The sequence below is a fragment of the Paenibacillus apii genome (assembly GCF_011043685.1).
GTDB lineage: Bacteria > Bacillota > Bacilli > Paenibacillales > Paenibacillaceae > Paenibacillus_AQ > Paenibacillus_AQ sabinae.
Window position 1 is genome coordinate 1 of the sequence record NZ_JAAKGU010000004.1, and the last position, 115,343, is coordinate 115,343.

The 115,343-nt window shown below is 53.6% G+C and carries 98 protein-coding genes, 4 pseudogenes and 1 riboswitch (1 of these 103 running past the window's edge); of the genes and pseudogenes, 82 read left to right on the forward strand and 20 right to left on the reverse strand.

Annotation, left to right across the window (positions count from 1 at the left end):
* Positions 1–1,012: 1,012 nt before the first annotated feature.
* The 33 genes and pseudogenes from G5B47_RS10340 to G5B47_RS10500 all read left to right on the forward strand — a co-directional run.
* Positions 1,013–1,412 (forward strand): annotated as a pseudogene (locus tag G5B47_RS10340) (sigma-70 family RNA polymerase sigma factor); the annotation flags it as partial.
* A gap of 391 nt (positions 1,413–1,803) precedes the next feature.
* Positions 1,804–2,511 (forward strand): DNA alkylation repair protein, encoded by a 708-nt coding sequence (locus G5B47_RS10345; RefSeq protein WP_165097581.1) that lies wholly within the window; start codon positions 1,804–1,806, stop codon positions 2,509–2,511.
* 82 nt (positions 2,512–2,593) lie between these two features.
* Positions 2,594–2,716: pseudogene (locus G5B47_RS10350) on the forward strand (RNA polymerase subunit sigma-70); the annotation flags it as partial.
* Positions 2,717–2,841: 125 nt separating this feature from the next.
* The gene (locus tag G5B47_RS26170) at positions 2,842–3,030 is read left to right on the forward strand and encodes an NAD-dependent epimerase/dehydratase family protein (protein WP_407945221.1); all 189 of its coding nucleotides are present in this window, start codon (positions 2,842–2,844) and stop codon (positions 3,028–3,030) included.
* Positions 3,031–3,208: 178 nt separating this feature from the next.
* Complete coding sequence (locus G5B47_RS10360; RefSeq protein WP_165097583.1) at positions 3,209–4,153, forward strand: NAD-dependent epimerase/dehydratase family protein; 945 nt, start codon at positions 3,209–3,211, stop codon at positions 4,151–4,153.
* Positions 4,154–4,669: 516 nt separating this feature from the next.
* Positions 4,670–5,659, forward strand: coding sequence for a hypothetical protein (locus tag G5B47_RS10365; protein WP_165097584.1), 990 nt, complete (start codon positions 4,670–4,672; stop codon positions 5,657–5,659).
* 26 nt (positions 5,660–5,685) lie between these two features.
* Entirely contained in the window at positions 5,686–6,603 is a 918-nt protein-coding gene (locus tag G5B47_RS10370; protein WP_165097585.1) for a glycosyltransferase family protein, read from the forward strand.
* Between the two features lie 155 nt (positions 6,604–6,758).
* Positions 6,759–7,074 (forward strand): annotated as a pseudogene (locus G5B47_RS10375) (sigma factor-like helix-turn-helix DNA-binding protein); the annotation flags it as partial.
* Positions 7,075–7,390: 316 nt separating this feature from the next.
* The gene (locus G5B47_RS10380; protein ID WP_165097586.1) at positions 7,391–8,413 is read left to right on the forward strand and encodes a LacI family DNA-binding transcriptional regulator; all 1,023 of its coding nucleotides are present in this window, start codon (positions 7,391–7,393) and stop codon (positions 8,411–8,413) included.
* Between the two features lie 128 nt (positions 8,414–8,541).
* Complete coding sequence (locus G5B47_RS10385; RefSeq protein ID WP_235949821.1) at positions 8,542–9,519, forward strand: ABC transporter permease; 978 nt, start codon at positions 8,542–8,544, stop codon at positions 9,517–9,519.
* Positions 9,520–9,531: 12 nt separating this feature from the next.
* Positions 9,532–10,407, forward strand: coding sequence for a carbohydrate ABC transporter permease (locus G5B47_RS10390; protein WP_165097588.1), 876 nt, complete (start codon positions 9,532–9,534; stop codon positions 10,405–10,407).
* A gap of 43 nt (positions 10,408–10,450) precedes the next feature.
* Positions 10,451–12,025, forward strand: a complete 1,575-nt coding sequence (locus G5B47_RS10395; RefSeq protein ID WP_165097590.1) for an extracellular solute-binding protein — start codon at positions 10,451–10,453, stop codon at positions 12,023–12,025.
* Positions 12,026–12,103: 78 nt separating this feature from the next.
* Positions 12,104–14,851 carry an alpha-mannosidase gene (locus G5B47_RS10400; RefSeq protein WP_328804509.1) on the forward strand — a complete coding sequence of 916 codons (2,748 nt, stop codon included), beginning with the start codon at positions 12,104–12,106 and terminating at the stop codon, positions 14,849–14,851.
* Positions 14,852–14,890: 39 nt separating this feature from the next.
* Positions 14,891–15,700 carry a carbon-nitrogen hydrolase family protein gene (locus G5B47_RS10405; RefSeq protein WP_165097592.1) on the forward strand — a complete coding sequence of 270 codons (810 nt, stop codon included), beginning with the start codon at positions 14,891–14,893 and terminating at the stop codon, positions 15,698–15,700.
* 1,007 nt (positions 15,701–16,707) lie between these two features.
* Positions 16,708–18,099 carry a P-loop NTPase family protein gene (locus G5B47_RS10410; RefSeq protein WP_165097594.1) on the forward strand — a complete coding sequence of 464 codons (1,392 nt, stop codon included), beginning with the start codon at positions 16,708–16,710 and terminating at the stop codon, positions 18,097–18,099.
* A complete protein-coding gene (locus tag G5B47_RS10415; protein WP_165097596.1) occupies positions 18,100–18,981 on the forward strand; it encodes a flagellar biosynthesis protein FlgA in 882 nt (293 codons plus the stop codon).
* Positions 18,960–19,787 (forward strand): ATPase, encoded by an 828-nt coding sequence (locus tag G5B47_RS10420; RefSeq protein ID WP_165097599.1) that lies wholly within the window; start codon positions 18,960–18,962, stop codon positions 19,785–19,787. Before G5B47_RS10415 ends, G5B47_RS10420 begins: the two co-directional genes overlap by 22 nt.
* 14 nt (positions 19,788–19,801) lie before the next feature.
* Positions 19,802–21,274 carry a CpaF family protein gene (locus tag G5B47_RS10425; RefSeq protein WP_165097602.1) on the forward strand — a complete coding sequence of 491 codons (1,473 nt, stop codon included), beginning with the start codon at positions 19,802–19,804 and terminating at the stop codon, positions 21,272–21,274.
* Positions 21,252–22,235, forward strand: coding sequence for a hypothetical protein (locus G5B47_RS10430; protein WP_165097605.1), 984 nt, complete (start codon positions 21,252–21,254; stop codon positions 22,233–22,235). Before G5B47_RS10425 ends, G5B47_RS10430 begins: the two co-directional genes overlap by 23 nt.
* Positions 22,232–23,113: a hypothetical protein gene (locus G5B47_RS10435; protein ID WP_165097607.1), complete on the forward strand. Its 882-nt coding sequence runs from the start codon at positions 22,232–22,234 to the stop codon at positions 23,111–23,113. Before G5B47_RS10430 ends, G5B47_RS10435 begins: the two co-directional genes overlap by 4 nt.
* Before the next feature lie 52 nt (positions 23,114–23,165).
* Positions 23,166–23,426 (forward strand): hypothetical protein, encoded by a 261-nt coding sequence (locus G5B47_RS10440; protein WP_165097608.1) that lies wholly within the window; start codon positions 23,166–23,168, stop codon positions 23,424–23,426.
* A gap of 16 nt (positions 23,427–23,442) precedes the next feature.
* Entirely contained in the window at positions 23,443–23,922 is a 480-nt protein-coding gene (locus G5B47_RS10445) for a hypothetical protein (protein ID WP_165097610.1), read from the forward strand.
* Between the two features lie 15 nt (positions 23,923–23,937).
* The gene (locus G5B47_RS10450; RefSeq protein WP_165097612.1) at positions 23,938–24,432 is read left to right on the forward strand and encodes a hypothetical protein; all 495 of its coding nucleotides are present in this window, start codon (positions 23,938–23,940) and stop codon (positions 24,430–24,432) included.
* Positions 24,433–24,450: 18 nt separating this feature from the next.
* A complete protein-coding gene (locus G5B47_RS10455) occupies positions 24,451–24,681 on the forward strand; it encodes an EsaB/YukD family protein (RefSeq protein ID WP_165097614.1) in 231 nt (76 codons plus the stop codon).
* Between the two features lie 15 nt (positions 24,682–24,696).
* Entirely contained in the window at positions 24,697–25,536 is an 840-nt protein-coding gene (locus G5B47_RS10460; RefSeq protein WP_165097616.1) for a DUF5050 domain-containing protein, read from the forward strand.
* Positions 25,526–29,383 carry a type VII secretion protein EssC gene (gene essC, locus G5B47_RS10465; RefSeq protein ID WP_165097618.1) on the forward strand — a complete coding sequence of 1,286 codons (3,858 nt, stop codon included), beginning with the start codon at positions 25,526–25,528 and terminating at the stop codon, positions 29,381–29,383. Before G5B47_RS10460 ends, essC begins: the two co-directional genes overlap by 11 nt.
* A gap of 80 nt (positions 29,384–29,463) precedes the next feature.
* A complete protein-coding gene (locus G5B47_RS10470; RefSeq protein ID WP_165097621.1) occupies positions 29,464–29,826 on the forward strand; it encodes a WXG100 family type VII secretion target in 363 nt (120 codons plus the stop codon).
* Between the two features lie 66 nt (positions 29,827–29,892).
* Positions 29,893–30,192, forward strand: coding sequence for a WXG100 family type VII secretion target (locus G5B47_RS10475; RefSeq protein ID WP_165097623.1), 300 nt, complete (start codon positions 29,893–29,895; stop codon positions 30,190–30,192).
* Positions 30,193–30,299: 107 nt separating this feature from the next.
* Entirely contained in the window at positions 30,300–31,544 is a 1,245-nt protein-coding gene (locus tag G5B47_RS10480) for a hypothetical protein (protein WP_165097625.1), read from the forward strand.
* 38 nt (positions 31,545–31,582) lie between these two features.
* Positions 31,583–32,416, forward strand: coding sequence for a hypothetical protein (locus G5B47_RS10485; protein WP_165097626.1), 834 nt, complete (start codon positions 31,583–31,585; stop codon positions 32,414–32,416).
* Positions 32,416–34,278 carry an Mbeg1-like protein gene (locus tag G5B47_RS10490; RefSeq protein WP_165097628.1) on the forward strand — a complete coding sequence of 621 codons (1,863 nt, stop codon included), beginning with the start codon at positions 32,416–32,418 and terminating at the stop codon, positions 34,276–34,278. The genes G5B47_RS10485 and G5B47_RS10490 overlap by 1 nt, the downstream gene beginning before the upstream one ends.
* A gap of 50 nt (positions 34,279–34,328) precedes the next feature.
* Complete coding sequence (locus G5B47_RS10495; protein WP_165097630.1) at positions 34,329–35,174, forward strand: copper amine oxidase N-terminal domain-containing protein; 846 nt, start codon at positions 34,329–34,331, stop codon at positions 35,172–35,174.
* A 29-nt stretch (positions 35,175–35,203) separates the two neighbouring features.
* Entirely contained in the window at positions 35,204–37,969 is a 2,766-nt protein-coding gene (locus G5B47_RS10500) for a hypothetical protein (protein ID WP_165097633.1), read from the forward strand.
* 291 nt (positions 37,970–38,260) lie between these two features.
* Here the strand turns inward: G5B47_RS10500 and G5B47_RS10505 are convergent, their stop codons facing one another.
* Genes G5B47_RS10505 through G5B47_RS10520 form a run of 4 tightly spaced genes read right to left on the reverse strand, consistent with a single transcriptional unit; the run spans position 38,261 to position 41,801 of the window.
* Entirely contained in the window at positions 38,261–39,217 is a 957-nt protein-coding gene (locus tag G5B47_RS10505; protein ID WP_165097635.1) for a glycosyltransferase, read from the reverse strand.
* Between the two features lie 37 nt (positions 39,218–39,254).
* Positions 39,255–39,755 carry a PIG-L deacetylase family protein gene (locus G5B47_RS10510; protein WP_165097637.1) on the reverse strand — a complete coding sequence of 167 codons (501 nt, stop codon included), beginning with the start codon at positions 39,753–39,755 and terminating at the stop codon, positions 39,255–39,257.
* A gap of 29 nt (positions 39,756–39,784) precedes the next feature.
* Positions 39,785–41,104, reverse strand: a complete 1,320-nt coding sequence (locus tag G5B47_RS10515; protein WP_165097639.1) for a glycosyltransferase — start codon at positions 41,102–41,104, stop codon at positions 39,785–39,787.
* 19 nt (positions 41,105–41,123) lie between these two features.
* Complete coding sequence (locus G5B47_RS10520; RefSeq protein WP_165097641.1) at positions 41,124–41,801, reverse strand: glycosyltransferase family 2 protein; 678 nt, start codon at positions 41,799–41,801, stop codon at positions 41,124–41,126.
* 455 nt (positions 41,802–42,256) lie between these two features.
* Between G5B47_RS10520 and G5B47_RS10525 the strand changes: the two genes are divergently transcribed.
* The 4 genes from G5B47_RS10525 (at position 42,257) to G5B47_RS10540 (ending at position 46,121) form a co-directional block, all read left to right on the forward strand.
* Positions 42,257–43,450, forward strand: coding sequence for a hypothetical protein (locus G5B47_RS10525; RefSeq protein WP_165097643.1), 1,194 nt, complete (start codon positions 42,257–42,259; stop codon positions 43,448–43,450).
* Positions 43,451–43,464: 14 nt separating this feature from the next.
* Positions 43,465–44,253 (forward strand): HipA family kinase, encoded by a 789-nt coding sequence (locus tag G5B47_RS10530; protein WP_165097645.1) that lies wholly within the window; start codon positions 43,465–43,467, stop codon positions 44,251–44,253.
* 130 nt (positions 44,254–44,383) lie between these two features.
* Entirely contained in the window at positions 44,384–45,025 is a 642-nt protein-coding gene (locus G5B47_RS10535; RefSeq protein WP_165097647.1) for a hypothetical protein, read from the forward strand.
* A gap of 100 nt (positions 45,026–45,125) precedes the next feature.
* A complete protein-coding gene (locus tag G5B47_RS10540; protein ID WP_165097649.1) occupies positions 45,126–46,121 on the forward strand; it encodes a CotS family spore coat protein in 996 nt (331 codons plus the stop codon).
* A gap of 95 nt (positions 46,122–46,216) precedes the next feature.
* On the opposite strand, the gene G5B47_RS10545 is transcribed toward G5B47_RS10540, so the two are convergent.
* Complete coding sequence (locus tag G5B47_RS10545) at positions 46,217–46,570, reverse strand: hypothetical protein (protein WP_165097652.1); 354 nt, start codon at positions 46,568–46,570, stop codon at positions 46,217–46,219.
* Between the two features lie 170 nt (positions 46,571–46,740).
* Between G5B47_RS10545 and G5B47_RS10550 the strand changes: the two genes are divergently transcribed.
* Genes G5B47_RS10550 through G5B47_RS10560 form a run of 3 tightly spaced genes read left to right on the forward strand, consistent with a single transcriptional unit; the run spans position 46,741 to position 49,175 of the window.
* Positions 46,741–47,274, forward strand: a complete 534-nt coding sequence (locus G5B47_RS10550; RefSeq protein ID WP_165097654.1) for a DinB family protein — start codon at positions 46,741–46,743, stop codon at positions 47,272–47,274.
* 18 nt (positions 47,275–47,292) lie between these two features.
* Entirely contained in the window at positions 47,293–48,195 is a 903-nt protein-coding gene (locus G5B47_RS10555; protein WP_165097656.1) for an aldo/keto reductase, read from the forward strand.
* 17 nt (positions 48,196–48,212) lie between these two features.
* Positions 48,213–49,175, forward strand: a complete 963-nt coding sequence (locus tag G5B47_RS10560; protein ID WP_165097658.1) for a 2-hydroxyacid dehydrogenase — start codon at positions 48,213–48,215, stop codon at positions 49,173–49,175.
* Between the two features lie 96 nt (positions 49,176–49,271).
* Here G5B47_RS10560 and G5B47_RS10565 read toward each other — a convergent pair whose 3' ends face one another.
* On the reverse strand, positions 49,272–50,684 hold the full coding sequence (locus G5B47_RS10565) for an 8-oxoguanine deaminase (protein WP_165097660.1): 1,413 nt from the start codon (positions 50,682–50,684) through the stop codon (positions 49,272–49,274).
* A gap of 55 nt (positions 50,685–50,739) precedes the next feature.
* Positions 50,740–50,837, reverse strand: a riboswitch (purine riboswitch).
* A 207-nt stretch (positions 50,838–51,044) separates the two neighbouring features.
* Between G5B47_RS10565 and G5B47_RS10570 the strand changes: the two genes are divergently transcribed.
* The 4 genes from G5B47_RS10570 to G5B47_RS10585 are packed head-to-tail and all read left to right on the forward strand — an operon-like array spanning position 51,045 to position 56,206.
* Entirely contained in the window at positions 51,045–52,481 is a 1,437-nt protein-coding gene (locus G5B47_RS10570; RefSeq protein WP_165097662.1) for a PTS mannitol transporter subunit IICB, read from the forward strand.
* A gap of 12 nt (positions 52,482–52,493) precedes the next feature.
* Positions 52,494–54,563, forward strand: a complete 2,070-nt coding sequence (locus tag G5B47_RS10575; RefSeq protein WP_165097664.1) for a BglG family transcription antiterminator — start codon at positions 52,494–52,496, stop codon at positions 54,561–54,563.
* Positions 54,564–54,581: 18 nt separating this feature from the next.
* Entirely contained in the window at positions 54,582–55,022 is a 441-nt protein-coding gene (locus G5B47_RS10580) for a PTS sugar transporter subunit IIA (RefSeq protein WP_025333973.1), read from the forward strand.
* A complete protein-coding gene (locus G5B47_RS10585) occupies positions 55,019–56,206 on the forward strand; it encodes a mannitol-1-phosphate 5-dehydrogenase (RefSeq protein WP_165097666.1) in 1,188 nt (395 codons plus the stop codon). Before G5B47_RS10580 ends, G5B47_RS10585 begins: the two co-directional genes overlap by 4 nt.
* A gap of 262 nt (positions 56,207–56,468) precedes the next feature.
* Here G5B47_RS10585 and G5B47_RS10590 read toward each other — a convergent pair whose 3' ends face one another.
* On the reverse strand, positions 56,469–57,542 hold the full coding sequence (locus G5B47_RS10590) for a M42 family metallopeptidase (RefSeq protein WP_165097667.1): 1,074 nt from the start codon (positions 57,540–57,542) through the stop codon (positions 56,469–56,471).
* Between the two features lie 60 nt (positions 57,543–57,602).
* On the opposite strand from G5B47_RS10590, the gene G5B47_RS10595 reads away from it, so the two are divergent.
* The 4 genes from G5B47_RS10595 (at position 57,603) to spoVAE (ending at position 59,825) form a co-directional block, all read left to right on the forward strand.
* Complete coding sequence (locus tag G5B47_RS10595) at positions 57,603–57,815, forward strand: hypothetical protein (RefSeq protein ID WP_165097669.1); 213 nt, start codon at positions 57,603–57,605, stop codon at positions 57,813–57,815.
* A 131-nt stretch (positions 57,816–57,946) separates the two neighbouring features.
* Positions 57,947–58,447 (forward strand): stage V sporulation protein AC, encoded by a 501-nt coding sequence (gene spoVAC, locus G5B47_RS10600; RefSeq protein ID WP_235949822.1) that lies wholly within the window; start codon positions 57,947–57,949, stop codon positions 58,445–58,447.
* Entirely contained in the window at positions 58,444–59,478 is a 1,035-nt protein-coding gene (gene spoVAD / locus G5B47_RS10605; RefSeq protein ID WP_165097672.1) for a stage V sporulation protein AD, read from the forward strand. The genes spoVAC and spoVAD overlap by 4 nt, the downstream gene beginning before the upstream one ends.
* Positions 59,475–59,825, forward strand: coding sequence for a stage V sporulation protein AE (spoVAE, locus tag G5B47_RS10610; protein WP_165097675.1), 351 nt, complete (start codon positions 59,475–59,477; stop codon positions 59,823–59,825). Before spoVAD ends, spoVAE begins: the two co-directional genes overlap by 4 nt.
* Positions 59,826–59,909: 84 nt before the next feature.
* On the opposite strand, the gene G5B47_RS10615 is transcribed toward spoVAE, so the two are convergent.
* Positions 59,910–60,602 (reverse strand): DinB family protein, encoded by a 693-nt coding sequence (locus G5B47_RS10615; protein ID WP_165097678.1) that lies wholly within the window; start codon positions 60,600–60,602, stop codon positions 59,910–59,912.
* Positions 60,603–60,842: 240 nt separating this feature from the next.
* On the opposite strand from G5B47_RS10615, the gene G5B47_RS10620 reads away from it, so the two are divergent.
* From G5B47_RS10620 to G5B47_RS10675, 12 genes are all read left to right on the forward strand, one after another.
* Entirely contained in the window at positions 60,843–61,799 is a 957-nt protein-coding gene (locus G5B47_RS10620; RefSeq protein WP_165097681.1) for an AAA family ATPase, read from the forward strand.
* A gap of 2 nt (positions 61,800–61,801) precedes the next feature.
* Positions 61,802–63,040, forward strand: a complete 1,239-nt coding sequence (locus tag G5B47_RS10625; protein WP_165097684.1) for a DUF58 domain-containing protein — start codon at positions 61,802–61,804, stop codon at positions 63,038–63,040.
* Complete coding sequence (locus tag G5B47_RS10630) at positions 63,040–65,274, forward strand: DUF4129 domain-containing transglutaminase family protein (protein ID WP_165097686.1); 2,235 nt, start codon at positions 63,040–63,042, stop codon at positions 65,272–65,274. The genes G5B47_RS10625 and G5B47_RS10630 overlap by 1 nt, the downstream gene beginning before the upstream one ends.
* Positions 65,275–65,360: 86 nt before the next feature.
* Complete coding sequence (locus G5B47_RS10635) at positions 65,361–65,888, forward strand: YqeG family HAD IIIA-type phosphatase (protein ID WP_165097688.1); 528 nt, start codon at positions 65,361–65,363, stop codon at positions 65,886–65,888.
* Positions 65,885–67,012, forward strand: a complete 1,128-nt coding sequence (gene yqeH, locus G5B47_RS10640) for a ribosome biogenesis GTPase YqeH (protein ID WP_165097690.1) — start codon at positions 65,885–65,887, stop codon at positions 67,010–67,012. Before G5B47_RS10635 ends, yqeH begins: the two co-directional genes overlap by 4 nt.
* A 17-nt stretch (positions 67,013–67,029) precedes the next feature.
* On the forward strand, positions 67,030–67,905 hold the full coding sequence (locus tag G5B47_RS10645; protein ID WP_165097692.1) for a shikimate dehydrogenase: 876 nt from the start codon (positions 67,030–67,032) through the stop codon (positions 67,903–67,905).
* Between the two features lie 73 nt (positions 67,906–67,978).
* Positions 67,979–68,272, forward strand: coding sequence for a ribosome assembly RNA-binding protein YhbY (gene yhbY, locus G5B47_RS10650; protein ID WP_165098273.1), 294 nt, complete (start codon positions 67,979–67,981; stop codon positions 68,270–68,272).
* A gap of 102 nt (positions 68,273–68,374) precedes the next feature.
* Positions 68,375–68,977, forward strand: a complete 603-nt coding sequence (locus G5B47_RS10655) for a nicotinate-nucleotide adenylyltransferase (RefSeq protein WP_025333988.1) — start codon at positions 68,375–68,377, stop codon at positions 68,975–68,977.
* The gene (gene yqeK / locus G5B47_RS10660) at positions 68,949–69,527 is read left to right on the forward strand and encodes a bis(5'-nucleosyl)-tetraphosphatase (symmetrical) YqeK (RefSeq protein ID WP_165097694.1); all 579 of its coding nucleotides are present in this window, start codon (positions 68,949–68,951) and stop codon (positions 69,525–69,527) included. The genes G5B47_RS10655 and yqeK overlap by 29 nt, the downstream gene beginning before the upstream one ends.
* A complete protein-coding gene (rsfS, locus tag G5B47_RS10665; protein ID WP_025333990.1) occupies positions 69,524–69,871 on the forward strand; it encodes a ribosome silencing factor in 348 nt (115 codons plus the stop codon). Before yqeK ends, rsfS begins: the two co-directional genes overlap by 4 nt.
* Positions 69,868–70,806 carry a CvfB family protein gene (locus tag G5B47_RS10670; RefSeq protein WP_165097696.1) on the forward strand — a complete coding sequence of 313 codons (939 nt, stop codon included), beginning with the start codon at positions 69,868–69,870 and terminating at the stop codon, positions 70,804–70,806. Before rsfS ends, G5B47_RS10670 begins: the two co-directional genes overlap by 4 nt.
* Positions 70,807–70,834: 28 nt before the next feature.
* Positions 70,835–71,605: a class I SAM-dependent DNA methyltransferase gene (locus tag G5B47_RS10675; RefSeq protein ID WP_165098275.1), complete on the forward strand. Its 771-nt coding sequence runs from the start codon at positions 70,835–70,837 to the stop codon at positions 71,603–71,605.
* A gap of 202 nt (positions 71,606–71,807) precedes the next feature.
* Here G5B47_RS10675 and G5B47_RS10680 read toward each other — a convergent pair whose 3' ends face one another.
* The 7 genes from G5B47_RS10680 to G5B47_RS10710 all read right to left on the reverse strand — a co-directional run bounded on the left by G5B47_RS10680 (position 71,808) and on the right by G5B47_RS10710 (position 79,522).
* On the reverse strand, positions 71,808–71,966 hold the full coding sequence (locus tag G5B47_RS10680; protein WP_165097698.1) for an asparagine synthase: 159 nt from the start codon (positions 71,964–71,966) through the stop codon (positions 71,808–71,810).
* Between the two features lie 162 nt (positions 71,967–72,128).
* On the reverse strand, positions 72,129–73,094 hold the full coding sequence (locus G5B47_RS10685; RefSeq protein ID WP_165097700.1) for an ArsR/SmtB family transcription factor: 966 nt from the start codon (positions 73,092–73,094) through the stop codon (positions 72,129–72,131).
* A 172-nt stretch (positions 73,095–73,266) separates the two neighbouring features.
* The gene (locus G5B47_RS10690; protein ID WP_165097702.1) at positions 73,267–74,700 is read right to left on the reverse strand and encodes a sugar porter family MFS transporter; all 1,434 of its coding nucleotides are present in this window, start codon (positions 74,698–74,700) and stop codon (positions 73,267–73,269) included.
* Positions 74,701–75,000: 300 nt separating this feature from the next.
* Positions 75,001–76,332, reverse strand: a complete 1,332-nt coding sequence (locus tag G5B47_RS10695) for an AraC family transcriptional regulator (RefSeq protein WP_328804510.1) — start codon at positions 76,330–76,332, stop codon at positions 75,001–75,003.
* Positions 76,307–77,797: a sensor histidine kinase gene (locus G5B47_RS10700; RefSeq protein WP_165097704.1), complete on the reverse strand. Its 1,491-nt coding sequence runs from the start codon at positions 77,795–77,797 to the stop codon at positions 76,307–76,309. The genes G5B47_RS10695 and G5B47_RS10700 overlap by 26 nt, the downstream gene beginning before the upstream one ends.
* Complete coding sequence (locus tag G5B47_RS10705) at positions 77,794–78,789, reverse strand: sugar-binding protein (protein WP_165097706.1); 996 nt, start codon at positions 78,787–78,789, stop codon at positions 77,794–77,796. Before G5B47_RS10705 ends, G5B47_RS10700 begins: the two co-directional genes overlap by 4 nt.
* 208 nt (positions 78,790–78,997) lie before the next feature.
* Positions 78,998–79,522, reverse strand: a complete 525-nt coding sequence (locus G5B47_RS10710) for a hypothetical protein (RefSeq protein ID WP_165097708.1) — start codon at positions 79,520–79,522, stop codon at positions 78,998–79,000.
* A 260-nt stretch (positions 79,523–79,782) separates the two neighbouring features.
* On the opposite strand from G5B47_RS10710, the gene G5B47_RS10715 reads away from it, so the two are divergent.
* From G5B47_RS10715 to G5B47_RS10730, 4 genes are all read left to right on the forward strand, one after another.
* Positions 79,783–80,355 (forward strand): spore coat protein, encoded by a 573-nt coding sequence (locus G5B47_RS10715; RefSeq protein ID WP_165097711.1) that lies wholly within the window; start codon positions 79,783–79,785, stop codon positions 80,353–80,355.
* Between the two features lie 271 nt (positions 80,356–80,626).
* A complete protein-coding gene (locus G5B47_RS10720; protein ID WP_165097713.1) occupies positions 80,627–81,517 on the forward strand; it encodes an AraC family transcriptional regulator in 891 nt (296 codons plus the stop codon).
* Between the two features lie 170 nt (positions 81,518–81,687).
* Positions 81,688–82,419, forward strand: a complete 732-nt coding sequence (locus G5B47_RS10725) for a ThuA domain-containing protein (RefSeq protein WP_165097715.1) — start codon at positions 81,688–81,690, stop codon at positions 82,417–82,419.
* A 798-nt stretch (positions 82,420–83,217) separates the two neighbouring features.
* Positions 83,218–84,441 carry an aminotransferase class I/II-fold pyridoxal phosphate-dependent enzyme gene (locus tag G5B47_RS10730; protein ID WP_235949824.1) on the forward strand — a complete coding sequence of 408 codons (1,224 nt, stop codon included), beginning with the start codon at positions 83,218–83,220 and terminating at the stop codon, positions 84,439–84,441.
* Positions 84,442–84,969: 528 nt separating this feature from the next.
* On the opposite strand, the gene G5B47_RS10735 is transcribed toward G5B47_RS10730, so the two are convergent.
* Together G5B47_RS10735 and G5B47_RS10740 are read right to left on the reverse strand one after the other, a co-directional pair.
* Positions 84,970–85,782: an ABC transporter permease subunit gene (locus G5B47_RS10735; protein ID WP_165097719.1), complete on the reverse strand. Its 813-nt coding sequence runs from the start codon at positions 85,780–85,782 to the stop codon at positions 84,970–84,972.
* The gene (locus G5B47_RS10740) at positions 85,779–86,666 is read right to left on the reverse strand and encodes an ABC transporter ATP-binding protein (RefSeq protein ID WP_165097721.1); all 888 of its coding nucleotides are present in this window, start codon (positions 86,664–86,666) and stop codon (positions 85,779–85,781) included. The genes G5B47_RS10735 and G5B47_RS10740 overlap by 4 nt, the downstream gene beginning before the upstream one ends.
* Positions 86,667–86,887: 221 nt before the next feature.
* On the opposite strand from G5B47_RS10740, the gene G5B47_RS10745 reads away from it, so the two are divergent.
* Together G5B47_RS10745 and fumC are read left to right on the forward strand one after the other, a co-directional pair.
* Positions 86,888–87,439, forward strand: coding sequence for a TetR/AcrR family transcriptional regulator (locus tag G5B47_RS10745; RefSeq protein WP_235957138.1), 552 nt, complete (start codon positions 86,888–86,890; stop codon positions 87,437–87,439).
* Positions 87,440–87,548: 109 nt separating this feature from the next.
* A complete protein-coding gene (gene fumC, locus G5B47_RS10750; RefSeq protein ID WP_165097725.1) occupies positions 87,549–88,925 on the forward strand; it encodes a class II fumarate hydratase in 1,377 nt (458 codons plus the stop codon).
* Positions 88,926–89,032: 107 nt separating this feature from the next.
* Here fumC and G5B47_RS10755 read toward each other — a convergent pair whose 3' ends face one another.
* Positions 89,033–89,590 carry an AAA family ATPase gene (locus tag G5B47_RS10755; protein WP_165097727.1) on the reverse strand — a complete coding sequence of 186 codons (558 nt, stop codon included), beginning with the start codon at positions 89,588–89,590 and terminating at the stop codon, positions 89,033–89,035.
* 352 nt (positions 89,591–89,942) lie between these two features.
* On the opposite strand from G5B47_RS10755, the gene G5B47_RS10760 reads away from it, so the two are divergent.
* From G5B47_RS10760 to G5B47_RS10790, 7 genes and pseudogenes are all read left to right on the forward strand, one after another.
* Positions 89,943–90,986, forward strand: a complete 1,044-nt coding sequence (locus tag G5B47_RS10760) for a LacI family DNA-binding transcriptional regulator (protein ID WP_165097729.1) — start codon at positions 89,943–89,945, stop codon at positions 90,984–90,986.
* Positions 90,987–91,230: 244 nt separating this feature from the next.
* Entirely contained in the window at positions 91,231–92,517 is a 1,287-nt protein-coding gene (locus G5B47_RS10765; RefSeq protein WP_165097731.1) for an ABC transporter substrate-binding protein, read from the forward strand.
* A gap of 195 nt (positions 92,518–92,712) precedes the next feature.
* Positions 92,713–93,591 (forward strand): carbohydrate ABC transporter permease, encoded by an 879-nt coding sequence (locus tag G5B47_RS10770; RefSeq protein ID WP_165098279.1) that lies wholly within the window; start codon positions 92,713–92,715, stop codon positions 93,589–93,591.
* Positions 93,588–94,404 (forward strand): annotated as a pseudogene (locus G5B47_RS10775) (carbohydrate ABC transporter permease). The gene G5B47_RS10770 and the pseudogene G5B47_RS10775 overlap by 4 nt, the downstream one beginning before the upstream one ends.
* Before the next feature lie 347 nt (positions 94,405–94,751).
* A complete protein-coding gene (locus tag G5B47_RS10780) occupies positions 94,752–97,184 on the forward strand; it encodes an alpha-galactosidase (RefSeq protein WP_165097733.1) in 2,433 nt (810 codons plus the stop codon).
* A gap of 1,003 nt (positions 97,185–98,187) precedes the next feature.
* Positions 98,188–102,507, forward strand: a complete 4,320-nt coding sequence (locus tag G5B47_RS10785; protein WP_165097735.1) for a bifunctional 2',3'-cyclic-nucleotide 2'-phosphodiesterase/3'-nucleotidase — start codon at positions 98,188–98,190, stop codon at positions 102,505–102,507.
* 212 nt (positions 102,508–102,719) lie between these two features.
* On the forward strand, positions 102,720–103,697 hold the full coding sequence (locus G5B47_RS10790) for an MBL fold metallo-hydrolase (protein ID WP_165097737.1): 978 nt from the start codon (positions 102,720–102,722) through the stop codon (positions 103,695–103,697).
* Between the two features lie 119 nt (positions 103,698–103,816).
* Here G5B47_RS10790 and murQ read toward each other — a convergent pair whose 3' ends face one another.
* Positions 103,817–104,728, reverse strand: a complete 912-nt coding sequence (gene murQ, locus G5B47_RS10795) for an N-acetylmuramic acid 6-phosphate etherase (RefSeq protein WP_165097740.1) — start codon at positions 104,726–104,728, stop codon at positions 103,817–103,819.
* A gap of 29 nt (positions 104,729–104,757) precedes the next feature.
* Positions 104,758–105,705 carry an N-acetylglucosamine kinase gene (locus G5B47_RS10800; protein WP_165097742.1) on the reverse strand — a complete coding sequence of 316 codons (948 nt, stop codon included), beginning with the start codon at positions 105,703–105,705 and terminating at the stop codon, positions 104,758–104,760.
* Positions 105,706–105,940: 235 nt separating this feature from the next.
* Here G5B47_RS10800 and G5B47_RS10805 point away from each other — a divergent pair, with 235 nt between their 5' ends.
* The 9 genes from G5B47_RS10805 to G5B47_RS10845 form a co-directional block, all read left to right on the forward strand.
* The gene (locus G5B47_RS10805; protein WP_165098281.1) at positions 105,941–106,783 is read left to right on the forward strand and encodes a MurR/RpiR family transcriptional regulator; all 843 of its coding nucleotides are present in this window, start codon (positions 105,941–105,943) and stop codon (positions 106,781–106,783) included.
* A gap of 83 nt (positions 106,784–106,866) precedes the next feature.
* On the forward strand, positions 106,867–108,222 hold the full coding sequence (locus G5B47_RS10810; protein ID WP_165097745.1) for an ABC transporter substrate-binding protein: 1,356 nt from the start codon (positions 106,867–106,869) through the stop codon (positions 108,220–108,222).
* Between the two features lie 65 nt (positions 108,223–108,287).
* A complete protein-coding gene (locus G5B47_RS10815; RefSeq protein ID WP_165097748.1) occupies positions 108,288–109,199 on the forward strand; it encodes a carbohydrate ABC transporter permease in 912 nt (303 codons plus the stop codon).
* Between the two features lie 21 nt (positions 109,200–109,220).
* Complete coding sequence (locus G5B47_RS10820) at positions 109,221–110,051, forward strand: carbohydrate ABC transporter permease (protein ID WP_165097751.1); 831 nt, start codon at positions 109,221–109,223, stop codon at positions 110,049–110,051.
* Positions 110,052–110,179: 128 nt separating this feature from the next.
* A complete protein-coding gene (locus tag G5B47_RS10825) occupies positions 110,180–111,286 on the forward strand; it encodes an ABC transporter ATP-binding protein (protein WP_165097753.1) in 1,107 nt (368 codons plus the stop codon).
* 47 nt (positions 111,287–111,333) lie between these two features.
* On the forward strand, positions 111,334–112,038 hold the full coding sequence (locus G5B47_RS10830) for a hypothetical protein (RefSeq protein WP_165097756.1): 705 nt from the start codon (positions 111,334–111,336) through the stop codon (positions 112,036–112,038).
* The gene (locus tag G5B47_RS10835) at positions 112,035–113,240 is read left to right on the forward strand and encodes a DUF1343 domain-containing protein (protein WP_165097759.1); all 1,206 of its coding nucleotides are present in this window, start codon (positions 112,035–112,037) and stop codon (positions 113,238–113,240) included. Before G5B47_RS10830 ends, G5B47_RS10835 begins: the two co-directional genes overlap by 4 nt.
* Positions 113,241–113,286: 46 nt before the next feature.
* Positions 113,287–115,182, forward strand: a complete 1,896-nt coding sequence (gene nagZ, locus G5B47_RS10840) for a beta-N-acetylhexosaminidase (RefSeq protein ID WP_235957139.1) — start codon at positions 113,287–113,289, stop codon at positions 115,180–115,182.
* Positions 115,179–115,343: the 5' portion of an anhydro-N-acetylmuramic acid kinase gene (locus G5B47_RS10845; protein ID WP_165097762.1), read on the forward strand. 1,023 nt of this gene lie beyond the right edge of the window; only the first 165 of its 1,188 coding nucleotides appear in the window; the start codon lies at positions 115,179–115,181; the stop codon falls past the right edge of the window. Before nagZ ends, G5B47_RS10845 begins: the two co-directional genes overlap by 4 nt.

Below are 115,343 nucleotides of genomic sequence, written 5' to 3' on the forward strand. Positions count from 1 at the left end.
CGCTGTCCTGAAAGGAACTGCAGTATAGTCCTTTGCCATTCAGGGGCAATTAATTTTAAAATAGGTTAAATCTTGTATCGATCTTTCATTGAATTCGAAACATCCAAAGCCCCAGCATTCCTCATGCTCAATCATGATTTGAAAAAGAATAAGTTCGAAGAAGAATGCCGCATATGTTCCAGGCATGGTATAGCGGCTCAAATGGTACTTCCCCAATTCGTTCCCGGCATCCAGCTTGAGGTATGAACATTATCTCCGTTTATACGATTGCCGAGCTCATCTTTGATTTTGCCATAGTCTTGGTAGACAAGTCTCCCCCCAGTGACTGAAATCTTTTTTGCGGTTCCGAGGTAATTCCTCCCTTGGTTATTTATTTTTTAAGAAAACGAAGAATTTCAATCGCTGCGGTTACCTGCCGTACACGATCTCCGGAGTGAAGTTCAACCGACAAAATCTCTAGTGATTTTTATACGAGCCCATCAACGTTAACTGTTATGGCTAACGTCTTATTAGGGAGTGGGATTGGAGATTTATCTAAATACTACTCCAGTTCTGCTACTTCAAACGGATATTTGAATTTCGTACATGAGGTCCGATTTTCAACGAAAGACCGTACATGCTGGTTCAAGTCATCTTTGTAAACGACAAATCTCCAATCGATGGATCTTGTGTGATAACCATCTTTATAAAGATAAGGTCCGAGAATCCCGCCGTGAACCTTATCTCTCTACAATTAGTCCGATGTCACCTTCACTGATTGTATTGGCGAAGCAATATACGGTACCTAGGTTTGTGTTCAAACTCTGACCAGAGTAATGGAATGGGGCGGCAGCGAGCTTATCACGGATATCATCTTTGCTGGCGCCGGTTAAATCACCCGTTTCACCCCATCCACGGTCATCCCAGCCCGGAGTACTAGACCATCTTGCTTAGGGTAAGGTGACTCGTACCAATCGCACAGCCACTGGCAGTAACCGTTAATAGTCGCTCACGAATCGAAATGACATCGCATCGTGTCCACAATCTCAAAAAATTCGACAACACCGGCGAAGACATGAAGGATCTCATCTCCATCGGGACGATCGGGCATCAAAGCCATTGAAAGCTACCGCCCCAACAAAGGGACCAAATTGGCTACGTTTGCAGCTCGCTGCATAGAAAATGAAATTCTGATGCATCTGCGCTCGCTCAAAAAAACGCGCAAGGACGTTTCGCTGCACGACCCCATTGGAACGGACAAAGAGGGGAATGAAATCACCCTTATCGATATCCTCGGCTCGGATACGGACGATGTCATTAAAGAGGTGGATCTCAAGATTGAGAAGAGCAAGATCTACCGCAATCTCGACATTCTGGACGACCGGGAAAAAGAGGTGGTGGTCGGCCGTTTCGGGCTGAGGCGAAGCGGTAAAATCTAAACATGCTGTCACAAAATATCCAGAACATTAAAGTAACTTGTCTGCGGATAAGTTGCTTTACTTTTTTAATTGAAGGTTTCTTTACTCAAAGAGATAGGATCGTTGGTAGTATAGCGAGTTTGATATTCAGTTAATAGATTTCTAATATCTTTGATTGATGAAAATCTGCGCATAACAAGGTTAATAGAAAGTATATGACATGGGGCGTCTTGCTGCCGTTCTACGGCCAGGGATGCCTCTTTTTTTGGATAAGAACCAGTAAGATCAGGTAGTCTGAAGGGATACTGAGCTTGCGACAGGGAAATCCGTGCAGTACACTTTCTTTATTCAGTACTACTTATGATAACTTTGATGAGAGTACTTCGAAAAAAGGAAGTGTTAAACAATGAATGTAGAAATGGTCATGCGGGAGCTTGAAGCGCTCGGCAAGGAACGAACCAAGAAAATATACAGCTCGAATGGCGCGCACGAACCGCTTTTTGGCGTGGCTACCGGCGCAATGAAGCCTATCTTCAAGAAAACCAAAATAAATCAGCTTCTAGCTGAGCAGCTTTACGCGACGGGGAACTACGACGCTATGTATTTTGCCGGCATTATAGCCGACCCCAAAGCAATGACGGAAGCCGATTTTGACCGATGGATGGATGCGGCTTATTTTTATATGCTGTCCGATTATGTAGTTGCAGTAACCTTGGCAGAAGCGGATATTGCACAAGAGGTTGCCGATAAATGGATCGCGAGCGGTGAAGAGCTGAGAATGTCAGCGGGCTGGAGCTGTTACTGCTGGTTGCTCGGCAATCGACCGGACGATGAATTTTCCGAAAGCAAAATTGCCGGTATGCTTGAGATCGTGAAAAATACGATTCATGATTCTCCAGAACGCACTAAATACGCAATGAACAACTTTTTATACACAGTGGCCGTATCCTATGTGCCTCTTCATGATAAAGCGTGTGAGACCGCAAGGACTGTAGGCCCAGTAGAAGTCAATAAGGATAAGGCAAAAAGCAAATTTCTTCACGCTTACGAAAATATTCAAAAGGCAGTCGACAAAGGTCAGGTTGGTTTTAAACGCAAGCATGTAAGATGTTGACCGTTACAAAAGCTTAAACCTACTCCGAGACCGATAGCTCAGAAATGAAGAACCAGCAGCCAAACAAGGCTGCTGGTTCTTCCTGTGCTCGGAGACGGACGATGTGATCAAGAAAGTCGATCTCAAGATTGAGAAGAGCAAGATCTACCGCAATCTCGACATCCTGGACGACCGGGAAAAAGAGGTGGAGGTCGGCCGTTTCGGGAGGGCCGTTCTTTTATATAAATATATCAGCGGATGAAGCTGTCCATCTGCACAAGCTGTTAGTTCACCTGTTCATAGATTATAGTATCTCACAATGAAGGGGTGAATGGAGTGCATTAAGTAATAATCACAGGAGCAAATGGATTTATTGGTAGTTCATTAACGAATTATCTTGGGAAAAAGGGACTAACCATATTTGCTGTTGTAAGAAACAAATACTCAAATGCTGATACAATACTGAACCATGAAAATATTAATATCATCTACTGCGATTTTAATCATGCGGAGCAGTTAGAATATTTGATAGCGGATTGAGATATTGATGTGTTTTATCATCTTGCCTGGACTGGTGCGTCTGGATCAGGAAGGGCAGACTATAAGCTTCAAATAGAAAATGTATCCAATTCCTTGGAGTGTGCCAAGCAATCAAAGCTTATGGGATGTAAGAGATTCATTGCAATAGGTACGATCAAAGTGTGGGAGGCGATCTTTTGTGAAGAAAGCTATTGTTACGGGTGCAACTGGTTTTATAGGGAGTTATCTTGTAAAAGAATTAATAAATAACGGATATAGAGTATTGGCGATTATTAGACCTAATTCAAATAATAGATACAGATTAGAAAATTTAAGTGATGTAAAGATTTTAGAATGTGACTTATCTGATCTGAAAAATGCTGGAAAAAACATTAATGAAAACTATGATTATTTTTTTCATCTGGGTTGGGAAGGAGTCTACGGTGAAAATCAATCTAATTATATTGTGCAAATAAGAAATATTGAGTACGCTCTCGATGCTATGGAATTAGCAAATAAAACAAACTGCACACGTTTCATAGGAGCTGGAAGTATCCAGGAAAAAGAATGTTTAGTTGAAATGCAAAAAAGCCAAGAGGTTACTAATCAGGGAAACGCATATAAAACAGCAAAATTGGCAAGCCATTTTTATTGTAAGTTAAAAGCAAATAAAGCTAAGATAGACTTTTTTTGGCCGCTTCTTACCAATACTTATGGTGTTGGTGAAACCTCAACTCGATTAATAAACAGTGCCATACAAAAACTAATCAATGGCGAGGAACCGACCTTAACAAAAGGAGAGCATTTATATAATTTTATCTACATCACTGACGCTGTAAGAGCCTATAGGATTATTGCAGAGAGAGGAATTAGTTATAATGATTATATAATTGGAAGTGAGAGGGTTATACCTTTGAAAGAGTATTTAGAGGAATTAAAAGATGTCGTAAATCCCAATCTCACTCTAGGTTTTGGAAAACATATTTATAATGGAGTTTATATGACTAAGAAAGATCTTTATAATAAAAATTTATATACAGACACTGGGTATAAAACTAATGTGCCATTCAAAGTGGGAGTAAAGATGACTGCTGACTGGCAAAGGAGAGAATTAACTGGCTCAAAACTAATCAACAAAGAATAAAATATTATCTAAAAACTACTGTGACCAAGTGTGTGACCACGGCCACAGAAGGGAAGTTAAATCTTGACAGACCACACAGACCCAAATCCTCTATTAGTGCGGTGGATTTCATCCGTGCTCAAAAAAGATATCCCTGCCTTAAGTGCCTCCCACCAATTCTCTGCTACCTCGAACTCGTTTGGGTAATCCCCCCACTTCCACATTATATCCCATACATCCTCGGCCATTTGGCGGCTCTCTCAATGGCGTCATCCACCAATTTCTTTAGCCTATCTGTAAGTAAAACGCAATCATATCTCTCGTTTAACTCAAGATCCGCACGGCGACATGGGTGTCTATAGGATATATCAGCGGATGAAGCTGTACATCTGCACAAGCCATTAGCTCAGTTGTTCATAGAATATAGTATCTCTCAATGATGGAGTGAAAGACCAATGGTAGAGATTCTGGATTATGCTTCGAATGTGCCAACACTGCTATATCAATAGGATCCCAGAACAAGGAGGCTCGTCCAATATGATTATAGGAACGGTAGTCAATGCTTCAGGATTACCCCAAGCGAGGCTGATGGCGGCTTCTGTAAAGCGGATTATGCCTGAGACAACCATAGTAGTCTGCCTAGTGGAACGATACCCGGTAGAACCGCTGCCAGATATTGACTGGATTTTTACGGCCAAGGATATTTCGGCTTATATCGGGTTCCACGATTTTGAAGGGTATATGTTTAAGTTTAACTCCCTCCAATGCGCCACGGCGATGAAAGGACAACTGTTAAGCTATCTGCTCAAAGCCTTTCCGGAGGAGGAGCAGATTGTGTATCTCGATCCGGAGATGGTTGCATTCAAGCCGTTCAGTGAAATATGGGCCATGCTTACCTATTATGATGTTGTGCTGACTCCCCACCATCTTGAGCCATCGGTCCCCTGGGATTGTTTCCGCGAAATCGGGACGCTGCAGGACGGGACCTTTAACAGTGCGCTGATAGGCGTTAGAAACAGCGACGGGGGACGTCATTTTGCGGACTGGTGGGTGAAGATGACTTCAGGTGATTTTTACGGACAGCCGAAAGGGCTGTATATCGACCAGCCTTATCTGAACTTCGTTCCCACTTTTTATCATACAGGAATTCTTCGTCATCCCGGCTACAACCTGGCATTCTGGAACCTGCATGAACGCTGCAGAGAACTCTACTGGGTAGAGGATCAGTATTATTTGACCGACTGGACTCTGCTTCACTGCGTGAACTTCAACAATACGGCCGGGCTGCTGGACAGCTGTATGAACGCCTTCATTCCGGACAACTGGGTTTATGCACAAATGTGGAAGAACTACAAGCAGGATCTGGAAGCGTTGCTTCCCTGGCATTCACCTTTCTCCTGGAGTTATGACTTCTTCTACAGCGGAGAGAAAATATCGGATGAGACCCGGTTACGCTACCGGGAGGCTAAAAAATACCATTCAATGGAAGTTAATCCCTTCACACTTTCCAATGAAAGTAATTTTTGATTACCGAATGAAGAGGAGGATCCGTTATGATCATCTGCTCGGTGACCTGTGCAGACAATCTGCATGAGGCTATGGTGATGGCAAGAATGGCAAAAATTCAAATGCCATATGCCCGGGTTGTCATATGTCTGTTGGAGAGGTCGATGCATCCGGCAGCGCTTAGCGTTCCATGGTTCGACGAAGTCATTCTGGCCAAGGATATGGGAATCCCCGAATTTGAAACCAATATTCTAAAATATAGACTTTATGAAGCGGTAACCTCCATTAAACCGGCTTTTCTCCATTTTCTGTTTGACCGTTATCCGGATGAACTCAACATCGTATTCATGGATACGGATGTCATCCCTTATGCTCCATTCGACGATCTGCTGTTTGCCCTGGAATATCATAACATCCTGCTGTTGCCTCACCTGCTCGAGCCGTGCGGAGATCCGTGGAGCTATTTATGGGTGGGCGTCTTTAACGCCGGCATGATGGCGCTTCGGCGGTCGGAGGAAACCATGCGTTTTCTGGAATGGTGGGGACAGCGGCTGTACCACTACGGGTTTTACGAAGCACCCTTTTATTGTGATCAGAAATGGATCGATCTCGCGCCGGCTTTCTTTAACGTTACAGTATGGGATCACCCGGGGTACAATGTCGCCTACTGGAATCTGCACGAGTCCAGCCGGAAGATCATTTCGGCCGGGGAAGGGCAGTATTGGCTTGAAGGCGGCCTTCCATTCGTCTGCTTTCACTATTCCGGATTAAACAGGGCTCTGCAGTACCATTTGGAGATATGGTTTCCCGATCATTCGTATACGCTGTATGAGCTGATCCGGCTCTTTCAGGAAGAACTGTGGGTTATGGGGAAAGAGGTGTTTTCCCAGATCCCCTGGAGCTATGACTATCACCTGGATGGCACTCTTATTACCGCGGAAGAGAGAAATAGTTATCGCTGCTGATGTCTGGTCTTTTTTTGTTAATGGGCTATTGTGAGATTCACTGTGTAATGGTTAGTTGTGATGACTCCATTTTACACGAATCTTTCATGGGCCTTTCTTTTTTAGGTGCTGAATTTCATAATTACATAAATGACATCGTTTCGTGTCCACAACCTCAAAAATTCGACAACACCGGCGAAGACATGGAGGATCTCATCTCATCGGCACGATCGGGCTGATTAAAGCGAATGAGAGCTACCGCCCCAACAAAGGGACGAAGCTTGCTACCTTCGCGGTCCGCTGTATCGAGAACAAAATATTAATGTACTTACGGAAGTTGTGATCGGCCGCATCGGTCTGGACACGGGCGGGGAGGAGCGTACGCAGCGGGAGATCGCCAAGGAACTGGGCATCAGCCGCAGCTATGTATCGCGGATTGAGAAGCGGGCGCTGATGAAGCTGTATCATGAGTTTTATAAGGCGAAGCGGTGATTAAATCAAAGTGGTCTGCCAATTGGTAGACCACTTCGATTTAGGGGTTGGACACTCGATTATTTTCAATTCTGAATACTTTAAGAGATGGGAAAGATGCTCCAACGGGCAGTGAATTTGTAGACGGAGGAATGTATATACTTGTTATCTTGGAATGAATGTCACAATAGCTTACGTGGATTATAAAAATTTTAACTAAAATCATTGACATGTTATTATATCTCTCATATAATCACATTAATTAGTTACAGAAAACGTTTTAGGAAACAGTGCTTATTATACATTATTAACCAAGTCTACTATGAGGTGACCTGAAGTGGCGAATATAAGAGACATCGCTAAAGCGACCGGATTTTCCGTATCTACAGTTTCCAAGGCATTGAACGGTTATTCTGATATCAACCTCAAGACTAAACAGCTTGTTTTAAAAACCGCTCAAGAAATGGATTACACTCCTAATGTGATGGCAAGAGGGTTAATCACTAAAAAATCGAATATGATTGGCATTTTCTTTGGCGATCAGACCAACTCGGGATTTGATCATCCATTCTTTAGCGAGTTCCTGCGTTCCATCAAGGATGTATGCGGCGCAGAAGGGTATGATATTCTTATATTTTCCAATCGGAAAAGAGAATCCAAGAGTTACAAGTCGATTTGTATTGAAAATGGTGTAGATGGTGTCATCCTTATACTAACCGGTGATCAACGTGCGGATCAGAACATACGGGCTTTGCATGAAACACTTCCTACTGTCTACATAGATAGTGTTCCGCATCAGTATTTTAATGTGAATATGGTAGAGTCCGATAACGAATCGGCAGCTTTTGAAGCAACGGATTATTTAATTCAAATGAATCATACCAGAATTTTAAAAATAGCCGGAGATCAGATAGCCAAGGCCGCACATGATCGGGTAGCAGGCTATAAGAATGCTCTAACTAAACATAATATCCCTGTAGATGAACAACTGATTAAGTATTGCGAGTTTTCCCAGGAACAGAGCTACAAGCTCACCAAATCATTTTTTTCGAAAAAAACCGATGTTACAGCAATATTTGCTTCCAGCGATACCATGGCTTATGGAGCGATCGAAGCTTTAAAGGAGCTAGGTTACAGTGTGCCCGGTGACATCGCTGTAATAGGCTTTGATGATATTGATTCCGCTGCAGGCTACAGCCCCGCGTTGACCACAGTCCGCCAGCAAAGGCTCAAAATAGGACAATCCGCAGCGAAAATTCTGATAAATATTATTGAGAATAATAACGATGGTTCTATCCAGCGGGTGACGGTTCCGGCTCATCTTGTAATCCGGGAGAGCTGCGGAAACCGGTCCGTTTAAAAATAAAAAAAGGAAGTAGAATTCTCATACACTTTTCCTAAAACGTTTTAGGTAAGTTTTGTCAAACCACATCGGAATTGGTATGTATTTTAAAAAACCCATAAATTTAGAAGGAGGCGTAAGTATTTATGGCTGTGGAACATACTTCCCTGATGAAAACATCTGGTAAATCGACTGGTAAGTTGACCGGTAATTCGACCGGTTTATCAAACAAGTGGAGGCAAATAAAGAAGTACCGGAATTTATACTGGATGCTCCTCCCCACGTTGATTTATTTTTTTATCTTCCACTACATCCCCTTTGCCGGCATCAGTATCGCGTTTAAGGATTTTCAACCTTTTGTAGGGATTGCGGACAGTCCTTGGGTGGGGCTGAAGCATTTCAGCATGATCTATCATTCCGAAGATTTTTATCAATTGCTAGTAAATACCCTCCTGATCAGCGGTTACCGCCTTATCTTTGGATTCCCCGTTCCTATTATCTTCGCTTTACTGCTCAATGAGGTAAGAAAACAATCCGTTAAAAAAACCGTTCAAACCATCACTTATTTCCCGCATTTTCTTTCCTGGATCGTATACGGAGGATTAATCCTTTCCTTTATTAGTCCTGCAGGCATTATTAATGAAATTTTAAAAGGCTTCGGCATTCCGGCGATAGATTTTGTTACAGGCCCCGATTATTTCCGTTCCATTCTGGTCATTACCGGTATTCTAAAGGATTTTGGCTGGGGAGCGATTATTTACTTGGCGGCATTAAGCTCTATCGATCCGCAATTATACGAGGCGGCGACGGTCGATGGATCAGGCAGATGGAAAAAGATGATTCATGTAACTTTGCCCGCACTGCTTCCAACGGTATTTCTCATGCTTATTATACAGATCGGTTATATTCTGGACGCCGGCTTTGAACAGATCTTTGTGATGAGTAACCCGACGGTGTATGGCGTATCGGATATATTTGATACCTATGTGTACCGGATCGGAATCGAGCAGGCCAACTTTAGTGAAGCTACGGCCATAGGTTTGTTCAAAGGGGTTGTCGGCTTTATCCTGATTGTTTCGGCTAACCGCATCATTAAGCGCAGCGGAGAACCAACTTTATGGTAAGGGGGAAAGACCATGGTTGAACAAAAGAACCGTTTTGCAGATTTCATCATTTATTCTGTCTTAGCGTTTGCCTGTGTGGTCACCATACTGCCTATCCTTCACGTCTTTAATCTTTCGTTGACCTCGGCCAGCGAGGTGCATAAGAGCAATCTTCTGCTGTGGCCCAAGGAGATTACGTTTCAAGCCTACAAATATTTGTTTTCTACGAATGCTTTGGTCAAAAGCTTTTATATCACGGCATTCATTACGATTATTGGAACCTTATTGAATCTAATCCTAACGATTGCCGGAGCTTACGCGCTGTCCAAACCGGAGCTTCCGGGGTACAGAGGGTTTATGGTCTACATTGTCATTCCGATGATGTTCAACGCGGGGATGATTCCGAGCTATTTATTAATCAAAAATTTGGGTTTGCTGAACTCGGTCTGGGCTTTAATCCTCACCGGCGCGGTTTCAGCGTTCAACCTGATTTTGATGCGTAACTTCATTATGGGTTTGCCCGGCAGTTTGGAGGAAGCGGCCAAAATAGACGGCTGCAGCGAATGGACGGTATTATTCCGGATCCTTATTCCCATCTCCAAACCGGCGATTGCAACTATAGGTCTGTTTTATGGTGTATACCACTGGAATGAGTTTTTTCTGGGGGTTCTCTATCTTTCGGATTCATCGAAATGGCCGCTGCAGGTGCTGCTGCGAACGATCGTATTTGATAACAACATGAGCAACGTAGCCGCTTTGAATACCTTATCCACTGCCGGCCAAGCGGTTGAACCCGCAAATATTCAAGCAGCTTCAATTATTTTTGCCGCCTTGCCCGTTTTGGTTGTTTATCCTTTTTTACAACGCTATTTCGTTAAGGGAATGGTATTGGGAGCTGTGAAAGGATAACACTTCAAGCGAGATACAAAGCAGATAATCAGGAGGGATAAGGATGAAAAGCAGCTTTTGGAAAAAAGGGTCTTTGTTATTGACGGCACTTGTAATTGTTCTCGGCGGATGTTCTTCGGGCAATAATGGCGCAAACAGCGGTGCAGACACGGCAGCAGATGCTGCCGGCAGCTCGGAGCCGGTAACCATTACGATCTTGAAGCATTTGAACGGCGGGCAGCGCTATGCCCCGGATACGGCGATTGAAAAATTAATCGAAGAAAAGGCCAATGTTAAAGTTGAATATCAATTCATTCCCGCCCAGGAATATGACAACAAGCTGAACGTGCTGATGGCCGGCGGGGATTTGCCGGATATTATCCATAACTTCGGACCTGATTGGCCGCAGTATAACAGCTATGTCGAGCAGGGCGCATTCCTGGCACTGGACGATTATCTTGCCAAATACCCTAAAGTGAAAGAAATGGTCTCGGACGATGTCTGGAATCTGCTCAAGAGTCCGAAGGACGGCAAGATTTATCATCTGCCGTGGTACATTGGACAAGAGCCACAAATCACATATTACCGCAAGGATTGGGCGGACAAGCTGGCCATTAAAGAACCGGCAACCGTTGATGAATTCACAAAAATGCTGGAAGCCTTCCGCGACAAGGATCCTGACGGAAACGGCAAGAAGGACACCATCGCCTTTTCTCCCGGAGACCAGAACATTTGGTTCCTGAATTCCTTTATGACCAACTTCGGGGCGAATATGTACGGGTTTGTTCCCTCGGAGGAAGATCCGAACACGCTGGTCGATGCCTTTATTCATCCGAATCTAAAAACGGGTCTTGCCTATCTGCATGATTTAAGAGCTCAAGGGCTGCTTGATCCCGATTGGCTGGTCGACAAGAAGCCGGGCATCGATAAATTCATCGCAGGCAATGTAGGCGTAACCTCCGGCACGAAGAATGAGTATATCCGCTTGGTGGACAGCCCTAATGTAAAGGGAGTCGCCGTGCTTCCGCCGCTTAAAGGGCCTAACGGCTACGAAGGGGGAGCCAGATTAATTCCTCCGCATGACCGCGGATTCTCGATCAGCAGCAAAGCGAAGAATGTCGATGCCATCTTCAAATATTTGGAGTGGCAGCTGACAGACGGCCTGGAGCTGATGAAGTACGGTGTATTGGACAAGACCTATACCGAAAAAGACGGTGTGAAAACGCTGATTTCAACGGACAAGCTGCCTGACGATTATGCTTCCCTTGAAGTTCTGCGCGAAGTGATTCCGCAGGAGGAAGTGGATTCCCTGGAAAAACTTGAGTCAAAATTTGCGGATCACAAGGATCAGTTTGAACATTTGAAAACCGTATATAATCTGTACCTGGAAAAATCCAAAATGAACAAGTATGCCGCCGATTATAGAAGACCTATCGCAAGCCCTGCGAATGAACAATATGGCGCCAAGCTGGCTGCGCTTGTGCAGGAAGGCTTGACGAATGCCATTGTGGACGGCAAAGCCGATCCGGGACAAACCTTTGACAATTATGTAGCCAATTATTACAAGAGCGGCGGCCAGCAGGTTCAGGATGAGCGCAACAAGCTTCAGCAGGACAAATCAAATCCTTTTGCCAAATAGCGGAGCATTCAGCGAATCCGGCGTGGAGGCGATGAATGAATCGGCGCCGGATTCTTACTTACTGGGAGTGGTGAGATCGTGAACAATCCATTAGTTTGCCATATTATTTCTCATACCCATTGGGATCGCGAATGGTATTTGCCCTATGAAAAACATCATGTACGCCTCGTCCGGTTAATGGATACATTATTGGAGCTGTTGGATCATGATGCTGATTTCCATAGTTTTCATTTAGACGGGCAAACGATTATTCTTGAGGATTATTTACAGGTTCGTCCGGAGATGCGGGACAAGCTGGTGCAATACATTAAGGAAGGCAGACTGGTTATTGGTCCATGGTATATATTACAGGATGAATTTTTAACGAGCAGTGAAGCCAACATCCGAAATCTGCTCATTGGATTTCAAGATGCGCGGCAGTATGAAGGCGCTGTATCCAAGCTTGGATATTTTCCGGACTCCTTCGGAAATATGGGACAAGCCGCACAAATCCTGCGGCAGGCCGGAATCGATACCGCTGTGTTTGGCAGGGGGGTAAAACCGACAGGGTTTAATAATGCTGTAACGGAGAAAACCAACGATTTTGAATCTCCTTATTCGGAAATGATTTGGCAGTCTCCGGACGGGTCCTCCGTGCTTGGCATACTGTTCGCGAACTGGTACCACAATGGAATGGAAATACCGGCAGATGAGGAACAATCAAAGCTGTATTGGGAGAAGAAGATTGAGGATGCAGCCCGGTATGCTTCAACCCCTCATTTACTGTTTATGAACGGCTGCGACCACCAGCCTGTCCAAACCGACTTATCGGCTGCGCTGGCGGTGGTAAGAAGGGAGATGCCCGACGTTCAATTTGTCCATTCCAGCTTTGAGCATTATATAGAGCAGGTCAAACCGGCTTTGCCCGATGATTTATCTGTAGTAAAGGGTGAACTGCGCAGCCAGCATACGGATGGATGGTTTACGTTAGTCAATACAGCTTCGGCCAGGGTGTATATCAAACAAAAGAACCAGATCGGTCAAGCCATGCTAGAAAAGGTGGCTGAGCCGCTGGCTGCATTCGCCCATATTCTCGGTCAGGCCTATCCCCATCACTTGTTCACTTATGCGTGGAAGACATTAATGCAGAATCATCCTCACGACAGTATTTGCGGATGCAGTATAGATGAGGTTCACCGGGAAATGATCACCCGGTTTGATAAAAGTCTTCAAGTCGCAGAAGAAATCGTGGACGAAAGCCTGGAAGTGATCACTCAGCATATCAATACCGCTGTGTTTGCCGAATTTTCCACAGAAGCGGTGCCTTTCACGGTGTTCAATACGAGCGGTTGGAAACGTACGGGAGTCCAATCTGTTGTTTTGGAAGTGGGGCGGATATCCATTGACGGGCAAGACCCTGCGCTTGCAGCGCAGGAACTGCAGAAGAAGAGCTATCAGGACTGGATATTGGTGGATAGTCAAGGCGCCAAAGTCTCCTTTACTATGGAGGATCTGGGTCCGCAATTTGGCTATGACCTTCCGGAAGATCGTTTCCGACAGCCTTATATGGCCCGTAAACATAAGCTTACCTTTGAGGCGCAGGATGTACCTGCTCTTGGATTTAAGACGTATGCGTGGATCAAGAATCCTGGCCCTGCAGAGGTTGTTTCGGAATCTAATGAGGATCCTTCACTGGTCATTGGCGAACGGGAAATGGAAAACGATTGTTTAAAGGTTGCCATATCCGCGGATGGCCGGTTATCGGTCATGGAAAAACAAAGCGGGCATACGTTTATGGATCTTCTAATTTACGAGGATGTAGGGGATATCGGTAACGAGTATGTTTTTAAACAGCCCGATGGGGAGATTGCCATCACAACGGAAGGCCTTAAGGCTGAGATTACGCTTGTTGAGGATACGCCCTACCGCGCTTCTTTTGAAATCATCCATGAGCTGGAAATTCCACAAGGCGCTAATGTACTGCTGCAATCCGAGATGAACCAAATGGTCCTGTTTAAAGACCGGAAGGCACAGCGAGTCCTGGAAACTGTGCCAATGAGGATCATTACCCGTGTCAGCCTGGAAAAGGGAGGAAAAGGAGTAAAGGTAAAAACGACTTTTGACAATAAAGCAACGGATCATCGCTTGCGTGTATTGTTTCCTGTTGATTTGAACACAACCGTATGCTCGGTGGATTCAATCTTTGAGGTGGTTCAAAGGACTATCGAGCCAGCCCCGGAATGGGAAAATCCAAGCAACTGCCAGCATCAGCAGGCATTTGTCGATGTGAGTGACGAACGGGCAGGCCTGACCATAGCCAACCTGGGTTTAAATGAATATGAGATTTTAAGAGATGGGCGCAATACGATTGCTGTAACCTTATTACGCTCCGTGGGTGAACTCGGGGATTGGGGCGTATTCCCAACACCGGAGGCGCAATGTTTGGGCGAGCAGACGGTTGAATTTGAAATGATCCCTCATCCGTATCCTGGTGTACGATCCGGGGCCTTTGCGGAAGCCTATCAGTTCCAAATTCCGTGGACAGAGCGGCAAACCGGAATTCATACAGGCAAGCTGCCGACTGAGTTTGGATTTGTAGAATGGAACGGGGAAGGCCTCGCTTTTTCAACTATGAAGATCAACAACCAGACAGATGATGTAATCCTGCGATGGTACAATATGAGGCTTGAGGAATCAACGCTTGCTGTTGAACTCAACACGTCCATCAAAGAGTTGTATGTAAGCAATGTGCTCGAAGGAACCATTGGGCCCCTAGCCCATACAGGCACGGATTCACTCGATGTGGGTCCTGCGCAAATTATGACTTTGGGAATCAAGCTTAAGTAAACTCGCAGTTAGATCTGTTGTATCCACGGAGGGAAATAGATGAGACTATTAAACGTTGGGCTTGTACAAATGGATTCCGTAATTAAGGATATTGAAAGCAATATTCTAAAATCGGAGCGTTATATAGATCGAATCGGTCAAGAAACAGATATTATTTGTTTTCCGGAGCTGTTTACGACAGGATATAATTTCGACCTGATTCAAGACGAATTCTATTCCTTGGCGGAGACGATCCCTGGTCCGACAGTAGAACGGCTAGCTGCCAAAGCCAAGCATTACGGTACGGCAATCATCGGGAATATCGTAGAACGGGATGAACTGCAGAGCGGTGTTTTGTATGATACCGCTTTTGTCATCAACGAGAAGGGCGAATATATTGGGAAATATCGAAAAGTTCATCTTTATCCATCGGAACATCAATATTTTCGAAACGGCGTTGACTTTCCTGTGTTTGAGCTGTTCGGTACGAAAGTGGGCGTAGTTATTTGTTATGACCACGCTTTCGAAGAAGCTTTCCGGATTCTGGCGCTTAAAGGAGCCGAAATTATATTCATTCCTTCGGTCATACCGAAAAACTATGAATATTTGCTGGATCTTCGCACCAGCGCCCGGGCCCAGGACAATCAAATATTTACAGTGGCGGTAAATAGGGTGGGGATGGAAAACAGAATTGTTTATTGCGGGAAAAGTAAAATTGTGAACCCGCGAGGCGAAGTTGTGGTAGAAGCGGGCGATCAGGAGGAAGTTCTAATCGGACAGATTGATACTTCCCTTATTTTAAAAGAGAGAAAGCAAGAGCCGGTCTTTCGGGATCGAAGACCCGAATTATATTCCGAGCTTACCAAATAAGAGGTCAGGATTGTGTACAGGTGGGACAAACTATGAATATAAAACAAATAACAAGCGAGCTCTTTTTTGCGCAATTTAGCCAACTAGGTCCATTTGTCCCGCAACCAGCTGGTTTACCCTGAAAACCTGATCCGGTACGAGGTTACAAGCTCAGCAGTTTGCCAAAAAGCGGATAGCGGCTGGTGGTATTATCCCCTTCAAGTAGACACTCTTAAAAAACCTTATGTGTTAACATGAGGAAACGAGTGAACTTGGAGGGGATTTTTGTATGGCAAAAAAGGGACAGGTATTTCAAACGTACACAGAGGAGTTCAAAATAAAGGCAATTCAAACGTATCTGGCTGGATCAGAGAGTTATAAAGCTAGTCGCAGAGAGGTTCCTTTAGAGTCATAGACATATATTCACGAAAAACATTACCGGTTCTCGGTTTCATGGGTTTTTCGCCCTTCACAGTCTATTCTATGGGGGCTTTATACTTTGGCAATGGCTCGGCTTGACCATCCTAGCCGGACTGGGAGTTCTAGTTGACTGCGTTCGGTAATGCTAAGATGAATGAAACCCATTGTGAGATTCTCCTGTGTAATGGTCATATATCAAGGATTAGCGAACCCGTTTACCCCAATTTGCCCCTTCCCTTAAAACAGTAAACGGCCTGCGAAGTCTGCATTGCCGGAATGCAGTTTAGGTCTTTTGCCTCTCACATGAAGAACCGGCGTTTCCAGTTGAATGACGGAAATGCGCAATGAAGACTTTTGAATCGTCTGTGGAATCGTTTTTTGCCATGTTAAACGTCCTGTTGGTATGGGGTTTTTATAACTATAGTCTCAATGAAAATAATGCTAAAGTAATTTGTTTCCATATAATCAAAGCGGTTAAATATAAGATGATTAAGAAACTTCCATTATTTCTCAGTCGGAACCTGTTCAACCTCCGCCTTGGGCCGCACCGGCGGCTCCTACAAGCGGGCTAGCCACAGCTTCTTCGCCTATTACATAAGGAGGACCCCGTGAGACTGTTATTAATCGCAGGCGGTTACGGAGCCGTCGTACGCCAGTACATAACAAGCATGACCGAAGTGATTAACGACGAGGAGCTTATACTCGGTAGCGCGGCCCGGTATATCGCGGAATCCGCCCCGGAGCCGGACGGCGTCCTGGTCACCGACGAAGCACTGACGATGAACGCCGAGAAGGACAGGCGGGACCTGGAGGCCCTTATATCCGGACTCGCCGCCTATCGGCCGTCACCCGTGCCTGTGGTTCTTGTGACCGCCGACAGCTGGAAGCCTAAGGAATGGGAAGGTCTCTGCGCCAAGTTTCCCCAGGTTAGGGTCATTGTCAGCGACTATATACGGATAACGCCGGAGCTGGTCGGTCAGGGTATAAGCCTGGCCGGTTCCGGTCCAATCCCAGCGGCGGGAGCCGCGCGCATGGCAGAGCGCGAGACCACTACCGGACGGAACGCAGTAAAAGGAAAGGAGCCGGAAGACGCCCCTTCCCGGAAATCTTTTCTCGACCGCTTCCGGCCAAAGCCGAAAGAACGGAATACGCCGGAGCCGATGGACGCGTTGACGCGGGAACTTAACCGGATCAGCCGGGGCATCAGCCGGGTCGTTGCTGTAACCGGGCATCGCGGCAGCGGGGTGACGAGCACCGCCATCAACTTGGCCAGCGAAGCCGGCAGGCGGGGATTAAACGCGCTGATCGTCGATCTGGATATCGACTACCGGAGCACGAACATGTACTTCGGAAGCTTCCATGAAACGACGAAGCGGGACGAGGACATCAACGCTTCCCTGATCCGGACGCTGGCCCGGCCGCAGGATTATGCGGCGACGGCTTTTCCGATTAATGCAAACGTTTGGTTGACCGGACTGGGATACGGGTTCGACGATTCGAGACTGATCAGCCAGTTTGTGACCGAAGCCCGGTTGACCGGCCTTTTATCCCTGCTGCGGAACCGGTTCAACCTGATCGTGCTCGATCTGCCGCTCGACCTGCTGGGACAGTACAGCGAAATCATGATACATATCGACAGCTTTGGGTTATGCGTGCCCAATGATTTGTATTCCGTGCTGAGCACGCTGCGAAATGTGGAGAACGGGCTGCATAAGGAACAGGCGGCCTATCTCAATGCGAAATCGAAGCTCGTGGTCACCAAGTATAACGACAGGTCCCGTTTTAAGGGGGAGATTTTTATGCCCGAGTCGGTGTGCCGGGTACTCACCTCGGGGCTGATGGACAGCTTTACCTATGAAATGAAAGTGGCGGGTCACGTCCCTTACAGCAGCGACTTCGACTCGCAGATCGAGTCCGATGTGCCGCTTGTGTACACCAGTGCCCATTACGAGCGGGCCTACGGAAACATTCTGCTTAGATTACTGGAGGGAACGGGATAAATGGATTTGAGCGGTCTCAAGAATGCGGCTCCGAACAGACAGCTGTTCAAGCGGGGGGCGGCTCTGCTTTTCAGCCTGATCATCATCGTGGTTTCCTATCTTGCCATCACTAAGGCCAGCAAGGACGCCAACGATGTCGTCGCGGTGCTCCGGGTCAAGCCGAGCGAGGGCATTCCCGCCTTTGCCCAGCTGAACGACAACCTGATCGAGAAATACAACATTATCCGAAAGGAATACACCGACGATATGGTGCTGGCGGAGGATCTGGACGAGGTCAAGGACAAGCTTACGGCCAATTTTCTCCGGAAAAACACGGTGCTCTACAAGGACCAGCTGATCGACGAGAAGCCGCAAAAGAACGAGTGGCTGTACCAGGTGCATGACGACAACGAGGTGCTGACCCTGCCGTACAACTTTCTGGAAGTCGGAGGCGACATCCTGATGCCGGGCGACCGGGTGCGGATCCGGGTGACCTATGACGTCGATTCGGCCGGCGGAAGCGGCGGCAATCCGAATGCCGTTTATTCCCAGTCGCCGAACAAGGTGAAGAAGACGGAGGTCCTGTTCGACAGTATCGTCGTTAAGGACATGCTGAACGCGAACAGCCACTCGATTTACGAGGTGTATAAGGAAGTCCAGAAGCTGGACGAGAACAAGAAGCAGGAAGTCATGAAAAGCAAGGAATTCCTGAAGAACATCCAGCCGCGGGCGCTGCTGCTGGAAGGAACGACCGAGCAGATCAACAAGTTCGCCAAATATAAGGGACTGGACGGCAACTCCTTCCTGATTACGATACTAAGCCGGAAGGACAGCGACGTCATCGTCGATCAGCTGCCCACCTTGGAGAAAGAGGTGGAGTCATGGATCGGAAGCGACGAATAGGGCTGGACAGCATTTTTCAGAAAATATCGTCCAAAGACCTTGTCGGCGCGGAGCTCCAGGAGAGCAGTCTGATTTACAGCGTGGTGGGCTTTATGCCCGCGACCGATTTCACCGATAACGCGCTGCTGATCAGCAATCTGGCGTATCTGGTTTCGCAGAAAGGTCTGAATACGTGCGTGGTCGACCTGAAGGTATTCTATCCGAATCTATATCAGCATCTCGATAGCGCCCCTCCTAAAAAAGGGAACGGACTGATCAAGGTGCTCAAGAGCGACAAGGTCGATTTCCGGGACGAGCTGATCACGACCAAATATGAAAAGCTGTATCTGCTGTCTCCCAGCCCGCAGGATTTAATGGAAGAATATTTCGACTTTGAGTTCGGCCACCTGGAGCGCGTCATCGACACGCTGAAAGGTATGTTCGACATCGTGCTGATCGATATCCCGAACAACCCGCCGCTGGAGTTCTGCTTGGGCGCGATGAAGTACTGCCATATCGGGTATTTTACGGCCGCCGAGCGGATGGAAGCCACAGTCAACATGGTCAAGTTGCTGGATTTCGCTCAATCGGTCGGCATCAGCACCGCCAAATTCATGAGCGTCATCATGATGAATCTGCAGAACCTTGAGTTCGATTACAAGGTGATGAAGGAGATGGGCTTTCATATCGCCGCCGCTCTTCCGCTGGTGAAGGATGCCAACGTCTGCGCCCATGAAGGCAGGCTGTACATCAAGGACAGTGCGATCGTCAACAAATTCTTCAAGAAGGATATTCAGAAACTGGCCGACCGGCTGGCGGACCAATAAAGGGAGAGAGAGCCTTGCTGACACGCGGGAAAATCAGCGATATGCAGCAAAAGGTGCTGCACCAGGTCCAACCGAAGGAGAACCTGGAGGAACTGGCCAGCAAGTATACGACCATCAGCTTTGAGGAAGCGCTCGAGCTGTGCCAGAAATACATTACGAAAATTACGACCCACGCCTACCGGCGCGAAACCGACCCGGCCCGCAAGCGGGAGATGACGAAGGTTTATATCAACGAATTCGTGGACTCGCAGATGCCTTCGGTCGAAGGCTTTCACGAGCTGCCGCAGCTCAAGAGCGCGCTGATCAACGAGATTACACATTACGGCCCGATCACCGAAGCGATGGAGGACCCGTCGATTGATGAGATCCGTGCCAACGGCCCAGACCAGATCTTCGTGGAGAGCGGGGGCAAATCGATCCCGTGGGACCAGCATTTTACCGATCGGGAGCACATGGAGCGGATTATCGCCAAGCTGATCGGCGTGTCGAAGATGCGGCTGATCCCGAAGATTCCGATGGTCAACGCCAGAACGATCGAGGGCTATCGCGTCAATGCGACCCATGCCGAGATTTCGCCTTACGGGCAGCCGGCCTTTGTAATCCGGAAATTCAGCAAGAAAAGCATCAATCCGAATATGCTCGTTGAGAACGAATCGTTCTCCGCCAACATGTACAAGCTGCTGTCGCTCATTCCCAAATCGGATTTGTCATGGATCACAGTGGGACCGACAGGCAGCGGAAAAACGACGCTAAACGAAATTCTGGTCAAGGAAATCAACCCTATGCAGCGCATCATCACGATCGAAAATCCGTCGGAGATGCGCCTCATCCAGCGGGAAGGCGGCAGCGAGCACGGGCGGGTGCTGAACGATGTGCTTCAGTACGAATCGGTGCCGGAGGACGACGACGCAAGCCCGGCGACGATGGAGAACCTGCTCATCAACGCGATGCGGCAGTCGCCGCACTGGATTGGTCCGGGAGAGCTGCGGACGCCGGGAGAATTCGCCACGGCGCTGCGGGCCGCCCAGACAGGGCATTACTTCTTCTCGACGCTTCACGCGGAGGGTGACAAGGAGGCGATTTACCGCTTCCTGACCGCATACCTGATGGCCTCCAACGAACCGGCGGAGCTGGCGCTCCGCAACATCTGCAGCGCCGTCAAATTCGTTATTTTTCAGGAGAAGCTGGCGGACGGCACCCGTAAGGTCACTTCGATTTCCGAGGTGCTGGGGGCCGACGGGCTGAACCCAATCATTAACCAGATCTACCGGTTCGAGTACGACGACGTCATCGAGGAATGGGCCGGGGACAAGAAAATCATCCGCATTTCCGGACGGCACCGCCGGGTCGGCAAACTGTCGGAGAAGGTTCAGCAGCTGATGATCAAGGCCGGGATTAAGCGCAGCCGGTTCGAGCTGTTTACGACCGATCCGGCCGGGGATGAAACGGAGGTGTACTCCTTAAGTGAATACGCCTTTAGTCACTAGCCTAATGCTCGGCCTCGCCGGATTTATCCTGTTCAACGCCGTCTTCGGCGTGAAATTCTTTCAGGGACTGGGCGGCTATATTCTGGAGCAGGTGGATACACTCGCCGAATATCTGGGCCGCTACAACACGAAACGTTATGTCGACCGGGTCAAGCGAGAACGGATCGTCAAGCGCAAGGAAAACATTTACGCCAAGTACAACCGGCTGGTCGAAGGGCTCATTCTCGATTTCAACATGCCGTTCACGCTGGAGAGCTTCACCTCGATACTCTGCATCTGTTTTGCCATCGTGATGCTGTTAATCGTCCTGTTTATGAAAAGCGTAACGCTGTCGGTGCTGATCACCATCTCGATTTTTATCGGATTGCTCACCTTCTTCGTAATGCAGTCGAGGGCGATCCAGGCCGAGCGGCTCGAACAGATTATGGACGCGGAGGACGTCATCTGTCCCCTGGCCCGCGAAGGCGTGCTGGTGGCGATCAAAAAGGTAATGGAGAACGACGAATATATTAGTCCCGCGCTCCGGCCTTATTTTCAGCAGTTTATCGACAACTGCGAGAACAACGGATATTCCTTCAAGCAGGCGATTCAGCTGCTGAACCGGCAGCTTGGGCCCAAATTTGACAACTTCGCCAAGAAGGCGATTGTCTTTGAATATAACGAGCGGAAAGGGATGGCGGACATTTTTCTCGACATCGTCGACGAGAACGCCGTGCTTCGGGAGATCAACATGAAGAAGGAAACGATTTTCCGAAAAATGAACCGGAGCTTCCTGATGAAGACGGCGGTCATCGCCCTGTTCTTCCTGTACGCGCTGACGGTCCGGGACTTCCGGGAGTTCATGCTCTACACCGACGTCGGCAAAATGATCAATACGGTCATGATTAGCGTCGTCTGCCTGAGCTTTGCCAGAAGCCAGGTGCTCCAGGGCAGCATGGGCAGCGGAGGCGACAAGAAATGATCCTGTTAGCCAAGCTTGCCGCCATGGCGTCAATTCTGTACCTGGTCAAAACGCTCTTTTATCCGATGATTCGGACGGTCAGCCGGAGCCAGAAAAAGCGGGCCCGCCAGTACATAAAGCAGCGCAAGAATGAGAAGTTCAGGCAGAAGATGAGGCGCTACAAGCTGAGATTCGCGCGAAAGTACGCCGGCGGGCTGCTCAGCGCCACCGAAAGACTGAGATTCAAGAAGATGATCGACCGGATCGATCTCGGCAAAAGTCCGGAGGAGATCCGGACGGAGCAAATTCTGTATCTGGTCGGCGGGCTGCTGCTGACGCTGCTGATGCTGAAGGTCAATACGATTCTCGGTTACTTATCGGCGATCTTTATCATCCTCGGGTGGCTGTACCCGGTATCTGAACTGGAGAAGGCGATCGAGCGCAAGAACAGGAACATCGCGCTGGACTTTCCGGCCTTCTACAGCATGGTGTATTACCAGTACATCAAGTCGGTCAATATCCATCTGGCCGATGTGCTGAGGGACTACATCCCGAACGCCAACCCCGATATCGGCGAGGAGCTGGGGGTCATGCTGGACAATACGGAGTACGGCGAGGAATTCGCGCTGAAGCAGCTAAAGAAACGGGTTCCGCTGCATTACGTCATCAAGTTCTGCGACATCATGGAGACCCGGCTGAAGGGGTATGACAACGTCTCCCAGATGGCCTATCTCAAGAACGAGCTGGACGGCTTCCGGGTCAAAGCGCTTGAAGAAGAGCTGGAGCGGAGGGAGCGCAGCGGGGCGCGGATTCAAATGCTGCTGATTCTTGTGCTGGCGGCCTACATCCTGATTTATTACCTGTTTACGATTCTGGATTCGATCAAAATGTTTCAATAGAGCATTCACAAAGGTTCAATGGTTTATTCAATAGTATTAGGAGGAGATAAGGATGAAGAAACCGATGGATATGAATACCCGGGCAGGACAAGCGGAGATGGAAGGTAAGACACAGCATGGTGTCGCGTCGAAAGTGAAGGCCTTCCTGGCCGACGAGCGCGGTGCGGTAGGCGTCAAGGAAATCGCCGTTACGGTGGCGGTAATCGTCATTATCGGCGCGGTGGTTTCGCTGATTACGGACTCCTTTTTAAATACATGGATTAGTGAAGTGTGGGAATTTTTTATGACTCAAATCGAAAAAATGACAACCTAATCCGGAGGCTTTTGATATGCGCGGTGTTGCGAAGGCGGTGCTCGGCGTCATTTTATCCTCGGTCGCCATACTGCTGCTGCTGAATCTCGCCTTCTTTTTTCCCTGGTATATGACGCTGATCTCTGAGACGTACAACGTCGCCCAGGTCGTCGCCGGGGATAACTATATGAAGGAACTTTATTACGAGGATGCGATGAACCGGCTGCGGGAGCGCCCGATTTTCCGGGACAAGGAAGACAAGATTGAGATTTCGGTCACCAACGCGGACGGCCGCAGCGCGATCGGCGACGACGACGAGACGATTTATTACGACAGACCCGAGAGTGACAAGCCCTACCTGCAAAGGGGGGAGCCGCTAGAGGTGGAGATCAAGGCGGTTTATCCCTTTACCGTCACCTTATGGGGCGAAAAGCTGGAGCGGGAGCTCCCCGTCTCGTTCAAATTGTCGACCACGGGCCTGAAGCATTACAAGGATCTGAACTACTACACGGACTGATGGGAAGGAGAGCCAGTGAGAAATATAGCCGTCGCCATTCTCGTCGTCATTATGGCCTCAATCGTCATCGAGCCGCTTGTGGAGCTCGCCAATGTATTCAGGGAAAAGGTTACAGTCGGCTCGGCCGTCTCGGGCGCCCTTCGGGCGGCCAGAGACCGCAGTCTCGAAGACGAGCTGCTGCGCGAACTGGACGCCAGGGTGGACGAGGAGCGGTTCAAGGAATATTTTGCCGACTCGTTCGGGGATGCGCTTCATGTCAGCGAATCGAACGACGCCGGCGACGAGGTAACGTTCACCTCCGATGACGGAAAATTCAATCCTTTCACCGTCAGCTTCGTCTTTGACGAATATACGGACCTGAAGGGCCGTATCGTGACCGAGGTCATCGTCAAGGCGGAGTCCCAATACAAGTTCAAAACGAAGTACCTGAAGCTGGCCGAGTCAGCCGGCAATTCCGGCGAATACAAGCTGGTCAGCGAGCAGAAATACCTGCTCTCCGTAAGGAACTAGACAGAAGGGAGGGGTTCTGTGGATTATATCATGGTTACCCTGCAGACCGGGGACGGCCGGCAGACTGATCTGAAGGTGCCGGCGTTCGTGCCGGTCGGCGACCTGCTGGATATGCTCGCCGAGACGCTTCAACTGGAGAAAGGGCCTGAGACCCGGCTGCAGGCCGAGCCGCTCGGCCGGATTCTGCAGGTCGGCCGCACGCTGGAGGAGCAAAGCGTATGCCACGCCGCGCTGCTGACAGTCATCTAAAGAAGGAGCGATACCATGAACGGCAACTTGTACAATGGAGGACTGGTTCACAGGGATGGGGAGTCGCTGCTCGTCACCGACATCAAGCGGTACTCCGGCACTTATCTGATACATAACGAGACCAGCTTCGACATTTTCACGGACAACCTGATGTGGTTCATGAACGGCGGCGAATCCGGAATTCTGTACAGCGACCAGCGCAGAGGGAACCGGCTGTTCCGTTTCGCTCCGGCCGCGCGCGAAGATGAGCTCGTGCTGGACAAGCCGTGTGCGCAGCCGATTCTCTGCGGCGGTTTGATCTATTACATGGATGAGCGGGATGGCGGCCTGTACTGCTGCGCGGAAGACGGCCGCCATGACCGCAGGCTGACCGAGGAGAAGGTGAGCGGCTTTCTCCTGCTGGACGACGAATCCGTCGTCTGCGCCACGGCCCAGGGCATTAAGCTGGCCGGCGCCGCCGGGCGCCGGGCCGAGACGGTCAGCCCGGCGGTCGCGGGCCGGATGGTTCAGGCCGGCAATGTGCTCGCCTTTGCCGATCGCGGCCGCGATCTTGCCCTGACGCTGCTGGACCTCGGCAGCGGAGAAACGACGGCGGTGGACGGCATCTTCGCGGCGTCGATCAATACGGACGGGCGCTACCTGTACTGCACCAACCGGCGCAACGGAGGCAGCCTGTACCGGGTCGATCCCAGGACGGGAACAGGCATCCGGATGAGCGGCGAAAGCGCCGATTATCTGCACGTGCTGGACGGCGACATCTATTTCAGCCGCGGCCGGGAATGGTACCGGCTGCCGCTGGCTGGCGGCGAAGCGGAGAAGCTTCCGGCCCCGGGAGGCGGCGGCCATGCAGACTGAATTCAGCCGGCAGCCCAGATTCCTGCCCGACATCCCGCGCGGCGAGGTGGAGGTGCCGGACCCGCCGATGCTGCAGGAGAAGCCGGAGATTTCCTGGTACGGCATTCTGCTTCCTCCGATCGTGATGCTGGTCATTACCGTGCTGATCGCCATGACGTCGCAGTCCCTCTTCCTGCTGATCTCGGTCGCCACGACCGTGATGACGCTGTTCGGATCGCTTGGAGGCGCGGTTACGCAGATCCGGAGGTATACCCGCAAGAAGAAGGAGCGGGAGCAGAAATACCTGCAGTTCATCACCGATACGCGCAGCGAGCTGTCGGTAGCTAGAGAGCAGCAGAGCGCCGCGATGAACGAAATGTTTCCGGAGCCGGCAGAATGCGTGCGACGGATTATGGAAACGGACAGCCGTTTGTGGGAAAAGACGCCGGTGCATAACGATTTTCTGGCCGTGCGCGTCGGCGTCGGCAGCGCACCGCTGGAAATGGAGATCCGCTATACGAAGCAGGCGATCGTCATGGAAAGCGACCCTCTGTTAATGGAGCCGCAGCGGCTGGCGATGGATTACGCCAAGGTGCCGGGCGTTCCGATCACGGTCAATCTGCTGGAGACGGAAATCTGCGGCCTGGCCGGAGAAGCCGCGAAGACGGAGGAGCTGCTGAAATCGATGCTGCTCCAGGTCGTCACCCATCAGGGCTACGACGACGTCCGTATCGTGCTGCTGACCGAAGGCGACGGGATGGAGCGCTGGAGCTGGCTGAAGTTCCTGCCGCATCTGTGGGACGACGGGATGAACGTCCGCTTCCTGCTGTGCGGTAAGGCGCTCGCGCACCAAGTACTGTCCGAAATGTACGCGCTGCTGAAGGATCGCGAGCTCCGGACGGCGGGCGGCGGCGCGCTGCCGCACTACCTGTTCATCGTGGAGGATGCGTCGCTTCTGGAGAACGAGCCGATCAGCAAGTATCTGTATAACGGCAGCTCGAAGCTTGGTGTGTCGACGATCTTCGTCGCGCCAAACGCCGCTTATCTGCCGATGAACTGCAAGGTGGTCATCGGCCTGCAGGGCAAGCACGGGGAGATGGCCAGCCGCGTCACCGGAGAGAAGACGGCGTTCACACCGGATCAGGCCGATCTTAAGGAGCTCGATCTGGCGGCCAGAAAGCTGGCCCCGCTGCGGATCAAGCACGCGAACGCCGGCTTCACCCTTCCGTCCTCGATTTCGCTGATGGACATGCTGGAGGCGGAGAAGGTGACCGATACCGATTGTATCCTGAACTGGACACGGAACAAGACCTACATGGGCATGAGCGTGCCGATCGGAGCGCGCGCCGGAGGAGAGCCGCTCTATCTCGACATGCACGAGACGGGCTACGGGCCGCACGGCCTGGTGGCGGGAACGACGGGCTCGGGCAAGAGCGAACTGCTACAGAGCATTATCGTCTCGCAGGCGATCCACTACCATCCGCATGACATCGCGTTCGTCCTGATCGACTATAAGGGCGGCGGCATGGCGGACGCCTTTAAGGGCATGCCCCATCTTGTCGGGACGATCACGAACCTGGACGGCAACCAGACGAACCGGGCTCTGCTCTCCATCAAGAGCGAGCTGATGCGCCGGCAGCGCGTGTTCTCGGAGTACGGGGTCAACAGCATCGACAAATACCAGAAGCTGTATTACAGCCGCCCCGGAGGAGCGGGCATGCCGGCCATTCCGCACCTGATCATGATCGCCGACGAGTTCGCCGAGCTGAAGCAGGACCAACCGGATTTCATGAAGGAGCTGGTCAGCACAGCGCGGGTCGGCCGAAGTCTCGGCGTTCACCTGATCCTGGCGACGCAGAAACCGGCCGGGGTCGTGGACGACCAGATCTGGAGCAACTCGAAATTCAAAATCTGTCTCAAGGTCCAGGACGAAGCGGACAGCCGGGACGTGATCAAGCGGCCTGATGCCGCGATGATCAAGGAGCCCGGGCGCGCCTACATCCAGGTGGGCAACGACGAAATCTTCGAGCTGTTCCAGTCCGCCTATTCGGGCGCGGATTACGATCCGCGTGGCGAGCTGCAGAAGCTGGAGAACAAAACGAAACGCATCTACAAGGTGTCCGTGACCGGACGAAGCGAACGGATCTATCCGCTGGAAGAGGAGAAAATCGCCCGCCACGAGGTGCCGTCCCAGCTCCAGGCGATGGTGGAGCATATCACCCGGACGGCGGAGCAGTTCGGCATCAAGCCGGTCAAGGGGCCTTGGCTTCCGCCGCTGCCGGACACCGTCTTCCTGGACGATCTGGTTGACGCGGCATGCGCGGACGGTATACGGCCTCGCCGGGAATCGCTGTTCAGCATCCCCGCGGGACTGCTGGACGATCCGAGAGGGCAAAGGCAGGAGGCGCTTGCGTTCGATTTTGCGGGAGAGGGCAATCTGTTCGTTTACGGCGCTCCAGGAACGGGCAAAACGGTGCTGCTGCGCACGCTCCTGCTGTCCGCCGCTCTGCTGTATACGCCGGACGAGGTCCATTTCTATATGATGGATTTCGGTGGCGGCTCGCTGAAATCGCTGGAGCAGCTTCCCCATGTCGGCGGCGTCATGACGCTGGAGCAGGAGGAGAAGATCGATCAGTTCATGCGGTTCGTGTTCCGGATCATGGAGGAGCGCCGGGCGCTCTTCGAGGAATCGGGCAGCGAAGGCTTTGCCGATTACCGTGCGGACGGCCGGGATTTGCCGGCGGTGGTGCTGATGATCGACAACTATTTCGCGCTGTCGGAAACGTATGAGGACATCGACGCCCAGATGGTCGTGCTCGCCCGGGAAGGCTTCAAATACGGCATCTATCTCGTCGCCACGGCGACGAACAGCGCGCTGGTCCGCTACAAATTTTCGGTCAATTTCAAAATGGCCGTCAGCCTGCAGATGACCGAGAAAAATGAGTACGACGGCATTGTAGGCCGCACCGAAGGGCTGGAGCCGGCGAAGACGGCCGGCCGCGGCCTCGTTCGGGGCAAGCCTCCGCTGGAATTCCAGACCGCGCTGCCCGAATTCAGGGAGCTTCGAACGGATGCGTTGATCGAACGCATTGAAGAGCGGTTCGACAGCCGGGCGGTGCCGATTCCGGTTATGCCGGTGTCTATTGATCTGCGCGCGATTGCGGCGGAAGGAAGCCGGCTGGCGATCGGACTGGCGAGTAACGATCTCCAGCCTGTCCATATCGACCTGCAGGCCCATCCCGTCCTTATGGTGGCGGGAGACGCGATGTCCGGCAAGAGCACGCTGTTGGTCTCCTGGATCAGTCTCCTGGCCGAGCGGGAGCGGGAGCTTGAGGTGTACGCGCTGGATTCCTCCGGCATGGGCATCTTCGAGCTGATGAACCGCCCCTGCGTGACCGACCTGGCCGGCGTGGAAGACATGTTCGAATTCGCACTGGGCTTCAAGGAGAAGCTGGACGCCCGCCGGTCGGAGCTGATCTCCTGCCGGATGTCTGGAGGGGACGTGGCGGCCCTGACCGCAAGCTGGAACCCGGTCGTGTTTGTCATCGACAAGCTGAGCGAACTGACCGGGAACGACATGTATGCGCTGCATGAGCTGCTGGAGCGGATTATTCGGCAGGACCGGGGACTGAAAGTTTCGGTCATCGCCGCCGACAACACGGCGGAACTGGCGTCCAACTGGGATACTCTCGGCAAGATCATCCGGGAAGAACAGACCGGGCTCCTGCTGGGACGGATCAAGGAGCAGAATTTGTATTCGCTGTCCTACCCTTACGGTTCCCAGGAACGAAACATGGAGCAGGGAGACGGGTACCTGATTGTGAAGAACCGGTACACCGGACTGCGGTGCGGCGTGCTGAGAAAGTAAAGTCGCCTGTCGGCGGTGCGGCGTGCTGAGAAAGTAAAGTCGCCTGTCGGCGGTGGAAGATTCCTTGAGGAGGTGAGTCTGTGTCGATCAGTCCTTCCGAAATCAGAAGAAACGCGGCGCGAATCAACGGAATGACCGGCGATATTCGTCAAATTTCCAGAGAGCTGCAGGCACAGTACCGTCAGGCCGGCGAATACTGGTCCGGCACGGCGTCCAAATCGCTGCAGAGCGAATACCAGACGCTGGACGGGGTGATGAGAGCGCTGCTTCGCAGCCTCGAGCAGCTGGAGAGCGGCGTGGAGCGCGTCGCATCGCAGGTGCAGCGGGCCGAGCAGGAACGCGCCGAGAAGAAACGGCTGGAAGAGAAGCTCGCCGCCGAGAAAAGGGAGAGAGAACAAAAAGAGCGGGAACAGGGAAGGGAGCGGGCCCGCAACGGCCGTTAATTCGTCCGTATGTCCGGTCCATTAAACCGGTTAAGGCGGCAAGTCCTCGAAAGGAGGTGAACAACAATGGCGGGAAACAATTTGACATTTAGCCCCGATCAGGCGATGAGCGTCGCCAAATCGATCAGCGGCAAGGCAAGCAACGCCCAAACTCTGATCAATCAGCTTCAAAAGGAAATTCACGCGGTAAGCGGCTGGTGGCAGGGCGAATCCCAAACGGCTTTCGTTCAGCAGTTTGACGGACTTATGCCCAGTTTTAAAGAACTGGTTACTTGTGTAGAGAATATCAGCAAGAACCTCGTGCAAATCGCGAACATCAAGCAGCAGGCCGAGCAGGAAATGGCCAGCAAACTGCGCGGAAGATAATTCGTGTGCTACCAGGCATGGCAAGCAGGCCGGGTGGTTCGGCCTGGCTGCCATGCCATGATATATATTATGAGGATCCCATACATAGAATCTGGAGGGAGCTTTACGTGAAGCTGACCGATAGGGAATATTTGACGCTGGCCTCTATTACGCTGCCCGTAGATGACGACGGAAAGATGGGAATGACGGTCCGCGAACTGCTCGGCCACAGCGCGGCGGAGGCGGAAGCCGGCACCCAGGCGGACCGCAGGCTGCATGATCTGGTGCTGACGGACCGGTGGATAGCGCAGGACGCGACGGGTTATGCCTTTAATAACGAACATGACGATAGATGGTTTATCTTTTCATATACACCTGAAGCCTCGCTGAAGGAATTGAAGGCGCTGCTTTCCGGGGAGAGCTCCCTTCTGGGGCGGGCTGCGGAATTCCTTCGCGCCGGACGGGGAAGCGGCGCTTGCTTCGTAACCGGCTTCGGGCTGGGTGGAGCGCTGGCGCTTTATGCGGCGGCATACTGCGGCGATGCCGGCGGCGTCGTCTTTGACGCTCCCGGCATTGCTCATCTGCTGGACGCGCAGCAGGCGAATAGTCCGGGTATCCGAAACATCGCAGCTGACCACAGCGTCATTTCCCCACTAGGCAGCCACGGCGAAACCGTGGAGTTCGCCAAACCTTTGGGCGAACCGGACGGGGAAGCGGCGCGGCTCGGGCAGGCGGGACCTCACATGTACGAGACCGATGCGGCGGGCCGGATTATACTCGGCGAACCGGACGACACGTTCGGGCTGCTGTCCAAGCTGAATGTTCTGCTGGAGGACGGACCGGTTGTGGACGATGTTTCGGGCGCGTTCATCCGGGCGGCCGGGCTGCAGGATACCGGCGCGAAGGATCTGATTCATGCGCTGCTGCCGCTGAGCGAACGGACCGGCGCCAAGGGCATCCGGGACGCGCTGTTGGATATCGCCGCCAAATATGACGATCATGTGGAGCGGATTTGGCTAGAGTGGAAGCAGGACATGACGGAAAGGGCGGAGAAGCTAGGGCCAGGCGCGCTTTCGGTGGCTTTTGAGATCCGAAGCGAAGCCGCCATGCGGGAAGCCTCCGCGGTGCTGGAAGAGATGTACCGCGTGACGGAAGCGTTCCTGGTTGTCCTGATCCTGTTCGGTCCGGATCACAGCCGGGTTGCGAATCGGCTTGACGAGCTGCTGGAGACGGTCGCGGGCGGGATGACGGCCCGGCTCGAACTGCTGTCCAGGCAAATGCCGAATGAGCTTGAGGCCTTGATGGACATATCCATGAGCAAAATGTTCGTATGGCCGGACCTTCAGTTCACGTTCAAAGAGGAGGGCCCCTAGAAGACCAATCAGACTGACCTTAAGGAGAGTGGGCGGGCTTGAACAAAACGATAAAAAGGGTGGTGTTTATTCCAATGGCTTTCTTGACGCTACTTAGCCTGTTCGGCTGCGGCGAATCACGGGATGAAAAGGCTTCGAAACGCATACTGGAATCCCTGCAGCAAAAATACGGCGAGGAGTTCGTACTGGACGGCATCGGCGGGAGCTGGGGGACGATGAATAACAACACGCTGAAGGCGATCGTCCGGCCTAAAGACGACGTGACGCTGAAAGTTCCGGTAGAGATTACGAAGGACTTTAGCAAAATGTACGACAAGTACCTCAATCAGCGGGTTGCCCGCAATGAGGAGCCTAAGATTGAAGAGCTTGTGAGAACGTATTGGCCGGACGCGAAGGTCGTCATCGCCAACGATACCCGGCAGACCTACCCGGAGGAAAATGATACCTCGATGTCCTACACGGAATTTCAGAAGCGGTATCCGATGAACACCCAGCTTGTTTCCATTTATCTCAATGGCGACGATTATATCGATGCACGGGGAAATATGGACCAAAAGGGCGAGGTAGATAAATACATGGAATTTGCCAAGGTGCTGGCCGAACATCAATATGTCAGCAGTATGGTGACATGGACGTTCCTTACCAAGGACGCTTACGATCGGTTGGACGAAGCTAAAGCATCCGATGATTCCGTCGATAAGTATTTCACCGACGAGGAAGAGGAATCAGGTAAGGTTAATATCATAACCATGATCGGATACTCTTTGGACGCGGAAGGTCAGGTTGAAGAATCTCGCGACGAGATCGAATCCTATTTTGACACCTGGAAGGAAAAAAGGCTAAAAAGCCTAGAGCTAAGAGGTGGGTCATAATGGACCTCAACCAGCTCACCGAAGTGGAACTGAAGAAGATCTCCCAGTTGGTGTACTTAGATATTCTCGATAGCCAAGGCGTCAATACTAAGATCCAGCAGAAATACATTCGTCAAGGCAATAAAATCACCGTCAGCCAGGTAATCGATTATTACACGTCAGGTGAGGGGTTAAAAGAGCTTGAAGAGCGGTACCCGAACATGTTGAACGGAACCAAAGAATCCGATCAGTGGGTCAAGCTGCTTGAATCGATGGACACTCCCCAGTATCAGAATTGGGAAATCAGTAATGTAGTATCGAAAAATAAACAGAATGAATCCGGTTTTGTGGCTTTTACAGTGGATACGAAGGACGGGGCAAGAATAGCCGCTTTCCGCGGCAGTGAGCCCATTGATGATCCGTACTACCGGAATGACTGGAAGAACAACGGGACGACCGCCTACGAGCTTGAATCGGTACAGCAGCAAGACGTCACGGAATACATGAGGCGTTTCGGTCAAGGCGACTACGATCTGTACCTGACCGGCCACTCTCTGGGCGGAAATCTGGCGCTCTACTCTTCTTTTGTCCTTACCGACGAGCAGAGAAGCAGGCTCGTCTCCGCGTCCACCTTCAACGCGCCCGGCTTCAATAAAAGCGTGCTGGACAAATATCGGACGCAGATTGACGAGATGAATGAGAACGGACAGCTCAAAGAGTTCCGCAATAAGCATGACATCGTGCCGGCCCTGTTCATGAATCCTTCGGACGGCATTTATATCGACACCACCTCGGAGGAACTGACGGGGTTCTCGCATCATTCCCTGTTCTCCCTTGCGCAGGAAGATGGGGAGACCTTCCGGCGGTCGGACTCCCAGATGCGCGCCGTCATTCCGAACATTGTGCACCATGTGACGGTCGGGCTTGAGATCGTACCGAATTTCCTTAAGGAAGCGCTGGTCCGCGAAGTATTCAAAATCTGGGACGGCGACATTGGGATTCAGCATATTCTGTTTGCGGCTGCGGTTGTTGCCGCGATATTCATCGCCGGCCCGGTTACCGTGCTGGTCGGTGCGTTAAAGGTCGTGCTGGCGCTGTATGTCATCGGCTTCATTATCGACAAGGTGATTCCGTGGATCAAGGAAGGGATCGCCAACATCGCCGAGATGGTGGAAACGTTCTTTGACGAAAGCGTCGAATTCATCACCAATCTCGTGTTCCAGGCGGTCGATGCGGCCAAGCTGATCGGCAGTAAGGTGGCCGAGTTCACGCAGCAGGTCAAGGGGGCAGTGACGAAGTTCTTCCAGGATCTGAAGGAAGGCTTTAAGCGCTTTATCGCCGACACCATCCAGTTCGTCCAGGCGCAGAAGGAACGCTTCCTCCGCATGAAGGACCAGGCCGTCAAGAAGCTCGGAAACATCTTAGATTCCATGAAATCAGCCATCACCCGCAAGAAGGATGAAGTCGTGAACGGCGTCCGTTCGTTTACGGACAGGCTGATCGGTGACATCAAGTCGAAGATCAAGACGGTAGCCAAAATTGCGGTTTCGGCCGCGGGCGCGGTCCGGGCCGCCCAGATTCAGGCCAACTTAAACCGCATCGAAGTGCTGCACAAGCTGCTGAGGCAGAAGGAAGAGCAGATCTCGGAGCTGGTCAGCCGAATTCTCAGCGTGGCGTCCGGGGTGTCCTCCAGCGTCAGCGGTTCATATCCGGAATCCTACGTCCGCTCGCAGGTCAGAGAGCTTCAAAGAGCGAGCGAGGAGGTCAAGGTCAAGGAACGTCGTGTCTCCGAAACGCTGAAGCAGCAGTCGGACGCGGTCAAATATTCCGTGATCACCTACCGCAGCACCGAAGCGAGATTGTCCGCCCTGGCGAGAGCCTAAAACGAGGCATTCAAATACAAGCATACACATGACGAGAGGAGCAATATTTAATGAAGCGATTTAACACCCTGCTTGCCGTATTCCTGATCATTACCCTGTTCTCCGCGCCTTTCACGGCGTCGGCGGCAACCCTGCCACTTCGGGTCGTAGTCGACGGCAAGAAGGTGAATTTCCCCGACGCCCAGCCGTTCATCGATGCCCAACAGCGCGTTCAGCTGCCTGTCCGGTTCGTCACCGAAGCGCTAGGCGCGAAGGTGCTGTGGGACGGCCCAGCGAAAAAGGCGACGATTATCCTGAACGGCAAGACGATGGTCGTCTATATCGGCAAAACCAGCTATACGGTGGACGGCAAAACGAAGCAGATGGACACCGCCGCTCTGTTCAAGGAGTCCAGAACATTTGTGCCGCTGCGCTTTTTGTATGAAGGTCTCGGCGTGAACGTGAACTGGGACGATTCCGTGAAGACGGTATATATCACCACTGGCGGAAGCGGCGGAACTACAACTGCGCCTTCCACGGGAACAAAGACGGCAGACGTTTACGGATTCAAGGTCAATTATGTCGAGATGGGGCCGAACCTTGAACCGGCTTATGTCAGCGCATCAGGGATGACCGTATACGAGAATGATGATCCGGAGCCCGGTAAGGTTCTCTTCCAGCTTACCATCGTGTTCAGTGAAGCCGGTTCAGATCCGGTACAGGGAGCAAAGGATGCGGAATCTATTTTACGCCAGAAAATTGAAGACAACGTAGTTGATTCGATAATGAAATATGCAAGAACGAAAACGAAAATTAGCGATATTCTGCCTCTTAAGGAGTTTACTTCGAAAAATTATAATTTTATGGTCCTCTCTAGTGAATATGACGATATAGCTATTATGGTTATACCAAAATAATGACACAGACAAAGGGAATGAAAACGATAGTGAGAAGAAAGCTGATCAACTGTTCGCTGCGGTTCGCACTGCCGGCAGTGGCGGCGGGGATGCTGCTGTCGGGTCTGTTCCTTTCGGTAAATGCGGAGGACGGCAGCGCTCCGGACGATTTTCCGCAAACGCCGGCCGAAGCCCGGGAATACATCAACAGAGACATGAGCGAGCTCTATAATAAACCGAATTATTATCCGCCGGAAACGAGCAAGGGCAAGCTGCGGGAGGATCTGCTGCAGAAGCGGATTGACAGCAGGGAATATACATTTGAAATGGTGTATGGGGCGAGTCATGGAGAGCCGCTGGTTCACAAAGGCAATATGTATCCTTATTCCGGCTATAATCTCAACGGCGATTCTGTATCGGCCGAAGGGGTCCCCTGGTATGCGGGATGGAGCGGCACCAAAATCCAGGACTTTGATATGGTTAAGGAACCTTGGGACGACCCCGGCGTCATTCGAGCTTATAATCCCAAAAAAAGCAAGTTCAATGCCTATTCCGCTCCCTCGAACAAATACCTCGCCAGCTCGGGAGGCACTTTTGAACAGGCGATCATTACCGGCCTGAATTTGGAATACGGAGGCAAAACTTACAGCGAGTTCATCTATAACAACATGAACAGCCAGTATAAAGACCGCGTCGTCTATGATTTCAACGCTACGCCGACCAAAGGCGGAAGCTGGGTGGACTATGTGCAGATCATCCAGCCGCCCACCTTCCTCTCCTGGGGCTCCGGGCGGATTTATATCGGCAATCCGGGAGGCAACATCACATACCTGGGCATTCCGATCGCGCCGTTCATGCTGCAGGTGGACGATCTGTCCGCGACCTTCGAGAACTTCCCTTCCGGTGCGGTCGCAGGAGATTCCGTTACGGTCGGCGTCCGGGTGAACTCCACCTTCGACGGGGAGCGGACAACTGATTTCGTGTGGCAGATCAAGGACAGCAGCGGCAAAACGGTGCCCGCCAACTATAAGGGCCATGCCGAGACGGCGTCCGGGAACCTTAAGATCCCGGGCAACAACGAGCGGATGCTGTATGCGTCCTTTATTATGCCTGAGGGCAATGTCAGTGTGAAATTTACCGTCAACAGCGGGAAATTCCCCGAAGAGGACATTTATACGAACAATACCGTGAGCCTGGCGCTGAAAGAGGTTCAGCCAATGCCGGCCGCCAAGGGCAAATTCGATCTGGATTATGATGTCTTGTCCAAGAAGATCCGGTTCCCGTTGGCGAACGGGGAGGCGATCCAGGCTAATCTGATTCTGCCGGGCAGTTCACACTGGAACGGCAATGCGACCGGAGCGCTAGATGTGGATAACGACTCCCCGAATCTGCTGCGAAGCTTTACGGTGCTGAACAATCCGCCGGTCAATGAAGCGGGTTCGACCATTACGCGCAAGCCGACAATCGAGGCCAAGCTGCTGCGTACCGATTTTGGCGACAATCCGCTGGGCGGCAGCTGGCTGAACCTGAGCAACGCCTATACGCCGCGGGTCAAGAATGGGACCGTCAGCTACAGCGGTGATGTCAGCAGGGACTATATCCGGACCTACCGGACATGCAAAACGGTAACGGACTCGAGCGGCAACCGGGACCGGGAATGCGAGACCCATGAAGAGAACGGCTCAACCTCGGCTCCGTTCTCTCCGGGCAAGGACGACATTACGGTCAATGCATTCGTCTACAACGGACGGAAAGACGTGCCCGCTAAGGAATTTGAGGACAAGATCGAAAACAATACAAAGGATGATTTGGGCAAGAAGCTGCTGTGGACCAGCGAGCCGTACAAAATCAAGACCATCCGCTGGATGGCGCATGAGGACGAGAGCGGCAGTCTTTTCGACTGGACCGACGTGAACGGCCAGTACGAGCGCGAGTTCACACAGCAGGCCTCGGGCAAACTGGTCTGGAAGAGCGAGCAGACGATGGCGAATGCCTACAGCCAGGGCAGAGAGGCCGCAAGACGGATGACCAACAACAAATCCGATTATGACAAGGCCGTGTTCGCCACGGACCGCGAGCTTCAGGGGTATGACTATCCGATCAAATCGGGCTATTATTTCAATCCGGCCGGGATCTATACCTTTACGCTGGAGACGGTGACGTTCAAGCCTACCGACGATGACACGAAGGATCACAAGGATCTGGTGGACGCGGTGATCGATTCGTTCCGGTACGAGAGCAACCTGGTCTATATTAACAACAACAAGGAATCGGTTAATCTCCTGAACGAGCCGCTTGGACGGTCGGGGAATTCGGTTGTCCCCAAACCGGCAGCCCTTAACGTGAAGAACGCCAAGGGCGTGAATGCCCTGCAGCTCATAGCTGTGGAGGACCGGTCGACGGACAACTCCCGCTACACGAAGGAAGTGGAGGAAGTCTATCACTCACAGAACCGGGATAATATAGACGAAACACACGCTTTCTGGAAAAATATCCTAGAAGGGTACTCGCAGTCCAGCACCAAGGGCAGCTTCGACAGCTTCAAGTACCGGGAGTTTGTCAAGGACGGTCAGCATATGTACAGAATTACGGAGACCACGACCGTCAGCATCACCGTGAATCCGAACAACACGCCGTTGTACACGGATGCCCGCATGGCGGACGGCAATTATTATGTCAAAGCCTGGATCGCCGATGTGGAGCTGTCTTCCAGCTCCAACGCCTACCGTAAACTCGGCAAGCTGGGCGGTGTGAAGCCGCTGGATGAAATCCGGGTAACGGTAAAAGGCTCGATGTATGATGATTTGAACAACTGATGCCCTTCCCGGTCTTGGATAGTCTGGACGCGGCCGCTTCAACGTTGGCTGCTCCTGAAGCTGTACCCGGGGCCGGATTTCTTGGTCGTTATACGGTAAATCTGCGAATAGGCAAGCGCACGAACAGGCGTCCCACAAGGACGCCTGTTTGTGCTGGGCGCGGGTCGATTCGCTGGTCTAACGCGGCTGTATCGTTGTTGTTCCGGCGCAAAATACCAGTACGCTATCTAATAATAGCCGATTATCGCGAACTAGCGAACCGTATGATGCCCATGTTGCACTTTTTACAAATTAATGACTCTGCCCAATAACCTTCTCGTAGATTTTCAAGTAACGTTCTGCCATCTTTTCTTTCGTAAACCGTCTAGCGACATATTGACGAAGCTTCTTGGGATGAACGGATGCATCGCTCATAACCATCCTCGCCATATCCTCCGCGCTTTCGCACAGAAATTGCGGGAATCCGGATAATACTTCCGGTACAGCCCCTCTTGGGAATGCGGCCACAGGCGTTCCGCAGGCCATCGCTTCAATCATTACGAGTCCGAATTGCTCCTCGCAAGCCGTCGGAAACATGAGCCATTTGGCATGCTTCAGCAAATCCTGTTTTTCTTTTCCGTGAACTTCATTTACATATTCAATATTGGGATTATTATTAATTCGCGGGAGGATCTGATTGAACAGATCTCCGTCCCAGGCGGGACCCGCTATTATCGTTCTTATACCTGTCATTTCGGCCACATCAATCGCCGTATGCACACCTTTTTCCCAATCAATCCGTCCCAGAAACAGCAAATAATCTTCTTTGTGCTTGCTAAAATCATACTCGCTTAGGTCGATTCCATTGTGCACAAAAAATCCTTTATGCCGGTTAGGAGACTGTATAAGCTTCGTGCGGCTCACATATACGGGATGCTTTGCCGGGACATGAAGCGACCATTCCGTGTGAATTGTAGAGACAACCGGAATGTTCAGGTCCTCTTGCCCGAACAGGAGATCATGTGTATGGTCATGTATGATATCCGCATTGTCCGGAATCGTATCCAGAACGAAATCCTTAATGCTGTCCGTTTCATAACGGTGGCCATACGGAATCACAACAGCACGGCTTCGGCTCCCTGCGAGAGCATACAGATAGACCTCATGCCCCATTTCAACAAGCGCATCCGATAAATTGTAAACGACCCTTTCGAGACCTCCGCTGCCGGGAAGAGGAATGATGTTCGGAGCGATCTGAACAATGATCACCGTAAATCACCTCTGCTTATAAATCGTCTATGGAAGCTCAAGATTCCCACGGGTCAACCCAAATTAAAGTCTCATTCACGATATAGGGCATCAGCTGCTCGATTACAAACATTTGACTTTTATAGTGCTGCAATAATTCGAGTTTCTTTTGCAAGATATGAAAGGGAAGCGGATCATCCTCGGTTTCGAATACATATAAATGATCCAATTTTATGCTGTGTAAAATACGGGATAACGACCGGTGCTGACTATGGCCGTATTCCCCGTGCAGATTATGAGTGACAACTTTATGGAATTGACCGCTATCCAGCAGGTCTCTTAAAGCGTCTTTCACTTCCTCTTCATCAAACTCCCCATCGTATTCATCGGGAAAATCCCATATTTCAAACTCCGCGTTAACGGATGTCATTGCACTCTGGAATTCACGGGAACGGGTCTTGTTGCTTCCGTTGGTTAAGCAAATGACTTTCCAGCCTGGCTCCTGGATTAAGGCTCCGCCTCCAAATATGCTTTCATCGTCAGGATGCGCGACTATCATAAGCTTATCTGCTGCCGAAAAGGATGACATCATTCCACCTCATAGGGGGCATAACGGTTTTTGAGAATGTTGGCATATACGTTCATGAGCATATCTGTAGTACGGGTAAAGTTGAATTGTTCCTTTATCAGATTCCGGTTTACCCAGCCTGTTTCCATCTTTTCTTGAACCGGCATATCCAGCGCCCGCTTTATATCTGTTTTTAGCTTCTCTACGGACCAGATTTCATCGGCATGATGGTCACCGAACCATGTCTCCCATGCAGACCGGTAATTTCCCGGATTAACAAGTCCGACAAAACCCTTCACACCGACAGCGACCACAGGACGGCAGCAGGCCAGAGCCTCAAGAGCGGCTCTTCCGGTACCGACAAAGACATCGCAGATGGAATAATAGGAAGACATATTGAGCGTATTTCCGAGCAAATGTATGAAATTGCCCTTCGTTTCTTTATGAATCACATCAACCAGTGATTTAATCCCCTCGCTATGCCGCCCTTCACCGCTCACAAGGAGGTTCAGATCAGGATAGCTTTCGGCCCTTAACTGTCTGCAGGCTTCGATGATGTCTCTGCAAATGTCGGCTTTTTCCCAAGACAATCTGCCGGCGTACATAATTACGGGCGCGCCCTTGGGTATTCCTAATTCGTCGCGCAAGTCACTGTGAATAAGGGAGCGGTAATTGAACTGCACGGTATCAATTCCGTTGGGAATCAATTGGACAGGCATGTCTTTGACCGGAAGTTGTTTCACAATGGAGGGACTCACGCAGACGACCGCCGCGCTGCTCTTTATAAGCTCGAATTCATCCATAGTAAACGGTAGCAGCATGTGGAGCGTCCATAAACGGGGAATACACAATTGATCTGCGGCTTTTGCTGCAAAAGTACCGGAAGGAATTTGATGAATATGAACGGCTGTTATTCCCTCCGTATTCATGATTTGTTTTAATTGGGAGATGATTTTCTGCTCATCGGCTTCATTGATGATATGTTCGTTCGTGACGAAGTTAATCTCATATACGGGACAACCTAATGCGGCGAATGCATCACACATTTCTCCGCGTTTTCCCGCTACAACGACATGAATACCGTTTCTAAGCAATTCCCGTACGCATGTCAGGACGTGTGTTTCAGTTCCGCCGATATTGAATTGGTCTATAACCATCAAAATACGCAGATCGCTATCAGAGTATCGCGGCTGCATGCTGTAATTCGATTCTTCTTTATTAAGCCAGACCACCTGCTTGGGCGGATTAGCGTTCACGACATATTGCACAATCGGTTTCTGGGTGTACACGCGTTTCTTGACCGGGCGTTTCTTGCTGCGGTCTTCTGCCTTTTTTTTCAATCGGATTCAACTCCTTATTCTAATAAAATTCCCGTGAACGCTGGGCCGAATGAGAGCGGTAATAATACAGGGTCTCCCGCAGATTGTCGACCTGGATGCCGTGAGAAACGCACTTGGCGATAAACTCATAGTCTTCGGCTCCATTCATGTTACGGGTCAGCCCTCCCAAGCGATCGAATACACTGCCTCGAAACAAAATGGTTGGATGAGAGACGCAATGATCTCCGAGTGCGTACCTCTTCGGGATATCCTCACCATAACTGAGCCAATTCGATGGGGTTTTTTTGAGAATATCGCTATCTTCAAAAGCCATATAGTTCGTGCCGACCACACTGATCTGCGGGTGGTTTATCAGAAACTCGACCTGCTTGCTTATCCTTTCCGGGTGGGAGTAGTCATCCGCATCATGATTGGCGATATATTCTCCGCGCGCCGTAAACAGCCCTGCTGTCAGAGAACCGGAGAATCCTACATTTCGAGGCAGCCGAAGCAGGGTGAAGCGGGGGAATCGCCGGCGGGCCTGCCAAAGCTGGGTACGATCGGCAGATCGGTCCGTCGATGCATCATCCACAATAATGATTTCTATGTTCGGGTAGGTTTGCTCGTATAAATGATCCAGGCAATCCTCAATGTAGGGTTCTGCGTTAAAGCACGGGATCACGATGCTTACAAGCTGATCAATTCGAGCAAGCGACATCATCCAACCCCTCCATTCAATAATCATGTCCTTTCACCATATGTTCAGAAGAAAACAATGGAAAGGGATAAGCGTATATTTTCTCAAAATTGGATGGTGAAATATGTACTTACCCAGTCAAAATTTGGGATTAACAATACAATAACAGCGGCACAACATAAGGAAGGTGATTTAATGTGACAGAAAGCAGTGACTACACAGAATATACGAAATCTTCATCATATTCAGAATATTCAGAGTACACAGACCATCCCCGCAGCAAAATTTGTTTTGCCATATTGGTGCATAATCGCAGAGAAGTTGTCTTTGATTTATTAGACAATATCCGTTGTTACTGTCCTGACAGTTCTGTCGTCTTGTATAACGGCGGAGATGATCCGGATTTATGTAAAGGTCTTGGATATCCGGTATGCCCGAGCAGCAGAAAATTGGAGTACGGGGTAACCGCAATATATATGCTCGAAGTCATGGAGTGGCTCGAGGACATTGATTATTCCTACGATTTACTGATTAATCTGGATTCTGATGTTCTGTTTGCCAGAGAAGGCTTTGAGCAGTTTATTCTCAATGAAATGAAAGACAAGGATTATATGGGCGTCGGTACGAAAATACCGGATGATGACTTTTATTGCCTGGTGCAGCTCAGGCTGGAAATTGACCAGTGGATCCCTCTGCTGGGAAATGAACCTTATATGGAGTCGTTTAACGTAGGGCAGGCATACAGCAGGAAATTGGTTCTTCGTTTTTTGCATGATGACCAGTATGAACTGTTAAAAAGCAACCTCCGCGACACAAGGTCCTTCGGAGTCGATGAGCTTATCTTTGTCACCATGACGGATCGGCTGGGCTTTTCCTTGCATGCTTACCCGGAGGATGCTTCCTCATCCATTCGTTACCGGCCGTACTTTCCGCTCGATGAAATAGTCAGTCTGATGAATGGTAAACCTGACAGCACCCTCGTTCATCCCGTCTATCGGAACCTTAAAGATGAAGCAAGAAGCTTTATCCGGGAGGCTATGAAACGGAAAATCCAGCTCAGTCCCGATTATCAGGAACGATTTATGGAAGAGTATCTCGGCGAAATGCCTTATCTCATTCGCAGAAGCAAATACAAAGGCGCAAAAATAGAGTGGCTGGCCGCCTCAGAAGATGAAGGGCTGCTTTACTGGAGGGAAAACCAATCAGGCAGGACTAAAGATGTCTTGTTTGGACCCTATAAATTCGGAAGCGAAAAGATTGAGGGATTAACGGCGCTTGAGGGCAAATTCGGCAATCTTGAAGCGGTATGCCGAAGCGGTAATACACTCATACATTATTGGAGAGAAGAACATAGCGGTGAATGGTCCAAATCCGAACAATTTGCGGAAGGCGTAAAGGGAATCCCGGGTTTTCTGGAAAGCGGCCACGGTAATTTCGAAGTCGTTGCCCCGATGAAGAAGGGAGGGCTTGGTCATTGGTGGAGAAACAACGATGATCCCATGCACCCCTGGTTTGGTCCGGCAGTGTTCGGAACGGGGCATTATGACGATGTAATCCTGGTTGAGAACAATGAGAAGCAATTGACAGCCATTGCATGTAAAGATGGCAAGTATCAATACTACGTCAGGGACGACCACAACAGCTGGGAGTGGTTTGGACCTTACGAATAAGAGGTTGAGGACCGATGAGCATCTTGGCTGTCAGGTACATTAGACCTATGGATGATGGATGGACACTCCCGCATCTGTTCAAATGCGAGGACGGTCAAACCTATGTTGTCAAATTCATTAATAATCGTTCTGGTTCTGGTATATTGGCCAACGAGCTGATTGCTTATCGTCTGGGAAAACGGCTTGGCTTGCCGATTGCACCCTACCGCATTATTCAGATAACAAGGGATCTTGTGGATATGTTCCCTGTTTTGAAAAGCATGGATGTTCCAACGGGCCTGCACCTTGGCAGTTTGTATTTCGAACAAGGGACGACCTTGCTGGGGGAAGTCAATTTGGCATTATGCAAAAATCTGCATCAGGCGGCGGGGATGATCGTTTTTGATCATTGGATCAATAACTGGGACCGGCATGTTGCCGGATCGAATCTATTATATGTACCGGACCAACGCAAAATTCAAATGATAGACCACTCAGATGCTTTTTTCGGCCCGTATTGGGATAAAGAAGAATTCATGGATGACACTGATAGAATAGATGTGTTCTGGGGGCCGTTATATGAAAGGTTTGTTCCCTATATCGACAGCCAGGACCCGTTCGGCCATTATATCTCGTTAGTTGAAAAGATCAGCGAGGAAGCGGTTGTTCAAGCGGTGAAGGGGCTTCCTAAACAGTGGAGTATTTCCAGTGAAGATGTAACTGCGTTAGTTGATTTTTTAATGGGCAGGAGGCACCTCGTTCGGGAGGCTTTGGAGGAATTAAGGGACTACTTTCCGATCTGGAGACAGGAAGACGAGGATTAATTTTGGAAGAATACTTGAAAATATGGTAATTGACTAGAATGTCTGCCCTTACCTTTTCTTGTTTCGAACATTTAATAGTATCAGGATGATTAAGGCATCCAATATATTAATAAAGGAGCGCTAATAAAAAATGAGTATGGATCACCGTTCCAAAAAACAAGTCACAATTACAACAGGTCCTATTTATGTGCCGCCCATCAACATTTTTGTTCCCAACGATAAACTGATTGTGACTCTTAAAAATCCGACACACAAAAAGCTTCAAGCGACTGTAACACTCGGCCTATGTCCTTCTCCTGACAGCTCGCCTTCACCGTGTGCGGGAGGTGGCTATGTCAATAATTCGGTACAAACATTCGAGGTAAATGAAACGGATATTCATCTCGGTACCTTCAAGGTCGATCCGATGACATGCCTGCGTATTGAAAGAACGTTCGATAACTTTGAATTGTTTGATTCGGTTATCCGGATAACGGCTACCGGCGATTTTGAAATCTGTAAAGACAGCTGCCAGCCCATCTGCGGCTTGCTGGAAATTTCCAGCGTAGTTGGTTTTTCGGGCAGCTTCGGTGGTCCGTTCGCAACAGCAATTCCTGCAGAGATGACTGCCTTGTATCAAGCCTATTACACAAGCTCTGGTGTATTGGGTACGGATGAACAAACCCATGTACGCTACGCCGAGTATGTATTATGCGATACTCACTGCCCTTGTGATTCGGACTCCGATTCCAGTTCCAGTTCCAGCTCTTCTTCTAGCGACGGTCACTACTAATATCCTTAGCCGGTCTCTTCCATCCCGGAAGAGACCGTTTCTTCTTATAATAACCTCTGGAATACAGACTTTCATTTTTGGCCTGACGAGGTGATTCTTTATGTTTCACCAGCTGCTGCAAGCCGCTTCAGAACAATATGGCATTGCATTCTCCGAATTTGAAATTCTTCATAAAACGGGCCGGACGCTGGTCCTCGCCGTGAAGTCGCCACAGGGGGATTATGTTCTGAAAGTTATTTTTACCAGTGAACAACGCCTACAGTTTATTCTGGAAGCCGAACACTTCCTGCGGCGGCGGGGAATTCATATCCCCGAGGTTTTTCCTGCTCTCACAGGCAAGCCTTATTTTCTATGGGAAGGGGACCGTTATGTCCTGCAAGAAAAATTGCGGGGGGCTCCGTTTCCTCCAACAACTATCGAAGCCGTGACCCGCAGGGCAGCGCTTCTGGGCAGCATGCATTCCTCTTCGCTAGGCTTCCTTTCGAAACACGGGCCATACACTTCAGAGGAAACCCTGTGGCTGCGTACTTATCGAAGGGAACTCTCCTCATTGAAGCATTGGGCAGGCTGGTATCACAACTCAAGAGCCTCCAAAAAAAAGCTAATCCTGTCCTTTATGGATTTTTTCCTGGAAGCAGGTCGGGAGTTGGTTGAACGGCTTGAGCGCCATGCCTTTTTCAAAAGCTGGATCGATGCTCCTCTTCAAAAGCATTTCTTGTGCCACGGCGACTTTCATAGCGACAATATTCTGACCGTGGGATCAAGTCTCTATGTGATCGACTTTGAATTCATAAGATATGACTACCCCTCCAAAGATATCGGCCGTTTTCTGCAAGGTATAATGAACCGGCGAAAGGGCTGGGACCCAGTCTGGTTTAACTATCTTCTGAATTCTTATCTCCGGGAAAATCCGCTGCATGACGGCCAACTGGAATTAATGTATATCGATTTAGCTTTTCCTCACAGCTTCTTCCGCTTTACAGAAAAAGGCGGATACAGGAATATGTCCCTGGATGAAGTGGAGGCTTATTTACAAAGAGAGCATGACAAAACCGTTTATTTCCTGCAGCAAATAAAAGGCGAAAGCTCTATTTGAAGAGCGCCATCATTTATATCCGGTTAACGATGTAAAGCGGCTCTGTTTCATTAGTGAAACAGGCCGCTTTCTTGTCTTGCCCGGTAACGGCAAACCTAGTCTCCGCCGCCGCCGCAGTCTCCTCCGCCTCCGGCGTCTCCCCCGGAGCTGTGTCCGCCGTCGGAATGGCCGCCAAAGCCGCCGAAATCATGTGAGCCGCCGTGGTGTCCTGAATGCCGGCTTCCGCCTTCGCAATCGGAACCTCCTCCATTTTGATAATTCTTCCCATGAGACTGGGAATCGCTATTAGAGCCCCCGGTCAGCTCGGGGTTCGACAGCATGAACAGGGAGGAATCGTAGCCGGTGTCGTTCCGGGTTTTGCGGGCAGGCTTGCTATATCCGTCTCTTCGGATGATGCCGCTTACCAGCACATAAGCCAGAACGATAACAAATATGAGGCCGATGCTCATGAAAGGCATTCTCTCCTAACCGATTGAAATAACTAAATTATACCAGTCATGAAGGGAGACCGAAAGCCCCAAACCTTCTTCTAATTAATAAGGAGCTTTCGCCCGTTTGACGGCCCTTCGGGAAAATATGGTATGCTTGTTTTAGTCCATACGAAGCCGGAGGGATGATAATGATCGAACTGGTCAAAGACGCACTGGATTATATGAACGGTCAGCTTAATATTATCGAAAAAAGCCTGCTGCTCTTGTCGGATGAACAAACGTGGACAAAAATCAATCCGGGTATGAACAGCATCGGCAATTACTGCCTGCATCTGGCGGGCAACGAATACCAGAATTTCGTAACCGCTATTGGCGGCAGACCGCTTATTCGGGAGCGATCCAGGGAATTTGCCGCGGAGGGCGGCTTCTCACGGGACGAGCTCATAGCCAAGCTCAAAGAAGTGAGAAGTCAATCCGAAGCGGTTCTCTTCTCATTAACGGATGAGGATTTGAACCGTGAAGTTGCGGTCCCTTACGATCCGGGGGACTGGAGCCGGATGAAAGGCGGTCAGCCTTCCGAAGAAGACGCGAGGGACGTCAGGAGCATTCGTACTCTGCTGCTGAGGATATCGGCGCATTACGGCTATCATACCGGGCAGATCGTTCTGCTGACCAAAATATTGTCCGAAACGGAGCAGCATTTATCGGGAAACTATCATTAAGCCGGAAGGAGCTTACCGATGAACAAATTCGTCCATGAAGCGAGCAGATCCGAAATTGAGCAGGCCAATGCCCGGAGCCGGATTGCGCTGCGGGATGGAACCGGCGTGCCCCGAATCGGGCAGGGAACCTGGAATATCGGAGAGGATGCTTCCCGCCGGAAGGAAGAGGTGGAGGCGCTCAAGCTTGGCGTAGAGCTCGGGATGAACCTGATTGACACCGCGGAGATGTATGGGGAAGGACGCTCCGAAACGGTGGTGGGTGAAGCGGTAAAGGGGCTGCGTGACAAGGTTTTTCTCGTCTCCAAGGTATACCCGCATAACGCAGGACTGGGGCGGATCGAGAGGAGCTGCGAGGACAGTCTGAAGCGCCTGGGGACCGATCATCTGGACCTGTATCTGCTGCACTGGCGCGGCCGCGTTCCGCTGGAAGAAACGGTAGAGGGCATGGAGAGGCTGGTGCAGCAGGGGAAAATCGCCAGATGGGGCGTATCCAATTTCGATACGGACGATATGGAGGAGCTGCTGCGTCTGGCCCGGGGAACGCACTGCGCAACGAACCAGGTGCTGTACCATTTGGGATCGCGCGGAATTGAGTTCGATCTGCTCCCCTGGCAGCGTAAGCGGCAAATGCCGATTATGGCGTATTCGCCGCTTGCCCAGGCAGGGGCGCTGCGGAAGGGACTGGTTCAGAATGAAGCAGTGAAGGCGGTTGCCGAGACGCATGGCGCCACTCCCTTGCAGGTTATTCTTGCCTGGTGCATCCGCGAAGGAGGGGTAATTGCGATTCCGAAAGCTTCATCCCGGGAGCATGTGCTCCAGAACGCGGCGGCGGCATTAATCGACCTGAGCGAGGAGGAATTGCGGCAGCTTGATCGGGCGTTTCCCGAACCGGAGCGGAAGATGCCGCTGGATATAATCTAATACGGAGGAATGAATGGATGAAACCTAAAGCGCTAGTATACAGCAAACTGCCTGAAGAAGTAGTGGATTACGTCAAGGAGCACTGCGAAGTCTCCTGCTTCGATGCCCCGGACAATACGCATGGTTCCCCTTTTATGGAAGCGCTGAAGGAAACGGAGGGACTGCTCGGCTCCGGACTGAAGGTGGATGCGGCATTCCTGGACCGGGCCCCAAGTCTAAGGATCGTGAGCAATGTTTCGGTCGGCTACGATAATTTGAATATTCCGGATTTGGGCAGCCGCGGCATCATGGCGACCAATACACCCGGAGTTCTGAACGACACGGTGGCCGATACAATCTTCGGTCTGCTCGTGGCCACGGCACGCCGTATGCCGGAGCTGGACCGGTATGTCCGGAACGGACAGTGGAAGGAATCGAGAGATCAAGACATATTTGGGATCGATGTGCATCATAAGACGCTCGGCATTATCGGACTTGGCGGTATCGGCGAAAAAATCGTTCAGCGCGCCCGGTTCGGGTTCGATATGGATGTGATTTACCATAACCGTTCCCAAAGTCCGAAGCTGGAGGAGCAGTACGGCGCGGTTTACCGCACCCTCGACGAGCTGCTCGCGGAGGCGGATTTTGTGTGCCTCATGACGCCGCTGACGCCGGAGACCCGGGGGATGATCGGCGAGCGCGAGTTCAAGCTAATGAAGAAGACCGCCATTTTCATCAACGGATCAAGAGGAGCGACCGTCGACGAAGAAGCGTTGGTCGAGGCGCTGCGGAGCGGGACTATCCGGGCGGCAGGCCTGGATGTGTACGTGCTGGAGCCGCTTCCGGAACATCATCCGCTGACGGCGCTGGATAATGCGGTCCTGCTGCCGCATATCGGCTCGGCTACACAGGAGACCCGGCTGGAGATGGCCTGGACGGCCGCAAGAAATCTGGTGGCCGGGCTTAAAGGCGAGACGCCGGCGAACCTGATTCAGGCATAGCGGGAACGCAGCACACGTCAAACGTCAGCAGATTCGAACAATGCCCCGAACAAGCCATTTGATGGTGGCCTTCGGGGCATTTCTTTTTGGTGCGTATCAGGCGCGTCCGCGATGCTTAAGGTAATTGACGCCGGTTCGTCCCGATGCCGCCTGAACCATCCGAAGAGCCGCGGCCCACGCGGCCTCCGCGAGCCGTTCTTCCTCGACATGAACGAGCCGTCCGTCTTTCACGACAATCCGTCCGCCAACGACGGTCATGTCCACGTTCTGGCTGATGCCCGTCACGACCGGAAGGGCCGTGTCGTTGAACAAAGCGCCGGCATATTCCAGCCTGCGAGAATCGATCATGAACAGGTCGCCCGCTTTGCCGACCTCGAGCGAGCCGATCGCGTCCTCCCAGCCGAGCACTCTCGACGATCCGACCGTGCCGAGCCATAAGCTTTCTTCGGCCGTCGGGCCCGCGCTTCCAGCGGTCAGCTTGTGCAGCAGGTAGGCCTGACGCGCTTCCCCGAGCAGATTGGAGGCGTCATTGGACGCCGAACCGTCGACGCCCAGTCCGACATGAACGCCTGCCTGCAGCATGCTTCGGACCGGAAATACCCCCGACGACAGCTTCATGTTGCTGCTCGGACAATGGGCGACGCCGCAGCCGCAGGCACCCATCCGGCGGATTTCATCGCCGCTGAAATGGATGCCGTGCGCGTACCACACATCGCGGCCGATCCAGCCCGTCTTCTCCATGTATTCGAGCGGCCGGAGCCCGAGCTTTGCCAGGCAGAAATCCTCCTCATCCTTCGTTTCGGCCAGGTGGGTATGCATCCGGACGCCGTAGCTGCGCGCCAGGCGGGCGGATTCCCGTAAGAGATCCTCGGACACCGAGAAAGGCGAGCAGGGCGCGACGCCGACGCGAACCATCGCAAATTTGGAGGCGTCATGGTAGGTTTCAATGACCCGGCGGGTGTCTCTCAGAATGACGTCGGCAGGCTGTGTCACCTCATCCGGCGGAAGCCCGCCTTGCGATCTGCCAAGGTTCATGGAGCCCCGCGTGGGGTAAAAACGGATGCCAAGCTCTCCGGCGGCGCGGATTTCTTCGTCGATCAGCTCTCCGCTGACGGCATTCGGGAAACAGTAAAAGTGATCGGAAGCGGTCGTACAGCCGGTCTTGAGCAGTTCGCCGAGGCCTACCATCGCGCTTAAGTATACATCCTCGGGCCGCATGTGGCGCCAAATCTCGTACAGTGTCACCAGCCAGTCGAACAGCTCGCAGTCCTGGGCCTGCGGGATGTTCCGGGTGAAGGTCTGATATAAATGATGATGGGTGTTGATCAGCCCGGGATAGACGATCTTTCCAGTGGCGTCAATGACCGTATCGGCGTCTTCATAAGGAATGTCCGTTCCGATGGCTTTGATCTCCTGGCCTTCGATGAACAGGCTCCCTCCCGGGTAGCAGCGTCGCTCCGCGTCCATAGTGATAATGTTGCGGGCATTCTTAATCAGCAGTGTCCTCATGCTAAAACCTCCCCTAAAAATGAAAAATGCAAAAATCCTAACTGCGAGCGCAATATAAGAAGAATATTGCGTTCGCAGTTAGGATTTTACGGATCCCAGTAGAGCCCCCGAACCGATTATCGGGGTTATACGAACAACTTTAAAGTTGCTAATAGTATAAGTAGGCCTTATAGGGATGTCAACCGTTATTCCCCTTCATGCGACAGCTCTTAAATGTTGTCAACAACGTTCATGACGAAACCATGTTTTCAATTTGGTGACAAAGAAAGCGCTTCGATTTATGATGAATCCATAGGAAATAACATTCCTTCAAGCTTGTTGAAAGGCTTTACATTCTATTAATTCAAGGGGGCAATATACATGGCCACATTGGCAACGAAGCAAGCGTCATCCGGCGGCGTCCGGGTACGGGTGCAGCAATTCGGCCGCCTCTTAAGCGGAATGGTTATGCCGAACATCGGCGCATTTATCGCTTGGGGCTTGATTACCGCTTTATTCATTCCGACAGGCTGGGCGCCTAACGAGCATCTCGCCAAACTGGTTGGCCCGATCATCACCTATCTGCTGCCGCTTCTGATCGGCTACACGGGCGGATCGATGGTTAACGGCAAGCGCGGCGGCGTTATCGGCGCTGTGGTCACTATGGGTGTCATCATCGGCTCGGACATCCCGATGTTCCTCGGCGCCATGCTTGTAGGTCCGCTGGCCGGCTGGGTGCTGAAAGTATTCGACCGTGCGGTCGACGGCAAGATCAAGGCAGGCTTCGAAATGCTCGTCAACAACTTCTCGCTCGGCATCATCGGCGGCGCCCTTGCGCTCGGCGCGTACACCGGTATCGGACCGGTCATTCAAGGCCTGACGAGCATCCTGTCAAGCGGCGTTCAATTTCTGGTCAACCACCAACTGCTCCCGCTGGTCAACATTATCATCGAGCCGGCCAAAGTGCTGTTCCTGAACAATGCGATCAATCACGGCATCCTGAGTCCCATCGCCGTTGAACAGGCCGCCAAAGCAGGCAAATCCATCCTGTTCATGCTCGAATCCAATCCGGGTCCCGGTCTCGGCATTCTGCTGGCATACTGGCTGGCAGGTAAAGGCTCGGCGAAATCATCGGCTCCTGGCGCGATTATCATTCACTTCCTGGGCGGCATTCACGAGATTTACTTCCCGTACATTCTGATGAATCCGCGTCTGATTCTGGCGGTTATCGGCGGCGGCGCAACGGGTACCTTCACCTTCCAGCTGCTGGGCGCCGGCTTGTCGGCTCCGCCTTCCCCGGGCAGCATCTTCGCTTACATCGCAATGACGCCTAAAGGCGGATATCTGCCGGTGTTCGCAGGGGTTATCACCGCGGCGGCCGTATCCTTCGTTATTGCTTCCATTCTGCTCAAAACCGTCAAGCAGAGCGAAGCAGAAAATGGCCTTGAAGAAGCCTCGGCCAAGATCCGAGACATGAAGACAGCGGGCACAGCCGCTCAAACGGCAGCCGCTTCCACTGCGGCCGTGAACGTTCGCAGCAAAGGCGAAGTACGGAAAATTGTATTCGCTTGCGACGCAGGGATGGGGTCCAGCGCCATGGGAGCTTCCGTCCTGAGAAAAAAACTGCAAAACGCGGGCATCAACATCACGGTGGTGAACGCTCCGGTCAGTGAAATTCCGGCCGACGCCGACATTGTCGTTACCCAGAAGACATTGACCGACCGGGCCATTGCAAGCAATCCTTCCGCCGAGCATGTTTCGATCGACAATTTCCTCAAGAGTCCGAAATATGACGAGCTGGTTGAACGTTTGAAATAAGTGAGGGTCTCCATGAAAAGTAAGATGACCGCCAGACAGCGCCAGATGATAATGCTTCTGCTGGACAGCAGCGAGGAAATAACGGCTGCGGAAATTGCCGGAAATATCGGAGTCAGCGTACGAACCGTCCACCGTGAAATGGAGGATACCGAGCAGATCCTTCATGATTTCGGACTGGCCCTGAGCCGAAAATCCGGAAAAGGCATTCAGGTGAACGGAGCAGAAAATGGGCTTGAGCGGCTTCGGATCTTTTTGCAGGAAGAGAAACCGGAGGCATATTCCGTCGAAGAACGCCAAATATTCGAGCTGTGCTCGCTGCTGGAGGCGAAGGAGCCTTTGAAGCTGTTCGCTCTGGCTCATACCTTGAAAGTGACGGAGGCGACCGTCAGCAACGATCTGGATGAACTGGAGCCATGGGTTCGCAAATTCGGGCTTCAGCTCGTTCGAAGAAGAGGCTACGGAGTTGAAATTGCAGGCAGTGAAGCCGATATGAGGCGCGCACTGTGGAGGCTGGCGGCCGAGCATCTGGATCAGTCCGATCTGGTCAGCCGCGTCCCTCGTACGGGAGGTCACATCGTCTTTCGGAAGCTGCTCGCAGCTATTGGCCAAAGCCGGCTGCTTGCCGTTGAAAGTCTCCTGTGGGACATGGAGTGGAGCTGGACATCAGAACTGACGGAAAATGTCTACATGGAGCTGCTGCTCGGCCTGTCCGTCTGTGTAAGGCGAGGGGAAATCGGAATGGTGCTCCACAGCCTTGAGGAGACATCCTCCCTGCGAAAGTCCGGATACCTGAACATTTCAGGCTCGGAGCAGTTCGTTAACCGGCTGGAGGAAAAGCTGGAGCTGAAGCTTCCGAAGACGGAGGTTTTATACATCGCTTGCTTACTGGACCGGGCGCAGGAATCGATTTCTTCGGCGGATTTCGTATACGGGGACATCGCGCTGATGGATACGGTGTACCGCCTGACGGAGCAGGCCGTCCAAAGGACCGGGATTCCGTTCCAGGGCGACCGCATCCTGAGGGAAGGTCTGCTGGAGCATATCGAGCTGGCCATGAGGAGAATCCGTGAAGGAACCCGAATCCGCAATCCGCTGCTGGGTCCGATCCGCAAGGACTATCACTATTTATTCCGCATCATCCGCGATTCGGTGGAAGAGCTGGGGCTCGATTTCCCCGTTCCCGATGAGGAGATTGCCTTTCTGGTCATGCACTTCGGCGCCTCGGCGGAGCGGCTGAACCAGTTAAGCCGCAAGGTACGGGCGATTCTCGTCTGCGCAAGCGGCCTCAGTTCTTCCCGGCTGCTGGGGGAGCGCCTGAGGAAGGAAATGCCGCAGCTCGAAATACGGGGCAATGCCTCCTGGTACGAGGCGGCCCGGATGCATAAGGAAGATTATGATCTGATTATTTCCACGATCGACCTTCCGCTGGAAAAGGATAAATATATCAAGATAAGCCCGCTGCTGACGGCGGAAGAGATCGATAAGCTGATGCGCTTCTTCCATAACATGACGCAGCGGGAAGAAGACAGCGGGACTCTTCCCAATCAGGACCAATTGACGGCAGCCGAAGCCGCCGAAGAGCGAATCAGGAGCTACAGAGGGCTGCTTAATGAGATTGAAGGATTGCTCGAACGTTTCCGCTGCTGCCCGCTTGATAATGACGGGTCGGATTTACCGGACACAATCCGCCAAATGCTGGATAAGCTTCGCGGCAGCGGCGTTACAGACGCTCCGGAAATCCTGGTGGAGAAGCTGCTGGAGCGGGAGAAGATGGCCAGCCAGGTCATTCCCGATACAGGGCTGGCGCTGTTCCATACCCGCAGCAGCCATGTGTTGAAGTCTTCTTTAACCGCATACCGGCTGAGAGAGCCGCTTATCCTTAATGGCAATACCGAAGTCGGAACGATTCTGCTGATGCTGGCTCCGCGCACCCTGCCGAAAGAAAGCCTGGAAGTGCTTAGCGAGATCAGCGCCATGCTGCTCGATACGGAGCTGGTGCATTTGCTGGAGAAGGGGACAGAGGCCAAGATCAGAACGTGCCTGTCCGCCGGGCTGCTGCATTTTTTCGAAAATAAAATGTGAAAGAGGGAGAAGAAATCGATGAGCATACTGTCAGAAGATAAAATTGTGATGAACGCCGCCGCCAAAGACAAATATGAAGCGATTGCGATCGCCGGCCATCTTCTGGTTGAAGGGCACCATGTAACGGAGGAGTATGTACCGAAGATGTTGGAGCGGGAACAGGTCGTATCCACTTACATGGGAGGCGGACTCGCCATTCCCCACGGCACGAAGGACGCGAAGCCGTATATCAAATCCACGGGGTTGTCCGTTGCCCGCTTTCCGGAAGGCGTCGATTTTGGGGGCGACGAGCCTGCGTTCGTGGTGATCGGCATTGCGGCCGCTGGCGACGATCATATGGAGATTCTCACCAATGTGGCGATGATCTTCACGGAAGACGACGCAATTGAGCGGGTGATGAATGCCGAAAGTGCGGCTGACATCATCGGGATTTTCGAAGGAGGTGTCACTCAGCAATGAAAGCTGTTCATTTTGGAGCGGGGAATATCGGAAGAGGGTTCATCGGGCTGCTGCTGTCGCAATCGGGCTATGAAGTGACCTTTGTGGATGTCAACGAACGAGTGGTAAGCGAGCTGCAGGAGCGCGGCGAATATACGGTTACCCTGGCCAGCGAAGGCCGGGAGACGGTGACGGTGAGAGGCGTAACTGCGCTCAGCAGCGCCCTCCAGAGAGAGGAGGTGGCGGCTGCCGTCGCCAATTCACATCTTATAACAACGGCAGTTGGTGTTTCTATTCTGAAGCATATAGCGGACGTCATTGCAGAAGGCGTGTCGCAGCGGTTATCAGGCGGTTCATCCGAGCCGCTCCATATCATTGCCTGCGAGAATGCGATCGGCGGCAGCGCGCAGCTTAAAGAGCTGGTCTACGCCAAGCTGGACGAAGAGACGCGGAAAAAGGCCGATACCCTGATCGCTTTTCCAAACGCCGCTGTGGACCGGATCGTTCCGCTTCAGCAGCATGAGGATATTCTGAAGGTTGTTGTGGAGCCGTTCTATGAATGGGTGGTCGATGCTTCGCAAATGATTCCGGGGTACAAAAAGGTGGAAGGTGCATTGTACGTCGATAATCTCGAGCCTTACATCGAGCGCAAGCTGTTCACGGTAAACACGGGGCACTGCTCAGCCGCCTATCTTGGTTATCTTCGGGGATACGAAACGATTCAGCAGGCGATGGAGGACGAAGAGCTTACCGCCAAGGTTCGCGAAGTGCTGGAGGAGACGGGAACCGTGTTGGTACACAAGCATGGTCTGGACCCGAAAGAGCACAGCAAGTATATTGGCAAAAATCTCGAGCGCTTCCGCAATCCGGCGCTCACGGATGAAGTGTCCAGGGTCGGACGATCGCCGATCCGCAAGCTGTCTCCGGGCGATCGCCTCGTATCTCCGGCCATGCAGGCTTATGAGCGGGACCTAAGCTTCACGGCGCTGGCAAGGTCGATGGCGGGAGCGCTGCTGTTCGATGTGAAGGAAGATCCCGAAGCCGCGGAGCTTCAGGCAACCATAGCCGAAGCCGGGCTGGAGGCGGCGGTTACCCTGTATACGGGCATCCCGGCGGGCCATGAGATTCACAAAGCGGTTCTGAAGCATTACAACGATTTAAGTCCGGTACTTGCATTAAAGCGTGACGCATTGAAACGGGCGTAGCTCCCGAAATAGACGGCAAGGACCCCAATCGGGCGCAAACTTGGCAATTTTACAGCCTGATATGTGCTAATTTCATTATATGAAAAATTCATAATAAAGTTTCATGTGGATTATTCCTCTAATTTTGGTCCGCTAAATTTCACGATGTGCAAGCATATAAAGCAGCCCGCGCAAGACCGTAGAGGTCCGGCGCGGGCTTTCCGTTCAAATATAAGAATTTATAAGCCGGGCGCTTATCATTTTGACTTAAGCTGCCGGCATTTCAGCTCCGCTCAATAATGGTCTGCAGGGTCGTTCGGTCAAGTCCTTCCACCAGCTTGATGAGCAGCTCTTTGGCCGCGTCGATATCGTCGGTATGAACGATGGAGGCCGGGGTATGAATATAGCGGGAACAAATGCCGATCACGGCCGAGGGGACGCCGATTCCGCTCAAATGGACCTCTCCCGCATCCGTCCCTCCCTGAGAGACAAAATACTGATACTTGATCCGGTGCGTATCCGCTGTATCCTGCACGTACTCCAGCAGGCCGCGGTGGGTGACCATCGTCGGATCAAGGATGCGCAGCAGCGCGCCGTCGCCAAGCCGCCCGAAGGCCTGCCGGTCGCCGGTCATATCCCCGGCGGCGCTTGCATCCAGTCCGAAGAATATATCGGGCTGGATCAGGTTCGCCGACGTTCGGGCTCCCCGGAGGCCGACTTCTTCCTGGACGGTAGCACCGGCAAAGACCGTGTTCGGCAGCTTCTTGCCGCTGAGCGCCTTCACCAGTTCGATGGCGAGCCCTACGCCGTACCGGTTGTCCCAGGCTTTGGCCAATATTTTTTTCGGATTGGCAAGCGGAGTGAAGGGACAAATCGGGACGATTTGCTGGCCGGGAGCTACGCCGAATTCCATCGCTTTCTCACGGCTGTCCGCCCCGATATCGATGAACATCTTTTTAATATCACCGGCCTTTGTACGCTCTTCCGGACTGAGCAGATGAATGGGCGTACCGCCGACGATTCCTGTAATCGTTCCTTTGGGCGTAATGATCTGCAGACGCTGCGAAGATACTGCGGAAGCTATCCAACCGCCGAGCGGCTGGAACCGGATCATTCCGTTATCGGTTATGCCTGTGACCATAAAGCCGACTTCGTCAAAATGGCCGGCCACCATAATTTTCGGTCCGTTCGCGTCGCCGCGAAGCACGCCGAACAGGCTGCCCAGACGGTCGTGAACGAATTCGTCCGTATATGGCGCCATGGCTTCTTTTACAAGCTTGCGCAGCTCGCGTTCAAAGCCCGGGGCGGAAGGGAATTCGGTGAGTATTTTGAACATATCGAGGGTTTCCTGATTCATCGGGCAATCTCTCCTTTGCTATCGTACGTCTAGTATGAACTTGGGGTGCCGGATTGTCCATTGCAAGAAGACGCTGCGAAATACGCATTTCGGAAACACGGAAACGACACCCGGCGGAAAGGCGGAGAATATAATGCTTTCAGGGACAAAAGAAGGCTAAAGTTCCGAAAGGGAGCGAAAGAGGGAATGATGATATCCGGAACCCGGCGCGAAGCCATGCTCATTTTGGTACTGTTTCTGCTGCTGGTCGTGGTGCTGCTGTATTTTTCCTGAGCCTTGCGTGTCATAAGGAGAGGCCGGCCTGCAAACAATAAAGGAAAATCTTCGATGCGAAGACGGCTTGTGGTCTGACTGCGGTGTACAGGCGAAAGCGAAGCTTCGCAATTCTATAGGAGGTGCCTTCATTGCCGGCAAAAACCAAACGTTCGGGGGTCAAGCTGCAGCTTGATTCCCTGACTCCGCAGGCTTATAAACAAATGGCCAAAAAGCACGAGCCGTCCCGGCCCGTACTGAAAAACTGTCTGCGCGCTTTCGTGTCCGGCGGGCTGATCTGCTTGATCGGACAGGCCATTCAGCAATTTTTTATGGCCAACTTCGATATGAATCCCCGGGAGGCGGCCAGCCCGACTGTCGCGGTGCTGATTCTGATTTCAGTCATTCTTACGTGCTTCGGCGTGTATGACAAGCTGGCGCAGTGGTGCGGCGCGGGCACGGCCGTTCCCGTTACCGGCTTTGCCAACAGCATGTGCTCGGCTGCGCTCGAGTACCGCTCCGAAGGGATTGTGCTGGGGATGGCGACCAACATGTTCAAGATCGCGGGCTCAGTCATTGTCTTCGGGGTCGTGGCGGCCTTTATTATCGGCATCGTCTACATCTTCTTGGGCCATGGAGGAGGACATATATGAAGCAGTTGGGCAAGCAGACGTGGCAGTTCACATCCCGGCCCGCCATTATTGGGGCTTCAGCGGTGGTGGGACCGGAAGAGGGCGAAGGCCCGCTCGCTTCGGATTTCGACTTCGTGTACGACAGCCTGAAGATGGACGAAAGCACTTGGGAAAAGGCGGAACGGCGGCTATTCGAAAAGGCGGTTCGATTGGCGCTGATTAATTCGGGGCTCAAGCAGGAACAGCTTGGATTTTTTGTGGGCGGCGATCTGATGAACCAGATTATCAGCGCTTCCTTCGCCGCCAAAAAGCTGGGCACACCGTACCTCGGCGTGTTCGGCGCCTGCTCCACCTCCATGGAAAGCCTGACGATCGCGTCCATGATCGTCGATTCCGGAGGAGCCAAATATGCGCTTGCCGGAACGGCCAGCCATAACTGTACGGTGGAGAAGCAATTCCGGTATCCTACCGAATACGGTTCGCAGAAACCGCCAACCGCGCAGTATACCGTTACCGGCTCAGGCTGCGCGATTGTCGGGAAGAACGACGGAACGCAAACCGGGCCGTTCATCACTTACGCAACTATCGGAAAAATCATGGATTTTGACATCAAGGACCCTTTTAATATGGGCTCCGCGATGGCGCCCGCGGCCGCGGATACGATCACGGCGCATTTTCGCGATACGGGGCTGTCTCCGGGCTATTACGACATGATTGTGACCGGCGACCTTGCATCGGTCGGTCTGCCCATCGCCCAGGAACTCCTCGCCAAGGAAGGCATTCCGATGGAGCAGACGGAATTTACCGACTGCGGCCTGCTGATCTATGACCGGGAGACGCAGAAATATGTCATCGCGGGAGGCAGCGGCTGCGGCTGTTCGGCGACCGTCACCTATGGACATATCCTGAAGCGCATGAAAAAAGGACAGCTGAAGCGGGTCCTTGTCGTCGCCACAGGAGCACTGCTCTCTCCGCTGACTTACCAGCAGGGCGAGAGTATCCCCTGTATCGCGCATGCCGTTGCGCTGGAGAGCGGAGGTGAACAAGCATGATTTATCTTTGGGCGTTTATCGTCGGAGGCCTGATCTGCGTAGTTGGCCAGCTGATGTTTGATGTGGCCAAGCTGACCCCTGCGCATACGATGAGCACGCTCGTGGTCGCCGGAGCGATCGCGGACGCGGTCGGCATCTATGACCCGCTCGTGAAATTCGCCGGGGCAGGGGCCTCCGTGCCGATCACCAGCTTCGGCAACTCGCTGGTGCACGGCGCGCTGATCGAGCTGGAGCAGGATGGCTGGCTCGGCATCGTGACGGGGATCTTCAACATTACGAGCGCGGGCATATCTTCGGCGATCGTATTTTCTTTCCTGGCTGCGCTGCTTGTGCGGCCAAAAGGCTGATTTGGAACAAACAACCCGCCGGGACGCAGCTTCCGGCGGGTTGTTTTTTTCCAGGGATAGGACGTTCTTGCTGCACTTCATCGGTTACCGGCGGCGCTGCAGCTTGCTGATGATCCGCATCGTTTTGTTCAAATGAACGAAGTTATGCCGCGTGGCCGGCATCAGCATCAAGCCGCCTACCGTTTTGCCGCTCCAGTATTTCGTCAGCCAGTCAGATTTTTCCGTAACCGCTCCCTGCTCCCGAACGTTCTCGATCCGCTCCGCAGTCACCTTGTTTCTGAATTGTCCCGGCTCCAGTGAAGCTATGATTTCCTGCGTTCTCTGCCCAACGGCCCTCCGATAAGCAAGCAGTCCTTCGATTCCAATTTCCGCGCTAAGCTCGGCCATTTCCTCTTCGGTCATTTCGTTCCCGGAATGGGAGAACCGGATATTCAGCCCCTGAAGCATCCCGTCCGTATCCAGAACCTGCTCCGTGCCGGCGACCAGCATGTTCATGGTGATATCCTCCACTCTGGCGCTGTGCCACAGATGCCAAACGATGGAGTTCCGCGTATCGGTGGATTCCACCGGATAGCGCCGCAGCGCCTCTTCCTTGGTCCCTTTAAGAATCCGTTCCCCATAATCCGCAGATCCATCCGTATCCCCGCAGGCCCCATGCAGCAGCCCATGCAGCTTTAGCAGCAGAGCGGACGCTTCCTTATGCTCCCGAGGAATCAGAATCATGGCCGTCAGCCGTTTGTGATCCTCGTTCCAGGTCTTGCGCAGTTCCCCGTTCATACCAGACCTCCAACTTTAATGGAATATAGTCAATGGATAGATTCTTTCAACTTTTTGGGAATCCTGCTTCATTAAGCGCATTATTTGCGGCGGAAGCGGCTTGTTTCGGTTCAAATCTGAAATACGCATGGATGTATGCGCTTCATTCATTTCAAAAGCCCTGCCGAATGTACTTTGCCCCTCTTAATCATGTAAAATAGTAAGCATACCGTTTATCCTGACATAGGAGGTTTACTATATATGCCCGTACGCCAAGAATCGATGCACACCGTAAATGCTGTCCGCGCCAATTTGGAATCCTGTATACTCGGAAAAACATTTGAAATAGAGCTGCTGCTGACCGCATTGCTTGCAGGCGGCCATGTCCTGATTGAGGACGTGCCGGGAACGGGCAAAACCCAGCTGATCCGAGCGCTCGCAAGATCGATTTCGGGCGACTACCGCCGGATTCAGTGCAATCCCGACATTCTGCCTAGCGATATTACCGGAGTCTCGGTATATCATCCGAGGGATGAGATGTTCCACTTCCGCCCGGGGCCGGTAATGACCAATATTTTGCTTGCCGACGAAATTAACCGCGCCACCACCAAGACGCAGTCGGCGCTGCTTGAGGTGATGGAGGAGCGGAATGTAACGGTGGACGGAGAGACCTATGAGCTCCCGCATCCGTTCATGCTGTGCGCCACGCAGAACCCGATTGATTTCGAAGGCACCTACACGCTGCCTGAAGCCCAGCTCGACCGCTTCATGCTCCGCATCAGCCTCGGCTATCCCGATGCGGCCACGGAGAGAAGCCTGCTTCTATCCCACCAGGAGGGCCAGCCTGTGGACAGGCTCCAGCCCGTTGCGGGAATGGAGCAGATCGCATCCATCCAGAAGGAAATCCGCGAGGTCTATATCAGCGAGCCGGTTCTCGGCTATCTGCTGGACATTGTCCGCGGCACCAGAGAGCATCCGCTGGTCCTGCTCGGGGCGAGCCCCCGCGCCGCGCTGTCTTTTATGATGGCGTGCAAGGCCTATGCCTTTCTGCATCAGCGCGATTATGTGCTCCCGGATGATGTGAAGTCGCTGACGCCTTATACGCTCGGCCACCGCATTCTGCTGCGTCCCGAATCCCGGCTGGACAGTGTCAGCACGGATACTCTGCTGGGCGGTCTTCTGCAGAGCATCCAGGTGCCCGTGACCATGAGGCAATAAGCATGAGACGCTATTTGTCCGCAGCCGCCGTCAGGCTTCCGGCGAAGCTGGCCGGCATCTTCGCGGTTTGGTGTGTTACTCTGCTGTATGTGCTGTTTCAAGGCGGCAAGACGTCTTTTATGCTGTTCACTATGGTATCGGTTCTCATGGTATATCTGCTCGCCGGCGGTTTTGCCGGAGTGCGCAGAGCGCGGGGCGCCCGCACTCTCACCGGGGAAGGGGACAAGCTCGATGTGCTGCATGCGGGCGGACACCTGCGGGTCAAGCTCGAAATCGCGCTCCCGGGCTTTTTGCCCCTGCCCTTTATCGTTGTCCGCGAAATGCTCAAGAGGCATAACGGAGAGTCGTGGGTGTTCGAGGAAAGCGTCGTTCCGAACTTCAGGGGGCGGGGGGAGCTGAGGTTCCAGACGCCTCCTTTGGAACGGGGCCGTTATACGTTTTCCGAGACGGAGGTGGCCAGCGAGGATATATTCGGACTGGTGGAGTACAGGGGAGCCTTTCTCGCGCAAGGACAGTTCCGGGTGCTGCCGCGAACCGTCCATATTCCCAGATGGATGATGTATGAGCGGAACTCCCGTCTGGCCGGCCCCCAGGCCTCGCTGTCTCCGTCCCGCCGGGAGACGACGCAAATTAACGGCGTCCGCGATTACGTCTACGGCGACCGCATGAGCCGGATTCACTGGAATGCGACAGCCAAGACGGGAACATGGAAATCCAAGGAGTTCGAGCATGAATCCCTGCCCAAAACGATACTTATTCTCGACGGCACCTCATCCGCCTATTCGTCTTCCGCGCAATTCGAGCTTGCCGTCTCCACGGCGGCTTCGCTTCTTGGCTACGGCATCCGGGAGCGGATCGGCATCGGAATGTGCTGTCTCGACCGGAACACCAAAGTGTTCGCTCCCGCCGAGAGCGGAGCGGAGCGGCAGAAGATGATTCAGTATCTTATCGATATTAACGGCGAGGGGAGAGGTCCGCTTGTCCCGAGGCTGGAAAAGAGCGGCCGGATGTTTCCCAAAGGCGCGTATTTCGTATTGATCAGTCCCCAGACCGGCGAGAACGTGCTGAGAACGCTGCGCTGGGCTGAGAGCCGGGGGATGACCCCCTGCCATATCCAGGTGCTGAATCCTTCAGGTATGCGCCGCAGCGAATGGCAGGATGAATTGCAATCCCGCGGCGTCATCGGATACAAGGTGAGCGAGCTTCAGGAGCTGCCCGGTGTGCTGGGAGGGGGCCTGTGATGAAGAACTGGTGGAGCCTTCTAAAATCGTCATGGCACCATACCTTAAGTCTGCTTTGGATATTGATCATTGCCCTTCAATGGCTTTCTTTTACCGAACCGATCTGGCTGCAGCAGACCAGCGCTGCGGTGCTGATCTCGCTGGCGGTAACGGCGGCTATCGAGATTCTGCTCCCGTTCCGCATCTTGTACCGGATCTTGCTGGAAGCGGCCGCAGTTCTATATACCGTATACCGGACGATTCAATATTACGGCCTTAATATACCCGCCTTTCCTTCGGAGCGGCTTGGCGAACGGCTGCCCGAAGTATTTTCGCAGCTGACGCCGTATCTCTGGTTTGCGCTGGTGTCCTGGGCCCTTATGCTGTCGGCCTCTCTGCTGGTGACGACCAAGAGGCGCATTCTGCTGTTCATAGGCATGAATATTGCCGCTTTTGCCGCGCTGGATTCGTTCACGCCGTCGGTGATGTGGCAGGAAGTCGCCTGGACGGTGTTCGCCGGGCTGGGCTGGCTGGTCAGCAATCATTTAAAGACCTTTCAGCTGCGCTATCCCCGGAGCTGGAAGTATCTGCTTGATTATCCGCTGAAAATAGCGGTCAATATCGCCGTTATTTTTGCGCTGGTTATTCTGACCGGCGTCAATGCACCGACGGTCAAGCCGACGCTGACCGATCCTTATACCGCCTGGAGGGAATGGAACGGCGACGGTGCGCCGCAGAGCAGAAGCGCCGCACAGGGAACCACAGGAACAAGCGGCACGGGATCGGCAAGGACAGCTTCCGGCTACAGTCTCAATGATAACAATCTCGGAGGCGGATTTGCCTTCGATTACTCTCCGGTGATGTCGGTCACCTCGGATTCACGGATATATATGCGGGGCGAGACGAGAAACGTCTACTCCGGCAGAGGCTGGAGCGACAACATCCGCAGCAGGCAGACCGGCCTGGAACCGGCGGAGGCGGGTAAGACGCTGGAGAATGACTATGCCCCCGCTACCGAAACTCAGGAGATCAAATATACCGTACGGATGCTGAGCAACAACCGGTATCCGGTGCTGTTCGGCGCTTATTCCATATCAAGGATTGATTCCATTGACGGCCAGGAAGAGGCGCAGGGCTTGTCCTGGCGGAGTCAGGATGGCGCACTGGTCATTAACGGGAACAGCTCCGCGGCGTATCCCAAAACGTACGTGCTGACTTCCGAGCTGCCCGTCGTTCCGGTCGAGGAGTTGAGCTCCAAGTCGTACTCCGACCTGTACAACGGGAAAGATATTCCGGGCCAGTTCCTGCAGCTCCCGGACAATTTCCCGGAACGGGTACGGAGCCTCGCTCAGGAAGTTACATCGGCGGCACAGACTCCGTATGAAAAGACGCTCCTTCTGCAACAATATTTACAACAAACGTTTCCTTATACGAATGAACCGGACCTGTCCAGTAAAAAAAGCAGAGATTTTGTGGAAAGCTTTCTGTTTGAAATCAGAGAGGGCTACTGTGATTACTATTCCACTGCTCTGGTGACGATGGCGCGCTCGCTGGATATCCCGGCCCGCTGGGTCAAAGGCTATGCCCCCGGCGAGCAGGCCCAGCTTCCCGACAGTCTGGCGCTTCGGCAGGGGCAGGTCGTCAACAATAACTACACGATCACCAATGCAGACGCCCATTCCTGGGCCGAGGTTTATTTCGGGGATTACGGGTGGATTCCGGTGGAGGCGACGCCGGGCTTCAATGCTCCGATGTTGACACAGAGCGAGTCCGATCCCGAGCCGGCGGCATCAGAGCCGCCCGGCGGGAGCGAGCAGGACCCGCAGCAGGCTGCCGGTCAGAACGCTGAAGCAAGCAGCTTGTCCGTTGGTGCGTGGACCGTTGCCGCCGCAGCCGTCATCATCGCAGGCTGGGCCGCTTACCTGTTATGGCATCGCCGGTTCGATCTTCGCTTCCTGCTGCAGCGGATGCGCAGCGGACGGCCGCTTACGCCGGCAGAGAAGATCGTGGCGGAGACGGAGCGCTGGACCGCGTACATGCGGCGAAAAGGCTTTGCCCGGGAGAAGCATGAGACGCTTAGGGAATCGGTCTTCCGCTGGAGCGGCGAGCGGCCAGGCGCTTCGTCAGCGCTTGCCGCGCTGCTCGGCTGGTTTGAGAAAGCGAAGTACAGCCCGGAAGTCATTGAAGACAAAGACTGGCAGTCCGTGTATACTGAAGCTTTGCGGCTGCGCAAAAATCTGTTGCGGGTGAAGTAAGAGCGGAACGCGGAGATTTCCCGCCCAATTATTTCCGAAGCGTAAAGATTATGATATAGTTTGTCGTATGAAATTGAGGTGAACGTATGTTTGAGATGCTTGTCCCCAAACTGGGGGTGAATACGGTATTCGATATTGATCTCGAGGAACTGTATTCCAAGGGCTACCGGGGCATCATTACCGATCTGGACAACACGCTGGTCGGCGCCAAGGCGCCGCTGGCCACGCCGGAGCTGCTGAAGTGGTTCGAAAAGGTGAAGCGGCTCGGCTTTAAGCTGGTGATCGTATCCAATAACAACATGGACCGCGTTTCGCGGTTTGCGGCGCCGCTGAATATTGAATTCGTCCATGGAGCGCGCAAGCCGACCAACGCCCCTTTCCGGAAGGCCATGAAGCTGATGGGCCTTGCACCGGAGAATACAATTGTCGTCGGCGACCAGATGCTCACGGATGTATTCGGAGGCAACCGCCTGGGGCTGTTTACCGTGCTGGTTCAGCCGATTGCTCTGAGTGACGAAGGAATCGGCACACGTATTAACCGCCGTCTGGAACGGATCGCGCTGACCCGATTGCGCAAACAAGGATTGTGGCACGAGGAGGAACAACACGAATGAACGAACAGCTCGAACGGCAGCGTCCCGTCAGCTGCAGCGGCTGCGGCGCCAAGCTGCAGACGGAGGACCGGGACCGGCCGGGATATTTGCCGGAATCGGCTTACAACCGGGAGCCCGTAGTATGCCAGCGGTGCTTCCGCATCAAGAATTATAACGAGGTTTCTTCGGTTTCCGTGGATCAGGATGAATTTCTTCGCCTGCTCTCCGGCATCGGCGAGAAGAACGCGCTTGTCGTCCACATTGTCGATCTGTTCGACTTTGAGGGCAGCCTGATTTCGGGACTGCAGCGGTTCGTCGGCAGCAATCCTGTCATTCTGGCCGTGAACAAATGCGATCTTCTGCCCAAGGTGACCAACTGGAACAAGCTGCGCAACTGGGTCCAGCAGCGCAGCAAGGAGCTTGGACTGAAGACAGAGGAAGTCGTCCTCTGCAGCGCCAAGCGGGGACAGGGCTTTGACCGGTTGCTGGATTCGGTGTCTTCGCTTCGCGGCCGCCGCGACGTATTTGTCGTGGGCGCGACCAATGTAGGCAAGTCCACGCTGATCAACCGGCTTATCTCGGATTATAGCGATCTGGAGCAGGAATTGACGACGTCCCGCTATCCGGGAACGACGCTTGACAGCGTCAAGATTCCTCTTGACGACGGTCATTTCATCATTGACACACCGGGGATCGTCTACCCTTGGCGCTACAGCGAGCTGGTTGAACGGCGCGATCTGGACGCGGTGATGCCCGCGAAGCCGCTCAAACCTGCGGCATATCAGCTGAACGCGGGTCAGACGCTCTTTTTTGGCGGGCTCGGCCGGTTCGATTTTGTGCAGGGTGAGCATCAATCGTTCACCTGCTATATCAGCGGGAGCCTGAACATTCACCGGACCAAGCTGGAGCGGGCGGACGAGCTGTACCGCAATCACCTCGGCGAAATGCTGTCCCCCCCGGCCAAAGAAGATGCCGACAAGCTCCCTGCTTGGCAGCGGCATGAATTCAGAATTGCCAGAGGAAGCCGCAGCGATGTATTCGTATCCGGCCTGGGCTGGATCAAAATAAACGGAACCGAAGGCGCGGTTGTGGCTGTCCATGCCCCGCGGGGTGTGAAGGTGCTGGTTCGCTCTTCGCTGATTTAATCTGAAGGAGGACGCTCATGACCGTTACTGCCGCCGCCTGGCCTTCGCCAAGCGGAAATATTCTATTAGGGGTTATAGGCTGCCCTATTTCCCACTCTAAATCGCCGGTGATGCATACCGCGGGTCTGAAAGCGCTCGGCATTCCAGGAGCTTATGTGCCTTTGCATGTTACCCCGGATAAAGTTGGGGAGATGATCCAGGCCATCCGTACGCTGAATTTTCGGGGCATCAACGTGACCCTTCCGCATAAATTGGCGGTCATCGAACATCTGGACAAAGTGGACCGGGCGGCAGAAGCCATCGGCGCCGTCAACACCATCGTCAATGATAATGGAGTTTTAACCGGCTACAATACGGACGGGATCGGCTATGTCCGTTCGCTGAAATCGGAGGCGGTCTCCGATCTGTCGGGACGGAGAATACTGATTATCGGGGCGGGAGGAGCGTCAAGAGGGATTATCGACGCGCTGCTTCAGGAGAACCCGTCGGCTGTCATTATCGCGAACCGCGACGAGGAGAAGGCAAAGCGGCTAGCGGAAGACTGGAAGAGCCGTGGAGATCTCAAAGGCGTTGGGCTTGACGAGATCGGCCGATACATCGCCGGTACGGACGTCCTGATCAACACGACTTCGGTAGGGATGCATCCGAATACCGAAGGCATGCCGATCGATCCGGATATCATTCCGGAAGGAATCGTCGTCAGCGATCTGATCTATAATCCGCTTCATACCCGTCTGCTGCTGGAAAGCCGGAGCAGAAGGGGCTGCATCATTCATGGCGGCGTGGGCATGTTCATCTACCAGGGAGCTTACGCGCTGGAATACTGGACGGGAAAGCCCGCTCCGGTCGATGCGATGCGGGGGGCGCTGCTGAGCAGTCTCGGCGCCGGATGAAGCTTGGCTGATGGAAATAAAATAAGGGATTTTCGGGTAATAATAGTTGATAAATAAGGAGTATGCATACATGATGTTAACCGGCAAACAAAAGCGCTATCTTCGCTCGCTTGCGCACCATCTCGATCCTGTGTTTCAGGTCGGAAAGGGCGGCGTCAACGAGCATCTGGTCCGCCACATCGAGGAGGCGATTGAAAAGCGCGAGCTGCTGAAGGTCAGCGTGCTAAATAACTGCGACGAGGACCCGAAGGATGTGGGTGCTGAGCTTGCGGAGCAGTCCGGCTCCGAGCTGGTACAGGTGATTGGCAAGACGATCATCCTGTACAAGGAATCCCGTGACAACAAGACCATTGAGCTGCCTCGCTAACGCTGCGTCTGTAAGCGGGCGTGATACGTCCGTGCTTCTTGCGCTGGCGGTCTGCAGAGGAGACCGGCGCAAGGAGGGCTATTATGCAAGGGAGGTGGGGGCGTGAAGGTCGGCATTATGGGCGGCACCTTCGATCCCATTCATATCGGCCATTTGCTGGCCGCGGAGACGGCCAGAGATGCCTTCGGACTGGAACAGGTATGGTTTATGCCATCGCATATCCCGCCGCATAAGCATGCTGCCGGCGCTTCTGGCGAAGAAAGGCTGGAGCTGGTGCGCGAGGCGATCAAGGACGATGAATCTTTTCGCATCCTCGATTGGGAAATTGTGCGCGGAGGCGTTTCCTATACGATTGAGACGGTGCGGCAGCTGCAGGAACGTTATCCGTCGGAGGATTTTTACTTTATTATCGGAGCCGATATGGTTCGGTATTTGCCCAAATGGAGGGAGATCGACGAACTGGTCCGCCGGCTCTTCTTCATAGGAGTGGGCAGGCCGGGGACACCCCTTGACCTGAATGAACTTCCCGTTCATATCGCCGAGCGGGTGCTGCTGGCGGATATGCCGATGGTTGATATCTCTTCCACCATGATCCGGGAGCGGGCCGCCCACGGGAAATCGATCCGGTATATGGTGCCGGAAGCGGTATTCGACTACGTGCAAAGGGGGAATTTGTATGGAGTTCAGCCGCGAAGCGTTGATTAAATCGGTATCCGCGCAGATGCCGGAGAAGCGCTGGAAGCATACGCTGGGCGTTATGGAAACGGCGGTTAAGCTGTCCCGAAAATACGGCGGAGATCCGGAGCGCGCCGAGAAAGCGGCCATTCTCCATGATGTGGCGAAATATTGGCCGGTCGAACGGCAGCGGGAAATCATTGCGCAGAATCATCTTTCGCCGGAACTGCTTAACTTTGACAAGCAGCTGTGGCATGCGGAGGTCGGGGCCTTTGTGGCTCAGACAGAGTATGGCATCGAGGACAGGGAAGTGCTTGACGCGATCCGCTACCACACCTCGGGGCGGGAAGGCATGACCCTGATTGACAAAATCGTCTGTCTGGCCGATTACATCGAGCCGGGCCGCGATTTTCCAGGCGTTGACCGCATCCGCAAGCTATCCAAATCGAGTCTCGAAGAAGGGCTAATCGCTGGATTCGATTCCACGATCAGCCTGCTGCTGGAGAAACGGAAGATTGTATTTCCGCTTACGGTAATGGCAAGAAACGATTTAGTAAGAGTATTGGAGGAAAATGAATGACCAAATCATCCGAAGAACTGCTGCGTCTCACGCTGAACGCGGTTGAAGATAAAAAAGCGATGAACGTTGTCGCCCTCGATTTGCGCGGCATTTCGCTGATCAGCGATTTTTTCATCATTTGCCACGGTAATTCCGACACCCAGGTGCAGGCAATCGCCACCGAGGTTCGCAAGGTAGCACAGGAAGCCGGTTCCATCATCCGCGGGATTGAAGGCATGGACGCGGCGCGCTGGGTACTGATGGATTTGGGCGATGTGGTCGTCCACATCTTCCACCGGGACGAGCGCGAGTATTACAATATCGAGCGCCTGTGGTCCGACGCGAAGGTAGTGGAGCACGTATGAGCCTGATCGCCGGAACGGTCATGACGCTGGAAGTGGCGCGGGAAGTCTCGCCCTACGGTTATTTTTTAAACGCGGGCGATCAGGATGTGCTGCTTCACTACACGGAGCTTACGGACAAAATCAAGCCGGGCGACCGCATCGAAGTGTTCCTGTTCTACGATACGGAAGACCGCCTTGCGGCGACGATGAAGAAACCGTATCTTACCCTTGGCGAGCTGGCCCTGCTGGAAGTGGCCGACGTTCATCCCCGGCTGGGATGCTTCCTGGAGATGGGGCTTGGCCGCCAACTGCTGCTGCCCATCCGCGAGCTGCCTGAACTGAAGGAGCTGCATCCTCAGGTTGGAGACCGGGTATTCGTCATCATGGAGCATGACAAGCAGGGGCGGCTGCGGGCGAAGCTTGCGGGTGAACCGGAGCTCGCTCCGCTTACATTCCAGGCACCTGCAAGCTGGAAGGGCCAGTGGTTGAAGGCCCGGGTGTACAAGCCGCTTCAAATGGGCACCTTCGTCATTGTGGACGGGGGCGTTCTCGGCTTCGGCGCGATCGGCATGATCCATTCCTCGGAACGGACGCGGCTGCTTCGGCTGGGTGAGGAGCTGGAGGTCCGGGTGGCCCACATCCGGGAGGACGGACGAGTCAATCTGTCCATGGCCCAGCGCAAGGAAGTGGGACGGGATATCGACTCCGAGAAGATTCTGGAGTTCCTGAAGAACCGCCCGGGCGGGGGGATGCCGTACTCGGATGCGACGCCGCCGGATATCATCAAGCAGCGGTTCGGAATCAGCAAGGCGGCGTTCAAGCGTGCGCTCGGCAAGCTGATGAAGGAAGGCCTCATCACCCAGAAGGAAAGCTGGACGTATCTGGTGCAGGGAGAGAAGGCCGGCGAGGCTTCCGGCAAGCAGAATGGCGGCGGCAGCGGAAGCTCTGCCGAATAAGAAAGCAATGGAAAGCGCGGTGCCTTGTGTGACCTCCTATGGAAAATTTGCATATGTCTACGATGAACTGATGGCCGATATGCCGTACCCGCAGTGGCTGGCCTTTGCCGAGACCGCCTGGGAACGGCTGGGCAAGCCGAAGTCGGTGGCCGAGCTCGGCTGCGGCACCGGAAGTCTCACCATCCCGCTGGCCAAAGCGGGATATCAGATGACGGGGATTGACCTGTCATCTGATATGCTCGCCGTGGCTCAGCAGAAGTTGGAGGAGCTTCCGCAAGGCCTCGCTTTTTTGCGAGAGGGAAGCGTCCGGTGGATCAGGCAGGACATGAGGGAATGGGAGCTTCCGGAACCGGTGGACTCCGTGATTTCCTTTTGCGACAGCCTGAATTATGTCCTAGACGAGAACGGGATTGCTTCGGTCTTCAAGCGCACATACGAGGGGCTTAAGCCGGGAGGCAGCTTTCTGTTCGATGTTCACCATCCATCGACGCTGATCCGCTATGCGGAAGAGCAGCCTTTTGTTATGGATGAGCCTTCCGTTTCGTACATCTGGACTTGTGATCTGGATGAGCCGAGAATGGAGATCGAGCATCATTTGTCCATCTTCGTGAGCGAAGCGCCGGGGAGCGATCGGTATCGCCGGTTTGAGGAAGTCCATGTTCAGCGGGCATATGATCCCGAGTGGATGGCGGAAGAGCTGCGAAAAGCCGGCTTCCGTCAGGTGCAGGTGTATGCCGACTTTAAATGGATTCCGGCTGGGAACGAAGCCCAGCGGCTGTTCTATGTGGCAGTAAAGTAACGGTAATGCCCGAGTTTATAAAGTGATGATTGGCGGTTTTTCTCCGGCTCTGGAGAAGAACCGCTTTTTTGCCGTTGCATGAGAGAGCGCCTTCACCTTTATATAGGGAGAATTCGACAGGCTGGAGAATTAAGCGAATCACAAAAAAGGATATCCCGCGAAGCGCTGGAACGCAGCGGAATATCCTGTCTTCCAAAGCCTGCTACCGATGCTCGATCAGGTCGATGGCGCCAAGAACAACATGCGCGAGACCAAAGCCAAGTACGCCTGTAGCAATCATCTTATACTTGCTTCCAAGCAAAGCGGCCCCAGAAGCGGATACAACGGTACCAAGAACGGCGGGAATCAAACCTTCACGCATTTGAAACACTCCTTCTCGCTGGATTTGGGTGACGAAGAATAGTGTGCACGCGGAGCAGCAAGACTATGCGAACATAGGAAAGCCTTGAATCTGCGATACGTTAGACCCCGGCTTTAAACTCAACCCTTCCAAGAGCATCGCCGGAGGGAGAAAATCCGGTTCTCAGGAGCGCGCTTCTGTTACAGCTTCGGCTGCAGCGTGCTGAAGCTCTTTGGTCTCGCGGACATCGTACAGCACCCGGGCGAGCAGATGCTGGCTGTAGTTGCCGAAATGCTTGCCGTAGATCGTCAGCCCGCGTTTGTTTACCGATTTGTCGGTAACGGCGATGCGGAAGGTCAGCTCGCTTTTGTAATCAAGCTTGATATCGTTCAGTGTAACGTCCGAGCTGCGGCAGCCGTCGATAAAGCATCCTTCCTGGTTGATCCGGATCAGCTTCAGCATCCCGTATTGATTCAAATGAGGAGGCCACCAATCGGGGGTGAACGTTCCCCTTGGATCTCCGAAATCGCCGGGGCTTGTCCAGTAGCCGAGTTCTACGCCATTCAGGTAAAAATATATATCCGATGGATAAGGATCGAGGCATCCGGGAGCTTCCGATCCCAGCTCGAGCGAGAACTGAATCTCGCGGAAGCGCTGGTTGGACTTCAAATAGTTCGGAATCCGGTATTCCAGAAAGCCTTCGGCCATCCAGACAATCTCCGCATGAATCCGCTGCGGATCGGCAAAATACCGGGGCTCGTCCAGATCTCCGATAATCCGTTCCCGGGTCGCCAGACCGCAGGTTGGAGCGGCAGCATAGTTGCTGTAGTGGCCCACCTGAATCTCGACTTCGTACAGATTGTCGGCATCCTTGCTGCGGAGATCAACCATCAGCCGGTCTTTGTTCAAAAAACACACCTTCTGGATGCCGTGCTTGCCCACCGAAGTAGTGATTTTGATTAAACCGCTTTCTTCCAGTTTTTTAATATGCATGGTAATCGCGCCGTTGGTCAGATTCAGCCGTTTGGCGATTTCGTTAAGGTTCAGTTCCTGGTTGGAGCCCAGCATCTCCAGAATTTGAATCCGGATTTCGGAGCTCAGCGCCTTGAAGATATCCAGGCCGCTCTTTAAATCTTTAATGTAGATCATATGTGCTTCCTTCTCCCAGTAGGCTTTGTGAAAATCAGTAGTTTACATAATTATAAACGAATTTTGGCAAAATAATATAACGAGGCTGTCCCAATTGTCATCACCAAGGTGACGAAGGGACAGCCTCGCTCGCTATTATTTAAATTATCGCTTCTACCGTCTTAAGCGTCAATTAATCCTGCAGGGAAGGATGCAGGCTCTCCTGTTTGCCGCTGTGCTTGGTCTCCCACATCGCTTCGATTTCTTCGAGCGATTTGCCCTTCGTCTCGGGAATGACTCCCCAAGTGAAGAGGAAGGTGAACAGGGACGTCGCACCGAAAATCCAGAACGTTACAGCTGGTCCCGCGGAAGCGAGCAGCGGCGGGAAGGACTGGGACACCGCGAAGTCGGCTCCCCACAGGGCCATTGTTGCGACCGCTGTGGCCAGGCCGCGAATCCGGCTTGGGAAGATCTCGGACAGAATTACCCAGACAACCGCTCCAAGCGAAATAGCAAAGGCCGCGACGTAAACGAGAATGCAGATCAGGACGATCGGACCGCTTGTCTGTCCCGTATAGAAGGCGAAGCCGATGATTGTAAGACTGATTGTCATGAAGATCGAACCGACGAGCAGCAGCAGCTTGCGTCCAAGTTTATCGACAAGCCACAGAGATAGCGCGGTGAAGATCAGGTTGACCAGCCCGACCATAATGGTCTGGGTAAGAGAGCCGCTCGTTCCGGCTCCGGTCTGGCGGAAAATTTCCGGCGCATAGTACATAACCGCGTTGATTCCCGTAACCTGCTGAAGCATAGCGGTGATAATACCAACGATAAGAACGATGCGCAGAGCCGGAGTGAATCTCCGTCCGGAGGCGGCTTTTGCTTCCTCGTCCTGCTTGAAGGTCTGCTTGATGTCGAGCACTTCTTTCTTCGCCAGCTCTTCTCCGTGAATCTTCAGCAGAATCGGCAGGGCTTCAGCGGCCCTTCCTTTCTTGATCAGCCATCTTGGGCTTTCCGGAACCAGGAACAGCAGAACCAGGAACAGCAGTCCCGGAACGATGCCGCTTCCGAACATGATGCGCCAGCCGGTGGATACGTCCCATGCATCGTTGCCGAGGCTGGATACGCCAAATGCCAGGAAAGAACCGATGAGAATGCCGGATACCACCGCCATCTGGTTCATGGCGACCAGCCGTCCGCGGTATTTCGCGGGCGCAATTTCCGCATTATAGAGCGGGCAGAGCGTTGAGGTGATACCGATGCCAATGCCCTCGATCATGCGGGCCACGATAAAGATCAGCAGGCTCGGCGAAATGGCGGACACGAAAATTCCGGCAGTGTACAAAATTGCCGCCGTAATCAGAACCTTTTTACGGCCGAACCGTTCGCCCAACGCACCGGATACCGCCGCTCCGGCCATACAGCCGATAATCAGGCAGGATACCGTCCAGCCGAGCATGAAGTCGCCCAGCTCAAACCGGGTGCGGAGGAATCCGTTTGCTCCCGACATGACTGCCGTATCGAATCCGAATAAAAAACCGCCAAGAGCTGCAACCATCGCTACAAGCATAACAAATTTAATGCTGCTCTCCTGTTCTTTTGCCGGATTGTTAATTAGAGTACTCATATATTTACCCCTCTCCAAGCCCATTTCGTAATTCTTGAATGACAAGACGTTATAAGACTAAATGCCTAACCTCCGTCTTATTGCATTTAACAACGGATGCCGATAAATGAAGGTGGCGCCGTTCATATTTGAATTATAACATTCCCCAAAAGTGCGCGGCTGAGCAATCCCCTGCACGATTTTGTGCTCTTTTGCGCATTTCTTTAAGGTCGGGCGGGAAAGGGGGAGGAGAATGCCTGTGCTAGCATTATGTTGTCATTCAGGCGCAAAAAAGTCCATGCCTGGCGGCATGGACTCCACTTAATGGATCTGATCGCGGTATTCGCTTGGTGTGATTCCGGTTACCTTTTTGAATACCCGGCTGAAGTAGTTCGGGTCTTTGTAGCCTGCGAGAAAGCAGATTTCTTTCAGGCTGTATTCTCCGGCGGCAATCAGTTCCTTGGCTTTTCCGATTCGGAGGCCGGTTAAATAATCAATAAAGGTTTCGCCCGTGAGCTGCTTGAAGATTTTGCTGAAGTAAAAAGAATTCAGATGAACGTGATCAGCAACCTCCTCAAGTGAGAGCTCTTCCGTGAACCTGGCGCCGATGTATACCTTCGCCTTGTCCAGCACGCCCATCGTCTGCTGCTCCCGCTCCTCCCTTATCCGCTGGAGTGCGGCGGCGACATAGGAGCGCTGGCCTGCCCGGTCAATAGCGGCCGGGGTCCCGCCGTTAAAATCCCGTTCCTCTTTCTTCAGCTCGCCGAAGCGGCACACCCCGCCGCTGCGCTCGACAATGGTGGAGGCGAATACGGCTTCAAAATACGATTCATGTAGGCCTTCCGCGCCTTCGCGGATCGTGCCGATCCCGACCGCCGTGGAAAGTCCGAGGTGCTGCTCCGCATGGGAGCGCAGCTTCTCTCCGTATTCAACAGACTGTTCGTTGAAATCCGCTTCCAGCATGTCCGGCGGTACGCGCAGGAATACGGCGATATGACTGTCGATGAGAGAGCTCGAAATGGAACTGCCGAACGTTCGGACAAGACTGTGGATAACGCTGTATGCTCTCTGCCTGCCGATATTCGCGTCGTCGTTGAAGGCGATAACGAGCCCGAGACCCCGGTCCAGCGGGAAGTCCAGCCATTCGGAAAGCTGCAGGCTGTCTTCATCCGCGGCTTTATTCATCATCAGAAGGAGAGCGAGCTCATTCTCGGCAAGCGGCATAAGCTGCGACATCCGGTCGCGGATTTCGAGCTCTTCCTCGCGTTTGGCTTTTTCCTGGTCCAGTTCCTCCATAAGCTTTCGCAGCAGGGCTATCAGGTCTTCCCGTTTGGCCGGCTTTACGATATACTCCCTGACCCCCAGCGATATGGCTTCCTTGGCATAGGCAAAATAATCATACGCCGTCACCAGCACGAGCTTGGCGTCCGGCATCCGCGACTTGATCTCTTTGAGGGCCTCCAGGCCCTGAATTCCGGGCATATTGACATCCATAAAAATAATATGGGGCCGCTGCTCCTCGGCCAGTCCGATGGCGGTCCTGCCGTTCTCGGCGTGGATAATCCGGAAGGTGTCCGGCATTGCCCGCCGGATAATCAGCTCCAGCCCCTCGCGCTCAAGCGCCTCGTCATCTGCTATCATCAGCCGATACACTGTTTATCCCGCTCCTTCTCGCCGGAATTGTTAGCATTACGGTGGTCCCTTTCCCCGGCTGGCTGGAGATTTGTACCAAATCCTCCCGCCCATAGACAAGCTCAAGCCTTCTGAACACGTTGCGGGTGCCGAGACCGGTGGAGCGTCCGCCCGTCTTCGTCTGCCCCGAAGCCTGCGGCCCGGGAGCTCCAGGCGCCGGCACTGACTGGGATCGGCTCAGCAGAGCTTCCCGGATCTCCTCGGTCATTCCCTGACCGTTGTCGGAGATAATAATCTTCGTGTCCGAGGTGTCCTCACGAACGATAAGAGAGATGACGGCTCCGCTCTCCATATGGGCAATGCCGTGGACGAACGCATTCTCGATAATTGGCTGCAGTGTCAGGGAGGGCACCCGGACATCGAGCGCCTTCTCTTCGATATCGAGCCGGAACTCCACACGGTCGCGGAACCGGGCCTGCTGCAGCCTGATGTATTCCTTCACATGCTCCAGCTCGCTCCGCAGCGGAACCTGACGGTCCAGATTCTGCAGATTGTAACGCAGAAAGCTCGACATCGAGACAATCAGATCGCTCGTCTTCTCCGCGTCTTCCAGCAGGGCAAGCTTTGAAAGAGCATTAAGCGTATTGTATAAAAAATGGGGATTGATCTGGCTCTGCAGCGCACGCAGCTCCAGGGTCTTCACCAGCTGTTCCTTTTCGGCAATCTCCCTGTCCTTTTCGATGGACTCCTTGAGACCCGCCAGCATCTTGTTGAAGGCGCTTGAAAGGGCCGCCAGCTCATCCTTGCCGCCATCAGGAAGAACGGTGTCCAGATTCCCCTTGGATACCGAATCCGCCGAACGGACCAGCGCGCTGACCGGAGCCGTTATGCTTCGGGAAATCCAGAGCGCGACCACGATGCTGAGCGTCGTAATCAGCGCGAAGACGGCGACGCCCAGCTTGTACAGATGCGCATTGTCCGCCTGGATGCTCCGATAGACCGGCCGGTAATAATCGAGCTCGCCTTCAACGAGCCGCTGGCCTTCGCTCCGGATAAAGGAGACGGTCTTTTCGGCCTCAAGATAATGAGAGAACGCTTCCGACGCCTTGCCGTTCTCGGCGGCGGCCAGCGACTGCTGTTCAAGCGACAGCAGAGTCTGAATCATATTCCCGTACCCGGTCAATGACGAGGCAAGGGGAGGAACCGCGCCCGTTTCCACCAGGGAGGAATGCAGCGCCGAGATCTGGGTAAGCTTCCCGGCCGCCACCGTCTTCATATCCTCCGTAGGATGAAGCAGATAGGAGTACACCGCCTTGAGGCTGTCTTCGGCAGCCTCGGCGGTCTCTTTGTATTTGAGAACCCGGCCCATAATAAGGTCGTAGCTTTCCTGAACGATCGTACCGCTCTGAAACAGGAAATAGGTCACGAGATTCATCAGCAGAACGAGCAGGGGGATAAAGATCAGCAGCTTGTTGCGTATACTCATGGCGCACTCTCCCCCGCAGACTCGATTGGGCCGCTGCCGTCCAGCGGAGAAATCGAGGTGAAGCTGACGTCCGGCACCGTTTTCTGGTGGAAATAATCATTCAGCAGGGTCACGGCCTCAGCGCCCATTTCCATCGGCTCCTGGACAAGGGTCAATTCGATGAGCCCTTTGCGCACGGCTTCCCTGGTGTCCGCGAGATCGTCGAAGGCGAACAGCAGCAGCCCTGTTTTCCCGAGCTGCTGAGCAGCGTCCAGGGCGCCGAGCCCGTCAAGGGAGCTAAAGCCCACAACAGCCTTCAGCTCAGGATAAGCCGCCAGAAGGCTGCGGGTCTGCTCCGCGGCTTGAAGCCGTGAAATATCGGAGGAGCGGATGTCCGCAATCTTTAGCTCCGGATATTGCTGGACAACGCTCCGCAGTCCCTCCAAGCGGAGCCGCTGGCTGTCCGCGCGGGGCGTTCCGACCAGCACGCCGATCGTTCCTTTGCCGCCTGTCGCTTTGGCGACCAGCCGGCCCATTTCCTTGCCGGCCGCCAGATTGTCCGTGCCGACATAGAACAGCCTGTGGCTTCCCGGCTCATCGGCATCGACGGTTACAACGGGAATCCCGAACGATTCCGCACGGTCGATCAGACTCCGCGAAGCGCTTTCGCCGCTGCCCTGCACAATAATAGCATCGGGCCGAGTGGCGATAGCCCGCTCCAGCAGCGACAGCTGTTCCTCTGGATTAATCCGGAGAGGGCCGGTGTATTCAAGGGTCAAGCCGTATTTGCCGGCGGCCTGCCGCGCCCCCTGCTCGATCGAGCGCCAAAAAGGGTTGTCTTGCTCCTGGGAAATCAGGACGACCCGCCGGGAGGAAGCTGCCTGGGCCTGGCCGGGCAGCAGCGTGTCCACCTGCCGCTGCAGCCGGTTCGTCGAGAGAACGAACTGGGCCAGCGTATATAAGAATCCGCACAGTAAAATTAACAGGGCGATCGTCCACTTCCGTTTAAACATCCAGAATCTCCTTATGCACAAGTTGTCATCCCCATTCAGGTTTAACCCCTATTATACCGAAGACTCTGCCAGGCCCCAAATGAAATATTTGCGGAGACTGCGGAGGCGATTATCATTTATACGCAAAGCGGCCCGCAAGCGAGACTTCTTATGGCTAAGAGTCCCGTCGCGGGCCGTTATTTCAATCGATTCAGACCAATTCTATTCATCATGGAATGTATTGCTGAACAATAGAGGTCACTTTTCCGTCTTGCACCGTGATGTGATAAGGGAACTGGCTTAGGTCAACAACATCCGTGCTGCTGAATTTTTCCAAAAATGCATCGAGGCCGACGGCTTCATTCCAATGGATGTCCAGATCCCCCGGATTTCCCGTGTGGTCAAAAATTTGCATCCTGATGCTGACATTATCAGCCAGCGGGTAGCTGGTCAGCGTATCGCTGTCATTCACAATATAATAACCGTCAGGGGTTCCGCCCAGCTCCGCTGCGGCCTCCGATTCCCGCTCCGCGAAGACACGGTCCGCTTCGGCTCCTTCGTACCAGTTAATTTCATCCGCAGTCAGGGTTATCCGATCACCGTCCCGCTCGAGCGAGTGAATATAGACGGTCAATTCCTGCGCCGGTCCGCTGCTCTCGGCAGCCGCCCGGGTTCCGGCTGTGCTTGACGTGTGAATGAGGGAAAAGAACAGCAGTACGATAAAAGGCACTACAGCGGTCTTTTTTAATAACATGATTTAGTATCCCCCTTGTCTCTATGGAGCACAGTATAAGGCTATATACCCGCTGTGTTCTTTCTTAAACGGTTCTCTATAGCATTTAACGGATTAGACGAAAAAAGGTTGCAAAACCCTGCGGCTGCTTCAATTTGATTGGAAACCTTCCTGCTGACGGAGTAGGCCCATTGCCTTTACGACAACGAATAAAGATGGTGAAACTGTACATTTTAAAACGGTAGGCACAAATATCCACCATAAAAAAGGAGATGTCAATTATGCCGCTTGGCTCCCACGAAGCTCATGAACTGAACGAGCTGCTTCTTAGCTGTACGAACTCCATTCAGTGTATGGCGCTGTTTCTTAATCAAGCCCGCGACCCCGAATTAAAAAACATGATTACCCGGCACTATGCAGTCCACGTGCAGGACTACAACATGAAGGTAGAATTTGCCAACAGCGCGTATTCTCCGGATACCTTGAATGTTCCGAACCTGCAGATGAATGCAGGAATGCCTGCGCCTGCCCCCGGCTATACGCCGATGCAGCCTCAAGTGCAGCTTCAACAATTGGACGACCGCTCCATCGCAACTTCCTACCTGCTGACATTGAAACGAGCCGGCCGTGAATACGCCTGGTCTGCTTTCGAATGTTCCACGCCGCAGCTTCGCTCCTTCCTGGAGGATGCATTTCGGATGTGCTCGCATCAGTCTTTTGAAGTCTGGGATTATATGGCGCGCAAAGGACAGTATCCTGTCGTCATGGCTTCCAGCCAAGCAGTCAATGCCATGCAGCAAATTTACCAGCCTGTTCCGGAGCATAATCCGGCGCATCTTTACGGTACAATGTGAGTACACCGGAACACGGACTTCCGTTTCATTAAGATGATAACAGAATATGCCGGATCTATGAGCTGCCCGGGAAAGTCCCGGCGGCTTTTTTTATGTGCAATTAACTGCCGTTTTCTATGCTGCGTGAATCGAGTCCAATCCTCTTCCTTCCTTAGCGATCGAGCCCCCGAACTTCCCGCCGTTTTCCCGAAAAAATCCTTTGCCCTGCGGGGCTCCGCTGCCTTATCATCGATATCAAAAGCACATTAAACGTAAAGGCACGGGAGACGGCATGAAACTATATCTGGAAATTCCGGAGCTCGACAAGCATTTTCCTTTCCGCAGCTTTGTGACCAAGGGGGACCGGCTGTGCTACCCGCATTGGCATAAGGAAATCGAGATCATTTATGTGGCAAAAGGAAGTGTGGATCTAGGGATCAACGATGTTCCGATCCATCTGAGTCAGGGGGAAATCCAGTTCGTGGATAGCGGGGACGTGCATTATTTTCTGGCATCCCCGGACAGCGAGCGGGTGGTTATCCAGTTTGATCTGGGCTTTTTTCAAGAGGTTCCGGTTATGGACGTGAGGGAGCATTCGCTCCGCGATATCTTCGCTTCCATGGAGCACTCGGGGCGCAAGTGGCCCGCGGGGGTGGCGGACAAAATGCGGCGGCTCATCGAAAGCATTCATGAGGAGAACACGCGGAGGGCCGACGGGTATGCTTACCTGATCAAAGCCCGGATGTTTGAGATGCTGACCTTGATCTTCCGCGAGGTTCCAAAGAGCGGCGCGCACCGCCAACCGAAAATATCGGAGGAATCGGCCACCAAATCGAGGGAAACGCTGGAGAAGCTGGAGCGGATTTTTACCTATGTCGAGAATCATTACCGCGAAGCGATCAGTTTAAAGGAAGTTGCGCAATATATGGGCTTCAGCCCTTACTATTTTACCAAGCTGTTTAAACGGAATACGGGCATGACCTTTGTGTCCTTTCTGAATGAATACCGGCTGAATAAGGCCAAATGGATGTTGCTGAACGGAGATGCGCCGATGACGGAGGTCGCCGAGGCTTCGGGGTTCGGGAGCGTGAAGACGTTCCATCATTTTTTCAAAGAAGCGACAGGCATATCTCCGCTGAAATACCGCAGGACAATATACGGGAATAATTCGGCTAGAATGTAGGAAGAAAGCGCCTTCCCCAAGTTGTATCATAAGTAGTGCAAACGATTAAACTCGTACGCGTGATAGCCCTGAATACAGGATTGGCGGTACCTGCGGGCGGGCAGGTTCAGCGCTGTCTATCCATGATTTGAGAGCTCCCGGCGTACCTGGGGACAGGAGAGAAAAAAGGCATGGTCAAAGTAACCGTATGGAATGAGTACCGGCACGAGCGGAACGACGACAAAATTGCAGCTGTATATCCGGGAGGCATTCACAACCAGATCGCAGGCTTTTTGAAGGAAGCAGGTATGGACGTTGCTACGGCAACGCTGGATGAGCCGGAGCACGGGCTTACGGAGGAAGTGCTGAATAATACCGATGTTCTCGTCTGGTGGGGGCACATCGCCCATAAAGAAGTAAGCGACGAGATCGTGGACCGCGTCCATCGGCGCGTTCTTCAGGGCATGGGGCTAGTCGTGCTGCATTCCGGGCATATGTCGAAGATTTTCATGAAGCTGATGGGCACCACTTGCGATTTGAAATGGCGGGATGTCGGGGAGAAGGAACGTCTGTGGGTGATGAACCCGAGCCATCCGATTGCGGAGGGCGTCGGTGAATATATCGAGCTTGACCAGGAGGAAATGTACGGGACGCACTTCGATGTGCCCGCGCCCGAGGAATTGATCTTTGTCGGCTGGTTTGAAGGAGGAAACGTATTTCCAAGCGGCTGCACTTACCGGCGCGGGAACGGCAAAATCTTCTACTTCCAGCCGGGACATGAAGCGTATCCGACCTACTACCATTCGGAAATTCAGAGGGTTATCGTCAATGGCGTGCGGTGGGCCGAGCCGACCAAGCGCGCGTATCCGGTCTACGGCAATTCCAAGGAACTGGAGACGATCAAGCGGGAAGTGCTGCTGTAGATGAAAAAGAGCCGGCCGGGGATATTCCCGGGACCGGCTCTTTTTGTGTGCCGCAAGGCCTGGAGGGCCGATGTGGGGGGGCAGGCGCAGCGAGGGTCGAGGGCCAAGTGCATTGAGATCCAGGCGGTGGATGGGGCGAGGGCTACGAGAGGCAAGGGCTGTAGGGGGGAAGCGCAGCGGTGGGAGGGGGCGAGCGGTGGGAGGGCCAGACGCAGCGAGAGGCGAGTGGTGGGAGTGGTAAGGGCAGCGAGGGCAGACGCAGCGGGGGCCGAGCGGTAGAGGGGGAAGGCACGGCGAGGGCAGACGCAGCGGGGGCCGAGCGGTGAGGGGCAAGGGCATCGAGAGCCAAGCTGTGGGAGGGGCAATTGCCGCGAGGGCCCGCGCTACTAGGGCCGAGTGGTGGGAGGGGCAAGGGCCGCGAGGGCCAAAATCAGCGAGGAACAAACGGTGGGAGGGGTAAACGCAGCGAGGGCTGGGGGTTCCGAAGGTCAGTCGCTAAGAGGGCCAAGCACAGCGAGTCCTTGGGCTCCGTGTGCGGAGGGCTCCGTGCCCATGCGATGTGCTCTTTGTGAGTTGTACGCTGGGTGCATTCTGTTAGCTTCATATTCTCTGTGTGCAATACTGGATCAGTGATCTTTGTGCGCTCCGTAGGCCGTTGTTCTGTGGCTCCATGCTCTCTGTTCGATTATGGCGCCTGAATCGCTTTAGGGCGGTGCAGGAACAGGGAGATTGATGTTATACTAACTGAAGCAGCGATTTGAATCTGCGATTTTGAATAAAACAGGCAGGTGTGTTTCATTGACTCTAAAAGCTTCCAAATCCGCATGGCGCGCGGACAAGCTGTCGAGCCTCGGCTCCTCGATCTTTCAGGAGGTCGCAGGCTGGAAAAACGAAGCGGCCGCGGCCGGCAAGGAAATCATAGACCTCGGGATCGGCAGCCCGGACCGGGGACCGGCCATTGAAATCCGGCGGGCGCTAAGCGAATCCGTCATGAAGGAGGACGGCTACTCGTACCCGTCTTCGGAAGGAGGGCTTGCCTTCCGCCGGAAAGCCTCGGACTGGATGCGGCACCGGTTCGGAGTAGAGGTTGACCCCGAGACCGAGCTGCTGACGCTGATGGGCTCCCAGGACGGGCTGGCGCATCTGGCGCTGGCGATATGCAATCCCGGCGATACGGCGATTGTACCGGACCCGGGATATCCGATTTATTCCGGAGCGCTGGCTATCGCCGGAGTAACGCCGTGGTTGCTACCGCTGAAGGCGGAGAACGGCTTTTTGCCCGATCTGGAAGCCATTCCGGAGGACGTGCTGGAGCGCGCGTCATTTATTCTGCTTAACTTTCCCGGCAATCCGGTTTCGGTTCGGGCTGACGAGGCTTTTTTCGGGGAACTGATTGAACTGGCCCGCAAGTGGAACCTGCTTGTCGTACATGATCTGGCCTATTCTGAAATGGGCTTTGACGGTTATCGGCCGATCAGCATTCTGCAGTTGCCCGGCGCGCGGGAAACAGCGGTTGAATTTCATTCTTTTTCCAAAAGCTTTAACATGGCCGGCTGCCGTATCGGCTTTTTGGCCGGCAATCGGGATGCCGTAGGTGCCCTTCGGACCTTGAAGGGCAACATCGACTACGGCGTCTTCGAGCCCGTGCAGGAAGCGGCCATCGCCGCGCTGGATCAGGCGATGGGCCCGGACGCCGGCGAGGGTGTCGGGCCGCTGTATAAGCGGCGCCGTGACGCCTTCATCGGCGCACTACGCGATCAAGGCTGGGACGTGCCGAAGCCGGCGGCGACGATGTTCGTCTGGGCGCCGCTGCCTGGCGGGGCGGCGGCGGCCGGCATCGACTCGCGGCGCTTCGCCCGCGAGCTGCTGCTGGAGACGGGCGTCGCCGTCATCCCGGGCGACGCCTTCGGCGCGGAAGGGCGGGGCTTCGTCCGCATCGCGCTTGTGCAGGATGCGGAGCGCCTGGCCGAGGCCGCCCAGCGGATCGGGCGGTTTCTCCGCGCCAAAGGGCTGGCGGAGTAGGGGGATGCACGCCTCGGGGTGATCGGTGCTAATCCGGGAGCGGATTGGGTGGAGGCAGGCGCTGACCGATCCGGCAGAGTGCCCCGGCTGGTGCCCCGGCGAGTGGCAGGGGCGATAACGCCGATTCATCCGGCTACCAAAATGGTCAGGCGGAATCACTATAGAAACTATGAACGGGAATTTCTCCCTCATATTTTCCCTTTAAGGCTTGAATTAGGTGGATGAACAGGAAAACCTCCATCTTATTCGGCCTGTTTCCGGGAAAATGATCTTAATCGATCTAATGTGAGGGAGAAATTCCCGCTTATTTATGATTTGGGCCCTTATTAGCCAAATAAGGGGGAGAAATTCCGCTTTAGCGGTAACGAGCGTAGCGCTGGGGCTTGGGTGAGGGCGCGGGGCCGCCTTGGCAGCGTGAGCAGCAGGGCTTGCAGGCCGCCCGCGGCCAGCTTACCACTGCCGCACCTCACCGCCTTGCCTCTGCACTTCTCCGCGCCCACGCGCTCCCGCGCCGCCGCAACCCCGCCCCTACAGCGGCAGATCCCGCCGCTTGAACAGCGCGATGCCCAGGCCGAAGGAGACCAGGCCGACGGCCAGCAGCACAAGGGAGATGCGGCCCCATTCCGCTTGCCCGGTGACGATCTCGGCGGGGCGGTACAGCGTGAAGAGCGTCAGCGACTTCATCCAGCTCAGCTTGTCGCTGATTTTGGCGACCAGGTCGATGGTGAAGAAGCCGAAAGCGATAAGGCCGGAAATCCCGAGCGCTTTCTTCTCGTCATTGGACAGGCAGGACACCAGAAAGGTCAGCCCGCCGATCGCAAAAAACAGCATAAAAGCAACAAGGTTCAGATGCAGAAACCGTGCGCTGTTGAAAGGGTAGGCGTCGCCCAGAAACCAGACCTTTCCCAGAAAGCCCGCCAGCGTCGTTACGCCCACAATGACGATCAGGGACATAATCAGCACCAGCGCCTGCGTCGCCGATACTTTGGCCCGGGTGGTCGGCGTGGACAGCAGATAGGCCATCGAGCCCCGGTCCACCATGCCGGCCATCAGCCGGGTTGACATCTGCACGCACACAATGGACAGGATCAGCACCAGAATAAGCCCGTAATATTCACCCGAGATGAATGCCTCCGCGCTGGCGAAGCCGCTGTTCAGGCCGAACGCGTTGTTCACGCCCTCCGGCATGGACTTGACAATATCGCCAAGCGCCTCGGTGTTTTTTGCGATGCCCGGATACAGCCAGATGATCAGCAGAATATAAAAAGCGGAGCCGAAGGCGTAGTTCATGATCCCCTTGGCGTTCACTTTAATCATTTGTTTAAACAATGGGAAATTCATGGCTGTTGTTCCTCCCGGTCATAATAATCCATAAAAATATCCTCCAGGTTCTGGGTGAATACATCCATGCTGCGGATGCGGTATTTCGCCGCTTCCTCGATGAATGCGTTATAATTGCCCCGGATGGCGACCCGCACGCGGAAATCGTCATAGTTCTCGACGGGCAGACCGGAAGCGCGGAACCGGAGCGCGTCCTCCTTGTTCTCGAAGACGACGTCGAACAGCTTCCGCTGCATCGACTGCAGCTCGTGGATATTTTTCACGGCGACGAGGCTGCCGTCCTTGATAATGGCGGCCCGGTCACACGTCCGCTCGATTTCCGGAAAGCTGTGGGACGACATCAGGAAGGTCGTGCCCCGCTCTTTTTCCTCCAATACGAGTTCAATAAATACCTTCTGCATCAGCGGGTCCAGACCGGATGTGGGCTCATCCAGAATAATCACCTCCGGGCTGTGCATGAATGCGGCGACGAGGCCGACCTTCTGCTTCATCCCTTTGGACATTTTGCGGATCGGCGTGCGCGCGTCAAACTGCAGGCGCCGGATGAGCTCATCGCGCTTTCCTTTGTCCTTCAGGCCCTGCATATCCACCATAAAATCAAGGAAGGCGATTCCCGTCATTCCGTCGACGAAGGCGATTTCCCCCGGCAGGTACCCGACATGCTTTTGCACCGTGCCCTGCGCTTTCCACACATCCAGCCCGCAGATGGCCGCATGTCCCCGGTCAGGCTTCATAAAGCCCATCAGATGCCGGATGGTCGTCGATTTGCCCGCTCCGTTCGGTCCGAGGAACCCGAATACCTCTCCTTTGTTTACCGTAAATGAAATGTCGCGTATCCCTTTTCCGTTTGAAAATGTTTTGGTCAAACCCTGGACAGTAAGCATACTGCCACCTCCGACGTAAAATAATGAAATATTTTTAGTGATATATTTCATGTGTTATAATAGTCCTGGTTGACGCTGACGTCAATAGATTAATGAAATTATTTATAAAAAATATTTCATAAATTACATTTCTATATCCGATATTGCCAGGTTAGGGTGAAAGACAAATGACTAAAGTTAACGGTTTTGAGAAAAGAGCGGCGAAAATCAGGCGGAAAATCATGAAAACGACGATAGAAATGCTGAAAACGTGGGAACCCAAACGGATGCGGATTGCGGATATCGCCAAAGCGGCGGGCGTCTCGCAGGTCACGATTTATAACTATTTTGGCAGTAAGGAGAAATTGCTGGAACAATCCTTTAAGGACTACATCGACCAGTCCATCGAAGGTTTCGAACAATTCATGCAGGGAAACCCGACGATCAAGGATTTTGTGAAATATTCGATTGACCAGGAGAAGGCGCAGTATTCCGTCTTATCCCCGTCGCAGATCAAAGAACTGATGGTCGACGATCCCGAAATGTTCAGCTATATACAGGAGCGTTATGAGAAAACGGTGCTTCCGCTGATCGTCAGACTGGTGGAGGAAGGGAAGGCTAGGAGTGAAATTTCGCCCAAGATTTCGTCCAATTCCGTCCTGATATTCATGAATATGTATATGAAGAGCGTCGGAGATCTGCTGGAAGTGGCACGTAAGCAGGACAATATGGATACTTTTCTCGAGGAGATGACGCATTTGTTCTTCTACGGTCTGTGCGGCCGGGAGGAGTGAAGCCGAAAGGGAGGGGGCGCGGTTTGTCCCGCCGCTGCGGCCCATTGTAAAATAAGGTTAAGCCTATGCAAACGGCTTCAGACTAATCCGGCAAAGGACGGGATGAAGGATGGAATATCGCATAGAAAAAGACACGTTCGGCGAGCTGCGGGTGCCGGCGGACAAGTATTGGGGTGCCCAGACGCAGCGCAGTCTGCAAAACTTCAAAATCGGCGGCGAGCAAATGCCCCTCGAAGTGATTTACGCCCTGGCGCTAATCAAAAAGGCGGCGGCGAAGGTGAACGCAGAGCTCGGCCTGCTGCCGGAGGTCAAAGCAGACGCCATTGTCCGCGCGGCCGATGAAATTATGCGGGGGATGCATGATGAGCATTTTCCGCTGGTCGTTTGGCAGACGGGAAGCGGGACCCAGACGAATATGAACGTCAACGAAGTGATTGCCCGCCGAGGCGGCGAGCTGCTGAAGTCTGCCGGGGCGGAAGCGGTAATCCATCCAAACGACGATGTGAACAAAGGCCAAAGCTCCAACGATACCTTTCCTTCGGCCATGCACATCGCCGCCTTCCTCGCGGTGGAACGTCAAGTGCTTCCGGCGCTGAAGCGGCTAAAGAGCACGCTGGAACAGAAAGCGGACGAGTACCGGTCGCTCATCAAAATCGGCCGCACGCACCTCCAGGACGCTACGCCGCTTACGCTGGGGCAGGAGATCGGCGCCTGGGCCGCGATGCTGGAAAAAGGCGAACGCTTTATTACGGACAGCGCCCGGTCGCTGCTTGAGCTGGCGATCGGAGGAACGGCCGTCGGAACCGGCCTTAACGCCCACCCGAAATTTGGGGCCAGGGTTGCCGGGGAGATTGGCGAAGAGCTTTCCATTCCCTTTGCGCAGGCCGGCAACAAGTTCCACGCCCTGACGAGCCATGACCAGATTGTTCATGTGCATGGAGCGCTGAAGGCGCTGGCCGCCGATCTCATGAAGATCGCGAATGATGTCCGCCTCCTCGCCAGCGGCCCCCGCAGCGGCATCGGCGAGCTGCTCATCCCGGAAAATGAGCCGGGCAGCTCGATTATGCCGGGCAAGGTGAACCCGACGCAGAGCGAGGCGATGACGATGGTTGTCTGTCAGGTGCTGGGCAACGACGTGACGATTGGTGTGGCGGCGAGTCAGGGCCATTTTCAGCTTAATGTCTTCAAGCCGGTCATTATTCACAGCTTCTTGCAGTCCTGCCGCCTGCTGGCGGACGCCATGCGGTCGTTTGAGGAGCACTGCGCCCGGGGCATCACGGCGAACGAGCCGGTCATTCACCGCAATCTGCATAATTCCCTGATGCTGGTGACGGCCCTGAATCCGCATATCGGTTACGAGAAGGCGGCTGAAATCGCCAAGCTGGCGCACAAGGAAGGCCTCACGTTGAAGGAAGCCGCGCTGAAGCTGAAGCTGCTGACGGAAGAGGAATTTGACCGGATGGTAAAGCCGGAGAACATGATTTGATTCCCATTGTATCAGTGTTAATGCAGAGGCTGATCACACGTCTATAATTGTACTTTTGAGTCAGCCTCTTATTGAACTGCTTTTTCCCGTTAGGGCAACAAAAACCTTTATAAGCTGAATCTGTTCTTAATGATTTCGGCAACTTCACGAGCCGTAACTTTCGTGTTGTTTATTCTGATGTAATTTTCTTTTTTGATTTCTCCGTCTAACGAGTTCAATCGATGTTGCTCCATAGTCCGTTTTAGGTCCTGTTCAGAGCGAATGATATTCCTCTTTGTTGGTTTATGTTGAAGCCTGTGAGGAGTCTTGTTGCGCTCTATTCTCTCCTCAAAATCAGCTTCAAGCTCAACAAAAAAGACTTCTCCGTCTTTGTCCTCAAATATTTTACAAATTGTATCGATGTAGTCCCAATCGTCCTGCAAATCGAATCCCCATGCATAAGTAAATATCATTCCGTACATATCACTCGCGGCGGCGGCTTTAAATATGTCCTGACGAAATTTATTCACCAATCTCCACATTTCACGGCTGAAGCCAAAATATGGGGCCAGTAATTCAATCGTCATATGGTTGTGGAACAACTTTAAATCCGTTATTTTTTCCAGTTCATGTCCCACTGTCATTTTTCCTACTGCCTGCGGACCAAATATCAAAACAAATTTCACGATATCACCTTTTTGGGAGAGAATTACAACTATAGTATCACAATAACATTACGGTTTAACATGCCTTGCGATAAAAGGGGACCGGCTTTTTTGACGTGCTCTGAAATGCGGTGCGGGGACACGTTACGTATCTCGACGGAAGCGACGATGGCTTCGCAGTTTTGTTTACTAAACAAATCATAAGCAAAATTCCATAATTATCTCTCTAATTGCAGGCGTATTAGAGCATCTTCTATATTTTTATGGGAACATTCGAAAAAAGTGTTGCAATGAAAGCGTTATCTTGTTAAGATGAAGTGCTGATATTAGTAAACATTAACTAAACAAACGGTTCGCTTCGGGAGGATGAACAATGACGACGATTCGCGATATTGCGCGCAGCGCCAATGTATCCATAGCGACGGTATCCAGAATACTGAACGACGATTTGTCGCTGTCCGTTACGGAAGAGACGCGGCGGCGAGTCTTAGGTACGGCCCGGCAGATGAACTATGATTTTTCCAAACGAAGAAAAAAACCGGCTTCCAGCACACTGGAGCCGCAGCAGGCCAAAGTCGGGATTCTCGTATGGTATCCGCCGGAGATCGAGAACGAAGATCCTTATTTCCTGTATATAAGGCAAGGGGCGGAAAAGCAGCTCGCGGAGCTCGGCATTAAAGTGATCCGGAGCTTCCACCTGAACGGGCAGTTACCCAAGCAGCCGCTTGACGATTTGGACGGTATGATTGTCATCGGGAGCGTACTGCCGGAGGTTATTGAGCGCATGTACCCCCGGAAGGACCGGACCGTCTATATCAACTATTCGCCGGACGAAGAAGAGTACGACTCGGTCATGTTCGATTATCAGCGGGCGACGGAAAAGGCGATGCATCATCTTTTGCGAAAGGGCTATGAACGGATCGGCTTTATAGGGGCCAAGGATTTTGTTCACGGCTTCAACGATGAGAAATTCAACAAGCCCGAGCTGCGGCTTCTGAACTACGAGCGGATATGCAGGGAGCATGGGATGTACAATCCAGGTGACGTCTACCTGGGCGATTGGACGATGGCCGAGGGCTACAGGATGATGCAGAGCGCCATTGCCAAGGGCAATTTGCCCCGGGCGTTCTTCATCGCCAGCGATCCGCTTGCGATCGGCGCGATGAAAGCGTTGTTGGAAGCTGGAATCTCCATCCCCGGAGAGGTGGCGCTGATCGGTTTTGATGATATTGAAATGGCTTCTTACGTCGCTGTTCCGTTAACAACGGTCAGAATCTACACCGAGCAGATGGGGCGGACGGCGGTTAACCTGCTCATGGAAAGGCTGGCTGGAAGAAAAATACCGGTCAAGGCGGTGCTCCCGGCGCGCTTTGTCGTAAGGCAGAGCTGCGGTGGACCTGAAGCGGGGGCGACCTGAACCGTACGGGCTTGAAAGGGGGGATGCCAAACCAAAGTGAATCGCAAGCGTCAATGCAAGGGGCAAGCTGAACGAGAAAGAGAGTAAAGCACCATTAAAGAGAAAAAGAAAAAAACAAAAAAAGACTCCGATTAAGGAGCCCAAAAGAAAAAAGTCACAAACGAAGTATAACGGACGGCGAATCGCCCGTCAAATCTGTCGCATAGCCCTAACATTCATTAGAACAAGGAGGCTTACATTCATTATGAAAAAAATGAGAGCGGTTTCAATAACCTTGGTGCTGATGTTGATGATTTTATCCGGCTGTTCGTCCAGCGGCGGCGGGAATGCATCCGGGAATTCCGGAGGCTCTTCAGGCGGCGACGTGACACTGACCATCTACACGACAACCAATGACACGGCGGCTCAGGATACGATGAAGTCCATTACGGACGCCTATACCGCCGAGCATCCGAACGTGAAGTTCGAGTGGCAGTTCCCCGCCAACGATTACGAGAATATTCTCAAAATGAAAATGGCGGGCAACGACATGCCGGATATTTTTGATACCCACGGCTGGTCCAAGGTGCGTTACAACAACTTTGTGGCAGACCTAAGGGATCAGGAATGGGTTCCCAATCTGTCCGATTCGATGAAGCCGATCGTTACAGACGATCAAGGCAAAGTCTACGCGCTCCCGCTGAACGCGGCGAAAGACGGAATTACGTATAACAAAGGAATTCTTGATCAATACGGCATTGAGGTGCCGCAGACGCTGGATGAACTGATTGCGGCCGGCGAAAAAATCAAAAAAGAGAGCAATGGTGAAGTCACTCCATTCTTCTTCTCCTCCACGGACCCCGCCTCGCTCGCCCAATACTTCGATATGATGGCAACGCCGCTGCTGGTCAGCGCGGAGAAGAACCATGCGCAGGAACTGCTGGACGGCACCTTTGACTGGAACAACTGGACGCTGCTTCCGGCCAAATTCAAGGAAATGTACGACAAGGGCCTGATGAACGAGGATGTATTCACCGTCCGCACGAGCGATCGTCCGCAGCTGTTCGCCGAAGGCAAAGTCGCGTTCAGCTTCAGCGCGCCTACCTTTGTTCCCGATGCGCTGGCGATCAATCCCGACCTGAAGGTGGGCATTATGCCGCTCCCATCGATCGTGCCGGGCGACACGCCGACCTTCTCTGGCGGAGAACGGTATACGATGGCGGCCTGGAAGGACGGCAAGAATCTGGATATCGCCAAGGATGTCATCAATTTCTTCGGCAAGCCCGAGAACCTGAAGAAAATTGCAGAAGTGACCGGCACCCCGTCGGCGATGAGCAACATTACCCCGGATCTTGGCATCTACACCGAATACTATAAAAAATATAAAGACATCCGGGTATTCCCGTATTTCGACCGCGTGTACCTGCCGAGCGGCATGTGGGATGTCATGCAAACGACTTCCGCCGAAATTCTCAGCGGGGCGATGACGCCAGAAGAATCCTCCCAGTTCTACAAGCAGGAGGTGGAGCGTCTCAAGAGCCAGCAGAAATAAGTGTTCACGGTAAACGTTAATCCCTTTTATTAATTTCGGCACATTGGGGCGCCGCGAGGCGCCCTTCAATCGATAGAGAAAGGGTGATGAATGATGGGTATGAGCCGCAAGTCTCTGGACGGGCCGAATCCGGCCGCGACGGCGCAGGGACAGGCCGAGGCTTCCCGCAATCTCTACCGGAAGGGGGCGGGGTTTATGCGTATGAGCCGCAATTCTCCCGGATGGCTGAATCTCATGTATGTCCCCGTCCTGCTGCTGTTCTCTCTGTTTATCTACTATCCGTTTATCCAGGGCATCCGCGTATCCTTCACGAACTGGGACGGCTTCAACGCCAACTACAGCTGGATCGGGCTGGACAATTACGTCCGGATGCTTCATGACAAAAATATCGGAACGGTTATCCGCAATACGCTGATCTACGGCGCCGGCAGTACCTTTTTCCAGAATGCCATCGGTCTGATGTACGCTCTTCTGCTGAACCAGAGCATCCGTACCCGGGGACTGACCCGGACGATCGTTTATCTTCCCGCGATTGTCAGCCCCCTGATCATGGGCTATATCTGGTACTTCTTCTTCCAGTTCCGCGGCGGCGCCCTGAACGACATCGTTCTGCTGTTCGCCGACAAGCCGATCAACCTGCTGGCCAACCCGGATGCCAATGTCTGGATCATCATGGCGGTCAACACGTTCCAGTTCGTCGGCGTGGCGATGATTATTTTTCTGGCTGGCCTTCAATCGATCTCCAAGGATTATTATGAAGCCTCCTCCATCGACGGGGCGGGACCCGTTAGCAAGTTCTTCAATGTGACGCTTCCGCTGCTCGCTCCATCCATCACGATCAGCATCGTACTCAATCTGATCGGCGGGCTGAAGCTGTTCGACGTCATTATCGCGTTGACCAAGGGCGGACCGGGCTATGCGTCCCAATCGCTGTCTACGTTGATGTACAAAACGTACTTTGGCGCGCAGGATGCGGGATACGCGGCGGCGCTGGGCAACCTGATGTTCCTGATGATCGCCATCATCAGCGTTGCGGCTCTGCTGTTCCTTCGCCGAAAGGAGATCCAGTCATGAAGACCAAAAAAGGAATTACCTATGCGGTATCCATCGCCATTACGCTGCTGCACATTCTGCCATTCTATCTGCTGCTGACCACCTCGTTAAAGCCGGTTACCGACCTCAGCTCCAAATGGCGCCTGCCGACGAAGATCGACTGGAGCAACTTCGCGAATGCATGGGAAGGAGCCGATCTGGGAAGGGCTTTTATCAACAACTTCGTTATCACCGCTTTCTCGCTGCTGATCGTCATCCTGCTGGGTTCCTGCGCGGCCTATCCGCTGTCCCGCTTTCAGACGAAGCTGAACAAATCGGTTTATACGGTCATTATCGCGACGCTGATCGTGCCTCCGCTGACCATTTTGGTGCCGCTGTATCAGTTCTATATCGATATTAACGGCATGAACACGTATTGGGGCGTTATTCTGCTGCATGTGACGTTCAGTCTGCCGATGGCGGTCTTTCTGTACTCCGGCTTTATCGGGACCATCCCGAGAGAGCTTGATGAAGCGGCGATGATCGACGGGCTCAGCCGGTTCAGACTCTTTTTCACCATTATTCTGCCGCTGCTTAAGCCGATTACGGCCACTGTGCTGATCATGACGGGCATACATGTGTGGAACGACTATCAGTTCTCGGTGTTTTTCCTGCAAAAAGTCGATATGCGCACCATCACCGTCGCGCTGGCTTCGTTCTTTGGCCCAAACACGAACCGTATCAGTTGGGTAGCCGCTGGCTCGCTGATGGCCGCACTGCCCGCGACGCTTCTGTATCTGTTCATGCAGCGCTGGGTTCATCTCCGGTCTCGCTTCTGGAGCGGTGAAAGGATAGAGAGATCAGGCGGAAAATGATGCGTAAAGTGACTCCAACTTCTAAAAAGTGGAACCTAGGATTTGAAACGAACTCAGAGGCTGTACGGGGCCCTGATCTCACACAATGGAAAGTGAAGCCCTGTCCTCGAAGCTAAATTAGGTGCTGTGCGAGGGGCCCAAAACCCAACTTCACAAAGTGTAGCTAGTCACAAAACATACTCAGGTACTTTTCGGGGACCCCGACCCCCCCACAAAGTGACGCCTTAGCTAAGAAGCGTACTAAAGTGACGCCTTAGCCAAGAAGCGTACTCAGGTACTTTGCGGGGACCCCAAACATTAATCGGCAATATTGAGGGAGGCTGTACTGTGTCCATTTATTATGACGAAACGTTGAGAGTCTTTCATTTGCAGACCCCCGGGTCAAGCTATGTGCTGCAAATTATTCAGGACGGCCATCTGTCGCACCGGTACTGGGGGGCGAGGGTGGAGGCGTTTGGCGACAGCAATCCGGCGGTCTATATGGACCGTCCGCTGTCGGCCAATCCGTATCCCCACGGCAAAGGGAGCGGGTTCTCCTTGGATACGCAGCCCCGGGAATATCCGGGCTACGGTACCTCGGATTTCCGGGAGCCCGCCTTTCAATTCGAATGCGAGGACGGTTCGACCGTCGTTGATCTGAGATATAGCGGGCACCGGATCTTTCCGGGCAAGCCTGCGCTTGAAGGGCTGCCGGCGACCTATGCCGAGAGCGATGATGAAGCCGAGACGCTGGAGCTGGAGCTGCGGGATAATGTCACCGGCCTGCGGGCGCTGCTCCGCTATACGGTCTTCGCCCGGCATGACGCCATCGCGCGCTCGGTACGATTCATTAATGACGGCCGGGGCAGGCTGAAGCTGCTGCGGGCCATAAGCGCGAGCGTAGATTTCGGCGACGCGGACTTCCGCATGCTTCAGCTGTCGGGCGGCTGGTCGAATGAGCGAAACGCGCTGGTAAGACCGCTGTGCAAAGGCCTGCAGTCCGTTGAAAGTAAACGGGGGGCCAGCAGCGCGCAGCATAATCCGTTCCTCGCGCTCCTCCGGGACGGAGCGGGAGAGCTTTTTGGCGAGGTATACGGGTTCAGCCTGGTGTACAGCGGCAATTTTTATGCCGGTGCGGAGGTGGATCAATACGACACAACCCGGGTCGTGATCGGGATCAACCCGTTCGAGTTCTCCTGGCTGCTGGAGCCGGGAGAGAGCTTCCAGACCCCGGAAGCGGTCCTGGTCTATTCTAGCGGCGGCCTTGACGGAATGTCCGGCATCTACCACCGGCTGTACCGTTCGCGCCTGGCCAGAGGCAAATACAGGGACAAGGAACGGCCGGTGCTGATCAATAACTGGGAAGCGACGTATTTTGATTTTGACGCGGACAAAATCGAGCAGATCGCCGTCAAGGCGGCGGAACTCGGCATTGAACTGCTCGTGCTGGACGACGGCTGGTTCGGCCGCCGGGACGATGATACCAGCTCGCTGGGAGACTGGTTCGTCCATGAAGCCAAGCTGCCGAACGGGCTTGGAGACCTGGCCGAAAGGGTAAAGGCGAAAGGGCTGGAATTCGGCCTCTGGTTCGAGCCGGAGATGGTCAATCCCGACAGCGAGCTGTACCGGGAGCATCCCGATTGGGCGATCCATGTTCCGGGACGCCCTTCCTCGACGAGCCGCAACCAGCTCGTGCTGGATTTCTCGCGCGAGGAGGTCTGCGCCGCGATTGTGGAAATGCTCTCCGGCGTGCTGCGAAGCGCCCCCATTTCGTATGTGAAATGGGATATGAACCGCAACATGACCGAGATCGGCTCCGCCGCGCTGCCGCCGGAGCGCCAGCGGGAAACGGCGCATCGCTACATCCTCGGTCTGTACCGGGTGCTGGAGGAGCTGACGGCGGCGTTCCCGGACGTGCTGTTCGAGAGCTGCGCCAGCGGCGGCGGCCGGTTCGATCCCGGCATGCTCTATTACATGCCGCAGACCTGGACCAGCGACAACACCGACGCCGTCAGCCGGCTTAAGATCCAGTACGGCACGAGCATCGTCTATCCGGCAAGCAGCATGGGGGCGCATGTCTCCTCCGTGCCCAACCACCAGACGGGACGGGTGACGCCGCTTGAAATCAGAGGCCATGCCGCGCTGTCGGGCGTCTTTGGCTATGAGCTAGACCTGACGGCGCTGACGCCGGAAGAGGAGGAGCTCATGAAAGAGCAGGTCGCGCTGTACAAGCGGATTCGGCGGACCGTTCAGTTCGGGGATTTCCACCGCCTGCTCAGCCCGTTCGAGGGAAACGAGGCCGCATGGATCTTCGTCTCTGAGGACGGGAAAGAAGCGGCGGCCTTCTACTACAAAATTCTGGCCCGGCCAAATTCGGCCCTTCGGACACTGCGGCTTCGCGGACTGGACCCGCGTGCCCGGTACCGGGTGTACGGCGCGGAGCCGGCGGGAGCCGGAGCGCTGGCGGACTGGACCAGCGGTGATGAAGGCGGGACTGCGCGGTATAGCGGCGGGGCTGCCGGCCGCGAAGAAGGCGGGACCGAACGGTATGGCGGCGGGGCTGCTGGCCGCGGAGAAGGCGGGACCGCACGGTATGGCGGCGGGGCTGCTGGCCGCGGAGAAGGCGGGACTGCGCGGTACGGCGGCGAGGAGGCAGCCGGGAATGAAGCCGCAAGAGTAATCGGCGGCGACGAGCTGATGAACATCGGGCTGCGCGTCCCTGCGAAGCTGCTGAAGGGCGATTTCAAGAGCCATCTTTGGTGGCTGGAAAGAGTGGAATAGGTCTGAACATTCTCCAGCGGACCGTTTATCGGCCCATGGCCCAGGCTCCACGTCTACTTGACGGATAGAGTGAGGGAGTGTAGCCCCTTTGTTGACTCAGTCCATATCTAACTAACGAAAGAGTGGGGGAGCGTGAACCCCATTGTTGCTCAGTCCATATCTAGCTGACGAAAAAGTGGATTGGCGTTCACCCGAGCGGACCACCGCGGCAAATGCGGGTGAGTTCCATAGATGCTGTGGCAAAAGCCGATTCAATCCGAGCACCGAAATGTGCTCAGCGGCGGCTAAAGGTGATCGACTCTCCGGAAGTACTCAAGCGAGATTGTTCATGTATGCAGGGGATAGGGGGATCCCAGAAAGCGATTCCCAGTCCTCACGTTGAGCACCAATTTCAGGCGGACATATGAATGAACGGGAAAAGGTCCCTTTTATTTTCGGAAAAAGTGACCCTCGCGGCCAATATACGGGAAAAGCTCCCGCTTATTGGCCGCTTTACGTTGATTTTCGGCTATAACTCAAAAATATGGTGGAGAAATTCCATCTCATTACCCCGTACCAGTTGCTTTTTGAGAAATAAGCGGGAGAAATTCCATGTTATTCGCTCTGCGGACCGGAGGTCACCTATAGCCTGCTGAGCCGGCTGCGGGGACCGAGCCCAAGTTGTTTGTATTTTCAAAATTTGGAGAAAAGTCCGGGTTTTCAATCCGTTTACATCGTTCGAAATTAGATAAATTGCTGTGCAAGGCTCTTCTTTGTGTTGACGGGAGATGATAGGTAATCTGCCGCCGAATTCCGATAGATTTATAGGCTGGAGTTTACAAAACGGATGAATAATTATGAATTTTTTATTAAATTTACTCGAAAACGGAGGGTTTTTACCCTTTTGTGTGAGAAATTTTACATAAAATAAACGTGAGGTTTATATTTCTCATCTGGTATTGGTTAATTTTGTATGATACAATATCGCCGGAAGTAGAATATTTGATAGGAGGACTAATAGATTATGGGGAAGAAACGATGGAACAGGCCTCTAGCTTCCGTGCTGGCAACTGCCGTGCTCTCTGCACAGGTGCTGGGTGGAATTTTCTCGGGCTCGCTGTGGGGGGCCGATAAGGCAGAGGCTGCCGCTTCCGGGGGCTCTTTGCTGCCTAAAATTGACCTGCGGTTAATGAGCACGACAGATGTGCATACGAATGTATACGGCTGGGATTATTTCAAGAATGCCCCATCTGGTACGGTCGGGCTCGCACGTACGGCTACCTTGATCAAGGCGGCGAGAGGTGAGATGGAAGCGAAAGGCCAGGGAGAGAACAACCTGCTTCTCGACAACGGGGACCTGATTCAGGGTACACCGCTCGGTACATATGAGGCGAAGATTGAGCCTGTGACTCAGGCGGTCTACGATTCCAAGCCCCATCCGATGATTGCCGCCATGAATATCCTGGGGTACGATGCGGCGACCTTCGGCAATCATGAGTTCAACTATGGTCTGGATTTCCTGGATCGGGTGGTTAATGGCAGCTCCACAGACGCTGAACACACCAAAGCTGATTTTCCTTATATCAATGCGAATATATATAAGCCGGACGGCGTAACGAACTATTATAAACCTTATGAATTGATCACCAAGACGGTAAAGGATAGCAACGGGCAAGACCAAACGATTAAAGTCGGTCTTCTCGGTCTGGTCACCCCTCAGATTACGGAGTGGGACAAGGCCAATCTGGAAGGCAAGGTCGTGACCAAAGGCATCGTTGAAACCGCAGAAAAGTTTGTTCCTGAAATCAAAGCCGCCGGGGCCGACGTTATTGTAGCCATGGCGCATACCGGTTTCGACGCTGCCGCAACGGGAGCAAACGCCGAAAATGCCATCAGCGAGCTGAGTCAGGTTCCGGGCATTGACGCGATTACCTTCTCTCATACCCATAAAGTATTCCCGACGGGCGGCGATAATAAAGCGCTGGATACTTCCTTCAAAGATCCGGCCACCCAACTGCCTTATAGCTATATTGACAATGTGAACGGCCATATCCACGGCATTCCGGCGGTACAGGCCGGTTACGGCGGCGGCTACCTTGGCATTATCGATCTCTCGATCGCCCAAGAGAACGGCAAATGGGTGGTAGACAAGACCGCTTCCAAAGCTTCGACCCGGTCTGCCAAGGACGTTCAAGAGGATCCCGCCATTTTGGCTACCGTAGGGGGAGATCATCAGGCTACGATCGATTACACCGGCACACCGCTCGGCACGACAACGGCCCCGATGAACAGCTATTTTGCCCTGGTACAGGACGATCCAACTGTTCAAATTGTAACCTATGCGCAAAAACAGTATGTGGAAAGAGAAATTGCCACCGACCCTTCTCTGGCACCATATAAAGGCTTGCCGATTCTCAGCGTGGGCGCTCCTTTCAAGGCTGGACGCAACGGCCCTGGCGAATATACAAGTATTGACGCCGGTCCGCTGACGATCCGCAGCGCGAGCGATCTGTATCTGTACGACAACACGCTGAAAGCGATCAAGGTCAAAGGCTCGGTCGTCAAGGAATGGCTGGAAATGAGCGCAGGCGCGTTTAACCGCATCAAACCGGCGATTTCCACGCCTCAACCCCTGCTGAATCCGAAATTTGCCGTATTTAACTTCGACGTAATTGACGGCATCAAATACAAAATCGACGTAACCAAGAACGCAAAATACAATACGGACGGCACAATCAACGATGCGTCTTCAAGTCGTGTAACTGAAGTAACGTATAACAATGCGCCGCTTGATCCGAATATGGATTTCATCGTCGTTACGAATAACTACCGCGCGAGCGGTGGGGGCAATTTCCCGGGCGTCAAAGGCGCCGAAATGATCATCGATTCCCAAACCGAGAACCGTCAGGTCCTGATGGATTATATCAAAGAGGCGGGCACGATTGACCCGACCGCTGACAACAACTGGTCCCTGGCGCCGATCAAGGGCAATGTCAATGTGACCTTCACTTCCTCGCCTGACGCCAAAAATGTTCTTCCTGGCAACATCAAGGATACAGGGGCATCTGATGCCAAAGGATTTGAGGTCTACAGCCTGAACCTAAAAGAAGCAGTTCCTGCTCCTACCCAGGACGTTGAAGTTCACTTGATCGGCATCAACGACTTCCACGGCCAGCTTGACACCACATCCGTGGTCGGCGGCAAGAATGTAGGTACGGCGGCGATTCTTGCGACTTACCTGAATCAAACCCGGGCGCAATATAAGAATTCCCTGCTCTTTCATAACGGGGACTCCGTCGGTGCATCGGCTCCGGTATCTTCGCTTGAACGCGACAAACCGACCCTTGAATGGATGAATCTGATGAAATTCGATGTCGGCACCCTGGGCAACCATGAATTTGACCAAGGCGTGGAGGCACTGAAGAAGCAAATCTATGGCGGCGTTGATCCGAAGAACGACAAGGTTGTTCATGCCGGCGCAGATTTCGATTATGTCAATGCCAACGTAATCGACAGCACCTACAATACGCCAATCATCAATCCTTACGTCATCAAAGAAATCGGCGGAGTAAAAATCGGCTTTATCGGTGTTGTAACCAAAGCCACGCCAAGCAAAGTTTCTCCTGCCGGAACGGCGGGCGTGCGTTTCCTGAGTGCTGAAGAAGAAGTTCAGGCGATCGAGAAGTACGCGGCCGAGCTTCAAAGCAAAGGTGTCCAAACGATCGTTGTGCTGGCGCATGACCCGGCTACCACGAGAAGCGATGTGACAACAGGCGAAGCCGCGGATCTGGCTAATGCGCTCCCGGCAAACTCGCCGGTTGACGTTATCGTTGCCGGTGACAATCACGCGCTGGCGAACGGCCTCGTTAACGGCAAGCTGATCGTACAGGCTTATTCTTACGGCACGGCCTTTGAGGACATCAAGCTGCTGATCGATCATACGACAGGGGATGTCAAGACGAAGTCGGCAGTTGTTAATACCACCTTCCAGGATGGTGTAACCCCTGATCCGGCAACCGTTGCTCTTGTCAACAAATACTTGGATCTGCATCCGGAGCTGACCAAGCCGGTAGGCACGACCGATGGCACAATTACCCGCACCGACGCGTACAACAACGAATCGGCTCTCGGCAACCTGATTGCCGACGCTATGCTGAATGCCGATTTCGGCGACGGCAAGAAAGCCGACTTTGCCTTCATGAATCCGGGCGGCATCCGGGCGGATCTGCCGAAAGGAAATGTCTCGTTCGGCGATCTGGCCAAAATCCAGCCGTTCGGCAACACGCTCGTGAAGCTGACGCTTACCGGTGCGCAAATCAAGACTCTGCTGCAGCAGCAATGGGGTGTGAAAGCAGACGGAACGGCAGACACCAAAACGCTGCAAATTGCCGGCCTGAAATACACGGCCAATATGTATCTGCCGATAGCCGATCGGATCGCCAGCCTTACCAAGACGGACGGCACGCCAATTATACCGGATCAGACGTATACGGCCGTTGTGAATAACTTTATGGCAGCGGGCGGAGACAACTACAAGGTTCTGACCCAAGCCAGCGCTTCTGTCCCTGGTCCAATCGACCTCGACGTGTTCTATGATTACATTGTGAAGACCTTCAAGGGCGGCATGATCACATCCAAAATTGAAGGACGCATCACCAACATTAAGAGCCCGTCGGAGTCTCAAAATCCGGGAACTCCATCTACACCGGCGCCGAGCCCGTCCGCATCGCCAAGCCCGACGCCATCGGCTACGCCGGCTCCGAGCGCAACACCGGCACCAACCGCGTCGGCACCGGTATTCAAGGATGTGGAGAAAGTCGCATGGGCGAAGGAAGCCATCGCTTATCTGGCTGCCAAAGGCATCATCAATGGCGTGGACGGCAGCAATTTTGCACCGGCCAAACATGTTACCCGCGCAGAATTCGTCACCATGCTGGTGCGCGCTCTGAATCTGAACGCTTCCGGCGCGAGCGGCAAATTCAATGATGTGAAGCAGGGCGTCTGGTATTCGGGTTCCATCGCTGCGGCCGTTCAGGCGGGAATTGTGAAAGGTTCCGGAAACGGCAAATTCGAACCGGGACGTGAAATTACCCGTGAAGAAATGGCGATTATGATCGTGAATGCCCTGAAAGGACAACTGCAGCCTATTGACAAGAATGCGGCACTGCAGAAGTTTGCCGACAAGTCCAAGATTGCGCCTTATGCGCAGGAAGCTGTCGCGCAGCTGACCGAGCTTGGAATTGTAAACGGTGTGGATGCCGGGAAATTCGCGCCTAAGGGTATCGCTAACCGCGCTCAGGCGGCGGTTATCATCTACCGTATGCTGGAGAAGAAAGCATCCTAATGATCTTTTAGCTTCCCCCAAGGTGTTTCGCACGCCATCTCCGGATGGCTGCGGAGCACCTTTTTTTATCGGCTGAGTTGGTTTCTGAGCAGGGATTGAAGCGACCTTTTCGATTCGTTGAATGAGTGGGGTGAAGTGCGCAATAAGCTGGTTAGCAGAAAACAACTGTGATACTATAAATCAGTAATTTCAGCAGGAGAGAGAGGCGGCATATGACAAATCAAACGGAAACTTTTTCAGGCTCCAAGCATTTTCGGCTTAATCACGTCGCTAACGGGGTATTTGCGGCAATCTCGGTCCCCGGTACCGGCTCTTTAGGAAACGCGGCAATTATTGATCTTGGCGATTCCACGCTTGTGGTGGATACCTTCTTAACCATAGAAGCCGCAGAGGATTTGCAGGCAGCCGCGATAGAGCTTACGGGAAAACCGGTTACTTTTGTAATCAACACCCATTGGCACAGTGATCATACGAGCGGAAATCAAGTTTTTGCCCCCGAGGCGCAAATCATATCCACATCGGTGACCCGCGAAATTATGGCGACGTTTGGAACAGAACGGCTGGCCCGGCAATTGGCAAATCCGGAACCGATTTATAAGGCTATGGATGAACTCGACGATAAAATACAGCAAGAGACGGATGAAAAGCTTAAAAAGGAAATGCAATGGGAGAATGCCAGCGACCGTGAGTACATGAACATACTCCCCAAGCTCGAATATACTCTGCCGACGATATCTTTTGACGGGCAAATGACGATTCACGGCAGTGACCGGACCGTACAGCTCATCACCTATGGCGGCGGTCACACACAAAGCGATGCCTTCGTGTACCTCCCTGAAGAAAAAATCGCAATCACGGGAGATCTGGTGCTCTCGAAGCATCATCCTGTAATGATGTATGCCAATCCTGACGCTTGGCTGAATATTTTGGAACGAGTCGAAGGGCTTGGTGTAGAAACAATCATTCCGGGGCATGGGGAAGTGTGCGGGGTGAAAGAGCTTCATGAGGTGAAAGGTTATATCAAGGATATTGTGGCATTGGTGACGGAAGCCGTCCAGAACAAGAAGAGCATCGATGAGCTTGCAGTGCCGGAAGCTTATGGGGACTGGTATTTTACTACCTATTTTAAACCAAATGTAAAAAGAGTGTACGACTCTATCGCCGGATCGGCAGCTTCAACCCCACTTTAATAGAAAAATGGAATAGACAAAACCTCCGGCTCCATGTTTGAAATGGAACCGGAGGTTTTGCCTTTCTACTATTATAAATAGGAAGGAGTTCGAACGGTTAAATCCGATACAATCGGACTTTATCGCGGTTTCGCCGCGGACGTTGCACTGTGTACGAAGCCGCCCGAGGCGGACAATCGGCTGCGCGCTTCGGCGGCGCTGACACCTGCCAGAAGCATGACGATGGCGGTTTTGACCTGGCCTTCCGATTCCCGGTAGGCTTCTTCGATTTCGGCGGCGGACGCTTCCGTGGCCAGGGCGATAATCCGTTTGGCCCGGTGGACCAGCTTCTTGTTGGACGGATTCAAGTCCACCATCAGATTGCGGTACACCTTTCCAATCCGGATCATGGCGGTGGTAGTCAGCATGTTAAGGATCAGCTTCTGCGCCGTCCCGGATTTCATCCGGGTAGAGCCCATTACAACCTCAGGGCCGACAACGGCCTCGATGACCGGAAATCCCGTTTGGGCCATCGGCGTACCATGGTTGTTGCAAATGCCGAACACGGCGGCGCCAAGCTCGCCACCCCGCTTCATTGCGCCGAGCACATAAGGCGTGCGCCCGCTGGCGGCAATGCCGATGACGACGTCTCCGGCTTTGACGCCGGCGGCTTCCAGATCGGCCGCGCCTAGCTCCTCGCTGTCCTCCGCGCCTTCAACGGGGTCTTTAACGGCTTGGAAGCCGCCGGCAATCAGCCCTTGAACCATCGACGGGTCCGTCCCGTAGGTGGGCGGACATTCGGACGCGTCGAGGATGCCGATACGCCCGCTCGTTCCCGCGCCGACGTAGAACAAGCGTCCGCCGGAGCGGAAGGCTTCGACAATCCGGTCTGCGGCAGCGGCAATTTGCGGGATCAGCCCGGTGATCACTCCGGGGACGAGCCGGTCTTCTTCATTAATCAATACCATAATTTCAGCTGAATTCAACTGATCGATGGCGTTTGTCTTGTCGTTGGGCTGCTCTGTAATCAAGCCATCAAGAATGGAATCCATCAGGGTTATTTCCTCCTGTCATTGTTGTCTTATGCATCCGGACCGCTGAACCATTTGCGGGCGAGAAGAGCCGCGCCAACCGAGGGCGGCGGCGCAAGGGTTCCGTCCACGAATTCCAGGGACGGATACCGGTCCAGCAGCTTGCCGCGGAGCGTCCGCGCAAACAAGGGAGAATGCGCGAAGATCGAGCCGGTCAGCACGGCCCGGCTTCGAAGCTCGGCTGGAAGCCGCTCCAGCAGCGCGGCGGCCGTATCCGCCAGCGCCGCGGCTTCCTCCGTAACGATCCGAATGGCGCATTCGTCCCCGCCGGAAGCGGCCTTTAGGCATGGCTTGGCGAAGGCGGCGATGTCCGCTTTTCCCCGCTCCGGCTGATAAATGTAGCTCTTCAGCTCCGTGATGCGGGACAAGTCGTATTCTTCAAGGATGATGCCGGTTATTCCGGTCGGCGGCTGTACGCCGTCATAGCTGCGCATGACGGATTTGAGCGCGCGCAGGCCGATGCTGTAGCCGCTGCCTTCATCGCCCAAATAATGCCCCCAGCCGCCCGTGCGCCAGTGTGAGCCGTCCGGGGCGAAGGCGTAGCAGATGGAGCCGGTGCCGGAAATGATTTGAACGCCGAATTCCTGTCCCAGCGCGGCCATGAGCGAAATCTGGGCTTCGGAAGCGACCGCGACGGGCGGCTCGCCGGCCCATTCGGCCAAAGTGCTCCTGATTGCCGTGCTTATAAGGGAGCGCTCCTTTGATGTATCAATACCTGACATTCCGAGGCAGATACCACCCGACTGAATATCCTTTTCCGGCAGAGAAGACAGCAGTCCGCGAACGACCCTATCCAATTCCGCGGCCGTTTCATTGAAGGTTCCGGCATGCGGATTGGAAGGGCCGCCGGTAAAGCGGGCAAGGACGGAACCTTGGGAATCGACCGCGGCGGCATCGGTTTTGGTTCCTCCTCCATCAAGACCGAGGTATACCTTCATTGCCAGATCACCACTTTGATTTTTGTCATTATTATAGGTGAACTTGCAACGGATGTAAAATAAAATTTCACGAATAAAAAATATATTGAAATTTTGTTTTACTGCACATATAATAATCTCAATCCAGAAACACGGAGAAATAATAACTCGATTCGTCATTTAATATGACATGAACTGAGAAGGGATCATCGAAAATGACAAGCCATTCCATTCGAAAGGGAGGTGTTTAGGGTTGATGAACGGGGGTCTGATTCGCTTGCGGGAAATGCTGGAGACGCTCAATCCTTCGGAGAGCAAGATTGCTTCTTACATTCTTCAGCATCCCGATGAAATCATTCATCTATCGGTTGCGGAGCTGGCGCAGAAGAGCGGCTCCAGTCAGGCAGCCATCGTCCGGCTGTGCAAGAGCATCGGCTTCAAAGGCTATCAGGAGCTCAAGATCAAAGTCGCCGGCGATCTTCATACACGGGACCCTGTCGCCGCAGGGTATCAGGAGATTCGCCCCAATGACACGGTGCCCGCTATTATGCAGAACGTATCGAACAACAATATTCAGTCGATACGGGATACGCTCACGATTTTGGACCCGAACATGGTGGAGCTTGCGGTTAAGGCGCTGGACCGGGCGAGGCGGATTTACTTTTTTGGCGTGGGAGCGTCGAACCTGATTGCCATGGACGCCCAGCAGAAGTTTTTGCGGATTAACAAGACAAGCTTTTCCTTTGCCGATCCCCACGTCCAGCTGACAAGCGCGATAACAGCCGATTCCGGCGACACAGCGGTATGCATTTCGTACTCGGGAGAGACGAAGGAGGTCATCCGGGCGGCGTCGCTGTTCAAGGAACAGGGAGGGACGGTCATCAGTATCACGAAATACGGCCATTCCACGCTGAGCCGCCAAGCTGACATCCCGCTGTGCACCTCTTCCACGGAAAATGAAATCCGCAGCGGCGCGATGGCTTCCCGGATTACTCAGCTTAACCTGATCGATATTCTGTATCTGGCGGTCGCCAGCCGGAATTACGAGCAGTCGGTTACTTATTTGGAAAAGAGCCGTCAGACCATCAAGCAGCTCTAACCGCAATCAAGAGAGATGTCCAAATGGCTGGTCTATACAAAATGTTTCTATTATATAGGTTGATAAAAAGGAGATGGAGATTGATGAAAAAGAGTCTCATGCTGTGTATGATTGTGGTCCTTGTTCTCATGACGGCCTGCGGAAATTCTGACAAGAAAGCCGCTTCCGCCAATTCTCCGGATGCCAAGGATACCATCACGGTCTGGACATATCCGGTTCATGGCACCTATGAAGACGAACTGAAAGGTCTGGTGTCGGCCTTTGAAACCGAGCATCCGAACATTACGGTCAAGACCGAAATTCTGTCCTGGGCCGAAGGCCCGCAGAAGTTCGACGTGGCGCTGAACGCGGGCAGCCCTCCGGATCTGTACTTTCACGCCGTTGACGGAACTTATGTAAATACCGGCCTGGCGCTCGATATTGATCCTTACATGACAGATGAAATCAAGAACGATTATTTGCCGGGAACGCTTGAGCTTGCCCAAATCGGCGGCAAACAGTATGGGCTTCCGCTGTACCAGTTCCAGTGGGGCTGGGGCGGCAACAAGCGTATTCTTGAAGAAGCGGGAGTGGATTGGAAGAGCATTCAGCAGAACGGCTGGACCTGGTCGGAGTTTACCGAGACGGCGGCGAAGCTGACTAAGAAGCTGCCTGACGGCTCCACACAGTACGGACTTGTAACCGACGGGACTTCCCTGGATTTCATCGAAATGCTGACCCGAAACAACGGCATGCCGGACGTTCTGAACGAGAAGGGCGAATTCCAGTGGGGCGACGACCGGATCACGCAGACACTGACTTTTATCAAAAATCTGATCGACAAGGGGTATATGCCGAAGGAAACCGCGGCGATTGCCCCTGCGAAGCGCTCGGACATGTTCTATGCCGGACAGGCGGCCATTATCTCCAAGGCGATTCCTTACTATGACGTGATGATCAAGAACCGCAACAAGGATATCGACGCAGGCAAAGTAACCGGTGAAAAAATCGATTTCGTCCTGCTGCCGGTACCACATGGTGACAGCGCGCCTGCCAAAACGACAATGGGCGCCGAAGGCTACATCGCCTTCAAGCAAAAGAATGACAAGGGCGAGCAGCACGCCAAGAATACATTTATGGTGATGGAATACCTCAGCAACGCGAAGGCCGGCAATGCCTCCAACGAATTGGTGCTTCCTTTCGTCCGCAAATCCCAGGCGGATATGTATGCGGGCAAGGAGCTCGGAACACCTGAAACGATTGCGGCTTCCAAAAAAATGGCGGAGAACATCCAGATCCCCGTTACCCTGAGTCTCGATACCGCCGTAGCAGCCAAAATGAAGCAGTTCAAGGAGCAGGTCGTTACGCCGAATATTCAGGCGCTGTACTCGGGAGAAAAGACTCCCAAGACGATCGCGGAGGACTTCAAGAGCAAAGCGGGCCAAATGCTGGGGCAGTAAATTCAGGCCAAAGGGGACGACAAACGTCCCCTTTGCTTTCAGCTTAAGCGTTAGGAGGACACTTCATGCAGACGACAATCGCTCCCAAACGGCGGAGCGCCGCCGGAAGGTTCTGGCGGGAATACGGATGGGCTTATCTGTTCATCCTTGCGCCGGTGCTGCTCTTTCTCATTTTTACGCTATATCCGGTCATTTCGGCTCTGGTCATGAGCTTTCAGCAATACAACATTATGCAATCGACGTGGGTGGGCCTGGATAACTACGAGCGTCTGTTCAAGGATGATACGTTCTGGAAGTCGGTATGGAACACGGTGGTGTTTACGGTCTGCACGGTACCGGTCAACATCGTCATCACGTTCGTGCTCGCTCATTTCATCTATCAGATGAAGACGAAGTGGCAGACATTCTTCAAGGCCACCATGTATCTGCCGGCTGTCGCCTCAGGCGTGACCATTTCCATTGTGTGGCTCGCCATTTTCGATCCGACGGATGTGGGGCTGCTGAACCGGTTCCTCAGTTTGTTCGGTCTGGACCCGGTCATTTGGCTCGGTCAATCGAAGACCGCGCTGTTCTCGCTGATCCTGATGAACTGGCTTGGCTCGCACGGCGCGGGCATTATTCTCTATCTGGCCTCAATGGGCGGGATTCCGAAGTCGCTCTACGAGGCGGCGGACATCGATCATGCCAGCGGCTGGACCCAGTTCCGGGCGATCACCTGGCCGCTGCTCAAGCCGACCACCCTGTATCTGCTTGTAACGGGAGTCATCACTTCTTTTCAAGTTTTCATTTCGGTCTACATGATGACACAGGGCGGCCCCAACTTTGCGACGACGACTATCGCTTATCTGATCTACCAGACGGCGTTCAAATTCTACGAATTCGGACTGGCATCGGCGCAATCATTCGTGCTGGCGTTTCTGATTATCCTGGTCTCTGTCATTCAGTTCAAATACTTCTCGAGTGACGTCGAGTATTAGGATGAAAGGAGCGAAAGGGAATTGAAATCGAAATCCAAACTGTTTTTGACCGTGGCCGCCGTCTGTCTGGTCGCCTGGGGAATTGTCACCATCATTCCGCTGTACTGGATGCTTGTCGGTTCGGTGCAGGATTCCGCGTCGTCGGCCAGCTTTCGGCCGGAGATGCTTCCAAAGGCGTTATCGATTGCGCCGTACGAGCGCTTTTTTGCCAAAACGGCTGCCTGGCGGTGGCTGGCGAACTCGCTGTTAATCTCCACCGTTTTGACCATAACGAACGTATTCTTCGCTTCACTCGCGGGATACGCGTTCTCCAAATTGAAATTTCCGGGCAGCAAGGCGGTCTTCTGGCTTTTGCTCAGCACGATGATGATACCGGCGCAGGTGACGCTGATTCCGCTGTATGTTCTGGTGGTTAATGTCTTTAACCTAGGCGACAGCTACACGGCGATCATTCTGCCGACCGCGGTTACCGCAGGCAACATCTTTCTGATGAAGCAGTATATGTCGTCGCTTCCGACCTCGCTCATTCACGCTGCAAGGATCGACGCCTGCTCGGAATTCGGGATTTTCTGGAAGGTCATTCTGCCTCTTGCGAAGCCGGGACTTGCGGTGCTGGCGATCTTTACCTTTGTCGCATCATGGAATGAATTTTTCTGGCCGTTCCTGATTACCAACTCGACCGAGATGCGGACGATTCAGGTGGGACTTGCTTCCTTCGTATTCGCGGAATCGACCGACTATGGGGCCATTATGGCCGGGGCGACGGTCGGCGCGCTGCCGATGCTGATCCTGTTCTTCTCGCTGCAGCGGTATTTCCTGCAGGGGATTACGATCGGGGCTGTGAAAGGCTGAGATGGGCAGAAATGCAAGCAGGCGGCAGACAACCGTATGCCTGAGAGAGCTGATGAACGCCGGGATGGCGTCTTGGCATCTATACGGCACAGACTATGCTAAATGAGGCTATTTAAGGGGGAAGAACTATGGCACGCGTCGAATTTCGCCAGGTGCGCAAGCAGTTTATCGACCGCAACAAGAAGCCGTTCACCGCGGTGGCGGGATCGGATTTTGTAATAGAGGATCAGGAGTTTGTCGTCTTCGTCGGTCCCTCGGGCTGCGGAAAGACGACTTCGCTGCGAATGATCGCGGGTCTTGAGAAGCAGACGAGCGGCGACATTATCATCGGCGACCGCATCGTCAACGATCTGCATCCGAAGGACCGCGATATCGCGATGGTGTTTCAGGATTATGCGCTGTATCCGCACATGACGATCCGCGAGAATCTGTCCTTCGGGCTGCGCAATCTCAAGAAGCCGAAAGCGTATATTGATCAAAAAGTGAGCGAAGCGTCCGCCATACTCGGGCTGGATCATATGCTGGAGCGCAAGCCGCGTGAGCTGTCCGGCGGGCAGCGCCAGCGGGTGGCCGTGGGCCGCGCCATCGTGCGCGATCCGCAGGTGTTTCTGTTCGACGAGCCGCTGTCCAATCTGGACGCGAAGCTCCGGGTACAGATGCGGGTGGAGCTTAGCGAGCTGCACAAGCGGTTGGGGGCGACCATTGTGTACGTCACCCATGACCAGGTGGAAGCCATGACCCTGGGCGAGCGCATCGTCGTTATGAATCAGGGGGTCATTCAGCAGATCGCTTCACCGGCGGATCTGTACGCGAATCCGAAGAACATGTTCGTCGCCGGCTTTATCGGCTCTCCGGCCATGAATTTTATCGACGCTCACGTCGAGCGGGACCGCCTTATCGTGGACGGCGGATCGTTCGGGCTGCCGGAGGACGTTGCGGCGCGACTGTCAGCTTATTCGGGTAAGGACATTGTGCTTGGCATCCGCCCCGAGGATATTTACGGGGAAGATTTTGCACCCGGTGTTTCCACGGAGCATCGGCTTCAGGCCCGTATTCAGGTCGTCGAGCATCTTGGCTCGGAGAATCTTATGTATTTTCACGTCGGCAACCGGTTGGTGACCGCGAAGGTGCATCCCGAGACCAAGGGATATAACGGGCTGAGCAAAGAATTTATCCTTGATTTGAGAAAAGGCCATTATTTTGATCCGGGTACGCAGGAACGGATAACCGGATAATCGAGGGCAGGCGTCAATTCTGTCTGATTGAAAGGGAGGCGCACGCAATGAAAAAACTGAACGAGGTGCTGATCGGCACCGGATCGGAGATTTACAGAGAGATCATCCCGCTTACGCTGCTGGGTCTGACCGGATCGGCCGTACTGGTTCCGGCGATTCTGTTTCTTCCGGCAACGCTGACGCTTCTGCTTCTGCCTCTCATCTACATGCCGCTCTTATTCGGTTCGTTCTACGCCTATCACCGCAAAACGGAAGGGCAGAAGCTTTCCGTTCGCCGGATGCTGGCCGGTGCCTCCAAAGGCTTCGCGCCCGCTTTTGCGCTTGGCCTGCTGATGGCCCTGCTGGGCGTGATTTTGTGGTCTACCTGGTGGTATTACGGCGGGCGGGGCAGCCTGGCGGGCCGGGCGGTTGCCATTTTTCAGACGTATTTCGTCGCGATGGCGCTCATTTCCCAGTTCTATACGCTGCAATTGGTGATTCAACGGGAGATGGGCATCGTTAGAGCGATGGGTGAGAGCGTGAAGCTGTTCTTCCGGCATCCCGCATATACGATCGGAGCGTTCTTTCAGGCGGTTTGCGTCGGCGTGATGCTGGCCGTAACCGTTGTGGGCTTCTTCGCTCTGTTCGGCGGCATGCTGGCGGTCTATTCCCATAAAGCCGTCCACAATGTCCTTAACCCGGACGAAGCGGAGGAAACGGAGGAAGGGCAAGAGGCTGGAGGCGCCGTTTATGCGGGAAGGGAACGTTTATGAATAGAGCCGCCGGAGGCCGAAAGGATGAGCCCCGCCCCTGCGTTCGCTCTGGTGCCGACCGGCTTGCCGCCGGTCTTGGCCATCCGCTGCTGGACGGGCGGCGCCTGGGCCTTGTCACCAATCCGACGGGAATTACGGCGGATTTCCGCTCTACCGCGAGCGTATGCGCGGAGCTGCCGTCTTCCCGGCTGACGACGCTGTTCGCCTGCGAGCATGGCATACGCGGCCAGCATCAGGCGGGCGTCAGGTTTGAGGATGAACGGGACGAACGGTTCGGCATTCCGGTGTACAGTCTGTACGGCAGGCATACCCGGCCGCAGAGCTACATGCTGGACGAGGTCGATACGGTGGTGTTCGACGTTCAGGATTTGGGGATACGGTTCTACACCTACCTGTCCACCCTACTGTATGTGATGGAAGCCTGCGCGGCGAACGGCAAAAGCCTGCTGGTGCTGGACCGGCCCAATCCGCTCGGCGGCCTCGTCTGCGAAGGCGGACTGCTGAAGCGGGGATATGAGTCGATGGTCGGCGCGTGGACGATGCCGATCCGCACGGGCATGACGATCGGCGAACTGGCTCTTATGGCCAATGATAAGAAAGGGCTTGGCTGCGATCTTGGTGTCATCCCGATGGAACGCTGGGAACGCCGCATGGAATATAGTGATACCAGCCTGCCGTGGATGCTTCCGTCGCCGAATATGCCTGACGTCGATACCGTCAGGGTATACGGGGGGACTTGCTTTTTCGAAGGGACGAATCTGTCCGAAGGGCGGGGAACGACGCGGCCGTTCGAGTGGATCGGGGCGCCTTGGCTGGACGGCGAAGCCTTCGCTGAAGCGGTGAACCGCCATGAACTGCCGGGCGTTTATGCCCATCCGGTGTATATGACGCCGTCTTTTTCCAAGCATCAAGGGAAGCTGTGCGGCGGCGTGCGCATGTTCGTTACGGACCCGGACCGCTTTCAATCCGCCCTGACGGGACTGGTTCTGCTGCATGAAGCGCAATCGCTGTATCCGGAGCATTTTGAATGGCTGGCGCCGCCGAAGGCGGGTTCTCGGCATTTTATCGATTTATTGACCGGCGGGGACGAGGTTCGAAGCTCTATCGGAATGGAGGAAGGCCTGAAACGGATTGTGGCGGACTGGCTTCAAGACAGCGAAGAGTGGAAGGAGTTGCGCCGGCCTTATCTTTTGTATTCGTAAAAGGCGGTCTAACGCAAGTTTCAGCTACGAAAGGAGAAGTGACAGCATGGAGCGGCAGATTGAGGAAGCACACATAACGGCGAACATTCCGGTGGACAAGGACATCGCTTCGGGGGCGCTCGGTAATGGAGGCTCGGGAAAACCGCTGCCTGGCGGAACGGGCGTACCGGACGACGAAACAGCGGGCATAGTGGAAGACAGGCTTGCCGGAATGAGCCTCAGAGACAAAATCGGCCAGATGGTCATCTGCGGCTTCCACGGGACCTCCATGGACGGAGATCTCCGGCGGCTGATCGCCGATTACAAAATCGGCGGCGTCATTTATTTCGCCCGCAATGTGGAATCGCCGGCCCAGGTTGCCCGGCTTACCGCGGAGCTGCAGGACACCGCCGCAAAGAGCGGCACTCCGCCGCTCTGGATTTCCATCGACCAGGAAGGCGGAATGGTCGCGCGGATTACCGAAGGCGTCGCCCTGATGCCGGGCGGAATGGCCATTGCCGCCGCCGGGTCAGAGGAGGACGCCTATTTGGCGGCCTTTGCCAGCGGCCGGGAACTTGCCGCGATGGGGATTAACCTGAACTATGCGCCGGTGCTGGACGTGAACAACAACCCGGACAATCCGGTAATTGGCGTGCGCTCCTTCGGCGAATCGCCGGAGAAGGTCGCGCGGTTCGGTGAACGGACGCTCAGGGGCTTTCAGGACGCCGGTGTCGCGGCGACGGCCAAGCATTTTCCCGGGCACGGCGACACCGATGTGGATTCCCATCTCGACCTGCCCACCGTGCCGCATGACCGCAAGCGCATGGAAGAGGTCGAGCTGAAGCCGTTCAGGGAAGCGGTGCGGGCGGGCGTGGACGCCATTATGTCCGCGCATATTTATTTTCCCGCACTCGAGAGCGGGAAGCTGCCCGTAACGCTCTCGAAGGCGGCGCTTACCGGGCTGCTGCGCGAGGAGCTGGGGTTCGAAGGCATCATTACGACCGACTGCATGGAAATGAATGCGATCGCCGAGCACTTCGGCACGGTTGAGGCTTCCGTCATGGCGGTTGAGGCCGGTGCGGACCTTGTTCTGGTCAGCCATCGCCTCGACCGCCAGCTCGGTGCCATAGGCGCAATCGAGCATGCGGTGGTAGATGGGAGATTAAGCGAGGAGCGCATCGACCAATCCGTTCGCCGTCTGCTGGCTATGAAGCTGCGGCGCGGCGTGCTGGGCGCTGGGAAGCCGCCCGAGAGCCTCCCGGGCGGACTTGCGCCGCAGGACGAACAAGGCATCGCCGCCGCCTTGCCGCCGGTTAAGAATGAGGCCGGCGCGGGCCTTCCCGGCATGGAAGATCCGGCGGCAGGCAGCCCCGGTGCGCCGGATTTGTCTCTCCTCGGCAATGCGGAGCACCGGGAAATCGCGCGGCGAATCAGCGAAAGGAGCGTGACGCTCGTGCGGCACGGCCTTCCGATGCTTCCGCTCGGCGGGGAACGGACGCTCGTCGTCACCATCGCGCCGGGGGCGGTGACCCAGGCCGACGAATCGGTGGCGGCAGGCCCGGGGCTGGGCTCTGCACTTCAGCGGCACGGCCTGGATTGCCGCGAGATTGTCGTTCCGCCGGCTGAAGTCACCGGCCGCCTAGATTCGCTGGTCCGTGAAGCGGAGTCGGGGGGATACGGGCATCTCGTTGTCGGCACGTACAACGCGCAGTTCGATGCCGCTCAAATCTCGCTGGTGAAATCCCTGATCGCGCTCGGGAAACCGCTGGCGGTAGCCGCCCTGCGCAATCCCTATGATCTGCTGGCCTTTCCCGAAGTGCAGGTGTACACGGGAGCTTACGAATCCCGTCCGCTTGCAATGGACAGTCTGGCGAAGGCGCTGCTGGGTCTCATTCCGTTCCGGGGCCGCCTGCCCGTATCGCTTGGCGGGCTGCATCCGGCCGGCTGGGGGATCGAGCTATGATCGGGCCGCTGTGGAACAAGCGGAGCGCGACGGTCCTCGGCCTGATGTCCGGCACCTCGCTGGACGGTATCGACGCGGCCATTGTGTCGATCGAAGGCGCCGGGCTGGAGGCGAAAGTGAAGCTGCTGCATTACTACAGCGTCCCTTATGACGAAGCGCTG

Excerpts from the sequence above, each read along its gene's own strand:
- G5B47_RS10365 (WP_165097584.1), top strand. The coding sequence starts at position 4,670 with ATGATTATAGGAACGGTAGTCAATGCTTCAGGATTACCCCAAGCGAGG.
- G5B47_RS10540 (WP_165097649.1), top strand. The coding sequence starts at position 45,126 with ATGTTTCACCAGCTGCTGCAAGCCGCTTCAGAACAATATGGCATTGCA.
- G5B47_RS10710 (WP_165097708.1), bottom strand. The coding sequence starts at position 79,522 with ATGTTATTAAAAAAGACCGCTGTAGTGCCTTTTATCGTACTGCTGTTC.
- G5B47_RS10815 (WP_165097748.1), top strand. The coding sequence starts at position 108,288 with ATGCAGACGACAATCGCTCCCAAACGGCGGAGCGCCGCCGGAAGGTTC.
- G5B47_RS10555 (WP_165097656.1), top strand. The coding sequence starts at position 47,293 with ATGAACAAATTCGTCCATGAAGCGAGCAGATCCGAAATTGAGCAGGCC.
- G5B47_RS10405 (WP_165097592.1), top strand. The coding sequence starts at position 14,891 with ATGAGACTATTAAACGTTGGGCTTGTACAAATGGATTCCGTAATTAAG.
- G5B47_RS10835 (WP_165097759.1), top strand. The coding sequence starts at position 112,035 with ATGAATAGAGCCGCCGGAGGCCGAAAGGATGAGCCCCGCCCCTGCGTT.
- yqeH (WP_165097690.1), top strand. The coding sequence starts at position 65,885 with ATGAACGAACAGCTCGAACGGCAGCGTCCCGTCAGCTGCAGCGGCTGC.
- G5B47_RS10460 (WP_165097616.1), top strand. The coding sequence starts at position 24,697 with ATGAACGGCAACTTGTACAATGGAGGACTGGTTCACAGGGATGGGGAG.
- G5B47_RS10420 (WP_165097599.1), top strand. The coding sequence starts at position 18,960 with ATGGATCGGAAGCGACGAATAGGGCTGGACAGCATTTTTCAGAAAATA.
- G5B47_RS10765 (WP_165097731.1), top strand. The coding sequence starts at position 91,231 with ATGAAAAAAATGAGAGCGGTTTCAATAACCTTGGTGCTGATGTTGATG.
- G5B47_RS10415 (WP_165097596.1), top strand. The coding sequence starts at position 18,100 with ATGGATTTGAGCGGTCTCAAGAATGCGGCTCCGAACAGACAGCTGTTC.
- murQ (WP_165097740.1), bottom strand. The coding sequence starts at position 104,728 with ATGGATTCCATTCTTGATGGCTTGATTACAGAGCAGCCCAACGACAAG.
- G5B47_RS10475 (WP_165097623.1), top strand. The coding sequence starts at position 29,893 with ATGGCGGGAAACAATTTGACATTTAGCCCCGATCAGGCGATGAGCGTC.
- G5B47_RS10590 (WP_165097667.1), bottom strand. The coding sequence starts at position 57,542 with ATGAATCAGGAAACCCTCGATATGTTCAAAATACTCACCGAATTCCCT.
- spoVAD (WP_165097672.1), top strand. The coding sequence starts at position 58,444 with ATGAAGCAGTTGGGCAAGCAGACGTGGCAGTTCACATCCCGGCCCGCC.
- essC (WP_165097618.1), top strand. The coding sequence starts at position 25,526 with ATGCAGACTGAATTCAGCCGGCAGCCCAGATTCCTGCCCGACATCCCG.
- G5B47_RS10615 (WP_165097678.1), bottom strand. The coding sequence starts at position 60,602 with ATGAACGGGGAACTGCGCAAGACCTGGAACGAGGATCACAAACGGCTG.
- G5B47_RS10830 (WP_165097756.1), top strand. The coding sequence starts at position 111,334 with ATGAAAAAACTGAACGAGGTGCTGATCGGCACCGGATCGGAGATTTAC.
- fumC (WP_165097725.1), top strand. The coding sequence starts at position 87,549 with ATGGAATATCGCATAGAAAAAGACACGTTCGGCGAGCTGCGGGTGCCG.
- spoVAE (WP_165097675.1), top strand. The coding sequence starts at position 59,475 with ATGATTTATCTTTGGGCGTTTATCGTCGGAGGCCTGATCTGCGTAGTT.
- G5B47_RS10345 (WP_165097581.1), top strand. The coding sequence starts at position 1,804 with ATGAATGTAGAAATGGTCATGCGGGAGCTTGAAGCGCTCGGCAAGGAA.
- G5B47_RS10790 (WP_165097737.1), top strand. The coding sequence starts at position 102,720 with ATGACAAATCAAACGGAAACTTTTTCAGGCTCCAAGCATTTTCGGCTT.
- G5B47_RS10530 (WP_165097645.1), top strand. The coding sequence starts at position 43,465 with ATGAGCATCTTGGCTGTCAGGTACATTAGACCTATGGATGATGGATGG.
- yhbY (WP_165098273.1), top strand. The coding sequence starts at position 67,979 with ATGTTAACCGGCAAACAAAAGCGCTATCTTCGCTCGCTTGCGCACCAT.
- G5B47_RS10740 (WP_165097721.1), bottom strand. The coding sequence starts at position 86,666 with ATGCTTACTGTCCAGGGTTTGACCAAAACATTTTCAAACGGAAAAGGG.
- G5B47_RS10805 (WP_165098281.1), top strand. The coding sequence starts at position 105,941 with ATGAACGGGGGTCTGATTCGCTTGCGGGAAATGCTGGAGACGCTCAAT.
- G5B47_RS10735 (WP_165097719.1), bottom strand. The coding sequence starts at position 85,782 with ATGAATTTCCCATTGTTTAAACAAATGATTAAAGTGAACGCCAAGGGG.
- G5B47_RS10585 (WP_165097666.1), top strand. The coding sequence starts at position 55,019 with ATGAAAGCTGTTCATTTTGGAGCGGGGAATATCGGAAGAGGGTTCATC.
- G5B47_RS10520 (WP_165097641.1), bottom strand. The coding sequence starts at position 41,801 with ATGTCGCTTGCTCGAATTGATCAGCTTGTAAGCATCGTGATCCCGTGC.
- G5B47_RS10390 (WP_165097588.1), top strand. The coding sequence starts at position 9,532 with ATGGTTGAACAAAAGAACCGTTTTGCAGATTTCATCATTTATTCTGTC.
- G5B47_RS10690 (WP_165097702.1), bottom strand. The coding sequence starts at position 74,700 with ATGAGTACTCTAATTAACAATCCGGCAAAAGAACAGGAGAGCAGCATT.
- yqeK (WP_165097694.1), top strand. The coding sequence starts at position 68,949 with ATGGAGTTCAGCCGCGAAGCGTTGATTAAATCGGTATCCGCGCAGATG.
- G5B47_RS10580 (WP_025333973.1), top strand. The coding sequence starts at position 54,582 with ATGAGCATACTGTCAGAAGATAAAATTGTGATGAACGCCGCCGCCAAA.
- G5B47_RS10440 (WP_165097608.1), top strand. The coding sequence starts at position 23,166 with ATGAAGAAACCGATGGATATGAATACCCGGGCAGGACAAGCGGAGATG.
- G5B47_RS10570 (WP_165097662.1), top strand. The coding sequence starts at position 51,045 with ATGGCCACATTGGCAACGAAGCAAGCGTCATCCGGCGGCGTCCGGGTA.
- rsfS (WP_025333990.1), top strand. The coding sequence starts at position 69,524 with ATGACCAAATCATCCGAAGAACTGCTGCGTCTCACGCTGAACGCGGTT.
- G5B47_RS10535 (WP_165097647.1), top strand. The coding sequence starts at position 44,384 with ATGAGTATGGATCACCGTTCCAAAAAACAAGTCACAATTACAACAGGT.
- G5B47_RS10445 (WP_165097610.1), top strand. The coding sequence starts at position 23,443 with ATGCGCGGTGTTGCGAAGGCGGTGCTCGGCGTCATTTTATCCTCGGTC.
- G5B47_RS10495 (WP_165097630.1), top strand. The coding sequence starts at position 34,329 with ATGAAGCGATTTAACACCCTGCTTGCCGTATTCCTGATCATTACCCTG.
- G5B47_RS10625 (WP_165097684.1), top strand. The coding sequence starts at position 61,802 with ATGAGACGCTATTTGTCCGCAGCCGCCGTCAGGCTTCCGGCGAAGCTG.
- G5B47_RS10685 (WP_165097700.1), bottom strand. The coding sequence starts at position 73,094 with ATGATCTACATTAAAGATTTAAAGAGCGGCCTGGATATCTTCAAGGCG.
- G5B47_RS10630 (WP_165097686.1), top strand. The coding sequence starts at position 63,040 with ATGAAGAACTGGTGGAGCCTTCTAAAATCGTCATGGCACCATACCTTA.
- G5B47_RS10620 (WP_165097681.1), top strand. The coding sequence starts at position 60,843 with ATGCCCGTACGCCAAGAATCGATGCACACCGTAAATGCTGTCCGCGCC.
- G5B47_RS10490 (WP_165097628.1), top strand. The coding sequence starts at position 32,416 with ATGGACCTCAACCAGCTCACCGAAGTGGAACTGAAGAAGATCTCCCAG.
- G5B47_RS10770 (WP_165098279.1), top strand. The coding sequence starts at position 92,713 with ATGCGTATGAGCCGCAATTCTCCCGGATGGCTGAATCTCATGTATGTC.
- G5B47_RS10395 (WP_165097590.1), top strand. The coding sequence starts at position 10,451 with ATGAAAAGCAGCTTTTGGAAAAAAGGGTCTTTGTTATTGACGGCACTT.
- G5B47_RS10760 (WP_165097729.1), top strand. The coding sequence starts at position 89,943 with ATGACGACGATTCGCGATATTGCGCGCAGCGCCAATGTATCCATAGCG.
- nagZ (WP_235957139.1), top strand. The coding sequence starts at position 113,287 with ATGGAGCGGCAGATTGAGGAAGCACACATAACGGCGAACATTCCGGTG.
- G5B47_RS10670 (WP_165097696.1), top strand. The coding sequence starts at position 69,868 with ATGAGCCTGATCGCCGGAACGGTCATGACGCTGGAAGTGGCGCGGGAA.
- G5B47_RS10510 (WP_165097637.1), bottom strand. The coding sequence starts at position 39,755 with ATGATAGTCGCGCATCCTGACGATGAAAGCATATTTGGAGGCGGAGCC.
- G5B47_RS10800 (WP_165097742.1), bottom strand. The coding sequence starts at position 105,705 with ATGAAGGTATACCTCGGTCTTGATGGAGGAGGAACCAAAACCGATGCC.
- G5B47_RS10720 (WP_165097713.1), top strand. The coding sequence starts at position 80,627 with ATGAAACTATATCTGGAAATTCCGGAGCTCGACAAGCATTTTCCTTTC.
- G5B47_RS10715 (WP_165097711.1), top strand. The coding sequence starts at position 79,783 with ATGCCGCTTGGCTCCCACGAAGCTCATGAACTGAACGAGCTGCTTCTT.
- G5B47_RS10825 (WP_165097753.1), top strand. The coding sequence starts at position 110,180 with ATGGCACGCGTCGAATTTCGCCAGGTGCGCAAGCAGTTTATCGACCGC.
- G5B47_RS10810 (WP_165097745.1), top strand. The coding sequence starts at position 106,867 with ATGAAAAAGAGTCTCATGCTGTGTATGATTGTGGTCCTTGTTCTCATG.
- G5B47_RS10700 (WP_165097704.1), bottom strand. The coding sequence starts at position 77,797 with ATGAGTATACGCAACAAGCTGCTGATCTTTATCCCCCTGCTCGTTCTG.
- G5B47_RS10550 (WP_165097654.1), top strand. The coding sequence starts at position 46,741 with ATGATCGAACTGGTCAAAGACGCACTGGATTATATGAACGGTCAGCTT.
- G5B47_RS10435 (WP_165097607.1), top strand. The coding sequence starts at position 22,232 with ATGATCCTGTTAGCCAAGCTTGCCGCCATGGCGTCAATTCTGTACCTG.
- G5B47_RS10725 (WP_165097715.1), top strand. The coding sequence starts at position 81,688 with ATGGTCAAAGTAACCGTATGGAATGAGTACCGGCACGAGCGGAACGAC.
- G5B47_RS10565 (WP_165097660.1), bottom strand. The coding sequence starts at position 50,684 with ATGAGGACACTGCTGATTAAGAATGCCCGCAACATTATCACTATGGAC.
- G5B47_RS10560 (WP_165097658.1), top strand. The coding sequence starts at position 48,213 with ATGAAACCTAAAGCGCTAGTATACAGCAAACTGCCTGAAGAAGTAGTG.
- G5B47_RS10545 (WP_165097652.1), bottom strand. The coding sequence starts at position 46,570 with ATGAGCATCGGCCTCATATTTGTTATCGTTCTGGCTTATGTGCTGGTA.
- G5B47_RS10370 (WP_165097585.1), top strand. The coding sequence starts at position 5,686 with ATGATCATCTGCTCGGTGACCTGTGCAGACAATCTGCATGAGGCTATG.
- G5B47_RS10705 (WP_165097706.1), bottom strand. The coding sequence starts at position 78,789 with ATGTTTAAACGGAAGTGGACGATCGCCCTGTTAATTTTACTGTGCGGA.
- G5B47_RS10635 (WP_165097688.1), top strand. The coding sequence starts at position 65,361 with ATGTTTGAGATGCTTGTCCCCAAACTGGGGGTGAATACGGTATTCGAT.
- G5B47_RS10575 (WP_165097664.1), top strand. The coding sequence starts at position 52,494 with ATGAAAAGTAAGATGACCGCCAGACAGCGCCAGATGATAATGCTTCTG.
- G5B47_RS10745 (WP_235957138.1), top strand. The coding sequence starts at position 86,888 with ATGAAAACGACGATAGAAATGCTGAAAACGTGGGAACCCAAACGGATG.
- G5B47_RS10785 (WP_165097735.1), top strand. The coding sequence starts at position 98,188 with ATGGGGAAGAAACGATGGAACAGGCCTCTAGCTTCCGTGCTGGCAACT.
- G5B47_RS10525 (WP_165097643.1), top strand. The coding sequence starts at position 42,257 with ATGCTCGAAGTCATGGAGTGGCTCGAGGACATTGATTATTCCTACGAT.
- G5B47_RS10385 (WP_235949821.1), top strand. The coding sequence starts at position 8,542 with ATGGCTGTGGAACATACTTCCCTGATGAAAACATCTGGTAAATCGACT.
- G5B47_RS10645 (WP_165097692.1), top strand. The coding sequence starts at position 67,030 with ATGACCGTTACTGCCGCCGCCTGGCCTTCGCCAAGCGGAAATATTCTA.
- G5B47_RS10680 (WP_165097698.1), bottom strand. The coding sequence starts at position 71,966 with ATGCGTGAAGGTTTGATTCCCGCCGTTCTTGGTACCGTTGTATCCGCT.